Genomic DNA, 115,343 nt, shown 5'->3' on the forward strand with positions numbered 1-115,343 from the left:
GACGACGGCCGGCGTTTGCGCGCTCGCCTGCTGGTGGCCGCCGACAGCCGCTTCTCCGCCACCCGGCGCGCTCTGGGCATCGCCGCCCGGGTCCGTGATTACGGCAAGAGCATGATGGTGTTCCGGGTACGCCACGAACAACCCCACCATCACCAGGCCTGGGAGTGGTTCGGCCACGGCCAGACCCGCGCCCTGCTGCCGCTCAACGGCGACCGGGCGTCGGTGGTGCTGACCCTGCCGGCCAACGAGCTGGAGCGCCTGCTGGCCCTGGACGACGACGCCTTCAACCACGACATCAGCCAGCGCTACCAGGGCCGCCTGGGCGCCATGACGCGCATCAGCGAGCGCCATGTCTATCCGCTGGTGGGGGTCTACGCCAGCCGTTTCCACGGCCCCCGCTTCGCCCTGGTGGGCGACGCCGCCGTGGGCATGCACCCGGTCACCGCCCATGGCTTCAACCTGGGCCTGAGCAGCGTGGCGCATCTGGCCGCGCGCCTGATTCCGGCGCACCGGGCGGGCCGCGATCCCGGCGCCGCCGAGTTGCTGGAAAGCTACCACCGCGCCCACCGACGCGGCAGCCTGCCGCTGTTCAACGCCACCCACCTGGTGGTGTCGTTGTACACCGACGACCGGGCCCCGGCCCGCCTGTTGCGCGGCGCCGCCCTGAAAGCCGCCAATACCCTGACCCCGTTCAAACGGCTGATCGCCCGCCAGGTCACCGGCTGACCCCTGGCGCTCGGCGCCGGGGCGGCCTACCATGCGCGGCGACCACGCCCGTACCGTCCTGACCGCCGGATTAATGCCGTACCGATGTCCAGCCTCCGTTCCTCGCCCTGGCGCCACGCGCTGTCCCTGACCACACCGGTAATGCTGGGCTATGTGCCCCTGGGCATTGCCTTCGGCGTGCTCTGCGTGCAGATGGGCCACGCCTGGTGGCTGGCGCCGCTGATGTCGGTGGCGATCTACTCCGGCGCCAGCCAGTTCCTGTTGTTGAGCCTGCTGGCGGCGGGCGCCTCGCTGACCGAGATCGGCGTGGCCATCTTTCTGCTCAGCGCCCGACACCTGTTCTATGGCCTTTCCCTGGTGGGCCGGTTCCGGGGCAGCGGCGCGCGCAAACCCTATCTGGTGTATGCGCTCACCGATGAAACCTACTCGCTGCTCAGCTCCCGGGAGGAAACCCGCGACCCGGCGGTGGCCTTCCGTATCAGCCTGCTCAACCAGGGCTGGTGGTTGCTGGGCTCCCTGCTGGGCGCCCTGGCCGGCAGCCTGCTGTCGTTCGACAGCACCGGCATGGAGTTCGCGCTCACCGCTTTGTTCATCGTGCTGACCCTGGAACTGATGGCCACGGTAAGACGTGTCACGCCCTTTGCCATTGGCCTGGGCTGCGGCCTTGGCGCCCTGTTTCTACTGCCCCAGCGGCACATGCTTCTGGCCGCCATCGGCGCCGCCTGCCTGGTGCTGTTGCTGGATTACCGCCGCCGCGCGCCGCGCGTCCTGGAGCAGCGCCCATGAGCACCGATACGGTTTTAGTGGCGGTGGCGATCGGCGCGCTGGCCAGCCTCGCCTCCCGGGCGCTGCCGTTCCTGGCCCTGTCACGGCACCACGACCATCCATTGCTGGCCTGGCTGGGCCGTTATCTGCCCGCCGCCATCATGGTGATTCTGGTGGTCTATTCCCTGGCCGACCTGCGACCGCTGCAACTCCATGATCCGAAGGGCGCGCCGCTGCTGCTGGCCTGCGCGCTGGTGGTGGCTCTGCACCTGTGGCGTCGCAACGTGCTGATCTCCATCGTGGTCGGTACCGGCGCTTATATGGCCATGGTGCAATACGGCACCTGACCGCCCGCTTGTGCCCCGGCGGCCCCATCCTTATAGTTGATAACCATTCTCAACACCACCGATCATCCGGAGCCCTGCATGACGGCGATGCCCGCCCCTCGACGCTTCACCCTGTCCGACTATCAGCGTTTCGGTGAACGCCACGGCTTCGAATACCTTTGGCACGACCTGGAGGGCGACGACGACCCGTGCCTGGCGGAAGGCATGATGGAGGAAGTGACGGTGGCCGGCGGCCTGACGCTGGTGATCTCCGACGTGCTCAACCATCGACGTTATGGCGCCCGCTCCCTGATGGCCCCCGGTTTTACCTCGATCCTGCTGCTTGAGGGCCACGCCGAGGCCCGTTTGGGCGGTCGCGCCAAGCGGCTGACTCTCAATGACAACGACGCCATCACCGTCAGCCATGGCGACACCGAGGCGATGAGCGGTGAGCATCAGGCCGGCCTGCGCCTGCGCAGCGTATCGCTGCTGGCCCGGGAATCCACGCTCAGCAACCAGGCAGCGCCGGCGCCCCTGCGCCAGCGACTGGCCCGTGGCGGCTTCAGCCTGAACGGCTGGCGCGCCGATGGTCACCTTCGCGTGTTGGCGGAGAGCCTGTTCCAACCCCGCTGGGACGGCGGCCTCGGCCGCCTCTGGCAGGAAGGCGTGGCCCTGCAGATACTGGCCCAGGCGTTGTCCGTGGGAGACGATGCCACGCCGCCGCCAGCCCGGCTGAGCGAGCGCGACCGGCGCGCCCTGGCCCGTGTCCGGGAGGCACTGCACCAGCAACCGGAACACGACCACACCCTGGATGCCCTGGCGCGGCTGGCCTGTATGAGCAGCAGCACCCTGCGCCGCAAGTTCCGGTGCGCCTATGGGCAAAGCGTGTTCGATTACCTGCGCGACCGGCGCCTGGAGCGGGCCAGTCACGGCCTGCGCCGGGAAGGCTGGAGCGTGGAACAGGCGGCGGAACGCGCCGGCTACCGCCACGCCAATAACTTCGCCGCCGCCTTCAAACGGCGTTTCGGCATGGTCCCCAGCCGCTGGCGCTAGGGCCTGTTCACAGGCCCTAAAACGCGCGCCGCGCAGCGATTAGCGAACACCGGCCAGCGGCGGCGGCGATGGCCGACGGCGACAATATGGGGCCATTTTCAGCCTGGACCCACGCCCATGAGCCCTACCTCCCCCGCACCGGCTTTCCGCCTGTCTCCCCTGCTCGGCGCCTACCTGTGCTGCACCATGGCGATGATGGCCTTCGTCTCCCTGATCGGCCCGATCGCCCGCCAACTGGGTCTGCCGGCCTGGCAGGCGGGCACCGTGGTGTCGGTGGCCGGGGTACTGTGGATGCTGCTGTCACGGCCCTGGGGCGCCCTGAGTGACCGGCGTGGACGGCGGCCGGTGCTGCTCTCCGGTCTGGTCGGGTTCACCCTGGCCTATGGCGCGCTGTGCGCCTTTCTGATCGCCTGCCTGCGATGGGGCGCCGCGCCCCTGTGGGTGTTCGCCGGCCTGTTGCTGACCCGTGGCCTGGCCGGTGCCTTCTTCGCCGCCGTGCCCACCACCGGCCAGGCCCTGGTGGCGGATCATTTTCCCGTGGGCCGGCGCACCGGCGCCATGGCTTCACTGGGCGCCGCCAACGCCGTGGGCGTGGTGCTGGGGCCGGCGCTGGCCGCCCTGCTGGCCCGCCAGGGGCTGTGGTTGCCGCTGCTGGCCACCCCCGTGCTGCCCGTGCTGGCGCTGGCGCTGATCTGGCGTCTGCCGCGCACCGGGCCGGCGCGGGCCGATGACACGGCTTCCATCCTGCCCCTCGGCGACCGCCGTCTGCGCCGCCCCATGGTGGTGGCGTTCCTGGCCATGGGCACGGTGTCGATAGCACAGATCACGGTCGGTTTCTTCGCCATCGACCGTCTGCACCTGTCCCCGGAGGCGGCGGCCCGGGCGGCGGGCCTGGCGCTCACCGTGGTGGGCGTGGCGCTGATCCTGGCGCAGTTGCTGGTAAGGCGCCTGGGCTGGCCGCCGGCACCGCTGATCCGTACCGGCCTGCTGGTGGCCGCCGCCGGCTTCGCCCTGGTGGCCCGGAGCCACGATCACGTCACCCTGATGGCCGGTTTCTTCGTCGCCGGCGCGGGCATGGGCTGGGTGTTCCCGGCCTTCGCCGCGCTGGCCGCGAACGCCGTGGGACCCTCGGAACAGGGTGCCGCCGCCGGCTCCGTGGGCGCCGCCCAGGGCCTCGGTATCGTGCTTGGCCCGCTGGCCGGCAGCTTGTTCTATGAGATCGCGCCGGGGGTTCCCTACGCGGTGGCCGCCCTCGCCCTGGTGATCACGGCGCTGTGGCCGTTACCGGCGCGAACGGCGCAAGCCACCTGAGCGGTGAAGGGGCGGCGAAGGGACGGTGCGGCGTTATACCGCATCCACCCACGCCCCGGCCTTGCTAGAGTCTCGCGCGTTTTTGGACCGCGAGAGACCCAACCATGAAAGCACCCCATCGCCGCGCCGGCGCCCTGTTGCTCCTGGCCCCGGCCGCCACCCTGCACGCCGCCGAACCGACCGGCGACGCCACCACCGACCACCTTCTGGCACCGGTGGTGATTACCTCGGTGGCGCCGTCGTCCCCGCTCACCCTGGAAACCGACCCGGGCGAGCCACGCCAGCCGGTGCCGGCCAGCGACGCCGCCGACTATCTGAAGACCATCCCCGGTTTCTCGGCGGTGCGCAGCGGTGGCAGCAACGGCGATCCGGTGCTGCGTGGCCAGTTCGGCTCGCGGCTTAACCTGCTGGTGGACGGCGGCGAGATGATCGGCGCCTGCCCCAACCGCATGGACGCGCCCAGCTCCTACATTGCCCCGGAAACCTACGACCGGCTGACCGTGATCAAGGGCCCGCAAAGCGTGCAGTGGGGGCCCACCGGCTCCGCCGGCACGGTGCTGTTCGAGCGTGAGCCGCTGTATTTCAGCACCGCCCACCAGTCACTCAACGCCGCCTTCCTGGCCGGTTCCCACGGTCGCCGGGACCAGGTGCTGGACGCCACCCTGGGCGACCGCCCCGGTTACCTGCGTTTCAGCGGCAACCACGGCGAAGCGGACGACTACCGGGATGGCCATGGCGAACGGGTGCCATCAAGCTGGGAGAAATGGAACGCCGATGTCAGCGCCGGCTGGACGCCCACCCCGGACGCCCTGATCGAGCTGCGCGCCGGGCGCGGCGACGGCGAAGCCCGCTACGCCGGGCGCGGCATGGACGGCAGCCAGTTCGATCGGGAAAGCCTGGGCCTGCGCTGGCGCTTCGGCGCCCTCGGCGAGGTGCTGGAACGCATCGAGGGTCAGGTCTACTACAACTACGCCGACCATGTGATGGACAACTACAGCCTGCGCACGCCCTCCGGCACCGGCATGATGGCCGGTCCCATGGCCGCCAACGTGGACCGGCGCACCCTGGGCGCCCGGCTCAAGGGCACCTGGCTGTGGCAAGGTACCGAGCTGGTCGCCGGAGTGGACGCCCAGACCAGCACCCACCGGGAACGCAGCGCCATGGGCGTGGACGCCTACCACGCCGAGCCCTGGACCAAGGACGCCGAGTTCCAGCGCCATGGCGCCTTCGCCGAGTTGACCCGGCATCTGAACGGCCCGGCGCGACTGATCGCCGGCGCCCGCCTGGACCACCACACGGTGGAGGACCACCGCGCCACCCTGGGCGGCGGCATGGGCATGCCAATGGCCAACCCCACCGCCGGCGACGAACGCCGGGACACCCTGCCCTCCGGCTTCCTGCGCTACGAGCGCGACCTGCCGGCCCGGGGCGCCACCCTCTACGCCGGCCTGGGCCACGCCCAGCGCTTCCCGGACTACTGGGAGCTGTTCTCCCCGGACGCCGGCCCGGCGGCCAGCGCCAACGCTTTCGACGGCGTCGAGCCGGAGAAGACCACCCAGCTCGACCTGGGCGCCCAGTACCGGAGCGACGCCCTGGACGCCTGGGTGTCCGCCTATGTGGGGCGCATCGAGGACTACATTCTGTTCCGCTACCAGGACGGCATGATGGGCGCCACCAGTCAGGCGGACAATGTGGACGCGCGCATCATGGGTGGTGAGCTGGGCGCCACCTGGCGCTTCGCCGACCATTGGAGCGCCGACGCCAGCCTGGCCTATGCCCGTGGCGACAACCGGGACGACGGCGAACCGCTACCGCAGATCCCGCCGCTGGAAAGCCGCCTGGGGCTGAACTACCAGCGTGGCGACTGGAGCGCCGCCGCCCTGGCCCGGCTGGTGGACGGCCAGCACCGCATCGACGCCGGCAACGGCACCGTGGTGGGCCGGGACCTGGGCGACAGCGGCGGCTTCGCCACCCTGGCCCTGAACGGCGCCTGGCGCGTGAACCGTAGCCTGCGACTGAGCGCCGGCGTCGACAACCTGTTCGACCGCGCCTACGCCGAGCACCTGAACCTGGCCGGCAACGCCGGCTTCGGCTTCCCCGGTGACGAGCGCATCAACGAACCGGGCCGCACCGTCTGGGCGCGGATGGATCTGACGTTCTAGGGCCGCCCGGTGTCCCGGTCCGGCGCGCCGCTGACCCGTTCGGTGAGTGTCTGCACCAGCACATACAGGCCGGGGATAAGAATAATCCCCACCAGGGTCGCCGCCAGCATGCCGCCGAACACGGTGGTGCCCAGGGCGCGGCGGGCCCCGGACCCGGCGCCGGTGGCGAACACCAGCGGCAGGATGCCGAGAATGAACGACAGGGCCGTCATCATCACCGCCCGGAAGCGCTGCTCGGCGGCGATGCGCGCCGCCGCCTGGATGGACTGGCCGGCCTGCTCCCGTTGCACGCGGGCGAACTCCACGATCAGGATGGCGTTCTTGGCGGCCAGGCCGATCAACAGCACCATGCCGATCTGCGCGTACAGGGAATTGGCCTGGCCCGATACCCACAGGGCGAGCGCCGCGCCGGCCACCGCCACGGCCAGCGACAGCAGGATGCTCACCGGCAGGGTCCAGCTCTCGTACTGGGCCACCAGAAACAGATAGGCGAACACCAGCGCCAGGGCGAACACCAGCAGCGACGAGCCGGCGGTCTGCTTTTCCTGAAACGACAGGCCGGACCACTCGAAGGCATAACCCGCCGGCAGTTCACGGTCGGCCAGCGCTTCCACCGCCTCGAGGGCATCCCCGGAGCTCACCCCCGGGGCGGCGGCGCCGTTCACCGGCGCCGCCACATAACGGTTGTAGCTGGACAGCGAATAGGGAGCCAGCACGGTGCGCACGCTGGCCAGCACCCGCAACGGCACCATTTCACCCTGGTCATTGCGCACCCGTACCGCGAGCACGTTTTCCGGGTAGGCCCGGAAGTCGGCGTCGGCCTGCACGCTGACCTGGAAGATGCGGCCTTCGTGGGTGAAGTCGTTGACGTAGCGGCTGCCGAACACCGCCCCCAGGGTGGAATAGATGCGCGCCACCGGCACCCCCATGGCCTGGGCGCGGTCGCGATCCACATCCAGGTAGAGCTGCGGCACGTCGGCGCTGAACGCACTGGTGGCGCCGGCGACTTGGGGCAAGGCGTTCACGCCGGCGAGAAAGGCGCGGGTCACCTGGGCCAGTTGTTCCGGAGGCTGGCCCTGCAAAGCCTGCAAGCGCAGGTCGAAACCACCCACCGCCCCCACGCCGGGGATCGGCGGCGGCGAAAACACCGAAACGATGGCACCGGGCAGCACGCCCAGCTCCCCCTGAATGCGTGACTGCAACGCATCCAGGCGCAGCGACCGTTCCTCCCGCTCGCTCCACGGATCCAGGGTCACCAGCATGAAACCGCCATTGGGGCTGGAGGCGCTCTGCAACAGGCTGAAACCGGCCACCGAGATCACGTTCTCCACCCCCGGCGTCGCCAGCAGGCGCTCCTCCACGTCACTGATCAACGCCGTGGTGCGTTGCAGGGAGGCGCCGTCGGGCAGGCGGACATCCACGAACAGCGCGCCCTGATCCTCGTCCGGCAAAAAGCTGGAAGGCAGGCCCGAAAACGCCAGCAGAGCCACCGCGACAGCCAGGGCGATCCCCAGCGCGGCGGCCCACCAGTAGCCCACCAGACGTTCCACCAGCCGCGCATAGCCGCCCCGCACCCGGTCCAGCCCATCGGAAAACAAACGCAACGGCCCGCGCGCCGGGCGCGGTGGGCGCAGCAGGGTGGCGCACAGGGCCGGGCTGAGCGTCAGGGCCAGTACCGAGGACAACACCATGCTCGACGACAGCGTCACCGCGAACTGGCGGTACAACTGGCCATTGATGCCGGGAATGAAAGCGGTGGGCACGAACACCGCCAGCAGCACCAGGGTGGTGGAGATCACCGGGCCGGTGACCTGCCCCATGGCCTTCCAGGTGGCCTCCGGCGCGGGCAGCCCTTCCTCCTCCATGATCCTCTGCACGTTCTCCAGCACCAGAATGGTGTCATCCACCAGCACGCCGATGGCCAGGATCATCGCCAACAAGGTCACCGTGTTGGCGGAATAACCCACCGCCAGCAACACCGCGAAACTGGCGATCAACGACACCGGTACCGTCAGCGACGGGATCAGCGTGGAGCGCCAGTCGCGCAGGAATACGAACACCACCGCCACCACGATCAGGAAAGTGACGATGAAAGTGATGATGATCTCGCGGATAGTGACGTCCACGAAGCGGGTGGCGTCGTACACCGTGCGGTACTCGAAATCCTCCGGGAAGGTGGCGGCCAGACGCTGCAACTCGGCGCGCACTCCCGCCGCCGTGTCCACCGCGTTGGAACCCGGCGCCTGGTTGATGCTGAGCATGGCGGTCTGCTGGCCATTGAGCAGCGCGCTGGCGCTGTAGCTACGGGCCCCCAGCTCCACGCGACCGACGTCGCGCAGTCGCACGATACCGCCATCGGGATCGGAGCGAATCACGATGTTCTCGAAGGACTCCGGGTCCGAGAGGCTGCCCTGGGCGGTCAGCGTGTACTCCAGCGCCATGCCGTCCGGCGCCGGTTCACCCCCCACCTGGCCAAGGGACGCCTGCACGTTCTGGGTCTGGATCGCCGTTGCCACGTCCTCCGGGGTCAGCGACAGGGCCGCCAGACGACCGGGGTCGATCCAGATACGCATGGCGTATTCGGAGGTCCCCACCACCGAGGCCTGGCCGACGCCTGGCACCCGGGCAATCACATCGACGATGTTATTCGAGGCGTAGTTGGACAGGGCCAGCGCATCCATGGCGCCACCCGGCGAAATGAAGCCGATGGCCATCATGAAATCCGGGGAACTGGTGTTCACCGTGACCCCCTGCTCGGTCACGGAGGCGGGCAGCCGGGTCAGCGCCGACTGCAGCCGGTTTTGCACGTTGATACGGGCCAGATCCGGGTCGGTGCCCACCGCGAAGGTCACCGACAATGAATAGGTGCCGGCGTTGGAGGCGTTGGACGACATATACAGCATGCCATCCACGCCATTGACGGCTTCCTCGATGGGGCCTCCCACCGCCTCGGAGATCACCTGGGCACTGGCGCCGGGGTAGACCGCCGACACCTGCACGGTGGGCGGTGACATATCCGGATACTGGGTCACCGGAATGGCGCGCAACGCCAGGGCACCGGCCAGGAACATGACGATCGCCACCACCAGGGCGACCCGGGGGCGACGGATGAACACCCCGGAGATCATGGCTGCTCCGGAGCCGCGTTACCGGCCGGGCCGGCCTCGCTTTCGGTCACCGGCACGCCATCGGCGAGGCGCTGCGTGCCCTGCACCACCACGCGCTCACCGGCGCTCAGGCCATCACGGACGAACCAGCCCCGGTCATGGCGCTCGCCGGTGACGATACGGCGCTGCCGGGCCACCCCCTGGTCATCGATGACGAACACATATTCGCCCTCGCGATCACGCAGAACCGCCGACTGCGGCACCAGCGGCGCCGACTCCGCCCGAGCCGCGCCGATCAGCAGCGTGACGTACTGGCCGGGCACCAGCAGGCCGTCGGGGTTATCAAAACGAGCCAGGAACCCGAGCAGGCCGGTGCCCGGGTTGATTTCATTGCCCACCACGGCCAGCGTGCCGTGTCCCGGGTAAAGGCTGTTATTGGGCAGACGCAGGCGCATCGACACCGACGCCGGGTCCAGGTCATCCAGGGGGCCATACCGCTGCCGGAGAGAGACCACCTGCCCTTCCGGCAGGTCGAACGCCACGTAAACCGGATCGGTACGCACGACCCGGGCCAGCGCGCCCGACCCGGGACCGGCCAGATTGCCCCGGGTCAGCGCCGGCGCGCTGATCTGACCGGTGATCGGCGACGGCAGGTGGGTGTCGGCCAGGTCCAGGCGCGCGGCCCGGACTTGCGCCTCGGCGGTTTGCACCTCCGCCTCGGCGACCCGCAATGCCGCCTCCGCCTCGTCCAGGGAGGCCCGCGACACGGTGCCTCTCCGGGCCAGCGTGCGCATGCGCTCGTGGTTCTGGCGAGCGTTGTCACGGCTGGCCCGGGCCCGCGCCAGCCCGGCTTCGGCGGCGGCCAGCGCCGCCTCGTAACGGCGCGGGTCCAGGGAGAACAAAAGATCGCCCTCTTCCACCTGTTCACCACCGGTGAACGCTACCTCGGCGATCACCCCCTCTACCTGGGCGCGCACATCCACCGCCTCGATGGCCCGTACCCGGGCGACGAATTCCGTGCTCCGATCACGGGATTGCTCGGTGACCGCGCCGGTGACCACCGGCACCGCCGGGCCTGCTCCCTTCGCCACCGCGCCGGCGCCGGCGAGCAGCAGTGCCACCACCAGCGAGACCGCGCGCGGCACCGTGATTGCCTTATGCATTCCTAACAACCCCTTTTATCCGTCCTGGCCCGGCTTGCCCCACCGCGGCCGGGTCAACGGGCCGGATAGTACCGCACGGCCCCACCGAAACCCAGACGGGCGCCGGCGCGACACCTCCTCGACTGGTCGAGGGAGCGGCGTGGGGGTCAACCAGGGGGCAGAGCGCCCTCCACGTGCAACACCGGTCCATCCGGGTGATCGAGCCAGCGACTGCGCAGGCCATAGACAGCGGCCAGCCGCTCCGGGGTGAGCACCCGGGCCGGTGCGTCGTCCGCCAGCAGGCGGCCCCGGTCCAGCATCAACACCCGCGAGGCGAAGGCATTGGCCAGGGTCAGGTCGTGGCACACCAGCACGATCAGATAGTCGCCCTGCTCGGCCAGCGCCGCCAGGGTTTCCAGCACCCGGTACTGCTGGGCCGGGTCCAGCGCCGAGGTGCTTTCGTCCAACAGCAGCAGGCGCGGCCCCGGGGTTTCCCAGATCTGCGCCAGCACGCGGGCCAGATGCACCCGTTGCTGCTCGCCACCGGACAGCGACGGATAGGCCCGCCCACGCAGGTGGGCGACGCCGAAGCGGTCCAGCAGGTGCGCCACCAGCGGGTCGTTGGCGTTGCCGTGGCGGCGCCCGGGCAGGCCCAGGGCCACCACTTCATCGGCGCGCACCGGGAACCCCACCGGCGTGTGTTGCAACATCACCGAGCGACGCCGCGCCAGTTCCGACAGCGGCCAGTCCGGCAGCGGCCTGCCGTGCAGGGTCACGGCGCCGGCGTCCGGGGTAAGATCGCCGGCCAGGGCTCGCATCAGGGTGGACTTGCCGGCGCCGTTGGGGCCCAGCAGGGCCAGGCGCTCGCCGGCGCGGGCCTGGAAGCTCACCTCCGAGAGCAGCGCACGATCACCGGCGCGCACGGTCACGCCGGCCACGTTCAGCAGCGTATCGGTCATCGCTCAGACTCCGTTGCGGCGCAGCAGCAGCACCAGGAAGAAAGGACCGCCTAGCAACGCCATCACCAGGCCGATGGGCAATTCCGCCGGTGCCACCAGGGTGCGCGCCAGGGTATCGGCGAACACCGTGAGCAAGGCGCCGAGCACCCCGGCACCGGGGATCAGCCAACGGTGATCGACGCCGATCAACAAGCGCACCAGGTGTGGCGCCACCAGGCCGACGAAGCTGATCTGCCCGGCGGCGGCCACCGCCGCGCCCACCGACACCGCCCCCAGCACCATCACCGCGCGCTTGGCCCGGGGCACCGCGTGGCCCAGATGCAGGGCCGCCTGCTCGCCCAGCATCAAGCCGTTGAGCGGCCGTGCCAGCAGCGGCATCAGCACGATGCCGGCCAGCAGCCAGGGCGCCACCAGGGCGACGTCGGACCAGCGACTGTGCGCCAGGCTGCCCATGGCCCAGAACGTCAGGGTGCGCAGTTCGTTGTCATCGGCCAGGAAGGTGAGCACGCCGGTCAGCGCCATGGCGATGGCGCCGATGGCGATGCCCGCCAGCAGCAACAGGGCGACACGGGTCTCGCCGCCCCGGGAAGCGATGCGCCACATCAGGAAGGTGGTCACCAGGGCACCGGTGAAGGCGGCCAGCGGGATCGCCTGGTGGCCCAGGGCGCCACCGCCGAGCACGATCACCGCCACGGCGCCGAGGGCGGCGCCGGCGGAAATACCGATCAGGCCGGGGTCGGCGAGGGGGTTGCGGAACAGCCCCTGAAGGGCCGCGCCGGTGGACGCCAACGCCGCTCCCACCAGAGTGGCCATGATGATGCGAGGCAGGCGCAGATCGCGCACCACCCGGTAGCCGGGCTCATCACCGGCGCCCCAGAGCCCCTGCCACAGGGTCGCCGGCGCCACCGACAGCGGGCCGGCCAGGGCGGCGATGACCATGCCCAACGCCAGCAGCGCGGCGAGCGCGCCAAGGGTCGGCGCCACCGGCCAGCGCCGGGGCTCAGCCTCCCTCACCGGTGACCACCTCCAGGACGTCTTCCATGGCGTCCGGCAGGCGCGGGCCGAAGCCCAGCAGGCGCATGCCATCGGCCACCAGCACCCGGCCATGGGCACCGGCATCCGTGCTTTCCAGCAAGGGCAACTGTTCCGGCTGGAAGCTGCCGGGGCGGGTCTCGGCGATGATGATCAACTGCGGGTCCGCGGCCAGCACCGCTTCCGCGTTGAGTGGCTTGTAGCCCTCCCCTTCCGCCACATTGGGCAGCCCCAGGGCATCCAGCAGGGCCTGGCCCTGGGTGCCCTTGCCCGCCACCTGCACGCCGTGGCGGCCAGCGGACAACACCAGCAGGGTGCGCGGCGGGTCCGCCAGCGGCAGCCGTTCATCCAGGGTCGCGAAGCGCTCGCGCAGCTCGGCGTTCAGTTGCTCGCCGCGCTCTTGCAGATCCAGCGCCTCGGCGACCTGCTCGACCCGGGCCAGCAGCCCGGTCGGGCTCCACTCCGGATCGATCACGCGTACTTCCGTGGCCTGCTTCAACTGAGCCACCGCCGGCGGCGGGCCGGCCTCCCCGGACAGCAGCACCAGATCCGGCCTCAGGGCCAGGGTGCCCTCCACCGGCAGCGCCCGCACATAGCCCAGCTTGGGCAGTTGCCGCGCCGCCGCCGGGTAATTGCTGGTGGAGTCCACCGCCACCAGCCGCTCGCCGGCATCCAGCGCGTAGACGATCTCGGTCAATTCACCGCCGGCCACCACCAGACGCTGCTGGGCCTGGCCGGCCACCGCCATGCACAGTGCCAGCAGCCCGATCAGAACTCGCATGCCATCCCTCATGCCATTACCGCTTCCACGGATTCGCGCACGAACGCGAACGCGGCCCGGGCGCCGCGCACCGCCTGGTCCTGCCCGGCGTCGCCCAGCCCCAGCTCATCAAGCTGGGCCTTGAAACGCTTCCAGTGCAGGCCGCGACCGTCCGGATGGCCGGCCAGATGACGGGCGCCGAAGTCGGCGCTCAGATCCAGCTCCTGCTGGGCGCGCTTGAACAGAAAGGCGGCCCCCAGATTGGAGCCCTCGTTGGTGTACAGCCAGCCGATCACGGCGTCGCCGTCTTCGATGGCCGCCGCCCGACCGGCGGCGCGGTCCGCCTCGATGTCGGCCTCGGCGATGCCCAGATCACGGCAATCCGCCTCGATCAGATCCACCCGGCTGCGCTCCAGCAGCCCCGGAAACCGTTGCTGCAGATCATCGCGCTCATAGAGCGGCGCGGTGGCGGTCTGGAAACGCAGCTGCACGCGCAGGAAACGGGCGTAGTGCGCGCGGTCCAGGAACGGCGACAGGGCGCTGATGCGGCTGTCCAGCGCGTCGTGGATGGCGTGGGTTTCCTGCTTGAGGCGGGCGGACAGAGTGCGGTCCGCTTGGGCGGGGTCGGCAAGCGTGGTCATCGGCTGTTCCTCGTGGTTATCCATGAAACGAGCCCGGGTTAAACCCGGGCCCTACCACTAAAGACGAACAGCTCGCGGATTTTCCTCACCGGAATGGTGAAATTCTGGCGCCGGCCATTGATCAGCCCACTTAGTGGACGCCGATCACCGATACGATCACCCCGGTGGTAATGGCGATCAGCACGAAATCATTGTCCACCTTGACCCAGCGGCGATCCTTGCCGGGCGCCGGCAGATCGTGGTGGCGCCAGTCATCGACGACGTGGCGATCACCCCGGTAGGCCTCCGGCAACCGATCCCCCTGGTGCCAGCCGGCGGGGTCCCGCTTGGAGGCGGCGGGAGCCGGTCGTGCTTCCGGGCCGGCCTGGTGATGCTCGGGGGCCGCGTTGCCACGGTGGTCGGGCTCATCCCCCGGGCGCGGGCCGGCCCAGGCGGTGGTCAGGCTGCCCAGGCTCAGGCACAGAATAAGAAGGTTGCGGGTGCGTGCGTTCATGACGGTGTCTCCGTTGGGTACGTACCACCACCCTGCCCGCTCAACGCGCAAGAAATGCGCCCGCTTTGTGCAAATAATCAGAAGCCACCACGGCCCCGCCCCGGGGTTTCGCTCAAAATGGGTTTCGCTCAAAAAAAGCCGGCGCTGGCGGCGCCCGGCTGTTCCAGAGCGTCGGCGATCAGATGCAGGGCCTGGGCCAGGTCCTGACGGCTGGCGGGACCGCCCAGGCACAGGCGCACCGCCTCCGGCGGCTTGCCATTGACGGCGAAGGCGTCGCTGACCACCACGTTGATGTTCTGGGCGCGCAGCCGGGCGGCGAACGCCACCCGGCTCCAGGCCTCGGGCATCTTCAACCACACATGGAACGCCTCCGGATGGGAGCGGTAATCGGCGCCGGCGAGAATCTCGGTGACCAGCGCCTGGCGGGCCTGGGATTCCTGGCGGGTCAGCGACAGCGCCAGATCGGCGGTGCCGTCCTGCACCCAGCAGGAGGCCAGCGCGGCGGTGATCGGCGAGGCCATCACGGTGGTGGCACGCAGGGTCACGGTGAGCCGGGACCGCACCCGGGCCGAGGGCAACGCCAGGTAGGCCACGCGCAGACCGGCCCCCAGGGATTTACTGAATCCGCACAGATAGTAGGTCAGCTCCGGCACCAGGCTGGCCAGGGCCGGCGGTCGGTGGCTGGGCAGCAAACCATAGGCGTCGTCCTCGATGATCGGCAGGTTGTGCTTGCGGGCGATCTGCGCCACCCGGTGGCGGCGTTCCTCGCTGAGCGTCACCGCCGCCGGGTTGAGCAGCACCGGGTTGCAGTACAGCGCCTTGGGGTGGTGTTCGGCGCACAACCGCGCCAGCGCGTCCGGGTCGAAACCGTCGTCATCCAGCGGCAACCCCACCAGGCGGATGCCGAGCTGGCCGGCGATGGCGCGCAGACCCGGATAGGTCAGGGACTCGCACAGCACCACGTCGCCGGGCCGCGCCAGGCTGCCGAGCACCGCCAGCAGCGCGCTCTGCACCCCCGGGCACACCAGCACCCGGTCCTCGCTGACGCGCAGGGGCCGGCGTTGCAGCCAGGCCACCGCCGCGTCCCGGTCCTCGGCGGACCCGCCGAACTCCTGGTAACGCATCAGCGGCTGCAGATCCGGCCCCAGGGCTCGCAGGCCCGCTTCCATGCGCTCTCGCAGCAGCGGGTCGCGAGGCTCCGGCGGCAGATTCATGGTCATGTCCACGGCGCGGGCGGCGCTGGCGCTACGCCGGCTGAGCCGGCCCGGCTGGCAGACAAAGGACCCCTGCCCCACCCGCGAGTAGATCAACCCGCGCCGCTGGGCCTCGTTGTAGGCCCGCGACACGGTGGCGTAGTTGAGGCTAAGCGCCGCCGCCAGGTCACGCAGCGGCGGCAGTCGTTCACCCACGGTAAGCCGACCGGCCAGGATATCGTCGCCGATGGCGTCGGCGATGCGCAGGTAGACCGCCTTGCCGCCGGTTTTGAGTTGCGGCCGCCAGCCGTCCTTTTTCGCACTATCGATGGTCATGCTCTGCACCAGGGTTGTTCACCGGCGCCGGGGGATGTCCGGCGCCGCGTACCGCTTTGATTGGTCGCCGGCCCGGGGCGCCGTCCGCATACCCCGGCCAAACGCCGCCCATTGGGCCACAACAGCCCAAACCAATCAATCAATTTAATACTTGATTGGCATCTTGATTGCAGTTGTTTGAGTGCCCGATCCCGGGCCATGCGCCGGCGCCCCGCGCCGGTGCGCGACACCCGACATACGCAGACACACGACATACGACATACGCAGAGGGAGGCGGCTATGCCCACCGTAGAAAAAGCAGCGCATCAAAAAGGCGATTTCTTCGTCGACTACGAAGAGAAGGTGTTCGAGGACGTCAAGGCGGAACCCGGCGAGAAGGCGCTGGTAACCTTCCATACCGTGGCGTTCGAAGGCTCCATTGGCCTGGTCAACATGCTTCAGGCGACGCGCCTGCTGCGCAAGGGGTTTGATACCTCGGTGCTGCTGTACGGCCCCGGTGTCACCCTGGGCTTGCAGCGGGGTTTCCCGACCCTGGGCGACGAGGCCTTCCCGGGCCATCTGGCGGTCAACAACCAGCTCACCAAATTCATGGGCGAAGGCGGCAAGGTGTATGCCTGCCGGTTCGCGTTGCAGGCTCTTTACGGCCATGGCGAGCCATCATTGATTGAGGGGATAACACCAATCAATCCTCTGGACGTGCTCGACCTGGTGCTGCTGCACCGCCGGGACAACGCCTTCATCCTCGACACCTGGACCCTGTAAGGAGGGCGCCATGAGCGAGGCAAGGATGGTACGGGCGGCGGCGGCGCAAATCGCGCCGGATCTGGAGACCGCCGGCGGCACCCTGGACAAGGTCCGCGAGTGGATCGACGACGCCGCCGAACAGGGTGTGCAATTGCTCGTTTTCCCCGAAACCCTGGTGCCCTACTACCCCTACTTCTCGTTCGTGCGCCCCCCGGCGCTCTCCGGCCCGGACCATCTCGCCCTGTACCAGCGGGCGGTGACGGTGCCGGGCCCGGAGATCGACCGGGTCGCCGAGCGCGCCCGCCACCACGGCATGGTGGTGGTGCTGGGCGTCAACGAACGGGACCGGGGCACGCTCTACAACACCCAGGTGGTGTTGGACGGCGACGGTCGGCTGTTGCTCAAACGTCGCAAGATCACCCCCACCTACCACGAACGCATGATCTGGGGTCAGGGCGACGCCAGTGGCCTGCAAGTGGTGGACAGCGCCGTGGGCCGGATTGGCGCGCTGGCCTGCTGGGAGCATTACAACCCGCTGGCCCGCTACGCGCTGATGACCCAGCACGAGGAAATCCACTGCGGCCAGTTTCCCGGCTCCATGGTGGGGCCGGTGTTCGCCGATCAGATCGAGGCGGCCATGCGCCATCACGCCGCCGAGTCCGGCTGCTTCGTGGTCAACGCCACCGGCTGGCTGGAGGACCACCAGATCAGCGCCATCACCGACGACCCGGCCCAACAAAAGGCCCTGCGCGGCGGTTGCATGACGATGATCGTGTCGCCGGAGGGCAAGGTGCTGGGCGAGCCGGTCACCGAGGGCGAGGGGCTGTGCGTGGCGGACCTGGACATGGCCCTGATTCTTAAGCGCAAGCGGATGATGGATTCCGTGGGGCATTACGCCCGCCCGGAATTACTGAGTCTGCTGATCGACCGCCGTCCGGCGGCCCCCGTTCATGACCTGAACGATTTGCACGACCTTCACGGCCCGCGCGGCGACGCCGCCGGGGCCTCCATCGGGAGCGATGAGCATGAGCAGCAAGAGTACCCGCTTCAATCAGCGGCTCATCAATGAGCTGCAGACCCGGGGCGTGCGGCTGAGCGATCCGGCCGCCGGCGCCCCCAGCCGGCGTGGCGGCGCCGGCCCCTCCGACCACAAGGCGGTGGAAATCGGCGGCAAGGTGGTGATGATTCCGGTGCACACCGCCGGCGCCGGCGACTCCCCCTATGAACTGGACGGCCGCCGGGTCACCCGGGGCGGCGAGGAGATCGCGCGCATGGCGTTCACCGACCGGCCGCGTTTCTACGATCTGAGCACCGCCGACGGCGTACCCTACTCCCACATCGCCACCCTGCACGGCAAGGACGTGCTCGCCACCACCGTGTTGCAGACCTGCATCCGTTACAACAACCGCAAGGTGTCCTGTCAGTTCTGCGCCATCGGCCAGTCCCTGGACGAGGGCCGCACCATCGCCCACAAAACGCCGGCGCAACTGGCCGAGGTGGCGAAAGCGGCGGTGGAACTGGACGGCGTCAAACACATGGTGATGACCACCGGCACCCCGAATCTGCAGGATCGCGGTGCCCGGGTGCTGTGCGACAGCGCCAGCGCCGTGCGCGCCGCCGTGAACCTGCCGATCCAGGGCCAGTGCGAGCCGCCGGACGACCGCGCCTGGTTCCGGCGGCTGCGCGACAGCGGCATCGAAAGCCTGGGCATGCACCTGGAAATCGCCACCCCGGCCCTGCGCGAGAGGATCATGCCGAGCAAGGCGTCGATCAGCGTGGACCAGTACCTGGAGGCGTTCGCCGACGCCGTGGATGTGTTCGGGCGCGGCCAGGTAAGCACCTATCTGCTGGCCGGCCTGGGCGACACGGTGGAAGACACCCTCGCCCTGTGCCGGCGGCTGGTGGCGCTGGGCGTATACCCGTTCGTGGTGCCGTTCGTGCCGATTTCCGGCACCCCGCTGGAACATCACCCTTCGCCCTCGGCGGTGCATATGCGCCGTATTCTGGAGCCGCTGGGCGCGCTGCTGCGCGGCGGCGGCCTGCGCTCGGCGGACATCAAGGCCGGCTGTGGCCGCTGCGGCGCCTGCTCGTCGCTGTCCGCCTTCGAGGACGTGGAGCAAGCCTCATGATCCTGGAGCCGGTGACCCCGTTCCGCAGCCGCGAGTACGCGGTGAAGCTCACCTCCGAGGCCTGGGAATACCAGGCCGCCCGTGACCTGCGTCGCCGGGTGTTCTGCCACGAGCAGGGCCTGTTCGACGGCGATGATGGTGATCCGCTGGACCGTCGCGCTCTGACCATCGTGGCGCTGGCCTATGTGGCCGGCGGCCCGGACGAGGTGGTCGGCACGGTGCGCATCCACAGCGACCGGCCCGGTATCTGGTATGGCTCCCGGCTGGCGGTGGCGCGTGGTTACCGGCGAGATGCCCATCTGGGCAGCGCCCTGATCCGGCTGGCGGTGGGCAGCGCCCGGGCGCGCGGTTGCGAGGCGTTCTTCGCCCAGGTGCAGGCCGTCAACGAACCCTTGTTCCGCGCCCTCCACTGGGACAGCCTTCGGCCCCTGGCCCTGCACGGTCGCGATCACGTGCTGATGCGCGCGCGCCTGTCCCACTACCCGCCGCTGCCGGACGGTCGGCTGCCACTGCTGGCCACCAGCCGGCAGGCATCCTAGGGAGGTCCGCATGGAGCTGGAGGCGCTGATCAGCGCGCTACGCGACGCCCCGGCGTTCGCCCACAAGGGCGATATCCGACCGGTGATGGCGGGCCTCGCCGGCCTCGACAGCGGCCACCTGCCGCTGGGCGACGACGCCGCCGCCCTGGCCGACGGCGACGGCTTTCTGCTGATGGCCATGGAAGGCTTCGTCAACGAATTCGTGGCCGCCGAGCCGTTCTTCGCCGGCTACTGTGGCGTCATGGTGAACGTCAGCGACATCGCCGCCATGGGCGGTCGCGCCCTGGCGGTCACCGACGCACTGTGGAGCCGGGGCGACGATCAGAGCGCGGCGATCCTGGCCGGGCTCCGCGAAGCGGCGGGCAAATACGGCGTCCCCCTGGTGGGCGGCCACAGCAACGCCCATTGCGACCGGCCGCAACTGTCGGTGGCGATCCTGGGCCGCGCCCGGGCCCTGCTCACCAGTTTCGATGCCCGCCCCGGCGATACCCTGCTGGTGGCCTGCGACCTGCGCGGGCGCTACCGGGCCGTGGGCGACAATTGGGATGCCAGCAGCGACGCTCCCGGGGCTCGCCTGCGCGATGACCTGGCGATCCTGCCGGGGCTGGCCGAGGACGGCCTGTGCCAGGCCGGCAAGGACATCTCCATGGCCGGGCCGGTGGGCACCGCCCTGATGCTGCTGGAAGCCTCCGGGGTAGGCGCGGAGCTGAGCCTGGATGCCCTGCCCCGGCCACCGGGGGTGCCGCTGGAACGCTGGCTGCGCACCTTCCCCAGCTATGGCTTCGTGCTGGCGGTGGCGCCGGACCGGGTGGCCGAGGTGACACGGCGTTTCCGGCGCCGCCAGCTGGCCGTGGCCGACGCGGGCCGGGTCACCTCCGGCGGCCATCTCACCCTGACCCTGGGCGACCAGCGGTTGCCGTTCTGGAACCACCACGAAACCCCGTACCTGGGGCGCCCCTTCCCCCCTTCTTCCCCAGCCCGTCATCAAGGAGGCCACTATGCCTGAAGTGCATTTCAACGTGCGCTGGCCGGATCACAGCGAACAGAGCTGTTACTCCCCGTCCACCGTGATCCACGATTTTCTGCGCGCCGGCGAGAGTTATCCGCTGGCGGAATTCCTGACCCTGAGCCGGGACGCCCTGACCCTGGCCGGCGACCGGGTGGAGCAAAAGTACGGTTTCCGCTGCACCAGCGCCGACAGCCAGTTACTGGCCCTGGAAACCAGGGGGCGGCAATTCGCCGGACAGGCCGACGCCCGCGTCACCGTGACCCGGGTAGGCGCCGCCACGCCCGCCCCTTCGTCCACCGACTCGTCCATGACCAACAAGGAATCCTCATGACCTTCGCCCAACGCCATTACCCGGTGATCGTGGTGGGCGGCGGCCAGGCCGGCCTGTCCACCAGTTACCTGCTCCAGCAACGGCGCATCGAACACCTGGTGCTGGAAAAGGAGCAAGCCTTCCACGCCTGGAAGGCGCAACGCTGGGACAGCTTCTGCCTGGTCACGCCGAACTGGCAGTGCCGACTGCCGGATCACCCCTATGACGGCGACGATCCCCACGGTTTCATGGTCAAGGAAGAAATCGTCGCCTGGATGGAACGCTTCCGTGCTTCCTTCGAACCGCCCCTGATCGAGGGCATTACCGTGCAGGCGGTGCGTGCCCTGCCGGTGGGCGGCTACCGCCTGGACACCGACCGGGGCCCGCTCACCGCCGACCAGGTGGTGATGGCGGTGAGCAGCTATCACCGGCCCAAGGTGCCGGACTACGCCCGCCGGCTGCCGGCGCGGATCAAACAGGTGGATGCCTCCGCCTACCGCAACCCGGCGACCCTGCCGGAGGGCGCGGTGCTGGTGGTGGGCACCGGCCAGTCCGGCTGCCAGATCGCCGAGGACCTGCACCTGGCCGGTCGTCGGGTGCACCTGGCGGTGGGACCGGCGCCCCGCGTATCGCGTTTCTACCGTGGCCGCGACGTGGTGGACTGGCTCGATGACATGGGCCACTACCGGATTCCGGTGCAGGAACACCTCACCGAGGACCAGGTGCGCGCCAAGGCCAACCACTATGTCACTGGTCGCGACGGCGGTCGTGATATCGATCTGCGCCGCTTCGCCCTGGAGGGCATGCGCCTGCATGGCCGGCTGGAGAATGTTGAATCCGGCCAGGCCCACTTCGGCGATGACCTGACCAAGAACCTGGACCAGGCCGATGCCACCAACGCCCGCATCAAGAACAGCATCGACGAATACATCGCCCGGCAGGGCATCGACGCACCGCTGGAAGCGCCCTATGAACCGCTTTGGGAACCGCCCCGGGACCTGGAGCGAGGACTGGACCTGGACGCGGAGGGCATCGCCGCCGTGATCTGGTGCATCGGCTACGCCCCGGACTTTTCCTGGATCGACGCCCCGGCCTTCGACGCCAGCGGCTACCCGAAACACCGGCGTGGCGTCACCGCCAGCCCGGGGCTGTATTTCCTGGGTCTGCCGTGGCTGCACACCTGGGGCTCGGGGCGCATCTATGCCATCGCCGAGGACGCGGAACATCTGGTGGACCACATCGAGGCGGCGCGGCTGCCCCTGCGCGAGCAATACCTGGCCGGTATCGCCTGATGCCTGAACGAAAAAAGCCCCGCCGTTCGGCGGGGCTTTCGGGTCGCGGAAAGCGGCGTTGTTGTTATTTGAAGATGTCGCCTTTTTCCGCTTTTTCCACCAGCAGTTTCGGCGGCGTGAAGCGCTCGCCGTAGGTGTTGGCCAGTTCCTGGGCGCGAGCCACGAAGCCGCGCAGGCCACCGTCGTACTGGTTCATGTACTGCACCACGCCGCCGGTCCAGGCTGGGAAGCCAATGCCGAAGATGGAACCGATGTTGGTGTCGCCCACCGAATCGATCACTCCTTCCTCGAAGCACTTCACCGTCTCGATGGCCTCGGCGAACATCATGCGCTCCTGCATGTCCTGGAACGGGATCGGGTCCCGGGCCGGGAACTGCTCTTTCAAACCGGGCCACAGGTGCGCCTTGCCGCCTTCCGGATACTCGTAGAAGCCCTTGCCGTCCAGCTTGCCCGGGCGATCCAGCTCGTTGACCATCTTCTCCATCACCGCCAGGGCCGGGTGTTGCCGGGCTTCACCGCCAGACTGCTCGGCGGCCTGCTTGTACTCGCCGGCGATCTTCAGGGACAGCTTCATGTTGATCTCGTCGATCAGCTTGAGCGCGCCCACCGGGTAGCCGGCCTGGGTGGCCGCCTGTTCGATGGAGTTGGCGTTCTGCCCTTCGCCGACCATGGCGATGGCCTCGTTGATAAAGGTGCCGATCACGCGGCTGGTGAAGAAGCCCCGGGAATCGTGCACCACGATAGGAGTCTTCTTGATCTGCAGGGTGTAGTCGAACACCTTGGCCAGCACTTCGTCGCTGGTGTTCTTGCCACGGATGATTTCCACCAGCGGCATCTTGTCCACCGGGCTGAAGAAGTGGATACCGATAAAGTTATCCTGCTTTTTCACGCCCTCGGCGAGGCCGGTGATCGGCAGCGTGGAGGTGTTGGAGCCGAGCACCGCGTCCGCGTTGACCACGTCCTCGATTTCCTGGAACACCTTGTGCTTGAGCTCGGTGTTCTCGAACACCGCCTCGATCACGAAGTCCACGCCTTCCAGATCCTTGGCGTCGGCGGCCGGGGTGATGCGCGCGAGAATTTCTTCTTTCTTCTCCTTGCTCATCTTGCCCTTGGACACTTCCTTGTCGAGCAGCTTCTCGGAGTAGGCCTTGCCCTTCTCCGCGTTCTCCATGGAAACGTCCTTGAGCACCACCCGGGCGCCGGAGCGGGCGGTGACATAGGCGATGCCCGCGCCCATCATGCCGGCGCCCAGCACCGCCACTTTTTCGGCTTTGTACTTGGGCACGTCCTTGGGACGGCTGGCGCCGGCGTTAATGGCCTGCAGGTTGAAGAAGAAGGCGTTGATCATGTTCTTCGCCACCTGGCCGCGCGCCAGTTCCACGAAGTAACGGCCTTCAATGGTGAGCGCATCGTCGAAGCCCACCTGGGCGCCTTCCACGGCGGCAGCCATGATGTTGCGCGGCGCCGGGTAGTTGGCGCCCTTGAGCTGCTTGCGCAGGTTGGCCGGGAACGCCGGCAGGTTCTGGGCGAACGCCGGGGTGCTGGGGGTGCCGCCGGGGATCTTGTAGCCTTTTTCGTCCCAGGGTTGTTTGGCTTTCGGGTTGGCCTTGATCCATTCCCGGGCCTTGGCCAGCATCGCGTCTTCGCTGTCGGCGATGTCATCGATGATGCCCACGGCTTTGGCTTTTTCCACCTTCAGCCGCTGGCCCTGCATCAGCACCTGCATCAGCGCGTTCTGGATACCCAGCATGCGCACCGTGCGCACCACGCCGCCGGCGCCAGGCAACAGGCCCAGAGTCACTTCCGGAAAACCGAACTGCGCCTTCGGATTGTTCAGCGCCACCCGGTGATGGCAGGCCAGCGCGATTTCCAGGCCACCGCCCAGGGCGGTGCCGTTAAGCGCCGCCACCACCGGTTTGCCCAGGGTTTCCAGGCGGCGCAGCTGCGCCTTGCCGGCTTCCACGCCCTTGGCGAATTCCGGCGCGTTTTCCTTGGTGACCTTGGCCAGATCACGCAGGTCGCCACCGGCGAAGAAGGTGCTCTTGGCAGAGGTGATGATCACCCCGGCGATGTTGTCCTTCTCTTTTTCCAGCCGGCTTACCATTTCTTCCATGGAACGCATGTAGCGCTCGTTCATGGTGTTCGCGGATTGCTGGGGATCGTCCAGGATCAGGGTGACGATGTTGTCCGCGTCCTGTTCCCAGCGGATCGTGCTGTCTTTATCGCTCATGGTCTCTCTCCGTTGGGTCCGTTACAGACGCTCGATGATGGTGGCGATGCCCATGCCGCCGCCCACGCACAGGGTGCACAGGGCGAATTTCTTGTCGCGGCGTTCCAGCTCGTCCAGCGCGGTGCCCAGGATCATGGCGCCGGTGGCGCCCAGCGGATGGCCCATGGCGATGGCGCCGCCGTTGACGTTGACCTTGTCGTGGCTGAGGCCCATGTCCTTCATGAAACGCATGGCCACGGAGGCGAACGCTTCGTTGATTTCCACCAGATCAATCTGCTCCACGGTCATGCCGGCTTTCTTGAGCACCTTGCGGCAGGCCGGCGCCGGGCCGGTGAGCATGATGGTGGAATCGGCGCCGCTGATGGCGGTGGCGACGATGCGACCGCGCGGCGTCATGCCGTAGTCCTTGCCCACCTGTTCATTGCCCAGCACCACCAGGGCGGCGCCGTCGACGATGCCGGAGGAGTTACCGCCGGTGTGCACGTGGTTGATCTTTTCCACCTGGTGATACTTCTGCAGGGCCACGGCGTCGAAGCCGCCCATCTCGCCCATCACCGCGAAGGAGGGATTCAGTTCACCGAGCTTGTCGGCACTGGTGCCGGGGCGGATGTGTTCGTCCTTTTCCAGCACCATCATGCCGTTGCGGTCCTTGACCGGCACCACGGAACGCTGGAAGTAGCCTTTTTCCCAGGCATTGGCGGCGCGGGCCTGGGATTCGGCGGCGAACTCGTCCACGTCCCGGCGCGAGAAGCCTTCCAGGGTGGCGATCAGATCGGCGCCGATGCCCTGTGGCACGAAGCCGGTGTTGTAGTTGGTGATCGGGTCCATGGCCCAGGCGCCGCCGTCGGAGCCCATGGGAACCCGGCTCATGGCTTCCACGCCGCCGGCCAGGATCAGGTCGTCCCAGCCGGACGCCACTTTCTGGGCGCCGGTGTTCACCGCTTCCAGGCCGGAGGCGCAAAAACGGTTGAGCTGGTAGCCGGCCACGGTGTCCGGCAAGCCGGCGGCCAGGGCGGCGGTCTTGGCGATGCAGGCGCCCTGGTCGCCGACCGGCGTGACCACGCCGAGCAGCACGTCGTCGATACGGTTCACGTCCATATCGGGGAAGCGGTGGCGCACTTCGTCGATCAGGCCCACCACCAGGTCCAGCGGCTTGACGGTGTGCAGGGAACCATCGCTCTTGCCGCGACCCCGCGGGGTACGGATAGCGTCATAAATATAGGCTTCGGTCATGTAACCTTTCCTCTCGCCTTGGGCAGTAACCGGCGCGGCGCGGGCGGGGCCCGGCGGCACCGGCGTCGGTGAAAAGCAGACCGCCAGGGTGCCCCAGGGCCGGGGCGGCGGCAATGACAGGAGTGCTCAGCGGCCCTGAGCGGAACGGCCAGCGCATCGCGGATCGCGGCTGAAGCCGCTCCTACAGCGTGCATAGAACCCGTAGGCAGCGCGCATAGAACCCGTAGGAGCGACCGGCGGCACTCCGCTTCAGTCGCGATCCCCCGGCGCAACGGCCATTGCAAGCGGCCTGGCGCGGCCCCAGGGTAACCACCAAACCGTAACAGGAGACTCCCATGCATTCCCTGGACGTGGCCCGTTCCCTGGCCTCCACCCTGGCCCAGCAGGGCCGGGGCATCGCCACCCACGGCGCCGCCCACCAGCCGGCGGAGCCGCTGGAACTCTATGATATGGAAGGCTGTCCGTTCTGCCGGCTGGTGCGCGAGGCGCTCACCGACCTGGATCTGGACGTGCTCACCTACCCCTGCCCCAAAGGCGGCGACCGCTACCGGCCGCTGGTGGAGAAACTGGGCGGCAAGCAGCTTTTCCCCTACCTGATGGACCCCAACACCGGCGTGGCGCTGTACGAGTCCGCCGACATCATCGACTACCTGTACCGTGAATACGGCAACCGTCCGGCCCCCACGGGCTGGCGGCTGCGGGCACGCACCGCCGCCTCCATGGCGGCCTCCGTGCCGCGTGCCGGGCACGGCCTGCGGGCCCGCGACGCGGAGGTGCCCGAGCAGGCGCTGATTCTGTATTCCTTCGAGGGCAGCCCATTCGCGCGGTTGGTGCGCGAGCGCCTGTGCGAGATGCAGATTCCCTATCTGGTGCGCCAATGCGGTCGCGATCAGTGGCAGGACTGGGTACTGCCGCCGGTGCGCAACGCCCTGGACATGGAGTACCTGCCCACCCAGCGCCACCGCCAGGAATTGATGGCCCGGGCCGGTCGGGTGGCGGTGCCCTACCTGATCGACCCGAACAGCGGCGAGGAGCTGTTCGAATCGGAACGCATTCTCGCCTACCTGGAGCAACGCTACGGTCACTGACCAACGACGGGAAAGCGTTTTTTGTTAAGCCGGCACCTTCTCCGTGCCGGAATTCAGTGCTATATAAGGGTGGGAATCATCCCACCCTAACCCAGCTTTAAGAGTAGTGAACGATGAGTCGTCGCCACTTTGATGACTACGACGCCCGCGAGTGGGAAGAAGAGCACAAACGGGTCGTCAGCAAGGAACGCCGTAAACGGGACGCCAAGAAACAGCGCCACCAGCTCGACGACGCGGACGACGCCCCCACGGGTCGGGTCCGCGTGCCGCGCCCGACGCACTGATCCTCCCCTCCCCGGCCCGGCCCGCCGACGGGGCAGCGTGCTGCTCCGCGGTTGGCTTTTGCCGCCATTTGCCATCCGCCCTTCACGCTATCACGCATGGCATTACGGGCTGTCAGGCCCTAGTATGAGTGTTTCCTTGAGGGCGTGTAGGAGGCGACGAGCCATGGGCGACTATGACGACGACCTGTTCCAACGTGAGATGACCGGCGTGGCGCCTCTCAAGGAAGACGACCGGATACACCCCGGTCGTCGCCGCGAGCCGACCCTGGCGCAGCGCCTGCGGCGGGCTTCCGCCAGCGCCCGGCCCAACCGCGACCCCAATCCCCTTTCACTGCCCGAGCAGGTGCCCCAGGCGGACCCTTACGACATCGTCGGACTGAAGAAGAACGGCGTGCAGGAAGGCGTGTACCGCAAGCTGCGGCTGGGCAAGTACGAACCCCAGGCGCGGCTGGATCTGCACCGGGTACGGCTGGCGGCGGCCCGCGATCAGGTCTACCTGTTTATCCGCGAGGCCCAGCAAAACGGTCTGCGTACCGTTCTGATCAACCACGGCAAGGGCCAGCACAGCGAGCGCCCGGCACTGCTCAAGAGCTATGTGCTGCACTGGCTGGAAGAATTCGATCAGGTGCTTGCCTTCCATAGTGCGCCGGCCAACCAGGGCGGCGCCGGCGTCACCCTGGCGCTGCTGCGCAAGACCGGCGACGCCAGCCAGAAGAACCGGGAGTTCTTCTACGAGCGCAGCCGCGCCCAGCGGTAAATGATCGCCGCAACGACCTCTAACGTTTGACCCGGTTCATGCCATTGATCGCCGCCACCCGGTACGCCTCGGCCATGGTCGGGTAGTTGAAGGTGGTGTCGATGAAATAGTTGATGGTGTTGTTGGGCGGCGGCTGGCGCATCACCGCCTGCCCCACGTGCACGATCTCCATCGCCTGGTACCCGAAGCAATGGATGCCGAGCACCGCCAGGGTATCGCGGTGAAACAGGATCTTCAGCATGCCGACCCGCTCACCGGTGATCTGCGCCCGGGCCAGGCTTTTGAAAAACGCCTGGCCTACTTCATAGGGCACCTTGGCCTCGGTGAGTTCCTGTTCGGTGCGCCCCACGGAACTGATCCCGGGAATAGTGTAAATGCCGGTGGGCACATCGGTGACCTGCTTGACCGGGCCGCCGTCGACAATGCCGGCGGCGCAAAAACGCCCCTGGTCGTAGGAGGCACTGGCCAGCGACGGCCACCCCACCACGTCGCCCACCGCGTACACCCCTTCCACCTCGGTTTGGTAGCGTTCGTCCACCGCAAGCTGGCCACGGCCATTGGCCTGCAAGCCGATGTTTTCCAGGCCGATGTTCTGGGTGTTGCCGGAGCGGCCATTGCTCCACAGCAACGCATCCGCGCGCAGCCTCTTTCCGGATTCCAGCTCCAGGGTAACGCCTTCGTCGTCGGCGACCACCCGGGTGTAGTGTTCGCTGTGGCGAATGGTGGCGCCCTGCTCGCGCAGATGATAACTGAGCGCGTCGGAGATTTCGGTATCCAGGAAATCGAGCAGGTGCTCACGGCTGTTGACCAGATCCACGCGCATGCCCAGGCCGGTGAACAGGCAAGCGTATTCGCAACCGATCACGCCGGCGCCGTAGATGATGATGTGCCGGGGCGTGTGGTTCATGCGCAGGATGGTGTCGGAGTCGTACACCCGGGGATGGTCGAAATCCACGTCCTCCGGATGATATGGCCGCGAGCCGGTGGCGATGATGATATTGCGGGTTTGCAGCAGCCACTGGCGGCCGGCGTCGTCGTCCACGCGCACCTGGTCGGGCGCCTGGATCACGCCACGACCGGCGAACACCTTGACCCGGTTGCGGATATAAAAGTCGCCGCGCACCTGCACCTGGGAATCCACCACTTCACCGGAACGCTTGATCAGATCCTGCCAGCGCACCTGACGCGGGTTGATCAAACCACGCAGCAACGGATTGCGCTGCGAGCGGATCACCTGGCGCACCTGGTGGCGCAGGGCCTTGGAGGGAATCGTGCCCCAGTGAGTACAGTTGCCGCCAATCTGATCGCCCTTGTCGATCACCGCCACCCGCAACCCGCCCTTGGCCGCCTGCATGGCGGCGGCCTCGCCGGCCGGGCCACTGCCCAGCACCACCAGATCCCATCCGGAACTGATATCCATAGACGCTGCTCGCCTCCCTTGTTGATGAACCGATACTGTGAAAGATTGGGGGGAAACCGCAAGGAGCCAAGTCATGGAACCGGATCCCTACGACAGCCCTCGCCCGGGCTCGAAACTGGGCCGCGCCGCCAAGGGCGGCGGTCGCTGGCTGCGGCGCCACCCGCTGGGAGCGCTGCAGATTCTACTGCTGATCCTGGTGTTGATCGTGGTCGCCCAGAACCTGGAGCCCACCTCCATCGACCTGCTGTTCTGGACCGTGGCGGCGCTGCCCAAGCTGATACTGATGCTGCTGAGCATGGTGGTCGGCGCGCTGGTCTGGGAGGGCCTGCGCCGGCGCTGGTTGAAACCCGGACGGCGCCATGGCGCCACGCCGAAGGACACCGGCGCTACCAGCCAAACACGTCCTTGACGAACGGAATGGTGGGCGCCCGCTGCCGGGCCAGGGCGGTGCGGTCCAGGGTGGCCAGCCGCTCCAGCAGCAGCGCCGGTGAACGCTCGCTGCGCATCACCATGAAGCGCGCCACCTCCGGCCCCAGCTTCAGCCCCCGTTCCCGGGCGCGCTCGGCCAGCAGGCCGGCCAGATCCTCCTCCTCCATGGGCTGAAGGCGGAACACCGGGCCCGCCGCCAGGCGCGTGGCCAGGTCCGGCAACAGCCAGCCCAGCGCCCCGGGCGCCGCCGTGGCGCTGAACAGCAGCGCGCCACCGCGCGCCATCATGCGGTTGTAGAGGTGAAACAAGGCTTCTTCCCAGGCCGCCTCGCCGGCGAAGCGGTCCACGTCGTCCACCGCCAGCAGATCGAACTGTTCCATGGACTCCAGCACGTCCGGCACCAGCGGCAACAACTCGGCGGCGGGCAGCAGGCAGGCATGGCGGCCCAACTCCTGGGCACGGCGCACGGCGCCCTCCAGCAGGTGGCTGCGGCCCTGCCCGGCGGCGCCCCAGATGAACACCTGGCGCTCCTCGCCCTCGGCGGCGGCGCGCACCGTGGCCAGAGCGGCGCCGTTGGGGCCGGCATGGAAGTTATCCAGCGCGTGGCCCTCGCGCAGTTCCAGGGCCAGGGGCAATTGACTCATCGCAGGCAGTAGGTCAGTGGCGGCGCGGCCGGATCACCGCAATCACGCACCGCGTCCAGGCTGGCGACCAGACGCGCCAGCTCGGCGCGGTCGCCGGAGAACGCCAGCTCGAACTGCACCCGATCATCGCTGACCACGCGCAGGGCCACCTTGCGCACCGGGCCCAGGTCGGCCAGTTCCTGGTAAAGACGATGCCAGGCGCCGAGGGTATCGACGCCGCGCACGGTGATCACCCGGTCGTCGCGCAGCAGGATATCGCCGCCGGCAGGGCTGCCGGCGCCGATTACCGGCGGCGACGCGGGCCCATCGCCGGCAGTGTCCGGCGCCGTGGATTCCGGTTCATCGCCGCCCACCGCGTAGCGTTCGGCCATCTGATCGGACAGCGCGGCAATGAAATCGTCCAGGGCGGCGTCGGTGCCATCGGCGCGGGCACGCTCGCCGGCCACCGCCTCGCCGTCGTGCAACAACCGCCAGTTAAGGGTGGAAGCGGCGCCATCGTAGAGTACCGCGGTGGCCACCCAGGCGGTGTCGTAGCGGCGCGAGGCCTGCAGCACCGGCCCGTCGAAGCGGCCGCGCACATCGGCCACGGTGACCGTGTCCCGGTCACGCTGGTCGCCTTCCGGCAGCACCAGCGACAGACCACGGCGCTCCGCCACCTGCTCGAGGCGCCGGGCCAGAGGGTCGCCACCGGTGACCAGGTCGCCGCGTCCGGTGCCCTCGGTGACCAGCCACACCAGCACCGGCGGCTGGCTGCCGCCCCAAACCGGGGCACCGTGGTCGGCCAGATAGCGGGTCAGGGCGCGATCGTCGAACAGCGCGCTCAGGCGCGGCGGCTCGCCGGCCTCGTAGGAATAGCGGGACAGCCAGCGCCGCGGGTCGGCCAGCGCCTCGGCCACGCCCGGCAGCTCCGCCACCCGGTCGCGACCGGTGAGCCGCGTGATGACCGTTTCCAGCCCCTGGCGCAGCGCCGCCTGCCGGGCCTCGTCGCCGCGCGGCTGGTCCCCTTGCAGGGGCACCGACACCTGGCCGGCCTCCGCCGCCCAGGCCGGCGTCGCCGCCAGCAGTACCATCACCAGACACAACAACAATCGATACATCGATACGTCCAAAACCGGGTTTGTGAGCGCGCGCCATTATCCCTGATATGACCGCCTCTGGCGAACCGGATTCCCACGGATGCAAATAGAATGAACAGGCCCTAGAATACGCAGCCTTCAAGCCCCCAGGAGCCCCTTGCCATGAGCGAACAGAAACGGCCGTTGACCTACCGCGATGCCGGCGTCGACATCGATGCCGGCAACGAACTGGTAAAACGCATCGCCCCGGTGGCGAAACGCACCCAACGCCCGGAAGTGCTCGGCGGCCTGGGCGGTTTCGGCGCCCTGTGCGCCCTGCCCGAGGGCTACAAGAACCCGGTTTTGGTGGCCGGCACCGACGGCGTCGGCACCAAGCTGCGCCTGGCGATGGAAAACGACCGCCACGACAAGGTGGGCATCGACCTGGTGGCCATGTGCGTCAATGACCTGGTGGTGGGCGGCGCCGAGCCACTGTTCTTCCTGGACTACTACGCCACCGGCAAGCTGGACGTGGACACCGCCGCCCGGGTGGTGAGTGGCATCGGCGAGGGCTGCGAACAGGCCGGCTGCGCCCTGATCGGTGGCGAAACCGCCGAAATGCCCGGCATGTACCAGGGCGAGGACTACGACCTGGCGGGCTTCTGCGTGGGCGTGGTGGAGCGTGACGGCGTGCTCGACGGCTCCGCCGTGGAAGCCGGCGACAAGGTGATCGGCCTGGCCTCTTCCGGCCCCCACTCCAACGGCTACTCCTTGATCCGCCGCATCCTCGAACAGGCGGACAGTACCGAGATCGACGGCCAGCCGGTGATCGACCTGCTGCTGGAACCGACCCGTATCTACGTCAAACCACTGCTGGAACTGATCAAACAGGTGCCGGTGCACGCGCTGGCCCACATCACCGGCGGCGGCCTCACCGAGAACCTGCCCCGGGTGCTGCCCAACGGTACCCGCGCCGTGATCGATACCGCCGCCTGGCAGTGGCCGCCGGTATTCCAGTGGCTGCAGGAACAGGGCCAGGTACCGGTGCCGGAAATGTACCGTACCTTCAACTGCGGCGTGGGCATGGCCGTGGTGGTCCCCGACAACGCCGTGGACCAGACCCTGGCGCTGCTTGCCGCCGCCGGCGAGAGTGCTTTCCTGATCGGCGAGATCCGCGCCAGCGACAACGACGAACCGGAGGTGCTGCTGGAAGGCGTGGCCCCGTGACGCACCGGCTCGCGGTGCTGCTCAGCGGCGCCGGCACCAACCTGCAGGCCATTCTCGACGCCATCGCGACCGGCGATCTGCCGGCCCGGGTCACGCTGGTGCTCAGCAACCGCGCCGGGGCGCCCGGCGTGGCCCGGGCGCGGAGGGCCGGGCTGCCCACGGCGGTCATCGATCACCGCGACTACCCGGACCGCGAGGCCTTCGAGCGGGCCATGATCGGGCGCATCGACGCCGCCGGCGCCGATACCGTGGTGCTGGCCGGTTTCATGCGCATTCTTTCACCACTGTTCGTGCGCCATTACCGGGGCCGGCTGATCAATATCCACCCATCCCTGCTGCCCAAGTACCCGGGGCTGGACACCCATGCCCGCGCCCTGGCCGCCGGTGACGCCCGGCACGGCTGCTCGCTGCACTTCGTCACCGACGAACTGGACGGCGGACCACTGATCGCCCGGGCCGAAGTGGCCGTGGAACAGAACGATAACGTCGAAACCCTGTCAAAACGGGTTCAGCAACAGGAACACAGCCTGTACCCTCGGGTTCTTCGATGGCGCGCCGAAGGCCGCCTGCATCTGACCGACCAGGGAGTGGAACTGGATGGCGAAACCCTGCCCGCCTCGGGCCTTTCACCGGGCACTCCGGCTTAGCGGCCTGCTCGCCGCGCTGACGCTGGGCTCCACCGCCATGGCGGCGCCGCCGGTGGCCGCCTTCCAAAGCGAATACCGCCTCAAGGCCGCCGGCTTTCCATTCTCGGTGGGTGCCACCCGCTCCCTGAGCCCGGCCGCCAACGGTGGCTGGAAAATGGAGGTGAAGGCCAAGAACTTCATCGGCGAGATTCGCGAGACCTCGTTGTTTGAGTGGCAGGGCTGCGTGCCGGTGACCCGCTACTACGGCTACCGCCGCGCCGGCCTGGGCCGGGTGAAGACCGCCGAACTGCGCATCGACCCGGCCACCCACCGGGCCACCAGCGAGCGCAGCGGCCATGAGCCGCGCGACTACGACGCTGGCGCCGCCGCCACCGACGAGATCGCCCTGCCACTGGCGCTGCAATGCATGCTGTCCCGGGATCAGGACAACCTGACCCTGCGGGTGGCGGACGAACGCGAGGTGGAAACCCACCGTTACCAGGTGGAAGGCCGGGAAACGCTGGAAGTCGGCGACCGCGAAGTGGCGACCATCAAGGTGCGTCGCGTGCGCGAGCGCGACAACGGCCGCGAGACCTGGCTGTGGTTCGCGCCGGAGCACGATTACGCCCTGGTGCAACTGGTGCAGCGCAACAACGACGGGCGCCACGTGCTGCGCCTGGAGAACTTGCCCTGATGCGTTTGCCCCTGATCCTGACGGCGTTGCTGTGGCTGGCGCCGCTGATCGCCGGCGCCGCGCCCCTGGCGCCGTTCTCCGCGGAATACCGCATCTACGTCAACAAGATCCCCACCACCATCAAGGCCACCCTGGTTCTCGAGCCGGTGGCCGGTGACGACCGCTACCACATGTTGTTCGAGGCCCATTCCTTGCTGCTCAACAACCGCGAGGAAAGCTGGTTTCACTGGAACCGCTGCGCGCCGCGCACGATTCGCTACGAGCATGAGTTCAACGGCTTCGGCAAGCACCGTTATTACCACACCGATTTCGACTGGGACAAACCCGGCGTGATCACCAAGTCCGACGATGGCGTGGAAGCCTTCGCCATTCCCGAGGACGCCCTGGACGAGCTGAGCATGCTGCTGCGCGCGCGCTGCGTGTTCGCCAGCGGTGACAAGGAATACGACGCCACCAGCGTGTACGGTGACGACCTGCGTCATCACCATTTCGTGGTGGTGGACCGGGAAACCATCGACACGCCCATGGGCGAGCTGGACACCCTGGTGGTGGAAAAGAAACGGGACAAGGACCGGGACGAAAAACGTCGCACCCTGTTCTGGGTAGCGCCCAAGGTGGGCTACATGGTGGTCAAGGCCCGGCACATCGAGAGCGCGCTGCTGCACGGCGAGCTGATCATGCGGGAGTACAACGGGCCCTTGCCGGAATAAGACGGGTGCAGGATGCAGGCGCGATGGGTTTCAGGCGCGCGGCAGGGTCACGCCCTTCTGGCCCTGGTACTTGCCGCCGCGGTCCTTGTAGGACGTTTCACACACCTCGTCGGATTCCAGGAACAGCATCTGCGCCACGCCCTCGTTGGCGTAAATGCGCGCCGGCAGGTTCGTGGTGTTGGAGAATTCCAGGGTCACATGCCCTTCCCACTCCGGCTCCAACGGCGTCACGTTGACGATGATGCCGCAGCGCGCGTAAGTGGATTTACCCAGACAGATGGTCAGCACGTTACGGGGGATGCGGAAGTATTCCACGGTGCGCGCCAGGGCGAAGGAATTGGGCGGGATGGTGCAGTAATCACCCTTGATGTCCACGAAACTCTTTTCGTCGAAGTGCTTGGGGTCCACGGTGGCCGAGTGAATATTGGTGAACACCTTGAACTCATCGGCGCAGCGCACGTCGTAGCCGTAGCTGGACACGCCGTAGGAGATCAGCTTCTCGCCGTCGGCATCGGTGCGTACCTGCCCGTCCTGGAACGGCTCGATCATGCCGTGCTCCAGGGCCATGCGTTTGATCCAGCGGTCGGCTTTGATGCTCATGGAAGTCCTTTATGTCGGCGTCGACGGAATCGGGCAATGGTACCCAAGCGGCGGTGGAAAAACAGCCCCGGGGTGAAAAGCCAGCGTAGGAGCGAGCGACTTCAGTCGCGATCGCTCAATGCTGGGTCATCACCTTGGGAAACGGCCGCCGGCCGGCGCGGGTCAGCGACAGCCGCGCCGCCATGCGCCGGGCGGTGTCGCGGTAGATACGAGCTTCGGCGCTGTCCGGCTCCGCCACCACCGTGGGCGTGCCGCCGTCGGCCTGCTCGCGGATGCGCAGTGACAGCGGCAGCGAGCCGAGCACCGGGGCGTCGTATTCCCGGCTCATGCGCTCGGCGCCCCCCTGCCCGAAGATGTGTTCCTCATGGCCGCAGTTGGAGCAGATGTGCACCGCCATGTTCTCCACCACGCCGAGCACGCCCACATCCACCTTGCGGAACATTTCCACGCCCTTGATGGCATCCAGCAAGGCAATGTCCTGGGGCGTGGTCACCACCACCGCGCCGGCCACCGGGATTTTCTGCGCCAGGGTCAACTGGATATCGCCGGTGCCGGGCGGCAGATCGACGATCAGATAATCCAGGTCGTGCCAGGCGGTCTGCTGCATCATCTGGGTCAGCGCGCCACTGGCCTTGGGCCCGCGCCATACCACCGGGGTCTGTTCGGTGATCAGGTAGCCCATGGACATGGTCTGCAGGCCGTGGGCCGGCACCGGAATGAAGGTGTTGCCGTCGCGTACTTCCGGCCGGGTGCCTTTGGGTAACCCCAGCATCACCGGCTGGCTGGGCCCGAAGATATCGGCGTCCAGCAGCCCCACCCGCGCGCCTTCCGCGTGCAGCGCCAGGGCCAGGTTCACCGCCGTGGTGGATTTGCCCACCCCGCCCTTGCCGGAGGCCACCGCGATCACATTGGCCACCTGCAGCATGGACGGCATGTCGTGCTGAGCACGGTGCGGCGTGATATGCACCGCCAGATTCAGGTCCAGCTCGCGACCTTCCAGCAACGGCGCCACTTTTCCCTCGATGGCGGCGCGTAACGCGGGCAGCCGCGACTGGCAGGGGTAGCCAAGGCGCACCACCAGGCGCACGGCGGTATCGCTTTCCACGATTTCCTTCACCGTTCCCGCGGAAATCAGGTCCACGCCCAGATCCTCGGGGATCAAATCCGCCAGGGACTGTCTAATCGCCTGTTCAATTCGCATTTCAGGACCTCCTGCATCCGGGGAGGGAATGATAAAGTTGCGGGCTGGACTGAACCAGCCCCCGATCAAGGAGATCAACATGGTAAAACCCGCCCCCCTGTTCGCCGGCCTGCTGGCCGCCCTGCTGCTCACCGCCTGCGGCGCGCCCGCCGGGCCGCAACAGCGGGACACCGTCAATGTGTCCGGCGAGGGCAGCGTCAAGGCGCGCCCGGATGTGTTCTCGCTGACCGCCGTGGCCCGCGAACGGGGCGATGACATCGCCGCCATGAAAAGCACCGTGGACGACCAGGTGCGGGCGATGCTGGACCTGGCCGATGACCTGGATATCCCGGAAAAGAGCGTCACCGCCAGCGATATCCAGATCAGTCCGGAGTGGCAGTACCAGCCCGAACGCAAGCTGATCGGCCATCAGGTCAGCCGTGAGGTCACCTTCAAGGTGTCCGGGGTGGAACGCTACGCGGAACTGGCCGACGGCCTGGCCGGCCAGGGCCTCAAGGAACTTCGTCCGGCCGGCAGCGAAATCAGCAACGCCGACGAACTGGCCCGGCAGGCACTGGAAAAAGCGGTCGAGGACGCCCGCGACAAGGCCAGGATTCTGGCCCGCGCCGCTGGCCGCGACCTCGGCGAGGCCATGCAGATCAATGCCCAGGGCTACCAGATGCCCCAGCCAATCATGATGCGCGCCGCCATGGCCAAGGAAGACAGCGCCGAGAGCTACCGCCCCGGCGAGCAGGACGTCACCGCCAGCGTGCAGATCACCTTCGAGCTGGAGTAACACGCCGGCATGGACCCGCTGGGTTTCATCTCGGTGGCGGCGCTGCGCCAGTACCTGGCCAGCGCCCGGGTTCTGCGCGTGGACGTGGACCAGGCCCTGGCCACAGCGGGCATCGCCGCCACCGAGCTTACCGACCCTGAAGCGCGCATTCGCGGCGCCCGCTTCGAGCGGCTGCTCAATGAACTGATCGAGCGCGGCAACGACCCGCTGTTCGGGCTGCACACCAGCGAGCACGTGCAGCCCGGCTCCTACAACGTGATGGGCTACATCGCGATGAGCGCCGGCACCGTGGGCGAGGCGCTGTCCAAGGTGTCCCGCTACGAAAAGCTGGTCGGCGACATGGGTACCACGGAAACCCGCCTGCACGAAGAACACTCGGAAATTCTCTGGCATTGCCGTTATCCTCGCCAGCCGGCGCGCCGCCATCTGATCGAGAACGTGTTCGGCTCCTGGCTGCACTACACCCGCTGGCTCACCGGCGATCTGAGGCTGGCGCCCGGCGAGGTATGGTTCGAGCATCCCGGGCCCCGCTTTCTGCACCAGCAGCGCGAATACGAGCGGGTGTTCCGTTGTCCGGTGCGCTTCAACCGTCCCTATTCAGCGCTGATCGGCCCGCGACGGTTACTGGACTACCCCCTGCGCCAGCCGGACCCTACCCTGCTGTCGACCCTGGAGGCCCATGCCGCCCGCCAGCTACAGGCCCTGGGCATCGCCACCAGCCTGGGACAGCGCGTGCGCCAGTGCCTGGAGGCCGCCTTGGGGGGTCGCCTGCCGGACCGCGACCAGGTGGCCCGGGAACTGCGCCTGAATACCCGCACCCTGCATCGCCGCCTGGCCGCCGAGGGCACCGGCTGGCAGCGTATCCTCGACGACGTGCGCCTGGAGCGCGCCAAGCAGCGGCTGCGCGACAGTGACTGCCCTCAGGGCGAGATCGCCGAGGACCTGGGTTACGCGGACATCCGCTGCTTCCAGCGCAGCTTCAAACGCCGCACCGGGCTGACGCCGGGCCAGTGGCGCCGCGGCCTCCGGGACGCTGGCTGAGAGCGCCGTTTCTTTTTGACATTGTTCGATGTCAATATTAATGTCTTGTCGGACAATCCAAGCGATGAAAGCGCGCCGACCGCCGCTAGACTGGCCCGCGAACACAATAAAAGTGCCAGGGAGAACCGCCAATGAAACGCACGCTCAAGCAGCTTGAGCGCGCCATCGAGCACGCCAGCACCCATGAGGAATGGCTCGAGGCCAGCCGTGAACACGACCGGCTGTCCGGCGCCAATGACTGGAAGGAAATCGACCGCTCCCCGCACTACGACTACGAACTGATCCGCAACCGACTGTGGCAGATCCGCCAGGCCCGCGAGCGTGGCGACGTCAACAAGCTGGTGTTCCACCTCCACGAAGGGCTGCACGGCAACCTGGGCAATATCTCCAACCCGGCCCTCTATGGCCACGCCCGGGTCGGTACCAAGCAACTCATCGAGCGTTACCTGGATGAGGTGTGCACCGCTCTGGAGTGGGTCTGTGACGGCGACTTCAAGGACTTCGGGCTCAAACAGAAACTGGACTTCTTCGAGACCACCGGCGCCGCCTTCGGGCAAAGCTGCCTGATGCTGTCCGGCGGCGCCGCCCTGGGCCTGTTCCACGTGGGCGTGGTCAAGACGCTTTGGGAGCACGGCCTGCTACCGTCGGTGATTTCCGGCTCCAGCGCCGGCAGCATCGTCGCCGCCGTGGTCGGCACCCACAACGACAGCGAGCTGGCCGCCAAGCTGGAGCCGGAGAACCTGTATCTGGAAGCGTTCCGGGCGATTGGCTGGAAGGGCGTGCTGCGCGGCACCCCGGTGCTCGATGGCGACCATCTGGAAGCCTGCCTGGAAGAGAACATCCAGGACCTCACCTTCGAAGAGGCGTATCGCAAGACCGGCCGCGAAATCAACATCACGGTCAGCCCCTACGACCGCAACCAGCACGCCCGCCTGCTTAACTGGCGCACCTCGCCCAATGTGTTGATCCGCAAGGCGGCCCTGGCCAGCTGTGCGATTCCCGGCATCTACCCGCCGGTGACCCTGTGGGCCAAGAGCCTGGACGGCGAGCGGGTACCCTATATTCCCGGCCGCAAGTTCGTGGACGGCTCGATCCAGGACGACCTGCCGATTCGCCGCCTGTCGCGGCTGTTCGGCGTCAACCACTCCATCGTCAGCCAGACCAACCCCCATGTGGTGCCGTTCCTGCCGCGCAGCGAAAGCACCAACTCCAGCCTCAGTACCCTGGGCGACTGGGCGATCCGCAATGTGTCCATGAACCTGCACTACGCGCTGGAGCTGGTGCGTCGCCGGGTGCAATCCAACGACCTGGGGCTGATCGTGGACAAGGCGCAAACCGTGGTGAAGCAACGCTACATCGGCGATATCAACCTGATTCCACCGCGCCAACCGCTCAATGCTCTGCGCGTGCTCAGCAATCCGTCCCTGGATGATGTGCGCGCCTTCATCCGCGCCGGCGAGAAAAGCACCTGGCCAAAGCTGTGGATGATCGGCAACACCACCCGCATCAGCCGCACCTTCCGGGCCTGCCGCGAACGGCTCGACCGCCTGGAGGAGCGCACCCTCAACCGCCTGCAGATGGTGGCCACGGTATAGCCCATGCGCCGGGCCCCGCCCGGCGCTATTTGCTTAGCTCGATTCTTTCTTTCACGGCCCTTTAAAGGCGGCGTGCAAGCCTCTATGTTTGGAACATTGGTATTCAACGGATTCGTGATTACACAGACCAGGAGGCACGACATGGCACTGCAGCTCGGCGATACCGCCCCGGATTTCAAACAGGATTCCACCGAAGGCCCGATTTCCTTCCACGACTGGGCCGGCGACAGCTGGGTGGTGCTGTTCTCCCACCCCAAGGACTTCACCCCGGTGTGCACCACCGAGCTGGGTGAGGTGGCGCGCCTGAAGCCCGAGTTCGACAAGCGCAACGTCAAGACCATCGGCCTGTCGGTGGACCCGCTGGACGACCACAACGCCTGGTGCGGCGACATTGAGGAAACCCAGGGCTCAGCCCTCAACTTCCCGCTGCTCGCCGACGCCGACCGCACCGTGTCCAACCTGTACGGCATGATCCACCCCAATGCCGACAACACCCTCACGGTGCGCAGCGTGTTCATCATCGACCCCAACAAGAAGATCCGTCTGACCATCACCTATCCGGCCAGCACCGGCCGTAACTTCGACGAGATCCTGCGGGTCATCGACAGCCTGCAGCTCACCGACGGCTACAAGGTGGCCACCCCGGTGAACTGGACCGAGGGCAAGGACGTGATCATCGTGCCCTCGCTGAACAACGAGGAAGCCGCCAAGCTGTTCCCGGAAGGCTGGGACGAGAAAAAACCCTACCTGCGCATGGTCAAGCAACCAAAGCGCGGCTGAGCCCGACCACCGGCACGCCCATCGGCGTGCCGGTTCCCCTCCCGACTCCGGGGCTTATTGGCCCGCCGGTCGGCGCCCGATCAGGTTCATCGCCTTGAAGCTCGCCACCACCTCACCGTTCTGATTGATCCCCTCCACCAGGGTATGCACCAGGCCGCGATCCGGCTTGGACCGCGAAGGCCGGGCATCGGTGATGGTCAGCCGCACGCGTAGCTGATCGCCAGGGCGCACCGGCTTAATCCAACGCACCTCGTCCACCCCCGGCGAAGCCAGGCTGGCCACCGAGGTGAGGTAATGATCCACGAACAACCGCATCATCAGCCCGATGGTGTGCCAGCCGCTGGCGATCAGCCCCTGGAAGGGGCCCCGCGCCGCCGCTTCGGGATTGATGTGCATGGCCTGTGGGTCGAAACGGCGCGCGAAGTCGATAATGTCGCTCTGTTCGGCGCCAATGGGACCGTACTCGAACGTCGCTCCTTTCTGGTAGTCCTCGAAGTAACGTTGATCCGGCGGGGTGCTGAAATCGGACATTGGCATGGTCGTGCTCCGTGTTATGGCGCTGGGTCATGAGTGGATATTGAACCGGGGCGCCCGTTTTTCCAGGAATGCTCGCATGCCCTCCTCACGATCAGCCAGTGAGAGGCTGTGATGGAAAGCGGCCCGTTCCCGGCGCAACCCTTCTTGCAGCGGAAGGCTGGCGCCGGATCGCGCGGTCCGCTTGATCAGCAGCAGGACCTCCCCGGACAGCGACGCCATGTCGGCCACCAGCCGGCGCCCCTCCTCCAGCAGATGCTCCGTCGGCACCACACGCGAAACCAAGCCGCCACGCTCCGCCTCCCGGGCATCCATGCGGCGCCCGGTGAGCAGCAGATCCAGCGCCTTGGCCATGCCCAGCAAGCGCGGCAGACGCTGGGTGCCGCCCGCCCCGGACAGGGTACCAACCCGCACCTCCGGATGGCCGAATACGGCGTTCTCCGCCGCCAGCACGATGTCGCACATCTCCACCAGCTCGCAGCCGCCGCCCAGGGCAAAGCCCTGCACCAGTGCCACCACCGGCTTCGGGAAGTCACCCAGCGGCGCGCAGCAGCCGGCGAAATCCGTGCCACGGGCCTGCTCCGCGCTGATGTCGAGCATTTCCTTGATATCGGCGCCGGCGGCGAAATGATCCCCCTCCGCACGCAGCAGCACCACCCGCACGTCGGGCGCGGCGGCCAGCCGTTCAAGATGATCGGCCATGGCGTCGGTCAGGGAGCGGCACAGGGCATTGCGGGCGGCGGGCCGGTCAATGATCAGCTCGGCGTAGCCGGCGGGATCTTGCTGGCATCGAATGAAATCGGACTGCATGGGCATCTCCTGGCAAGAGGAACGGCGGCACCGGTCCAGAACCCGGCGCCGGGCAATACGCCCGAGTCTGCCGCGCGTTCCGGCGCCGGACCAAGCGCGAATATCTCAGCCACGGTTGAATATTTTTCCCGTCGCCATCAGTGGCCGGCGCCGTCACCGACCTGTTCGCGCAGCCAGCCCCGCAGGTTGTCGAGGCGGCGGTCCTCACTCAACGCCTTGGGATAGACCAGCCAGAAGCCGACTCCCGCCTTCACCGGGTGCTTGAAAACCGACTCCAGACGCCCCAAACGCACGGCGCTTTCCGCCAGCTCACACACGGCAATCGATACCCCGGCGCCGTCGGCGGCGGCCTGCAGGGTAAGCCCGCCGGAATCCACGCGGGTAACCATGGCGGGTTCGAAAGGCCCACCGGGCAGACTGTCCATCCAGCGGCGCCAGGTCAGGCAGTGTCGGGAAACGAACAGATTGGCCCGGGAAACCCGCTCGATGCGCGCGCGGTGCGCGCCAGACGCGAAGCCCGGCCGGCCATACAGGTCGATGGTGGCCTCGAACAGCAAATCCGCTTCCAGGCCAGGCCATTGCCCACCGCCGTACCAGATGCCGGCGTCCGCCACACCCGCCGCCAGATCCACATCCTCCTGGGTGGTGGAGATGTCCAACGAGAAACCCCGCCGTTCAAACGGGTACAGACTCAGACGCGGCGACAGCCAGTTGGTGGCGAACGTGGGCAGCATGTTCACCCGCAGCGGCCCCTCGCGCCGCTCCTCGCGCACACCCGCCACCGCTTCGGCGATCAGCGTCAAACCCTGATGCAGGCCCGGCGCCAGCCGCTGGCCAGCCGGGGTCAGTTCCAACCCGGTCCCCGCGCGACGCAGCAACGTCACGCCCAGCATGTCCTCCAGCGTACGCAACTGATGGCTCACGGCGGACGGCGTGACGGCCAGTTCCAGGGCCGCTTCCTTGATGGAAAGATGGCGTGCCGCCGCCTCGAAGGCACGCAGTGCATTCAGTGGAACAGGGATGCGCATGGCCGGACCATCCTCCCGTGGGTCATGGGGTCGTTCATGGCCCCATTAAACAGGAAATCACCCCGAAGCCGCTCCGTTCCCCAGCGAGCAAAACTCAGCTTCATCTGAGATTTGCTCACTGGAGGCGGCTACCCGGCGGCGACGCGGAGGGCGTCGTAGGCCTGCATATGGGCGAGACTCACTCTCAACAACGGCGCCTCCGACCCTGCTTCGCGCGCGCGGCGCACCATGTCTCCGATGATGTGGTCATGCTCGGTGGCCCCGCCGCCTTGCAGGTCACGTAGCATCGAGGCGGTGCCGCTGGAACCATGCTGGGTCAGCGTCGCCAGCATCCGGTCATAGGCCTCCTGGGAGGGTATGTACCGGGACGCGGCGGCGGTGGCGACGCATTCGCCAAGCATACGGCGCACCAGCGCTTCGCCCTCTTGGGCCCGCAATATGGCGCCGATCGGCGCGCGCATCAGCGTCGTCATACCGGCGTAGGTGGTCAGGAAGACGAACTTTTCCCACATCTCCCGCTGGATGTCCGGGCTCAGCACCGGCGCGAAACCACCTTGTTTCAGCACCCCATGCAGAGCGCGGGCGGCGTCCCGCTGACCCTCGGCGCGCGCGCCCAGCACCAGGAGCTGCAACGTGTTGAGATGCAACACCTCGCCGGCGGCGCCAAGAGCCGCGCCGATGTGGCACAGCCCCCCCAGAATCCGTTCCGCGCCGAAGCGCGCATCCAGGTAGTCCAGATGCCGCATGCCGTTGAGCAATGGCACGATCAAGGTGGAGGGGCCGACAGCGGGGGCAATGGCTTCCACGGCGCCCTCAAGATCGTAGGCCTTGCAGGCCAGCAGCACGGCGTCCACCGGTGATGGCGCTTCGGTCACGGTGCTCACCGGAGTGACCAGATCACCCAGAGGGCTCTTGATCACGAGCCCGCTATCGGCGAGCTGTGCGGCGCGCCGTGAGCGCACCAGGAAACGCACGTCGACACCGGCGGCGGCCAGGCGTCCGCCAAAATAGCCACCGATCCCCCCTGCCCCAAGCACCAGAAGACGCATCACCCTGTTCCTCTTTGAATTCACCGCATTTCACTATAGAGGCCGAATGAGCGGCAGTCTTCCAGATCGTGATCCATGATCGGACCAGGAGGTAAGCGACCGGATGGATCGAGAGCGCGAGCGCCCCTCAGCGGCCCCGGATCAAAACTCAATGTCCTCTGAGATTTGCTCACTCGTGCCGATGGCCAGCAGGCGGCACACTGGAGCCATCGACAACCAATACGCGGTGTGCCCCATGCTCACTTCCCTCGACGATCGTGATGGCCTGATCTGGCTCGATGGCGAGTTACTACCCTGGCGCGAGGCGCGTCTGCATGTGCTTACCCATGCGCTGCATATGGGCGGGGCCGTGTTCGAAGGCATGCGCGCCTATGGCGGACGGGTGTTTCTCGATGCCCCCCACCTGGAGCGCTTTCAGCGCTCCGCCGTGCTGCTCGACTACCGCTTGCCCTGGTCATCGGACGAACTGAGCCAGGCCATCAACGCGGTGCTTTGGGCCAATCAGCTCGACGATGCCTACATCCGGCCACTGGCCTGGCGCGGCACGGAAAGCGTCTCCATCGCTTCACCGCATGCCCGCATCCACGTGGCCATCGCGGCCTGGGACTGGCCCACGGCGGCCTCCCAGGGCCGCGCGGAGGAAGGCATCCGGCTGCATCTGGCCCATTGGCGCCGCCCGCGCCCGGACACCTCTCCCACCGAAGCCAAATGCTCCGGGCTCTACATGATCGGCACCCTGGCGCGCCATGCCGCCACGGCGGCGGGCTGCGACGATGCGCTGCTGCTCGACAGCGAAGGGCTGGTGGCGGAGACCACGGCCACCAACCTGTTGATGATCCGCGACGGCGTGCTGACCTCGCCCCTGCCGACCTGCTTCCTGGACGGGATCACCAAACGTCATGTCATGGAGCTGGCCCGCCAGCGCGGCCTGCGGGTCGAGGAGAGGGCCGTGACCCTCGAGGAATTGCGCCGCGCCTCCGAGGTGTTCACCGCCGGTACCTCGGTGGAGCTGCAGCCGGTGGTGGCCCTGGTGGAGCGAACCGGCACCACTGAATGGCCGGTGGGGCCGATAACCCGGCAACTGATTCGGGACTTTCGCCGGTCCGTGACCGCGACCCGCCAGGAAGACGTGGCCCCGCGGGACCGGCAACAACACATGAACGCAGCCCACACCGTGGATGGGTGTACTACGCCATGACCCGCTACCGCCTCATGATTTACCGGCATGGCAAGGCTACTCCGGGTGGCCATGGCCCATGGCCCCCTGGACAGCGGCCCGGTTTCCCGGTGTAATAGCCGCCCATCGCGGGTGTAGCTCAATGGTAGAGCAGAAGCTTCCCAAGCTTACGACGAGGGTTCGATTCCCTTCACCCGCTCCAAACTCGAAAGGGTCGCCTCGGCGGCCCTTTTTTGGTTTCAAAGCCTGGGATTTTCTCCTACGAAACCCGCCAAATTGCCACACTTCGATTGGGATTTTGCTTACACGACTTTCAGCACGGCGCCGATAGCCGTCGTCTCCCTCACGATCGAGACTGGTTGTTCAGGATTTGAACAACCACAGGGAGGCAGGAAGCATGTCCCGACCGATTGTGTATTTCGTGGTCACCGTGATCGTGGTGTTCCTCACCGTGGCCGCCACCGTAGGCCACGGCAAGACCACGCCGGCCCTGATGCTGGCCAACGTCTACCAGGACGACGTCAACCTGGCCGATTACTGGGTCAGCGAGAAATTCGACGGCGTGCGCGCCTACTGGGACGGCCGGCGGCTGATCAGTCGCAATGGCAACATCATCCACACCCCGCCTGGCTTCACCGAGGGGTTTCCGGATCAGCCCATGGACGGAGAACTGTGGCGCGGGCGCGGCACCTTCGCCCGGCTGATGGGCGCGCTGGGCCGCGCCGAGCCGCAACCGGAGCAATGGCGGAACATCTATTACATGGTGTTCGACCTGCCCAAGGCCAGCGGCCCCTTCGATAAACGCCTGCGCGAACTGCGCGCCTTGCTCGAAAACCGGCCCGCTCCACATCTCAGGCCGGTGCCTCAGCAACGGGTGGCCGACCGGGATCAACTCATGGCCTGGCTGGACCAGGTGGTGGCCGCCGGCGGCGAGGGGTTGATGCTGCACCGGGGCAGCGCCCCCTATCGCGGCTACCGGTCCGACGATCTGCTCAAGCTCAAGCCCTACCGGGACGCCGAAGGCCGGGTGGTGGCGCACCTGCCCGGTGAAGGCAGGCTGGAAGGCATGATGGGCGCCCTGCTGGTGGAAACGCCGTCCGGCCTGCATTTCCGGCTTGGCACCGGCTTCAGCGACGCGGAGCGGGCCAACCCGCCGCCCATCGGCAGCATCGTCACCTACCAGTACCACGGCCACACCAAGAGTGGCCTGCCGCGCTTCGCCAGCTACCTGCGAACGCGCAGCCGGGGCCCGGGATATGTACGCTGAACGCGCCTCAGCGCATCGCCCGGTAGACCCGGAAGCGATTGGTCTCGCGCATCACCTGAACGTGCTTGAAAGCACCGTCCAGCCACTGCACGTAGGGCAGCTCCCGGTTCGCCACCATCCACAGCACCCCATCACCTTCCAGGTGCGCCGGGGCCTTCTCGATCAACCGGCGGGTGATCGACGTGGTGCGGTCGCGACCATCATGGAACGGCGGGTTGGTGATCACCGCCTGGTAACGCCCGGCCACGCCCTCGTAGAGATCGCCGCCCACCACCTTGCCCTGCAAATGGTTGCGCTCCAGGGTGGCGGTGGTGGCGGCCACCGCGGTGGCGCTCACATCGGTGGCGGTGACATGGCAGCCGCCGTGGGCCAGGGTGGCGCTGAGGGCGCCGCCCCCACAGCCCATGTCCAGTACCTTACCCCGGGGCAGCCCTTCGGCAAGCGCATCCAGCAGCAGGGCCGTACCCTCATCGAGGCGGCCATGGCTGAATACCCCGGGGTAGCTGACCATCTCAAGATCGCCGACCTTCACCCAGGACGCCACGTCTTCCAGCGCCAGCGCCGGCCCCGGCCGCAGCATGGCCCGGTAGAGCTTGCAATGACGGGCGCTGTCCACCAGCGTGACCTCGTCGGCGAACCGGGACAGGCGCGTCACCCCACCACGAATACCGCCCTTGGCGGGGCCCACCAGCCACACTTCCAGCGCCACGTCCACGGCGCCGGCCAGCGCACGCAGCAGCAATTCCAGCCGTTCGGCGGCCTTCGGCAGTGGCAGAATCACCAGGTCCACGTCGTCCGGCAAGGTGGGCAACGGCGCCCACTGATGGGCGCCCACGGTGTAATCATCAGCGTGCAGATAAAGCTGCTCGGCGGGCAGCGTCGCCAGTTCCGGGTCGTTCGCCTCCACCACCAGGGCGCGACGTCCGGCCAGGAGTTGCGCCTGCCGGCGAAGCAATTGCGTGCTGTTTTCCATGCCACTTCCTGCCACCAATGAAGGCGGCAGTATAAAGGAAGCCACCGGGTCGGACCCAGGCGGGTTTTCGGGGCGGCCAAGTTTTACATAAACACGACGCGGGGCCGCCTGGTCCTGGCTAGAATAGGGCCAACAGATGCAGTCGTGGAGGCAAGGATGTTCCGTTCCGCAGTTCTGGCCGTGATCGCCGTGATCGTCGCCATGCCGGCCCAGGCCGCCGATACCCCTTTCCAGGAGGCGTTGCACGCCGCCCGCAACGACGACTGGGAAACCCTCAGCCGTGCCCAGAACCACCTTGGCGACCACCATCCGCTACAGGCCTACCTGGACTTTCACCGGCTGCGCGCCGCCCTCCCCGACCTGAACCCCCAGCGGGTCCGGGACTACGCCGAACGCTACCCGGACTCCCCGCTTCCCAACGACATCCGCCAATTGGCCCTGGTGGCTTACGCGCGGGACGAGCGCTGGGACGCCGCCCGCGCCGTCTACGACAGTGCCCCCCGCTCCACGGAGCTGAGTTGCCTGTACTGGCACGCCCAATGGCAGGCCGGCAACCAGGAAGCCCTCAATCAGGCCCGGGAACTCTGGCTGTCCGGCAACTCCCGGCCTTCCGCCTGCGATCCGATCTTCAACGCCGCCCGTCAGCACGGGCAAATCGGCGACAAGGAAATCTGGCGGCGCATGGAACTGGCCTTCTACGAGCGCAGCCCGGGCCTGATGCGCTACCTGCGTCCGATGCTCGACGACAGCGCCTACGCTACCGCCGCCGACTGGCTGCTCGACCTCTACGGCGACCCGGATACGCTCACCGATCTGCCCAAGGATCTGGCCGACGATCAGCGCCAGGTGCTGCTCGCCGCTGGCTTCCGCCGCCTCGCCTACACTGACACCGAAACCGCCCGGGAATGGTTCGAGGACAAACGCGGCGATCTGGGCTTCACCGACGCCGCCCTGGTGGAACGCGCCGGCCAGCGCATCGCCTGGTACTCCACCATCCGAGGCGTGGAAGACAACCGCGACTGGCTGGACCAATGGCTGCGCGAAAAGGGGGGCGACGACTTGCTGGATCAGCGTGCCCGGCGCGCCATTATCGAACAGAACTGGGGTGAGCTCCCCGACTGGGTGGCGCGCCTGTCACAAGGTGAACGCAAGGACAGCCGCTGGCTGTACTGGCTGGGCCGCGCCGCCGAGGAAAACGGCGACGACGACAAGGCCAGAAGCCTGTGGCAGCAGGCCGCCGGGCAACGGAACTTCTATGGTTTCCTGGCCGCCGACCGTATCGGTGAAGCGTACCGCTTCGCCAACGCCGTCCCCACCGGCGATCAGCCGCTGCCGGACCTGCCCGCCCTGGCCCGCGTCAAGCTGCTGCGCGAGCAGAACGAGCCCGGCCTCGCCTGGAGCGAATGGAACTGGCTGATGTGGCACAGCGACGAAAACCGCCAGCGCCAACTCGCCCAATACGCCGTGGACGCCGGCTGGTATGACCTGGCGGTACAGGCCTCGATCCAGGCCCGTGCCTGGGACGTGCTCGCATGGCGCTTCCCCGCCGCCCACCGCGAACGCTTCCGGGAAGCCGCCCGTCGCAACAATCTCGACCCCTGGCTGCCCATGGCCGTGGCCCGCCGGGAAAGCGCCTTCTACCCCAACGCCCGCTCCCCGGTCGGCGCTCTGGGTCTGATGCAGCTGATGCCCGGCACGGCGCGCAACGTATCCCGCGAAGCCGGCCAGGCGGTGCCCGGCGAACAGCAGATTCTGAACCCCGACACCAACATCGCCCTGGGCAGCCGCTACCTCGCCGACCTGCTTAAGCAGTTCAACGGCAACCGCATCCTTGCCCTAGCCGCCTACAACGCCGGCCCCAACCGGGTCGAGCAATGGCTCGCCGACAAAGAGGATGACGCCGTACCCGTGGACGTCTGGATCGAATCCATCCCGTTCCGCGAAACCCGAGCCTACGTCCAGGCCGTGCTCACCTACCGGGTCCTGTTCCAGGGCCTCCACGGCGACGCCGAAGAGCGCACCGCCCTGCTCCTGCTCCCCCGGGAACGCGGCACGCCCTACTCCGTGGCCATGATCGAGGATTAAGAGTTAAGGGGCTCAAAGAGCCGGGTTGCGATCAAAACCGCGACCCGGCCTTTTTCTGGCTAGCGGCGGCCAACCCGGTACTCCGCCAGCTGCCCGCCGATCTGCTCGGCGCACTGCTCCGCCACATGGCTCAAGGTCCGGGTCAGGATGCCGTCCCGGTTCTCCTCGAAGTCCGAATAACCCGCCGTCCACTCGGAACCTTTCTCCGGCCGAACCGCGCAACTGCCGGTCCCCAGCACCGCCTCGGACGCCGCGTCGATAAAACGCGCATTGGCCCGGTAAGTAATCGAATAGGTGCCCCAGGCCGACTTGTAATAGATCAACTGCCAAACACTGGTCCGCACATCCACCACCACATCCGCGTCACCGCTCGCCGCCACGATCTCGGCGGCGTCCGCCCCCTCAACCACACCCCCCGGCGGCAGCGCCTCGCCGCCAAAAATAGTCGCCAGCCGGCCCGCCAGACTGCGGGACACGGAGGAAGCCGGGTCCGCCACATCGTGGCTTTCGATGATCTTCTTGCCGGCGGCATTCATCGCCATATTGCCCAGGAACCCGAACTGCGCCTTGGTCGGCGTGATCGCCGACATCGCCGGCATCGGATGTTCGGTGGCGGCCACCTTATCAATCCTCCTGCCCTCCAAGGCCTTCACATCCAACGCCACCGGCTTCACCGTGGCGCAACCTCCCAGAACCAACATCGCGGCAAGCGAAAATATCCTTTTCATTTACACTCTCCAATAATCATTAAAATTTAAAAAAACAGCCAAAAGAACAATGCGCCAAAAAACACACAGACCTGAGCCCTTCTTATTTTTTCAAAAACCGGAAGCAATTCGTCCGGCACTTTTCCATATATATGCTTATTTGAAAACGGATGCACGATTGAAAACAAATCCTTAAAGTTGCAAACCCGCTCAAACCTAAATCTCACATAGAGGGCAAAAAACACGGCCTCCAGAATAACAAATAGAATAACCATCATCTCAGCCAACATAAAAACCCGGCCACCCCATTAAATTGACATCGTTATATTTATAGAAAACCTCAATTTTATACAACCCCTCGCAAGAGGATTCAGTCGCGCCTGCCTCTTACGAAAGAGCGACCCAAATAAAATTCCTCCGCCCACCTGCCGATTCACCAGAAAAATAAAAATCGAGTTTTTAGTAAGAACCTCTTCCTTGCGCGGCCAACCGCAGCCCCACCCCAGCGCCAAAAATAGCAACTTTCGGGTCATATCCTTTTATATAGACAACATGAACACCCCACCAAACAAAGCAATTCAGGCGATTTTGGAAAAACGACATCAAAGGTTGTTACGAAACGATCTCCGCTCAACTATTCTCTCACAGCGTCAACAATAAAACCTTCACCGAGCGGCTCTACGCCTTCATAGAAAAAGAATCGCGTACCTTCAGAACAATCCGCCTCCAGAAAATTTATTTCCACAACCCCTTCATCACCAGGTTTAAAATCCTCTCGATCAAGCAAGGTAATCATTCCTGAAACCAAGGTTTTTTCTAGAACATTAAATAGCGGCCGATACCCACTCTTAAAAGGGGTTTTTCTTTTACCTCCACCGCTGTACAACTTGATTTTCGCTCTGACTTTTACCATCACTTCACCACCGGACTATAATTCATAGGAACAGAATTCAACTCATCAAGCCTACCTGCGGGAATCAAAAAAGCATCCATAAAGTCAGCCCTGAATTTATTTGCTTCCCTCATAACTTCATCAGGAACTTCAACCCTGATTATATAATTAGGAACACCATCCAGATTAAAATTATTTCTCCCGAATTTCGCCGCATCATCCGCGCTCGCGGCAAACAACTTGCCAGTTTCATAACCACCATCCGCAGTTCTTAAACCATTCTTATCGATATCATCATCGCCGGCATCGGATGTTCGGTGGCGGCCACCTTATCAATCCTCCTGCCCTCCAAGGCCTTCACATCCAACGCCACCGGCTTCACCGTGGCGCAACCTCCCAGAATCAACATCGCGGCAAGCGAAAATATCCTTTTCATCTACACTCTCCAAAAAAAATCGACTAATTTTCAAACACCGAAAAAGCAACTTCAACCAAACTAAAACTCAGTCAAAAACCCAAACAAAAAAACAAGGGCAAACAAAATTCTGACTTTCGCCAAAAACTCGAAATAATAAATTTTATCTTCTGGAACCACCCCCTTAACATAAGATGCCGAAAACAGGGGAATCCATCTTAAATAATAAAAAAACCTCTTGTTCTCTTCAGGTGTCGGATACTTAAAATAAAAATAAAAAACATGCTCAACTAAAGCAGCAGCGAAAACACCCCAAAACCCAATTAAAATTATCACAACCCTAATCCATAATTCTTACATAGTGGCATTTATTAAAGTCTTCAACCTTATAAGATTCAACATAACCAGAAGACTCTGCCTCAAGATCAGCCCCCACCCCGATACCAAAAGAAACCCCGCCATAAGCCTGGCCTTCAGAAAGCCCTAAATTCCCGCCCACGATAAAAGCACCACCAAGATTTCCTGAAACTCCAGATCCCGCTGATTGCTCGACAGCCCGCTTCGTCTCTTCCATTCTTATCAAACCTTTGTTCATGCTACCCAAAAGCCCGAAATTACCACCCTTGGACACACTAACTCCAGCACTCTTAAAGCGATGAACCAAATTATTATCAGAATCAAAAAGATAGTAATTTGTCATGGAGCCATCCAAAAAAAGATACCCAACAGAATAACCAGTAGAATAATACTGATACGTCCCCGCGGCGATATCTCCGTTATATTCAAACCCGAAATTGGACACGTCCGTCTCCAGCGGACCTCCAACTGCCCGCCCCCAGGGGTCTTGCCATTGAGAACCGTTCTCGCCATCGAATCTCGAAAGATAGATTGTATCGCCGAACTCACCTTCAGGTTCCGGCAGGACAGGCGCACCATAGTCATAGCCCAGCTTACCGGTATTGGCTATCACATATTCAGCCAGATCTTTATCCAGGGCTTGTGGATTTTGCACCATGTAGCGAAGCACACCATCTTCTCCCGGAGTACCTAACCAGTCACCACCATAATCGAAATAGATGTCTTTATAATCTTCACCCTGCAAGGCATCACTTCGCAAGTCGACGATCATTTCATCCGTGACGAGCCGACCATTTTTATTATCATTAAGTGCTCTAAGCGTTTCTTCGATATCCTCAGCTGTGTATATGCCATTACTATTTTTGGCGAGCACCTTAGCCAGCGTTTTTTCCTGCGGGTGCAGTTGGCGATTGTATGTATCCGCCTGCTTGCCTATCCACGCACCTTGCTCAACGTCACCATTGACCAGGCCCGAGCCAAACATTCCTGCAAGCTGTGACGCCGCGGGTTTCCAGGCCCCCTGGCTATCGACATGCGGAGAAAACAATTGATTCATAGCCCCTGCTGCTACGCCAGTCTTGAAATCGCCGCTTATGGCGCCGGTGACCAACCCGCCCGTACCCGCATGTAGGAGGGTTTTCCCTGCGCCGCCCTCCAACCACCACTTGCTTTGCTCCAACGTCGAAGGAATATTCGACGCCAGCGTGCCGGCTCCGTGAAAAGCCAAGGCGGAAAGTACGTTGTTGCCCTGGTTCTCCAGGTTCCCGATCAGGTGATCCTGGAAGCTGCCGCCCTGGATGGCGGCGGTGGCGCCGGCGTTGATCAGGCCCTGGCCGGCGCTGTGCGCCGCGAAGCCCAGAGCGCCCTGGGCGGTGCCCAGGTCGAAGCCACGGGTGATGGAGTTGATCGGGTCGCTTTGGATGCCGGCGGTGAGGCCGCTGGCGGCCAAACCGCGCAGAATGCCGGAAAAGCAAAGACTGTCAGTTAATAACCATCACTGCACACCCCACCTTAATACTAAATTATATTTAAACCAAAGAGGCCATAAAAAATTAGGAAAAAACCTCTGGAAATTCAACAATAATCGAGCCTGATTCATCAGGAACCCTGGGGCACCTCTTAAATTTCTTCACGCACCCATCTTCTAAAAATCTATCAGGGTAAAAATACCAGTTCGACTTTAGGACAGAGCCACAGCCATAACAAAGAACTCCAGACAAATAGGAATCCAGATCTGGCCCCATGTACATTTGTTTAGCAACATTAACTGAATGAACGCACCCACAACTCACACAGAATATAAGTCTGTGCCCTTTATCACCTTCTGGGTATGTTATATAAAGACGCCCCATCTCGCCCACCTTCCAACACCTAACCAACTCCTTTTTCATTCTATAACCCTCAAACTTCCATTAAGCACGCTAGTATTAATTGTGTCCGGAAGCCTTACAGAGGGAGCTGAAACACTATCCACATCATAAAATGGAAAATTTTCCACATAGCCTTTTGGAGGAACATTGGTAAATGCATTAACTCCCGCATCATATTCGACCTTCAATATTTCAGGCGACCCACCCGGATTATGATACTGAAATTCCGAAATTGCACCCTCCATAGTATCATTTACATACGTTCCACCCGACCCTAGACAACCAGGAGCCAACCCAGACCTAAACCCATTTTCTTTTATTAATGGAACAACATCCGGATGAGTCGCGTGATACCCTATCTTTACATTTGAGGGGTAATAAATTTTCTGCGTGTCAGACAGTCTTTTTCCTAAAAAACCATATCCTGAACCACTTAGACCGAGACCAACCCCCACCCCAGACGTATCAGCACCGAAATCATATTCAGCACCTACCAGATCGCCCTGAATGATTTTAAGGCGTGTCTCAACGCCTTTATAGGTCAAGTCTTCCAGCCCGCTTTTGACGCTACCCCAGGTTTGCCGTCCGTCATTAAAGACAAGATCCAGCCCCATTTCAGCGCGGTCACGAATCCCGTCCAGTGAAGGAGTCACCATCTCCCGCAGAGCGTCACCGCTGCCCTTTCCGCTGGCCGCCCACATTTCCTCGCGGGTCACCTCATTCGGCAAGGCCAGATAATCGAGAATACTTTTATAGGATTCGTCGTCCCCAAAGGTTTCCTTCAGATTCAGGCGGTGATCCGCGTACTCACTGGCAGAGACCTGGAAGAGATCGGTTCGTCCCGCCTGTTGAAGCTCCGAGGCCAGGAACTCACGCGCCCGCGCGGTGTTGGTTTCGTCACCGGCCAGAACTTGCGCCCAGCCTTCGTCCATCGCCGCCGCGCCGGAGCGCATGAGCTCGATGCGGGCTTGCTCTTCCGTCAGGCCGTGGGCTTCCTGAAATTTCGCCACGCGCTCGTCGTCCATGGCGAAGGCGATCTCATCGGGGTGAAGCTGGCGGTTGTAAGTATCGGCTTGCTTGGCGATCCAGGCGCCTTGGTTCACGTCATCATTCGCCGCCGCGGCGGCGACAAGACCAACCAGTTGGGAGGCAGCCGTTCGCCAGTTGTTGTACTGGCCTTGCTCCGTGACCGGGTCGTAGGCGGCGCCCACCGTGTCGGTCAGGAAGCCCGCCGCTAGCTGATTGCCGCCGGCGGCCATGGCGCCGGCGCCGAAGTTGCCGTCCGTGATTTGTGTGACGGTGCCGCCCGCCACGGCGTGCAGGCCAGTTGGGCCCAGTCCGCCCTCCCACCAGAAATTAACCCCAAAGGCATCCCCGGCGCCTGCGTCGGCGGTCATCCAGCTGTCCGCCAGAGAGCCGGCCTGATTGAACGCCAACGCGGAAAGCACATTATTGCCCTGGCTTTCCAGGTTCCCGATCAGGTGATCCTGGAAGCTGCCGCCCTGGATGGCGGCGGCTTTACCGAACTCCATGTTGTCGAAGGCCGGGTCCAGCGAGCCGGAGGACACGCCGCCGACGGCCAAGCCGTGCAGGGTGTCGGGAAACAAAGACTGTCAGATGAGAACCATCACTGTACAATCATCCATGACAGGCCCGAAAAAAATTATAAAAGAGCGACCACAGAAAACTCTGCTTTATTATAAAAAATATTTTATATTAATCAATTCAACGTTCACGCACTGTCCAGCGTCTTCTTCAGGTCGAAACAGACACACACTCCAGACCTGACTCTGTCTGCTCTAAAAAGATTTATTTCTGAAAGACCTCCGCATCTTCCCGAAGCCATTTCAGCAGCACCTCGCTCACCGCAAATAAAAATACAGATCCGTCAGATGACGCTCAATCGGATCAGGAAGCTCATTTTTATCAGAAATACCCTGCAGCCATAAAAATACATTTTTTGCACCCAGGTTTTTCCAACGATCCTGGAATTCATTTAAAATATCCGGCTTATATCTAGAGATATCTTCCTCAAGACACTTGTAAAAGTCATCGAATTTAGACATTACAGCCCACTCAATCGCTCAATATGGATATATTTGAAGGATCGACACTAATAGGACTATCAGTAATAGCTTGAGACCCTCCTCCATCCCCCCATTTCGGAAATGTTTCAGTAATTGGCTCAGGAATGCCATTAGTATTCCATTCCCCATCAGGAATACGAACGTCATCCAGAATTTGGCCCATATCAAAGTCAACAACATGAGAGGGAGCTCTGGGTAATTGCAACAATTTTTTTGCTTGTTCTGGTGACAGAGTGTGCACATCGTCAAAAGTAATATACGTAGGATCGCGTGGAGCTATCACTCCACCATAGGCCTCCTCAACATTTAATTCTCCACCAAATACTCGATAGCCTGTTCCTGGTATGACTTCACCACTAGCTCTCACATAGAAGTCTGGTCTAGATTCAGGAAGATCAACTGAACCTGCACCAAACCTATCATAATCATAAAACCGGAAATCCCCGAAATCGGTCGCGTCATTTATCGCACGGGTTGCGAACTGAGTCGCCCGCCCAAGTCCATACCCAAGCCCCTTCAGCGCGCCCCCGATACCTGCACCATAGACTTCACCCGCATAGAAGTTACCCACCGGATCCAGGCGGCCCACCTGATTCCAGTCACCTTCCGAGGCGGCATCACGCAGTTGGTACATTTGCCCTCGCATCGCATAGGGCGTATCCGGCAGGGCTGTGACAACATTGAAAACATCCTTGTATTTCTCAATGACGTCAGGATTAAGTATCCACTTGCCGGCATCGACCAGCCCCTCGCCGGTATTGGCCATGGAACCGCCGAAATAGGCAAGCATGTCCGGGGTGGCGGGGGCGGGCCCTTGGCAGGCAGAACTCAGCGCGCAATCATCAGCCCACTGGTCCAGGCTACTGGTGCCAAACAGAGGAACCGGGTTGCCGTGTTCATCTTGGACCAGATTGCCCTCGTCATCGCGTAGCAAGTTACCGCGCCGATTACCCTCCTGCTTCAGAAAGACCAGCGCCTCTTCGTCCAGAGGGATAGACTGTTCATCGTCCTTGTTGACCCTCCTCTGGAGCTGGTCCAGGAGCGTTTGTTCGGCCACCTCCGTGCTTGTACCCGTGCGGGCGGCAAATTTCGACGCCAATTCTTCACGGATCAGTTTTTCCTCATTGCCATGCCGCTGCCGGTTGTACGTATCAGCCTGCTTGGCAACCCATGCGCCGTCGTTGACATCGCCATCCGTCGCCAAGGCGCCGGCCATACCCGCCAGTTGGGCGCCGGCTATGCGCCAGTCGTCATATTTTTGCGGATCGCCACCGCCCAGGGTGCCGGCAGCGTTACCCAGTGGTTTTGACAGCAACTGGTTCAGCCCGGCGCCCGCCGCGCCACTGGCAAAGTCGCCGCTGGTCATTCCGGTGACCAGGCCCCCCGTCATCATATGCAGGCCTGTTCTGCCCAAACCTCCCTCACTCCAGAAGTTCATACTGGACTCACTGGAAGACTGACGCATCAGGCCCAAACCCGTTTCCGCCGCCGCATTGAACGCCAACGCGGAAAGCACATTATTGCCCTGGCTTTCCAGATTCCCGATCAGGTGATCCTGGAAGCTGCCGCCCTGGATGGCGGCGGTGGCGCTGGCGTTGATCAGGCCCTGGCCGGCACTGTGCGCCGCGAAGCCCAGGGCGCCCTGGGCGGTGCCCAGGTCGAAGCCACGGGTGATGGAGTTGATCGGGTCGCTTTGGATGCCGGCGGCTTTACCGAACTCCATGTTGTCGAAGGCCGGGTCCAGCAGGCCCGAGGTGAGGCCGGCGGTGACGCCGCCGACGGCCAGGCCGCGCAGGGTGTCGCCGCTGCCCAGGGTGTCCAGGGTGGCGCCCAGGTCGCCGCCGTTGTTGATGGTGCTGACGGCGGCGGTACTGGCCGCGCTGGTCACCACGGCGGAGGTGGCCGAGCTGATGGCGGTGGCCGTGGCGCCGGTGGTGCCCCCGGCCACGGCGCCGCCCGCTGCCGCGCCTGCGCCGGCGGTCATTGCTGTGACCACGATGGTCACCGCCAGGGCGGTGGCGGGGCCCATGCCCTGGCTGCTGTATTCCCAGCTGTCGTGGAGTTCGCGCACCTGGCGCCAGTCCACGTCGCCGCGTTGGTAGGCGTCCTTCATCCAGGCCAGGTCCGGGTTTTCGGTGGCCATACCGTCGATCATTCGTTCGACGGTTTGCTGGTCCACTTGTTTGACGTCGATGTGGAGGCCTTCGGCGGCGTCGATGGCCAGGTTGCCGGCGGCGACGATTTCGGTTTGGCGGAGGGTTTCGTCGGTGAAGCCTTCGCCTTCCATCTTCTGCCAGGCCAGGTCACCCTGACTTTTCTCGTGGCTCTCCTGGACCAGGTCCTTCACCGATTCGAAGGTGATGCGCCCGCCGCTTTTCAGGGTGGTGTCGCCGCCACTTTCCAGGCGGGCGGCCTGGTAAAGCTGGTCGCCGTCGCTGGTCAGGGTGAGGTCGCCGCCGGCGGTGGCGGTGCTGGTGACGTTGTCCACGTGGGTGACTTCGTCCCGTTTGAAGCTGTGGGCGCCGTAGTCGCCGTCTTTCTCGCTCATGGAGAAGTGGTAGGCGCGGTCCTGGGTGGCCAGGAAGGCGATGGTTCCGCCGGCGACGAGGCCCATGTCGCCGTCGCTGCTCAGATCACTGCCGGCCACCAGGAGGTCGCGGCCGGCGTCGATGCGCAGATCGTCACCGGCGCTGACGGTGGCCTTGCGCTGGCGGACGGTGTCGTGGGTGTATTGTTTTTCTTCGTGGCTGGTTTCGCGGTGGTAGTTTTCGTAGTCGCGGTTGGCGGCGGACTGGATGATGACATCGCCGCCGGCGGCCAGGCTGGCGCTGCCGCCGGCGCTGACGTCGGAGGCGGTGACACCGATATCCTGGCCGGCGGTGATCAGCAGGTCACCGGTGGCATCCACCTGGCTGGCGATTTGCTCGATGGTCTGGGTCTGGTAGCGGCCGCCGTTGGCGCGGCCGTCGAAGCCCCGTTCCAGGGTCTGGCTTTCGATGCGCACGTCACCGCCGGCGTTGAGGCCCACGGCGTCGCCCTGGACGCGGCTGCCGGTGACGACGATGTCGCGGCCGGCGTCCAGGGATACGGTGTCGGCGGCCTGGATCACGCCGGCGTCACCGTGGTCGGTGCGGCGATGGGTGCCGTGGTCCCATTCGGTGACCACTTGCTCGGTCCAGGATTCATTGATGATGTCGCCCTGGCTGCGGATCGAGACCCGGCCGGCGCGGACGGCACCGCTCTGGTTCTTCACATCGCCGAGGGAATCGATGGCGAGGCCGGTGCCCGCTTGCAGGGTGCCTTCCAGGTTCACCACGCCCTTGTTGCCGGCCTGTACGTTGAGGCCGTTGGCGGCGGCGATGATGCCGCTGTTGCCGAGGCCGCCGGCGCGCACATTGATGGTGTCACCGGCGATCACCGCGCCTTCGGCGGTGAGCCGGCTGCTGCCCGGAGCCAGATAGAGCACTGGCACCAGCACGGCGTGGCCGTCCACCTGGCGCTCTTCCATCCACACCAGATCCTGGCGCAGGCTGGTCACCTGCTCGGCGGTGAGTGCCACGCCCATGGACAGCTCCAGCCGTTGCGCTTCGGAGAGGGCGTTGTCCATCAGGCGCTGGTATTGCTGCTGGTCGGATTGGACGTCGGCGTCCAGGAAGCGGCGGCCGGTGGCGGCAAGGATGGCGTCGCGGACCAGCTGCGTTTCGTAGTAGCTGTCGCCGAGGCGGCGCAGTTGCCGGTCCGGGTCGGTGTTCAGGCGGTCGAGCAGGTAGTCCGAGCCGAGGAAACCGTCCAGGGAAGCAAACAGCGGGTTGGTTTCGATCAGGTAGGGGTGGTCGGCGTCGTCGACCACCGTGTAGAGGCTGCTGCGGTTGTCGAGGATGTCGCGCAGGCCGGCGTTGAGGGTGCCGATGACCCGGCTGTCGTCGCTGAGATCCCAGGACACTGGCTGGGGTGAGCCGCCGCCGTCTTCTCCACCACCGCCGGCGCCGCCGCCGTTGTCCTCGTCCTGGTAGTCGCCGTCGTCGAAGACCACTTCCTGGTCGAAGCGCTCCTCGGTGTAGTTGCCCGCCTCTTCCTGAAAATCCAGGGTCACGTTGCTGCCGGCGGAGATCACGCTGGCCACCTGCTCGCCCAGGCCGAACCCTATGTCCTCGGTGTCGGTGACCTCCATTGGCTCGCCGGGGCTGGGTTCATGGTGGAAGTTGTGCCATCTCCGCAGACCGGTTTCCAGGATGGCATGCCGCTTAAGTTCCACCGCTTTGTTGATCAGGCGGTCTCCTTCCAGGTGAAGGTCCCCGGCAGCGGCGAGGGTGCTGTATTCGTTCCGAAGCACGTCGGCGTTGATGGTCAGATTGCCCGCGGAGGACAGGACCGATTGCACGTCTTCGGAGGACGGATCGATGATATCGTCGTAGGCTTCGGCGCCGAACCGGTATTGGTAGATTGCACCGTGGTCGCAATCCGCATCACCTTTTCCATTCCAACCATTGCGTCCCTCGCCACAGGAGAAGTTACGCAGATAAAGGCCACCGCCGTCCTCATCCAGTTTGGCCCGGGTGTGGGCCAGGAAACGCTGGTATTTAAGCGGTGCCCGGTCCTTGAGCAGTTGGGTGACCCGGACCACCAAGTAGAACGTCTCGGCCAATGGATTTTTAGTGTCTCCGGTTCCCCCATAAGCTTCGCCGCCACCGGGAAGGAACTTATACACCGAACCCTCAACAGAACCTTGCTCGGTGGGGCCGCGAAGGGTTTCCTGGAGATACTGAATATCAGCGTCGGAAAGCAGACCGCCCATCTCGTCGTTGATGTAGTCGGTGTATTGCTCTACCCAGTAGTCCACCCAATAAAAACGAGGCGAGCCTTTGGTGACGTACCGCACCAGTGACGACTCCAGATCCGGGTCATAGATAAAGGCCCAGTCGTCCTCGCTGAAGGTGACGTCATCGATGGTGAGCCCGATTTCCATCATTTCCATCAGTTGGGCAATGGTCAGGGGGTCGCTTTTGCCCAGCGTCACTTCCCGGCTGTTGTCCAGGGAGTGGGTAAAGATCGCCAGGTCGCCGGCGTTGGTGGTAATGGTGCCGGAATGGTTGATGACCTGGCCGGTCTTGCCCTGCTCCTGGTCGGCGGCGATCAGCAGGTTGCCGTTGGCGACGATGTCGGCGCGGTCGTTGGTGACGCGCTCCGAGGCGAGCAGCGCCATGGCGCCGCCGCTGCCGAGCAGAGCGCCGTCGCGGTTGGTGAGTCGCTCGCCCTGGAACAGAACATCGCCGGCGGCGCCCAGGGTGCCGTCCTGGCCGCTGGCCTGGGCGGCGCGTTCATTGAGCAGTTCGTCGACCTGGAGCGCCAGGTTGCCGGCGGCGAACACCAGCCCGTGGTTGGTCAGGCGCTCGCCGGTGACGACGGCGTTGCCGCCGCTGCGCAGGATGGCACCGGCGCGGTTGTCGATCTCATCGGCAGTCAGGGACAGCCCCTGGGCGCCGGCCACGGTACCTTCATTGCGCAGCGACACCACGCCGTCGGTCAGGGTCAGCACGCCGCCGGCTTCTAGAGTGGAGGTGTTGGTGATGCCGGTCTGGTCCAGGGTCAGGTCACCGGCCACGCTGATCAGGCCGTCGTCGTTGTTCAGTGCGTCGCCGCTCAGGGTGGCGTCACCGCCGGCCATCACGTCGCCGCGCTGGGTGAGCGCGCCGTCGGTGTGGACGTCCAGATCGCCGTTGGTGAGCAGATCACCGTCGTTGTCCAGGCTGCCCGCGTTCAGGGCCAGGTTGCCTTCGGTCTGCACGGCGCCGGTATTGGCGAGCGCGTCCTCGGTGTCGATGGCCAGATCGCCCACCGCCAGCACCTGGCCGCTGTTGTCCAGGGAGCCGGCCTCAATCCCGGCGTCGCCCAGACTCTGCAGCGCCCCCTGGTTGATGAGCGCCCCGTCCACGGAGACCGCCAGTTGCTCCTCCGCCACCAGGGTGCCCTGGTTCTCCAGTTCGCCGGCGTCCACGGTGAGCGTGGAGCCGGCGGTTACCAGGGCGCGGTTGTCGAGGCGGTCGGCCACGTTCAGGGTGACGTCGCCAGCGGACTGGATGCGGCCTTGCCGGTGTTCCAGGTTGGTGGCGGTGACCGTGGTTTGTTCGCCACCGTGGGCCAAACCCTGATTGGTCACGGCGTCGGCGCTCACCGCCAGGGTACCGTTGGCGATGGTTTCGGAGCCGTCGTCCAGGGTCAGTTCGGTGGCGTCCAGCCGGGCATCACCGCCGGCGGTGACCGAGCCGGCCTGGCGCAGGGCGCCGTCCGCGCCCAGCGTCACGTCGCCGTTGGCGGAGACGGTGCCGGTGTTGTCCAAAGTGCCACCGTGCACCTCGGCCTGCCCATCGGCGAGGATTTGGCCGCCGTTGTCCAGATCATCCTCGGCGCGCACGGTTACCTGTGCGCCGGCCAGTTCCCCCTGGTTGTCCACCGTGCCGGCGTCCAGGGTCAGGTCCTCCACACCCAGCCAGCGAGCACCCTGATCCAGGCGGACGCTGTCCAGTGCCATCGCCAGATGGTTGGCGGAGGTGGTGCCGGCCACGGCGTGGTAGGCCTCGGCCTGCACATCGATGCGGTCGCCGGCCACCAAGTTGCCTTCGGCGGTGATGTCGTTGGCGGCGAGCTGGACCGAGTCGGACGCGCTGATTTCCTTGAAACGCAGTTGGCCGTTGGCGCTCAGGGTAACGTCGCCGTTCTGGGCCGCCACCGGCGCGTCCAGGCGAACCCCCACGCCCTTGTCGTTGCCGATCAGGCGGATGCGGTTGGCGTACATGCCGCCCAGGGCGGCGGAATCGATGGCGAACTCCGGCCCGTCGCCGTCGTCCTCATGGGCCTGGGTGGCGAGGCTTTCCCGGTCCACTTCCTGGCGGCCGGCCACCACGTTGAGCCGGTCGGCGTTGATCTCGCCGCTGATCGACACCGAGCGCGCGATCAGATCGAAACGGTCCACGTTGGTGGTGGTGGCGCCGTCCTCGCCGATGCGTACCTGGCCACCTTGCACGTCGAAGGCTCGCAGAGCGCCGTCCTTGTCCATGATGGCGCGGCCGGTGGTGAGGGTGGCATGGTCGGTGTTGATGAAGCCGCAGCCCTGGCAGGAAATGCCATTGGGGTTGGCCACCACGATGTCCGCCTTGGCGCCGCCCACTTCGAGATAGCCGTGCAACGCCGAGGGATTGGCGCCGATCACCTCGTTGAGGATCACCTTGGCGCTGCCATTACGCAGATTGGGGTTGGCCTCGATGTAACCGGCCAGCTCAGTGCGGCTGAGCTGGCGCCCGTTGTTGAGGATCAGCCCGCGCTCGTCGACGTTGAAATCCTGGTAGAAGTTTTGCGAGACACCGGCGCCGTTGGGGTTCCGGATATTGACCACCGGCACGCCGTTAGCGGCCCGGTCGGTGGCGCCCCGGGTGGGCGTGACACCGTCGGCGGCCGCCAGCAGCGGCTGCCAGATGAGCAGTAGCGACAGGCCGTAAACCAGGCCGCGCCGCGCCCTTCCGTGGGCGTTAGAATTGGACGTACAGGCTCGCCAGGACTGTGTATTCATGATCCGTCATCTCCGTTGAATGCTGCTCCATGGGCCAGGTGATCTGGGTGGTCAACTGAATATCGCGGTAGCCGAGGCCGAGCCCGGCGGTGGCCGAGGCCAGGCGGGTAAAGTCGTCCTCGTTGCCGTTGTCGGGCACCACGCCCAGGTCGTAGGCGACGAACGGCTTGAGGCTTACCGGGCCGGTGATCGGCGGGTAGAAATCGAATTGCAGGCTGCCGGCGGTGGCGCTGTTGCCGCTCACCGAAAGGCTGTCGTAGCCGCGCACCGCGGCGCTGGAGGCCAGGGACAAGCGTTCCGAGGGGAACAGTTCGTGGCGGCTGTACTGGCTGTTCAGCCGCAACTGCAGGGCACCGTAAAGCGGCTGGATGAAACGGGTGGCGGACAGAAACAGTTGGTAGCGGTCATGCACCGCGTCGGCCACTTCAGCGCCGCCCGGCAGCCGGGTGGCCGGGCCGGCGGTCCAGGCCCGTTCTGCGGTGAGGTTGCCGGCCAGTTGCACCCGGCCAAGCCGGGACTTGCCGCTCAGACGCAGGCCGCCGGTGCGCAGTTGATAGCTGCTCACCTGGATGGTGGTCTCCTCGATGCGGTTGTCCACGTCGGTGTAAGCGCCGAGCAACGCCAGGGACAACCGCGTACGCTGGGAGCGGTGCAGCAGCCGGGTGAGCTCGAAGCGGGAAATTTCCGTGAGACCGGAGGAATCGAAGCGCTGGAAAATCCCCGCCACCTCGTTCTGGTAGGCCTGGCGGCTGTAGCCCACGGCCAGATTCCAGTAGCCCAGGCTGATGTCGTAGTCCAGGCTGGCGCCCCAGGCGCGGTCGGAGAACTCCTGGTCCAGATCGCCGTTGACGCCCAATGACAAGCGATCGGTGACGCCGAAGGGGCTGCCCCAGTCCAGATTGAACTGGCCGGTGCCGTGGGTGACGTCGCCGTAGTGTTTTTCGTTGAGAATCAGACTGCCCTGGTAGCGTCGCGGCCAATCGGCGTGGCCGACGATCACGGTGCCACCCTGCCCCTGGCCGGGCGCCAGATCCATCTCCGCGTCCAGATGCGGCAGCCGGGCCAGGGTTTCCACGGTGTGTTCCAGGGCGCGCAGGTTCAGCAGGTCGCCGGCGCGCAATGGCAGGGCCCATTCCAGCACCCGGTCGGGCAGGCCCTCGCCGCGCCAGCCCTCCACCCGTCCGGGCACCAGCAGCAGGGTCAGTTCGCCGTCGGCGATGTCCTGCTCGGGCAGCAGCACCCGGCTGGTGACATAGCCCCGGTCAATCAAACGGTTGCTCAGCTCCGCCTGCAAGGCACGGATGTCGTTGAGGGTCAGGCATTGCCCTCGCAACGGTTCCAGCGGCGCGGTTAACCAATGGCCGAACGGGATGGCCGCGCCATCCGGCGTGGTCAGCGTGAGCCGCTCCACGATGAAGCAGCCCCCACCGTCGGTGTCCTCCGGCTCGGGTACCAGGGCACCGGGCCGGTCGCCGGGCACGCGCATTTCCTCCAGGCGTTGCTCCTGGCGCTGCCGGTCCTGTTCCTGAAGACGGTCATACATACGTTGCTGGGGATCCGGAGCCGCCCAGGCGGTGGCGACGAATACGAAACCCGCGAGCAAAAGAAGAGAAAATCTGATCGGTCTTTCCCCCAAGCCATCCATGACATGGTCCCGACCCCGCCGGCCCCCACCGGCTTGCCACGACGCCGCGCCATCCGGGCGCGTCGTCAGAGTCAGGCGTTATTATGAGACTGAGTATAGGAAAGAGAGCCGACACCTTCACCGCCGAAAACGACGGCGAGCGGCACTTTATGCAAAAAACTTGACCTTATTCACAAAACCACCCCCCTCCCGCCACGGGGCCGGGACCGCCCCGCTCAGGAGTGCGATTCGTGATGATGGCCCCGGTGCGCCAGAGTCCGTTTGCGTGCGTCGGATTTCAGGAACCACTGCTCTCCGGCGGCGAGCAGGATCATGGTGACCAGCGCCACCCCGATCACGAACGGGTCGGACGCCAGCTTGGTGATCACGAAGCCGCCCAGCGCCAGCAGATCAAGGATGATCGCGGTCACAGGTACCCAGCGCCGGGCGCCGATATCGTCCAGCAGGTAGCGCAGCACGCCCCAGTGAATGGCGATGTCCATGATCAGGTAGAAGATGATGCCCAGCGCCGCGATGCGCGACAGATCAAAGAAGGCGGTAAGGATCAGGCCCAGAACCACGGTGTAGACCAGGGTGTGTTTCTGGATGGTGCCGGGCATGCCGAAATGGCTGTGCGGCACCAGCTTCATTTCCGTGAGCATGGCCAGCATCCGCGAGACCGCGAAAATGCTGGCAAGGATACCGCCCGCCGTGGCCAGCATTGCGATGGCGACGGTGAACCAGACGCCGTACTCACCCAGCGCGGGTCGGGCGGCGGCGGCGAGGGAGTAGTCACGGGTAGCGACAATCTCGCTCAACGATAGATTGCTCGCCACGGCAAACCCCACCAGCGTGTAGATCACGATGCAGGCGGCGATGGAAATGACGATGGCACGGCCCACGTTACGGTGCGGGTCGATCACCTCGGAACCGCTGTTGGTGATGGTGGTAAAGCCCTTGAAGGCGAGAATCCCCAGAGCGGTGGCGCCAAGAAAACCGCCGATGCCGGCGCTTTCCCCCACGCGATTGAAGTCCACCGCCACGCTGTCCGCCAGCCATATGCCGACCAGGCCGAACATCAGAATCCCGCCGATTTTCAAAACGCCAATGAAACCCGCCACGCCCTGGATCAGGCGGTTACCGAGCAAGTTGATGATGAAGGCGGTGAGAATCAGCGCCACGCCCAGGGTGGGCACCATGCGCCCGGATTCATCGCCGCCAAACAGCTGCATGGTGTAGGCGCCGAAGGTACGTGCCAGGAAGCTCTGCGCGATGACCATGGAAAAGTACATCAGCAAGGCGTTGAACGCCGTGGGCAGCCGGTCGCCGTAGGCCTTGTGCAAGTACATGCCAATGCCGCCGGCGGACGGATAGGCGTTGGAAATCTTGACGTAGGAGTAGGCGCTGAACGACACGATCACCGCCGCCGCCAGGAACGCCAGGGGAAACAAGGCACCGGTCATCTGGGCCATCTGTCCGGTGAGCGCGAAAATGCCGGCGCCGATCATCACCCCGGTGCCCAGCATGACCGTGCCCGCCAGGGTCAGGCTGCCTTCGGCGTATTTCGTGGTGCGGTCCTGATCCGCCATGAAGTGCCCCCTTGAAGCATGTGAAGCGTGCGAGGAAAGAGGCAAAAAATAGCATTTTCGCCGGGTTTGTTCAGCCGGCGTCGGTGGCCACGCGGTACAGCAGGGTGTCCTCGTAGCCACTGGTGATCGGCCACAGGCCGCACAGCGCCCGGTCCAGCTCCGGGTCGCCGGTGTCCACCACCAGGGGGCGACCTTGCAGGGTGCCGAGTTTGGTGCGGCTGGCCAGGATCTGGATGTTGGCCTTGCCGAGCCGGCGGATCACCGCCGGGCTGAACTGCTGGTTGCCACGCCCGAACAGGTGGCCCTGGCCGCCGATCACGGTAAGCAGGGCTCGGGCCGGTTGATCGCCGATGATGTCGAGGATTTGTTCGGCGCCAACGTCGGCGGCCACCACTTCCTGATCGCGGATGATGTCCACGCCGAGCAGCGTGTTGGGCAAACCGAGCAGTTCCATCACGGTGGCCACGGTGGAACCGGAGCCCACCAGGTACCAGGTGCCCGGTTCCAGGTTGTCGATCACCGAGGCGGCGATTTCGGTGACCACCAGATCCTCCACCTCTCGGCCGCCGCATTTCACCTGTTGCAGGTAGCGGCCTTCGGCGGGCACTTTCAATTCGCCGTAGTGGCGGGCGCGGACCTCACCGTGGCGAAAGGCATCCTCGTCAATGTCGCGGACCTCGGCGTCGTGCAGCGCCACCAGGCCACCGTGGACCAGGTCCGCCAGCAGCCGGCCGGCGGCGTCCGGGTTGATGGCATAGACCGCCGAGTGCATCTTGCAGCCGGCGGGGACGCCGAGCACCGGGATGTTGTCACCCACCGCGTCCACCAGATCCCGGGCGGTGCCGTCGCCGCCGGCGAACAGCAGCAGCTGGGCGCCGGCGTCCAACAGCGCGCGGGCCGCCTCGCGGCTGTGCGCGGCGTCACTGGGAGACGGCGAGGCGCCGATCACTTCGGCCTCCAGGCCCGCCGCCCGGCAACTGTGCTCGCCCATGTCGCCACCCCAGGTGAGCACGCGCAGGTGGCCGGCGTCACCGGCCACCGCCTGCAGGGCGCGGGTCATGCGCGCCACCGCCATCGGCGTGGCGCCCCGGCGCAGGGCTTCCTCGCGGGTGGCTTCGCCGTCGCTGCCCTTGAGGCCCACGGCGCCGCCGATGCCGGCGAACGGGTTCACGAGAACACCGACCACCAGAACATTGCGCGCTTGTGTCATAAAACGATCACACCTTTTTCCAACAATGACCGCGTCGAGGAAAACAGCGGAGAAGCATCATGAACCGTCTTCAGTATTCACAGGCCGCCGGTCGTCGGGAATTCAACGGCGCGGCGCTGGTTGACGAGCAGGGCCGGGAAATTCCCATCACCGAGGCGATGATCCTGCGCGCCTGCCGTGAGCTGGAGCAAGCCTGGCACTACCCTACTCCGGCGCGAAAAGCCGGCTGACCAGGGGTTTGAACGGCGCCGCCACCCCGCCCGCGTGGCGCCAGTAGAGCAATTCATGCCGGGCCGGGTATTCCTTGCGCAGGGCGTCGAAGGCGGCCCCCGGGTCCGGCGCGCGCACGGCTTCACGCAGGCGTGCGTCGTCCTCGTGGAGCCGGTAGGCACGGCGCAGCAGCGCCAGCAGGTCCGCTTCGTCGTGGACCGGCGCGTCCAGCTCCGCGTCCTCCGTTGGTGGCGCCATCTCCGGCGCGCTCTCGCCGCGCCAGTGGCACCAGGCCCGGTACAACATGGCGGTGCCGCGCCATTTGCCTTCCATGCTGTAGCCGGCCACATGGGGCGACCCCAGAAACACCCGGTCGAGCAGCGCCGGGTCCAGGCACGGTTCATTCTCCCATACATCCAGCAGCGTCAGCGGCGCGTCCTCTTCTTCCAGCCGTGTGGCCAGGGCCCGGTTGTCGATCACCGGGCCCCGGCAGGTGCTGATCAGGGTCTGGTCGGGGCCGAGGCGAACCAGACGCCCGGCATCGATCAGATGGTGGGTGGCGTCGTCGCCATCCCGGGTGAGCGGCACGTGCAGGGTGATCAGGTCCGCTTCCAGGGCGGCGTCGAGGGGCCCCAGGGGCACCGGGGCGCGGGTGCCGGCCCGGGCCAGGGGCGGATCGCAGCCGATCACGGTGACGCCCAGGGCATTGAGCCAGTCCGCCAGGCGGCCGCCCACGTTGCCCAGGCCGACGATGCCGACGCGGCTTTCGCGCAGCGTTCTTCCCTGTTTGTGGCAGGCCAGTAGCAGCGCCTGAAGCACGTACTCGGCGACGGCGCGGGCATTGCAGCCGGGGGCGTGGGCGAAGGCGATTCCCAGTTCCCGCAGGGCCTGGCGGTCGATGTGGTCGGTGCCGATGGTGGCGGAGCCAACGAAACGCACCGGGGTGCCTTCCAGCAGGGCGCGGTCGACCCGGGTGACCGAGCGGACCAGCAGCACCTCGGTGTCCTGGAGTTGGTCGCGGGTCAGGGTGCGACCGTTGACGCGGGTGACCTGGCCCAGGGATTCGAAGGGGGTCAGGGCGGGCATGTTTTCGTCGGCGACGATGCGCATTGAATCAGGACTCTCTATTGGAGGTTACTACGTAGCGGGGACGCTCACGGCCGGGTACAGCCGGGCGCGGACACGCTACGAGTTCGTCCCTGAAGGCTCGGGTTTGGCCATCCCTGGCCAAACACGGTCCGCGCCCGGCTGTACCCGGCCGTGAGCGTCGTGTCACACCTCATACTCTGCCCTTTTATTCACGGAAGAGGGAGAGGGCGCTGTCTTCGGTGGTTTGGGTGTAGGGGCCACCGAAGAGGTTGTGGTGGTTGAGGAGATGATACAGGTTGTAAAGGCGGCTGCGGTGCTGGAAATCACGGTCGTGGGGGTCCTGGCCGTGGGCGCGCCAGAGCGCGGCGCCGGTATTCGCCGGGGGCGCAGCCCTTCCAGCGTTTGAAGGCGTGGTAGAAGTTGGCGGTGTCGGAGAATCCCAGATACAGCGCCAGATGGCCCATGTCGCAACAGGGCTCGCGCAGCCGACGGCAGGCGTATTCCATGCGCACCTGATCGCGCAGGCGGGCGAACTGGACGCCTTCGTCGCGCAGCCGGCGTTGCAGGGTACGGGCGGTCATGTTGAGGTCCGCGGCCACCCGCTCCACGGTGAGACCGCCCTGCCCCAACCCGCCCCGCAGGCGCTCCAGCACGCGCCCGGCGACACCGCCGGCCCGGGACAAATCCAGCAGCAGGCCGGCGGCGGCGGCCTCCAGGCGCGCCCGGCGGTGGGCGTTGGCGGCGGGCAGCGTCTGGCCCAGCAGCGCCGGGGAAAACTCAATGGCGTTGCTGGGAGCACCAAAATCCAGCGGACATTGAAAGAAGGCGTCGTATTCGTCCCGTTGCGTGGGCGGCGGGTGGCGAAACAGCACCCGATGCACCGGCATGCGGCCACCCAACAAGGAGCGCCCTACCGCCACCAGGCTGGCCAGCACCAGATCGTCATGGGCCGGGTGGCGGGCAAAGGTCAGCCCGTCACCGCCGGTGATCGTCAGGGTGCAGTGGTGCTCGCCGCGCTCAAGCTGGAACGCCAGGTACGGCACCACCAGGTTCTTGTAGCGGAACAGCAGCGCCAGCGCCTGTTCCAGGGTGCTGGCGGCGGCCATCAGGCGCCCCAGCAGGTCCAGGCGGCGATAATCGTGGTCACGGCCGGCGCGCAGGCCGAACAGCGGATCACCGGCATCGCGAAATACCGTGCTCAACAGGCGGTCGAGCTGATCCAGGGTCAGATAGCGATCGCCGGCGCCGAGGTCCACCCCGGCGCGCTCGAACAGGGTGGCCGCGTCGAGCCGGCCGCGCAGGGCCATCTCCAGCAGGCCCGGCAGGACCGACGCGGGCAGGTGCGTTCCCACCATCACGTTTCCTCGTTGATTATTATTCTATCCGTGCCGTCGTGGGCGGACCTTCATGGAACGATGATGGCGTCGCGCCCACATTGACCGAAGGTTCTCCAGGTCGGTCCCGCCGGTCAAGGGCATAGGGACCAATTAGGTGGTGAGCGCCGGTCATGATGGGTACTCTTGGGGCCTCCGGAAAACGAGGACGTTATGCTGAAACGCTACTTCATCGACGAAGTGACCGACACCCGCGCCTCCCCCCGCCAGGCCTTTTCCCTGTTCAGCCAGGTCGACGGCTGGTCCGACTGGTGTTCCGTGGTACGCCACGCGCGGCTGTTCGGCGGCCAGTGGCGACGCGGCGCCAGCCTGCTGTTCGTGGCCGATCTGCCGCGCCTGCCGCCGGCGCCGGTGGTGGTGCGCGTGCATGAGTACCGGGAAAATGAGTGCATCGCCTGGGGGCTGGATCTGCCCATGGCGCGCCTGATCCACCGCTTCACCTTCATCGCCGACGGCGACGGCGGTTGCCGGGTGCATCAGGAGGAATGGTCCGAGGGGCTGCTGACTCTGCTTACCCTGCCCGCCGGCCGCCTCATTCACCGCTTCGATCAGCGTTTCGCCGCGGAATTCGCGGCCATGTTCTAGGGCCCGTCATGATGTCTCGATTGTTCCGCGCGTATTGCGCGGTGGTACTGCGCCACCCGATGCTCTGGCTGCTGGTGGTGGCTCTGATGTGCGGCGTCGCCGCCTGGCAGGCCCGCGATTTCAAACTGGATGCCTCCGCCGAATCCCTGACCCTGGAAAACGACCAGGCCCTGGAGTACTACCGCAAGATCGCCAAGCAGTACGGGGGCAGCGATTTCCTGGTGGTCACCTATACCCCCAGCGACAGCGAACTGTTCAGCCGCGACACACTGAAGGATCTGCAAAGCCTGCAGAACAAGCTCAAGAGCCTGGACCGGGTTGCCTCGGTGTACAGCCTGCTGGACGTGCCCCTGCTGTTCAGCCCCAAGGTGGAATTCACCGATCTTTCCGACGGCTACCGCACGGTGCTGGACCCGGACGTGGACCTGCCCCTGGCGAAACAGGAATTCACCGACACCAACCCGCTCTATGAGGACCTGCTGGTCAGCGACGATGGTCGCACCACCGCCATGCTGGTGACCTTCGAGCGCGACGAACGCTATTTCGAGCTGCTCAACCGGCGCAACGCACTGCGCGAACAGCAACGCCAGGGGACCTTGAGCGACGCCGACGCGGCGGAGCTGGAACGGGTCGATGCCGAGTTCAGCGACTACAACAGCCAGGTGCAGGCGCGCACCGCCGAGGAGATCGAGGCGATTCGCGGCATCATGGACGGCTACCGGGACCGGGCCCGGCTGGTGCTCGGCGGCGTGCCGATGATCGCCTCGGACATGATCCGCTTTATCCGCTCGGACCTGGAAATTTTCGGCATCGGGGTGGTGGCGTTTCTGATCCTCACCCTGTTCCTGATTTTCCGGCGCCCGCGCTGGGTGGTGGTACCGCTGCTGTGCTGTGGCGTCACCGTGCTGACCGTGACCGGCTGGCTCGGCTTCATGGACTGGAAGGTGACGGTGATCAGCAGCAACTATCTGTCGTTGCTGCTGATCATCACCATGTCGATCACCATCCACCTGACCGTGCGCTATCGGGAGCTGCACGAGGAGAATCCGGACGCCACCCAGGGCTGGCTGCTGCGCGAAACCGCCGCCCATATGATGCGCCCCAGTGTGTACATGATCCTGACCACCATGGTGGGCTTCTCGTCCCTGGTGATCAGCGATATCCGCCCGGTGATCGACTTCGGCTGGATGATGACCGTGGGCCTGGGCGTGGCACTGGTGACCTGCTTTCTGGTGTTCCCCAGCCTGCTCGGCGGCCTGACGCCGGGCCAACCGCGCCAGGGCCGCGACCTGACCCGTCAGGTGACCCTGGGCTTCGCCGGCTTCACCGAACGCCACCGCGCCACCCTGTTGGTGGTCACCCTGGTAGGGATGGCGGCGGCGCTGTGGGGCATGACCCGCCTGACCGTGGAAAACCGTTTTATCGATTATTTCCAGAAGGACACGGAAATCTATCAGGGCATGCTGCAGATCGATCGCAAGCTGGGCGGCACCACCCCTCTGGACATCGTCATCGACGCGCCGCCCCGGGAGCGCAAAACCGCCGGCCATGGCAGCGCCGCGCCCGCCCGGGACGCGGACGGTTTCGACGCGGTCCAGGATGATCCATTCGCCGGCGGCGCCACCGCGTCCCGTGACGATGCATCCAGCGGCGACCCGGCCGCTACCAACGATGGTTTCGGAGCCGTCCAGGACGACCCGTTCGCCGCGGGCGAGAGTGACGATTTCGGCGCCGGACAGGACCCGTTCGCCAGCAATGCGCCGAAGGCCGCCGCCGACCCGGGCCCGGATCTTCAGGGCGCGTACTGGTACACGCCGCAGCGGTTGGAACGGATCATCGAGATCGAGGATTACCTGCAATCGTTGCCGGAGACCGGCAAGGTGCTGTCCATCGCGACCACCTACAAGGTGGCCAAGAAGATCAACGGCGGCCCGCTCAGCTATGTGCAGTTGATGCTGCTGGCCAGCTTCATTCCCGAGGATCTGCGCGGCCAGCTGGTGAGCCCCTACTTGTCCGACGACGGTCGCCAGATCCGCATCAGCGTGCGGGTGGTGGATTCCTACCCGGGGCTGAACCGGGACGATCTGCTCAAGAAGATCAACGACGACCTGGTCAGCCGGTTCGATCTGAAACCGGAGCAGGTGCATCTGACCGGCGCCATGGTGCTTTACAACAATATGCTGCAGAGTCTGTTCGACTCACAGATCAAGACCCTGGGCTATGTGTTCACGGCGATTCTGATCATGCTGCTGTTGCTGTTCCGCTCCCTGCCGGTGGCACTGATCAGCATGGTGCCGAGCCTCGTCAGCGCGGCCACGGTGCTGGGGCTGATGGGTTGGATCGGGCTGCCGCTGGATCTGATGACCATCACCATCACCGCCATCACCATCGGCATCGCGGTGGACGATACCATTCACTATGTGCATCGCTTCCACGAGGAGTGGCCGGTGGACCGTGACTACGTGGCGACCATGCGGCGCTGCCACGGCTCCATCGGCAAGGCGATGTATTACACCTCCCTGGTGATCATCGCGGGCTTCTCGATTCTGGCGTTTTCCAACTTCAACCCGACGGTGTACTTCGGTCTGCTGACCGGGCTGGCGATGCTGGTGGCGTTGCTGAGCAACCTGACGTTGTTGCCGGCGCTGTTGATCACCGTGCGGCCGAAGCTGCGCGCTGGCCAGGCGGGTTGATGTTAGCCAGGCCACCCCGGGGGGGGGGGGGTGACGGCGGCGCGGGGCGCGGGATTCCGGGCTATCGCGGCTAAAGCCGCTCCTACGCGGCTTTAGAATGCGGTAGGAGCGGCTTTAGCCGCGATCCGGTTCGACCGGGACGTGCGGCGGATCGGGCACCGGGTCGTGGTGGATGATCACCTCGGCGGCGGGGTAATGCTTGAGGATATCGGCGCGGATACGCTCCCCCAGGGCGTGGGCTTCCTTGAGCGGCAACGTCTCGTCCATGTCCACGTGCAGCTGAATGAACCAGGTACGCCCGGACTGGCGGGTACGCAGGTCGTGGAAACCCAGCGCCTGCTCATGCTCGCCGACCACGGCGCCGATCACGTCGCGCACCTCGCCGGGCAGTTCCCGGTCCAGCAGCAATTGCACGGATTCCCAGCCGATCTTCCAGGCCGAACGCAGAATGTAGAGCGCGATCACCAGGCCCACCAGGCCGTCGGCGGCGTCAAAGCCCAGGCCGCTGACCAGCAGCGCCAGGATAATACCGGCGTTGACCGCCAGGTCCGACAGATAGTGTAGTGAGTCCGCGTCGATGGCGGTGGAGCCGGTGCGTCGCACCACGTACTTTTGCACCACCAGCAGCAGCGCCGTAAGCGCGATGGAGAACACCATTACCCCGACGCCCAGGCCGGTGGCTTCCAGGGGTTGCGGATCGAGCAGCTTAAGCACCGCTTCCCGAAGCAGGTAGAGCGCCGAGCCGGCGATCAGCACGGACTGCCCCAGGCCGGCCAGGGCCTCCGCCTTGCCATGACCGAAGCGGTGCTCGTCGTCCGCCGGCACCAGGGAATAGCGGATCGCCGCGAAGTTCACCAACGACGCCAGGGAATCCATGATCGAGTCGATCAGCGATGCCAGCAGGCTCACCGAGCCGGTCAGGGTCCAGGCCACGCTCTTCACCGCGATCAGGATCAAGGCGGTGAGCACCGAGGCGCTGGCGGCGAGGGTCAGCAGCCGGCGGGCCTGATGATCGTCGAGGGCGTCGGGCATGGATCAGGATTTCCTTGGCAGCAGAGTGAGCGGGTCCACCGGCTGGCCGTCCTTGCGGATCTCGAAGTGCAGTTGAGTATGCAGGGTACCGCTGGCGCCCATGGTGGCGATTTCCTCGCCGGCGCTCACCTGGTCACCTTCCTTCACCAGCAGTTTCTTGTTGTGGGCGTAGGCGCTCAGCCAGCGGTCGTTGTGCTTGATGATCAGCAGGTTGCCGTAGCCGGTCAGCCCGCTGCCCCGGTACACCACCCGACCGGCGGCGGCGGCCCGCACCGGGCTCCCCTCGCGACCACCGATGGCGATGCCACGGCGGCCTCCGGCGGCGGTGGAGTAGCGTTCCAGCAACTTGCCGTCCGCCGGCCACTGCCAGGGCACCGGGCCGGTACTGGCCGGGCTGCTGGTCTTGGGCGGCGCCGGCGGGCTGCTGGAACGGCTGGCGGTGCTGGAACCGGAAGACGCGGCACGGGAGCCGGCGGAGGAGGACGAGGAGGAAGCGGTGCGCCGCTCCGGCGTGGTCTCGGTGGCCGACGCGCCGCCGAACGAAATCACCTGCCCCGGATAAATGGTATAGGGCGCGCCGATGCCGTTGGTGCGCGCCAGGGACCGGTAGTCCCAGCCGTAGCGCCAGGCGATGGAATACAGGGTTTCGCCGCGCTGTACCCGATGGCTGCCGGAGGTGACCCGGGTGCCCTGCTCATCGCGTTGGTAGATGTCCACCACCGGCGGCGGGTTCCGCACGGCGCAGCCGCACAGAATCATCGATACGACTATGGGAAGCCAAACACGCAAAAGGTTACTCGTCCGTTGCCGTGGCTTCATTATGCACGGGGGCGGCGAAGGAAAGTAGCCAGACCAGCACCAGCCCCACCGCCATCATCAGCAGCGCCAGCCCCAGCTGGCTGCCGCCGTCCACGACGCGGGCATAGTCCGCCGGCCACAGCCAGCGCTCGCTGACGCCCTGATCCATCGGCAACCGCCACGGCCAGAGCTTGACCAGGGAGCCGGCCATGAAACCGCCCAGCAGCGCCATCACGGTATCGTGATAACGGTGCAGCAGCCATTTGAGCAGGCGCACGAACGCCAGCAGCCCGCAGGCGCAGCCGGCCATGAAAGCGAGCAGCAGTGGCCAGTCGCCATGCTCCACCGCCGCCAGCACGGACGGATAAAGACCCAGTAATAACAGGATAAAACTGCCGGAGATGCCGGGCAGGATCATGGCGCAGATGGCCACGGCGCCACCCAGGAAGAACACCAGCGGCGACACGCCCAGAGCGGTGAGCCCTGGCGCCAGGGCGATCGCCACCGCCAGCCCGGTACCGGCGGTGAACGCCAGCCACTGGGGTGGGCCGCGCTGGCGCAACGGCGCCAGCACCAGCACGATGCTGGCCAGGATCAGCCCGCAAAAGAACGCCCACACCGGCACCGGATGATGTTCCAGCAGCCAGGTGAGCAGCCGCGCCAGCAGCGCGATGCTGGTGAGAATCCCCGCCAGCAAAGTGAAAAGGAAAGTAAAATTACCGGCTCGCCAGAACGCCACGAACCCCTCGCGGCGCCACACGGCCAGCAAACGGGGGCCGATGCCGCCGAGGGTATCGATCAGTTCCTCGTAGATGCCGGTGATCAGCGCCAGGGTGCCGCCGGACACCCCCGGCACCACATCCGCCGCTCCCATGGCCAGGCCGCGCACGTACACGCCCGGGCGCCACGCCCGCCGCGTCATTGCACGCCCCGCTGGAACGGCACGAAGCGTACCGCGTCCAGTTTACGAGTGCGGATTTCGTCACCCTGACGGTCCACCACGGTGAGATGCTGGGCGCGATCCCCCACCGGCATCACCAACCGGCCACCATCGGCGAGCTGGTCGAGCAGTTCCTGGGGAATGTCCGGCCGCGCGCAGGCCACCAGAATGCCGTTGAAGGGCCCGGCGGTTTTCCAGCCGAAACCGCCGTCGGCGTGCTTGAGCTGCACCCGCGCCAACCCCAGGCTGAGCAGCCGCTGGCGCGCCTGCTCCTGCAGCGGGCGGATGCGTTCCACCGAGTACACCTGCTGGCACAGGGCGGCCAGCACCGCGGTCTGGTAGCCGCAACCGGTGCCAATCTCCAGCACCTTGTCGGGGACGCCGTCGCTGATCAGCAGCTCGGTCATGCGCGCCACCACCCAGGGCTGGGAGATGGTCTGGCCGTGGCCGATGGGCAAGGCGGTATCGTCGTAGGCCTGGTGCGCCAGGGCCTCGTCAATGAACATATGCCGGGGGGTGCTGCGGATCACCTCCAGCACCCGCTCATTCTCGATGCCGGCTTCCCGCAGCCGGTTGATGAGCCGTTCCCGGGTTCTCGCCGATGTCATGCCGATGCCACGCAATTCCGTATCCATGTCCGTCGGTGGATCCCCCATCCCCGTTTCATTTTCGTGCGCCCGACTCGCATCGGGCATCGCGGCTTCAACCGCGATTCGCCGAAGGCACCCGGGTGGTCAACAACTCCGCCAGCACGGCGGTGGCGAACGCCCCGGTGGGCAGCCGGAAGGTCAGTTCCAGCGTATCGCCGACGCACTGCCATTGCAGCGCGCTCACCGGCAGCCGGGTGGCGCGCCGCTCGGCGTCCAGGCCCAGGTCCGCGAGCGCCTCCACCAGGGCGACGTGGTCGGCCAGCACCGTGTCTTCCAGTTGCCGGCAAGCGCCCGATGATGCCATGCCCATGCGCCCCGGCAAAGGGGCCGTGGGGTGTACGGTACCGGCGGCCACCCGGGCGGCGGCGTCGTGATCGTCGTCGGCGCTGAACAGCCCCCGGCTGCCATCGGGCTGCAGCAGGTCGCCGTCCAGCAGCCGGTGCCAAACATCGCGCCGCACCCGCTCGGCGAGCACCGCGTTGAACAGGCCCGAGCGCACCCCGGACAACCAGAAATTGCGCAGCGGTCGCTTGCGCGGCGCCTCGCCACCCAGCAACCAGGCGCGCCCTCGGGTCCAGTTGGCGCCGTCACGGCCGAAGCGCTGTTCACCAAAATAGTTGGGCACGCCCTCGGCGGCGATGCGCTCCAGCCGTGCCGCCAGAGCGTCCTGGTCCGCCGCCAGCTCACGCAGACGCAGGCGGAAGATGTTGCCCCGGTGGGTGCCACGATTGAGCTTACGCCGGTGGCGCGCGGCGCGCAGCGACCGCAGCCCCGGCGGCCACTGGAATTCCGGGTCCGGCTTGCCGGGCAGATGCAGGCTGAACCACTGGCGGGTCACCGCGCGGCGGTCCTTGAGACCGCTGTAACCCACCGACAGCCGGTGCAGGCCGGCGTTCCTGGCCAGCCACAGGGCCACGTCCTCGGTGTTCCAATCGGTCTTCTCGATCTCCAGCCAGAGGTGCTCACCCTCCCCCTCCGGCTCCACCACCATGATCTCGTCGACCTGGAAATCCGCCGGTTCGGCGCGCAGCACCGCTTCGCCCACCGGCTCGCCATGGGCCCGAGGGGTGGCCGGGGGGCGCGCCAGGGCGTCGCTGTGGGGGTCGCCCAACGCCTCACTCACGGGCGCTGTTCCAGCAACGCGGAGGCCTGCACGGCGATGCCCTCGCCCCGGCCAGTGAAGCCCAGCCGCTCGGTGGTGGTGGCCTTCACGGAGACCCGATCCAGCTCGCAGTCGAGCAGGCCGGCGATGCGCTCGCGCATGGCGGCGATGTGCGGCGCCAGTTTCGGCGCCTGGCAGATCACCGTCAGGTCCACGTTGCCGACCCGCCAACCGGCGCCGTTGATGTCCTCCATCACCCGGGCCAGCAGGAGGCCGGAGTCGGCGCCCTTCCATTGCGGATCGTTGTCCGGAAAATAGTGGCCGATGTCGCCCAGGGCCAGAGCACCAAGCAGGGCGTCGGTGAGCGCGTGCAAGGCCACGTCGCCATCGGAATGGGCCTTGAGCCCGCGCTCATGGGCAATGCGCACACCACCCAGCATCACATGGTCACCGTCCTCGGCGAAGGCGTGCACGTCGAAGCCGTTGCCAATGCGAATGGCGCCTAGGGATACCATGCCAGCCCCTCCTCTTCCTGGGCCCGCAAATAGAACCGGGCCAGGGCCAGGTCCTCGGGCAAGGTGATCTTGATATTGTCGGCATGGCCCTCCACCAGGGCCGGGCGCCGCCCGGCGGCCTCCAGGGCGGAGGCCTCATCGGTGATCGCGTCCAGATCGCCGCCCAGGGCATCGTGCAGGTCGCGGGCGGCGAACAGCTGCGGCGTCAGTGCCCGCCAAATGTGGCGGCGATCCAGGGTGGCGGTGATGTGGTCGTCGCCGTCGCCGCGCTTGATGGTATCGGTGACCCGCCGCGCCAGGATGGCGCCGTCTTGACGACAATGCTCCACCAGATTCTGGATATCCGACAGGCGCACCAGCGGGCGCGCCATGTCGTGGACCAGCACCCAGGCGTCCGGGTCCCGGGCCAGCACCGCCGCCACCCCGGCACGCACCGAGGCGGCCCGGCTGGCGCCACCGGTGACGGTGTCCACCCGGCGGTGGCCGGCCACCGGCAGCTGCGGCCACCAGGGGTCGCCGTTGGCCACCGCCACCACCACCCGGCGCAGCGGCGCGAACGCCAACAGTCGGGTGATGGTGTGCTCGGCCACCGTGCGACCTTCCAGGGTCAGATATTGCTTGGGCAGGCCGGCGCCCATGCGAGCGCCGATCCCGGCGGCGGGCACCACCGCGTAAAGCGGTCCCGGTTTACTCACTGGCTTGCGGTTCCACGATCTGAAAAAAGGTTTCGCCGTCACGGATCATGCCCAGATCCTTGCGGGCAATCTCCTCCACCGCCTCGCTGCCCTCCTTGAGGTCGCGCACGTCGGCGGCCATCAGGCGGTTGCGCTCGGCCAGCTCGGCGTTCTGCTCGCTCAGCGACGCCACCTGGTGCTCCAGGGTGGCCACATGGCGAAGGCTGCCCTCGCCGAACCAGAGCCGCGCCTGCAGCCCCAGCAACAACAGGGCCAGCGCGGCGAGAACCACCTGACGGGCCGGGGACAGCTTCATTCGCCCTCCCCGACCGTCGGCAGACCGGCCTTCAAGGGCTTACAGGAACCGGAATTCTTGGCGGCCGTTGTAAGCGGCACGTCCCAGTTCCTCTTCGATGCGGATCAGACGGTTGTACTTGGCCACCCGGTCGGAGCGGCACAAGGAACCGGTCTTGATCTGGCCGGCGGCGGTGGCCACCGCCAGATCGGCAATGGTGGTGTCGGCGGTCTCGCCACTGCGGTGGGAGATCACCGCCGTGTAGCCGGCGTCCTTGGCCATCTTGATGGCGTCCAGGGTCTCGGACAGGGAGCCGATCTGGTTGAACTTGATCAGGATCGAGTTGGCCACCTTCTCGTCGATGCCGCGCTTGAGGATCTTGGTGTTGGTCACGAACAGATCGTCGCCCACCAACTGCACCTTGTCACCGAGCTTCTCGGTGAGGATCTTCCAGCCGTCCCAGTCGGACTCGTCCATGCCATCCTCGATGGAGATGATCGGGTAACGGTCGCACAGCTCGGCCAGATAATCGGCGAAGCCGGCGGAATCCATGCTGCGGTTCTCGCCGGCCAGCACGTACTGGCCGTCCTTGTAGAATTCGCTGGAGGCGCAATCCAGGGCCAGGGTGATGTCCTCGCCGGCCTTGTAGCCCGCCTTGTCGATGGCTTCCATGATCGCTTCCAGGGCCGCCTCGTTGCTGGGCAGGTCCGGCGCGAAACCGCCTTCGTCGCCGACGGCGGTGTTCAGGCCACGGGCCTTGAGCACGCCCTTGAGCGCGTGGAACACCTCGGCGCCGTAACGGATCGCCTCGGCCACGGTGGGCGCGCCCACCGGCTGGATCATGAATTCCTGAATGTCCACGTTGTTATCGGCGTGCTCACCGCCGTTGATGATGTTCATCATCGGCACCGGCAGGGAGTACTCGTTGTCGTCGTCCTGCAGGTCGGAGATGTATTCGTAGAGCGGCTTGCCCTGGGCCAGGGCTTCCGCCTTGGCGGCGGCCAGGGACACCGCCAGGATCGCGTTGGCGCCCAGGTTGCCTTTGTTCTCGGTGCCGTCGGCGTCGATCATGGCCTGGTCCAGGCCGCGCTGGTCGGCGGCATCCACGCCCACCAGCAGTTCACGGATCTGGGAATTGACGTTGCCCACCGCGCGGGTCACGCCCTTGCCCAGGTAACGGCTCTTGTCGCCGTCGCGCAGTTCCAGCGCTTCCCGGGAACCGGTGGAGGCGCCGCTGGGGGCGCAGGCGCTGGCGCTGTGGCCGGACTCCAGGATCACATCGGCTTCGATGGTGGGGTTGCCGCGGGAATCGAGAATCTCGCGGGCCTTGACGTCGACGATTTTGGACATGGGTCGGTCTCTCTAGATACGAACTCAGTGGTTGTCGAAGGCGGGCAACGCCTTGACGGCATTATCCAGGGTTTGCATTTGTTCAAGGAATGGCTGCAGCCGGTCCAGGCGCAGGGCGCAGGGGCCATCGCACTTGGCGTTGTCCGGGTCCGGGTGGGCTTCCAGGAACAGGCCGGCGATCCCCTGGCTGATGCCGGCGCGGGCCAGCTCGGCGACCTGCTGGCGACGGCCACCGGCGGAGTCGGACCGGCCGCCGGGCATTTGCAGCGCATGGGTGACATCGAAGAACAGCGGGTAGCGGAACTGCTTCATGATGCCGAAGCCGAGCATGTCCACCACCAGGTTGTTGTAACCGAAGCAGGAACCGCGCTCGCACAGAATCAGTTTGTCGTTCCCGGCTTCCTCGCACTTGTGCAGGATGTGCTTCATTTCCTGGGGCGCGACGAACTGGGGTTTCTTGATGTTGATGATGGCGCCGGTTCTGGCCATCGCCACCACCAGATCGGTCTGCCGCGCCAGGAAGGCGGGCAGCTGGATGATGTCGGCCACCTCCGCCACCGGCGCCGCCTGATAGGGCTCGTGCACGTCGGTGATGATCGGGCAGTCGTAGGTGTCCTTGATCTCCTGGAAGATCTTCAGGCCTTCTTCCAGGCCCGGCCCGCGAAACGAATGCAGCGACGAGCGGTTGGCCTTGTCGAAGCTGGCCTTGAACACCCAGGGGATGTTCAGGGCGGTGGTGGCCTCGGCGTAGGCTTCCGCCACGCGCATGGCCAGGTCCCGGGATTCCAGCACGTTCATGCCGCCAAACAGCGCCATGGGCTGGTCGTTGCCGAAGCTCAGGTCGCCGAGCCGCAGGGTGATGGGGTCCGTCATCGTCGCTGTCCTTACTCTTTGCCAGCGGCCTGGTGGGCCGCCAGGGCCGCTTCCACGTAGCCCTTGAACAGGCCGTGGCCGTCACGGGGCGTGGAGGTGAATTCCGGGTGGAACTGGCAGGCCACGAACCACGGATGGTCGGCCACCTCGATCACTTCCACCAGCTCACCGTCCCCGGAACGACCGGCGATGCGCAGGCCCGCCTCTTCCAGACGCGCCACGAAATTGTTGTTCACCTCGTAGCGGTGACGGTGGCGTTCGATGATATGGGTGTGGCCATAGCAACGCGCCGCCAGGGAGTTTTCGTCAAGCACGCACTCCTGACCGCCCAGGCGCATGGTACCACCCAGGTCCGAAGCTTCCGAGCGGGTCTCCTTGGCGCCATCCTCGCGGGTCCATTCGGTGATCAGCGCCACCACCGGGCTGGCCGTGCCGGGCTTGAGCTCGGTGGAATGGGCGTCGCCGATACCGGCCACGTCGCGGGCGTACTCGATCACCGCCAGCTGCATGCCCAGGCAGATGCCCAGGTACGGCACCTTGTTCTCACGGGCGTAGCGAATGGCGGCGATCTTGCCTTCGGTGCCCCGGTCGCCGAAGCCACCGGGCACCAGGATGGCGTCCACCTTGTTCAGCTCGCCGGTGCCCTCGCGCTCGATGTCCTCGGCGTCGATATAACGGATATTGACCCGGGCCCGGGTGGCGATGCCGGCGTGCATCAGTGCCTCGTTGAGGGACTTGTAGGCGTCCGCCAGATCGATGTACTTGCCAACCATGCCGATGGTGATTTCGTGCTCGGGGTTGAGCTGTGCTTCCACCACCCGGTCCCATTCGGTGAGGTCCGGGGCGGGCAGGTCGAGGCCGAATTTCTCGACGATGATGTCGTCCATGCCCTGCTCGTGGAGCACACGGGGCACCGCGTAGATGGTTTTCGAGTCCGGGCAGGACACCACGGCGCGGGCTTCCACGTTGGTGAACAGCGCGATCTTCTCGCGCGCCCCCTGGGGAATCGGGTGATCGGCCCGACATACCAGCATGTCCGGCTGCAGGCCGATGGAGCGCAGCTCCTTGACCGAGTGCTGGGTAGGCTTGGTCTTGATCTCGCCGGCGGAGGCGATGTACGGCACCAGCGTCAGGTGCACCAGCAGGGAACGGCTGGAACCCAGCTCCACGCGCATCTGGCGCACCGCTTCCAGGAACGGCAGCGATTCGATGTCGCCGGCGGTACCGCCGATCTCCACGATCGCCACGTCGGCGTCGCCGGCGCCTTCCTGGATCTTGAGCTTGATCTCATCGGTGATGTGCGGGATCACCTGCACGGTGGCTCCCAGGTATTCACCGCGCCGCTCCTTGTCCAGCACGTCCTGATAGACGCGACCGGTGGTGAAACTGTTGCGGCGGCTCAGCCGGGTGCGGATGAAACGCTCATAGTGGCCCAGGTCCAGATCAGTCTCGGCGCCATCCTCGGTGACGAACACCTCGCCGTGCTGATAAGGGCTCATGGTGCCCGGGTCCACGTTGATGTAGGGGTCCATCTTGATCAGGGTGACCTTGAGGCCACGGGCTTCCAGCAAGGAAGCGAGGGACGCCGAGGTAATGCCCTTGCCCAGGGACGACACCACCCCACCGGTGACGAAAATAAAACGTGCCATGCACCCACCAGAATATGTCATGGATTGAACGCGCTCACCGCGCGGCCCGAACACACTCGCCATCCAAAAAAAATACCCTTGCCCGCCGAAGGGGGCAAAGGTTCTCTGTTCTGGACACGTTGAAACGGGCTGTCGACGGCTGGAACCCCCGCCATATCAGGGAGTTGCGCGACGTCAGGATGGGAAGAAATGGTAACAGAACGGGGTCGGGCGGGCTACTGGAAAGGTGGGGATTTTACTTGGGGGATGGAGGCCGGATGCTTGACGCCGGACGCTTAACCCGTGGCGGAAGGCATAGGGGTGTTTCCTGCCAGTCGCTTATCAGCATCACGGAAAACACGCCAACGCTTTCCGAACCGGGTTGAGCGTCCGTCGTCCGGCGTCAAGCGTCCGGCGCAACAACCGCCTCCAGCCGCCACACCTCCAACCGCCGGTCGCGCCAGGCATCCGCCACCCCCACCCCGGGCACGCAACGCAGGGTGTTACCCTCGTAGACCAGTGGCCACTGGGCGCGGCGCCAGGGCGGCACGCCGGCGGCGCGCCACAATTCCGAGACCCGCTGATGACAGCCGTTACGGAACAGCCGCTCACCGCCGGTAGCGGGTACCAGACGCAGCGGGCCGGCGTCCCGGGGCCTCCAGAGCAGCGGCGTGGAGGCCGGTGCCGGGGGCGCCGGAGCGTCCGCCACCGGCTCCAGCCGCCAAGCGCCAAGGGAGAACGCATCCTGGCCCGGTGGCCAGCCCCATTCCTCCGTCAGCGGCGCCAGGGTAGCGCGGTCCAGCAGGTGCAGCTCGCCGCCGAAACGGCGCAGTTGCCAGCCGCCCCACTCCACCCGGGCGGCGCGGTCCGCCGGTGCCGCCAGCAGCCCCTCGATCTGCGCCAGCAGGGCCTGGCTGGGCGCGCCGGCGCCGGCTTCCCGCAACCACCAGCGCAGCAGATTGCGGCGCCGGGGGCCGCTCAGCGTGGCCACCGTCAGCGCCAGCCGGTCCCCGGTGGCGCCCAGGGCGGCGGCGTCCTCGGCGGCACGCTCGTCGAGCAACGCGGCGGCCTCGGCCTGGTGATCGGCGGCCCGGGCCAGGGTCGCCAAAACCCCAGGCCAGCGCCGCGACAGGGCCGGTAGCACGGTGCCGCGCAGGTAATTTCGATCCAGGCTCTGGTCCGCGTTACTGGGGTCTTCCAGCCAGGACCAGCCGCCCTGCTCCGCCCGTTCCAGCAACCGCCGCCGCGACAGACCCAGCAGAGGCCGCCATAGCGGCGTGTCGCCCCGGCGCCCGTGCTCACGGATGGCCGCCAGGCCGGCCACGCCGGCCCCCCGTAACAGCCGCAGCAACAGTGTCTCGGCCTGGTCGTCCCGATGGTGGGCGGTGATCAGGGTAGCGCTGCCGGCGCGGGCCGTGAGCGCCCGGTAACGGGCGTCCCGGGCACCGGCTTCCAGGCCGGCGGCCCGGTCCACGGTCACCTTGGTGCTCTCGAAGGCGACCCCCAGATGCCGGGCCACCGTCTGGCAATGGGCGGCCCAGGCGGCGCTGTCGGGATGCAGCCCGTGGTCCACGTGCAAGGCGGTGAGGCGGGCGCCGAGGCCGGCGCCGGCGAGAAGATGGAGAAGAACGGTGGAGTCGAGCCCGCCGCTAAATGCCAGCCACAGGGGCCCGGGCGGGGCGCGCCGGGCCAGCTCGGCGCTCAGTTCATCCATGGAGGAGTGGGTCGGGGGCGCCATGACCGCGCCCCGCTCAGTCGTCGGCGGCGTCGGTGGCCACGTTGCCGTAGCTCATCAGCCGCCGGTAGCGACGCTCCACCAGTTCCTCCACCGGCAGCTCACCGAGACCGGCGAGTTGCTCGACCAGGGCACGACGGATGGCATCGGCGGCCTGCTCATGATCCCGGTGGGCGCCGCCCAGAGGTTCCTTGATCACCTGATCGACGATGCCCAGCTCGTGCAGGCGGCCGGCGCCCACTCCCATGGCCTCGGCGGCCTCCGGGGCCTTGTCGGCGCTGCGCCACAGGATCGACGCGCAACCTTCCGGGGAGATCACCGAGTAGGTGGAATATTCCAGCATCTGCAGATGGTCGCAGACGCCAATGGCCAGGGCCCCACCGGAGCCGCCTTCGCCAATCACGGTGGCGATGATCGGCACCTTGAGACGGGACATGACGCGCAGATTGCGGGCGATGGCCTCGGACTGGCCACGCTCTTCCGCGTCGATACCGGGGAAGGCCCCGGGGGTGTCGATAAAGGTGAGGATCGGCATCTTGAAGCGTTCGGCCATTTCCATCAGGCGCAGCGCCTTGCGGTAGCCCTCCGGCTTGGGCATGCCGAAATTGCGGCGCACCTTTTCCTTCACCTCGCGGCCCTTCTGGTGGCCGATCACCATTACCGGCTGGTCGTCCAGGCGGGTGACGCCACCGACAATGGCCGGATCGTCGGCGAAGGCGCGGTCGCCGTGCAGTTCGTCGAACCCGCCGAACAGCCGCTGCACGTAATCCAGCGTATAGGGCCGCTTCGGATGTCGCGCCAGCTGGGAGATCTGCCAGGCGGTCAGATTGCCGAAGATGTTCTCGGTGAGGGCGATGCTTTTTTCCTGCAGCTTGGCGATCTCCTCGGAGATATTGACCTCACTGCCACTGCCCACCAGCCGGAGTTCCTCGATTTTCGCTTCCAAATCGGCGATGGGTTGTTCAAATTCGAGGAAATTCGGATTCATGTGCTACCCCTTTCTACGGTGCCGGTAAGTGTAGCCGCAAGGCCCGGACAGCGTCGAGAGACCGGCTTCCCTCTTAGGTTGCAAGTTGTTACCGGCGGCGCGGCACGCTGGCACGCTTGCACGCAACCACGCAACCACGCTGGCACGCAGCACGCTAGACCCGGCGCGGAGATCGTTGGTGTGTTTTCTGCGGGGCCGGGGGCCGGTGCTAACAGGAAACACGTCACACCAACCCGGTTAAGGGTTGAGCGTGCAAGCGTGTTGCGTACCAGCGTGGTTGCGTGCCAGCGTGGTTGCGCCCTCAGTCAATACTCCAACGTCACCGACTTGTCGCCGTAGCGCCCGCGCAGATCATCCACCAGGGACTCGTGCGGAATCACCCGCCAGTCGTCGCCGAGGAACAGCGCCGCGTCCGCTTCCTGGTGGCTCAGATCCAGCAGCACCGTCAGGCCACCGCCCTGCCCATTGGCGCGGTACGGCGCCAGGGTACGGCCAAGCACCTCCGGCAGGTTGTCCTCCACCGGCACCTTGACGCGCAGCCGGCGGCCGAAGGTTTCCCGGGCCTGACTCATGTCCATGACCTCGTCGGCCACCAGGTTGAAACCACCGGTGTAATCATCCATGCGCACACCGCCACGCACCACCAGCAGGGCGTCCTTCTGCACCCGCTCGCCGTACTGGGCGAAGGTCTTGCCGAACACCGACACCTCCAGGCGACCGGTTTTATCGTCCAGGGTGATGAACGCCATGCGCTCGCCGCTGCGCTTGCTGCGCGTGATACGCAGCGCCACCACCAGGCCGGCGACGGTGGCGGCCTCGCCCTTGCCGGTGGGCTGCAGGGCGTTCAGGCGGCTGGTGACGAACTGTCGCACCTCGGTTTCGAACTGGTCGATGGGGTGGCCGGTGAGGAACAGCCCCAGGGTATCCCGTTCGCCGTTAAGGCGGATGTCATCGTTCCATTCCCGGGCCGGTTTCCAGGCCACCACGGTGGCCGGCTGGTCGTCACCACCACCGCCGAACAGATCCATCATCCCCGCTTCCTGGTTGCGGGCGTCCTGCTCGGCGGCGGCGATGGCGTCCGGCAGCGTGGCCAGCAACACGGCACGGTCGCTGAAGTGGCCGTTGGGCCCGAGCTTGTCCAGAGCGCCGGCGCGCACCAGGGCCTCCAGGGAGCGTTTGTTGATCTTCTTGAGGTCGATGCGGCGGCAGAAATCGAACAGATCCTCGAAGGCTTTCTCACTGGCTTCGCCGCCGGCGCTTTCGGCGTCGCCCTGCCCGCGCGCATTGACGATGGCGTCGATGGGGCCCTCGCCGAGGCCCTTGATGGCGCCCAGACCGTAGACGATGTCACCTTCCGGGTTAACGGTGAACCGGTAGCCACAGGAATTCACATCCGGCGGCAACACCCGCAGGCCCATGTTCTTGGCCTCGTCGATGAAGGTCACCACCTTGTCGGTGTTCTGCATATCCGCGGAGATCACCGCGGCCATGAACTCCGCCGGATAATGGGCCTTGAGCCAGGCGGTCTGGTAGGCCACCAACGCGTAGGCGGCGGAGTGGGATTTGTTGAAGCCGTAGCCGGCGAACTTCTCCACCAGGTCGAAGATCTTCATCGCCAGATCCGGATCGATGCCCTTCTCCTCGGCGCCGGACTGGAAGATCTCGCGCTGCTTGGCCATTTCCTCGGGCTTCTTCTTACCCATGGCGCGGCGCAGCATGTCCGCGCCGCCCAGCGTGTAGCCGGCCAGTACCTGGGCGATCTGCATCACCTGTTCCTGGTACAGGATCACCCCGTAGGTGGGCTTGAGGATCGGCTTGAGCCAGTCGTGCTGGTATTGCGGGTCCGGGTAGGACACCGGCTCGCGACCGTGCTTCCGGTTGATGAAGTTGTCCACCATGCCCGATTCCAGCGGCCCGGGACGGTACAACGCCACCAGCGCGATGATGTCCTCGAAGACATCGGGCTTGAGCTTCTTGATCAGCTCCTTCATGCCCTGGCTTTCAAGCTGGAACACGGCGGTGGTGTCGCCTTTCTTGAGCAACTCGAAGCTGGGCTTGTCATCGAGCGGAATACGCTCGATTTCCAGCGGCCCCTCGCCATCCCGGGCGCGGCGCACGTTGGCGGCCTTCACCGCCCAGTCGATGATGGTGAGCGTCTTCAGGCCCAGGAAGTCGAACTTCACCAGGCCGGCGGCTTCCACGTCGTCCTTGTCGTACTGGGTGACCAGGTTGTCGCCTTCCTCGTCGCAGTGCAGCGGCGCGAAGTCGGTGAGCTTGCCCGGGGCGATCACCACGCCGCCGGCGTGCTTGCCCACGTTGCGGGTCAGGCCTTCCAGCTTGAAGGCCATTTCCATGATCTCGTTGACCGCTTCCTTGTCCGGGTTGCCGTCGTCCTCCAGGAATTCGCGCAGGTTGTCTTCCTGCTCCAGAGCCTTGGCCAGGGTCATGCCCGGGGTGCCGGGGATCATCTTGGAGAGGCGGTCGGCCATGCCGTAGGGCTTGCCCTGCACCCGCGCCACGTCGCGCACCACCGCCTTGGCGGCCATGGTGCCGAAGGTGATGATCTGGCTCACCGCGTCGCGGCCGTACTTGTCGGCCACGTAATTGATCACCCGGTCGCGCTTCTCCATGCAGAAGTCCACGTCGAAGTCGGGCATGGAGACCCGTTCCGGGTTCAGGAACCGTTCGAACAGCAGGTCGTATTCAATCGGGTCCAGGTCGGTAATACCCAGCGCGTAGGCCACCAGGGAGCCGGCGCCGGAGCCCCGGCCCGGGCCCACCGGTACCTGGTTGTCCTTGGCCCACTGAATAAAGTCCGCCACGATCAGGAAGTAGCCGGGGAAGCCCATCTGGTTGATGATGCCCAGCTCCATTTCCAGCCGCTCGTAATAAACGCCACGCTGGGCCTCATAGTCCTCCGCCGCCGGGTCCAGGATGCGGCCCAGGCGGGTTTCCAGCCCTTCCTCGGAGACCTTTTCCAGGTATTCCTCGATGGTCAGCCCCTCGGGGATCGGGAATTCCGGCAGGAAGTTCTCGCCCAGGCGGATGTCCAGGGTGCAGCGGCGGGCGATCTCGACGCTGTTTTCCAGTGCCTCCGGCAGGTCGGAGAACAGCTCCGCCATTTCCTCGGCGCTTTTCAGATACTGTGCCTCGGAGTACTTGCGGGGCCGGCGCGGGTCGTCCAGAGCGTTGCCGTCGTGAATGCAGACGCGGGCCTCATGGGCCTCGAAATCCTCACGGCGCACGAAGCGCACGTCGTTGGTGGCCACCACCGGCAGCCCCAGGTCGGCGGCCAGGGCGACGCTGGCGTGCAGGCAGTCCTCGTCGCCGGGCCGTTCGGTGCGCTGCACTTCCAGGTAGAAGCGGTCGCCGAACACTTCCTGATATTCCCGGGCACGCTGCGCGGCGGCGTCGGTCTTGCCGGACAGCAGCAGGCGCCCCACGTCGCCAACCCGGGCACCGGACAGCAGAATCAGGCCTTCATTGAGTTCCAGCAGCCATTCCCGGCGGATCATGGCTCTATCGCGGTGCTGGTTATGCTGCCAGGCACGGCTGATCAGCAGGGTGAGGTTGCGGTAGCCGGCCTCGTTCTGCACCAGGCAGCACAGGTAATGGGGCTCGTCCTCCGGGTCGTCGGCCTGCAGCCACAGGTCGGCGCCCATGATCGGCTTGAGGCCGGCGTTCATGGCACCGGAATAGAACTTGATCAGCGCGAACAGGTTGTTTTCGTCGGTGACCGCCACCGCCGGCATGCGCTGGTCGACGCTGGCCTTGATCAACTCCTTGACGCGGGCCACGCCGTCCACCAGGGAATAATCGGTGTGCACGCGCAAATGGACGAAACGGGGTTCAGTCACGGCCGGACTCCTGTGATTCTGGGCCTTGCGATTCATAACATGCCGCCACCGGCGCGAAGGAGCGGCGGTGTTCGGCGAGCGGGCCGTGCTCGCGCAGGGCGGCGAGGTGGGCGGCCGTGGGATAGCCCTTGTGGCGGTCGAAGCCGTACCGTGGATAGCGCCGATGCAGGGCCACCATTTCCGCGTCGCGGGCCACCTTGGCGAGAATCGAGGCGGCGGCGATCGCCGGCACCCGGCCGTCACCCTTGACCACCGGTTCGGAGGGGCAGGCGAACGTCGGGCTTCGATTACCGTCCACCAGCACCGCGTCCACGTCAATAGTCAGGGCTTCCACCGCCCGTACCATGGCCAGATGGGTGGCGTGGTAGATGTTCAGGCGATCGATCTCATCCGGTTCGGCCCGGCCCAGGGCCCAGCCCAGGGCGCGCTCACGGATCGCCGTGGCGAGCCGCTCGCGGCGCGCCGGGGTGAGCTTCTTGGAATCCGCCAGGCCATCAATGGGCCGGGCCGGGTCCAGCACCACGGCGGCGGTGACCACGGCGCCCACCAGCGGCCCCCGGCCCACCTCGTCGACGCCGGCCAGGCGCATGCCGGCGCGCCAGGCGAAGGCGCTGGGGTAAAACGGCTCGGCCAGCCGGTACTCGGCGAACGGATCAGTCATTGGCCACATCCCCGGCGATCACGGCGGCCACCGCCTCGGCGGCTTTCTCGCTGGCGCCGCCGCGCAGTTGTTCATGGACCCGGGTGAAGTCGTCCTTGAGGCGGGCGACGCCGTCCGGGTCATCCAACCAGCCGGCCACCGCGTCCGCCAGGGCGGCGCCGCTGAGCGCGTTCTGCACCAGTTCCGGCACCAGGGGCTTGCGGCACAGCAGGTTGGGCAGCGCCACGTATTCGCTTTTCACCAGCCGCGACAGGATCGCATAGCTGATCGCCCCGAGCCGGTAACCCACCACCATGGGCTTCTTGAGCAGCAGCCCCTCCAGGGTGGCGGTGCCGGACGCCATCATCACCACGTCGGCGGCGGCCATCACGGTGCGGCCCTGGCCGTCCACCACCGTCACCGGCAGCTCGGTGCCGCCCAGAGCGGCGTCGATCTGGGCGCGGCGGGCGGCGTTGGCGGCGGGGATTACGAAACGCAGGTCCGGGTAACGGTGGTGCAACCGCGCCATGGCGTCGGTGAAATCAGGCAGCAACTGCCCCACTTCGCCGCCCCGGCTGCCGGGCAACACCGCCAGCACGCGGCCCTCCACCTCCAGGCCCAGCTCCTCGCGGGCGCCGGCGGTGTCCACGCTGAGCCCGATCATGTCGGCCAGCGGGTGGCCGACGAAGGTCACCGGCACGCCATGTTCCTCATAGAAGCGGGCCTCGAACGGAAACAGGGTGAGCATGTGGTCCACGTCGCGGCGGATGCCCTTCACCCGGCCCTGGCGCCAGGCCCATACCGAGGGGCTGACGTAGTGCACGGTCTTGAGACCGGCGGCATGGACCCGCTTGGCCACGCCCAGGGTGAAATCCGGGGAATCGATGGTAATCACCACCGCCGGGCGACGCGCCAGCAGGTCGTCCACCAACCGCCGGCGCAGACGGAACAGCTCCGGCAGATGGCGGATCACCTCGGTGAGCCCCATCACGGAGAGCTTTTCCATGGGAAACAGGCTGTGCTGGCCGGCGGCGGCCATGCGCTCGCCGCCGACACCGATGAAGCGCGCGTCCGGCCAGCGCCGGCGCAGCGCCTCGATCAGGCCGGCGCCGAGCAGATCGCCGGAGGTTTCTCCGGCGATCAGCGCGATCAGGGGGGCGTTGGAGGCATCCATGGCGGATACCGTCAACGGGTGATGCCGCGTTCCGAGGCGCGCAGGGAATCCAGGAACAGGGCCAGCGGCGGGCAGTCGTCCTGCCCGGGCTCCAGCTCGGCAAGCGCCTGCTCCAGGGTCAGACCACGGCGGAACACGGTTTTGTAGGCACGCCGCAGGGTGGCGATCACGTCCGCGTCCCAGCCGCGCCGGCGCATGCCCTCGAAGTTCATGCTGCGCGCCGCCGCCGGGTTGCCGCCCACCATCACGAAGGCGGGGATATCCTTGAGCACCAGGCTGCAACCGGCGGTCATGGCGTAGGAGCCGATACGGCAGAACTGATGGATGCCGGTCATGCCGCCGAGGATCACGCCATCGCCGATCTTCACGTGGCCGGCGATGCCGGTGGTGTTGGCGAAGATGTTGTCGTTGCCGATGCGGCAGTCATGGGCCACGTGCACGGTGGCCATGAGCAAATTGTTGTTGCCCAGGCTGGTGATGCCCTCGTCCTGGACGGTGCCGCGATGCAGGGTGCAGTGCTCGCGGATCACGTTGTTGTCACCGATCTCCAGGCGGGTGGGTTCGCCCCGGTACTTCTTGTCCTGGCATTCCTCGCCCACGGACGCGAACTGAAAGATGCGGTTGTTCTCACCAATGCGGGTCGGGCCCTGGATCACCACGTGCGGGCCGATCACGGTACCCGCGCCAATGGTCACATGGGCTCCGATCACGGAGTACGGCCCGACTTCCACGTCGCTGGCCAGTTCCGCCTTGGGGTCGATGATGGCTGTGGGATGAATCATGGTTGGAGAGGGTCCACCCTGGCGTTGCGAAATGGTATGGGAAGGCGACGAGTATACCCCGGGGCCACCGCTCATCGCGACGACCTCGGGGGCGCTTCACACCCGCTGTTCGGCCACCAGCAGATCGCAGGCCGCCACCAGCTTGCCGTCCACCTCGGCGCGGCAGGAGAATTTGGCGATGTTGCGGCGCAGGGTGAGCCAGTCGGCGTGCAGGGCGAGCCGGTCGCCGGGCACCACCTGACGCTTGAAACGGGCCTTGTCGGTACCCACCAGCAGATAAATGAAACCGTCCGCCGGGCGCTTGTTCTCGGTGACGAAACCGAGGATGCCGGCGGCCTGGGCCAGCGCCTCGATGATCAGCACGCCGGGCATGATCGGTTCCTGGGGAAAGTGCCCGTTGAAGAAGGGCTCGTTGATGGAGACGTTTTTGTACGCCTCGATGCGTTTGCCCGGCTCCACGGAGACCACGCGGTCGACCAGCAAAAAGGGATAGCGGTGAGGCAGGTATTCCCTCACCTCATGGATGTCCATCATGAGCATTATCCAAACAGATGTGAGTCGCGGGCCGGGGGCTAGTCCCCGGCGTCGCGCTCTAGCTTACGCACCCGGCGATGGAGTTCGTCCAGGTGCCGAAAACGGGCCACATTGCGGCGGTAGCGATCCTGCTTGTCCACCGGCAGCGCCGAACCGTAGGTGCCGGGCTCGGTGATCGAGCGGGACACCAGCGACATGCCCAGCACCTGAACCTTGTCGCAGATCTCCAGGTGGCCGGATATACCCACCGCGCCGCCGATCATGCACTGCGAACCGATACGCGCGCTGCCGGCGATGCCCACCTTGCCGGCGATGGCGGTGAAGTCACCGATCACCACGTTGTGGGCCACCTGGATCTGGTTGTCCAGGATCACGCCATTACCGATGACGGTGTCGTCGATGGCGCCCCGGTCGATGGTGGTGCCGGCGCCGATTTCCACATCGGCGCCGATACGCACGCCGCCCACCTGGGCGATCTTGGTCCAGCCACCGGGGCCGGGCGCGAAACCAAAGCCGTCGGCACCCACCACGCAATGGGCGTGTATGATAGTGCGCGGCCCGATCGTCACACCATGGTAAATTGTAACATTTGGCCAGATATGACAGCCATCACCCAGCTCGGTGCGGGCGCCGATCACCGTGTTGGCGCCGATCACCACGCCCTCCCCCAGCACCACGTCCGCCTCGATCACCACATTGGGACCGATACTCGCCGACGCCGGCACCCGGGCCGACGGTGCCACCACCGCCGACGGATGGACGCCGGCGTCCGGCGCCGGCGCGGTGTCGAACACATGGCTGACGCGGGCATAGGCCATGTAGGGGTCGTCCACCACCAGCGCCGCCGTCGGGCAGTGCTCGACCTGATCGGCGCGCAGCAGCACGGCGCCGGCGCCGGTGCTTTCCAGTTGCGCGCGGTAACGCGGGTTGGCCAGGAAGCTGAGCCGGTCGGCGCCGGCGGTGGCCAGGGTCCCCAGCCCGGCCACTTCCCGGTCCGCCGGGCCGTGCAGCTCGGCGTCCAGATATTCGGCGAGGTAGGCCAGTGTCACCGACATTGGCTTACTTCATCGCATTGAGCTGTTTGGTGACCGCCTCGGTGATGTCCATGTCGGATTGCACGTACACCACCGCCTGAGCATTGACCACCAGGTCCAGGTTCTCCCGCTCGGCCACGGTTTCCACCGCCTGCTTGAGCTTGGGCTCCATGACATCAAGGATTTCCTGCTGGCCCTTGCCCATTTTGCGCTGGGCGGATTTACGCAGGTTCTGCAGCTCGATCATTTTCTGCTGACCCTGGGTCTGCAGATCCTGACGCTGGTCCTCGCTCATGGTCATGCCCTCTTTCTCCAGGCGGCCACGCAGCTTCTCCACTTCACCGCCGAGGCGGTCGAGGCGGGACTGCTCGTCCTTCAGGGAAGATTCCAGTTTTTCAAAACGGTCCTGGAATTCCTCGGCCTGCTGGAGGGCGCCAATCGGATCGACCACGCCGACGCGCTGCTCGGCGGCGGCCAGAGCGGGCAGGATGAGGAAAACGGCAAGCAGAATTTTTTTCATGTTTAACTCCTAGAAAGTTTGGCCCAGGGAGAACTGGAACACTTCCGTGTCGTCGCCGGATTCATCGTTGATCGGCGTGGCCAGGTTGAAGCTGAGCGGGCCGATGGCGGTCAGCCAGCTCAGCCCGATGCCCACGGAGGTGCGCAGTTCGGTGGCATCGAAATCGTCGCCGATATCGGTGCGCTGGGTCTCGAACACATTGCCCGCGTCGGCGAACAGGAAAGTCCGCACGCTGCGCGAGTCGGCCGCGAACGGCGTCGGGAAGATCAGCTCCAGGCTGGCTTCGGTGAGCAGGTTACCACCAATCGGGTCCGGATCGGGATCGTTGGTGCCCTGCTGCTGATAGTAAAGCGCTTCGGAACGCGGGCCCAGTGAACGCGACTCAAAACCGCGCACCGAACCGATGCCGCCGGCGTAGTAGGCTTCGAAGAACGGCAGCACTTCATCGTCGCCGTAGCCGTCACCGTAACCCACGTTGGCGCGGGTACGCAGCGTCCAGTCGCCGACGATCGGGAAGTACTTCTCCCCTTCCCAGCTCACTTTATAGAACAGGTAATCGGAGCCGGGCACCGCGGTCTCCAGCTCGAAGGTGCTGGCCCAGCCACGATCCGGCAGGATGCCGCGGTTCAGGGTGCTGGTGCGCAGCGAGGCATTGAACTTGAACTCGTTGAACTTCTCCCCTTCCTGCTCGATGAAATCATCGATCGCCACGGCGATGTAGTCGCCGCGCTGCACCTTGGTCTGCTCGACACCACCGCCGAAGTTCAGACGGGTGTATTCGGAAATCGGATAACCAAAGGTCACCGAGCCGCCGGCGCGGTCCGCCGCGTAGGACGAGATGCGGGTCTCGTCGAAGTCGATTTTCGAGTAGAACAGGCTGAAGCCCCGGCTCACCCCGTCCAGAGTGTAGTACGGGTTGTAGTGCGAGAAGCTGTAGGAGTCGCGGATATCACTGCGGCTCAGGGAGAACGACACCCGGTTGCCGCTGCCACGGAAGTTGTTCTGGCTGATGTTGGCGCCGAAGATCACGCCGGAGGCATCGGAATAGCCCACGTTGGCGCCGATGGAACCGGACGGCTGCTCTTCCACGTCATAGTTCACGTCCACCAGATCCTCGGAGCCCGGCACCCGCTCGGTATCCGCCTGCACGGTACTGAAGTAGCCGAGCCGCTGCAGACGTTCCCGGGAAAGATCGATCAGAGAAGTGTTGGCCGGCGCGTCCTCGAACTGACGCAGCTCGCGGCGCAGCACTTCGTCGGAAGTCTTGGCGTTGCCGCTGAAGCCGATGCGGCGCACATAGACGCGGCGACCCGGATCCACGTAGAAGGTCACGTCCACGGTATTGCCGTCGCCGGTCTCCTGCTCCACGCCGCGCACCTCGGCGAAGGTGTAGCCTTCGTTGCCCAGGCGGCGCTTGATCAGGTCACTGGTGTAGGTCACCAGTTGCTGGCTGAACACCTGGCCCTTCTGGATCACCACCAGCGGTTTCAACTCCTTCTCGCTGACCACCAGATCACCGGAAAGCTGCACGTCGTTGACGCGGAACTGCTCGCCCTCGGCCACGTTCACCGTGATCAGCACACGTTCGCGATCCGGAGTCACGGACACCTGGGTGGATTCGATGGAGAAGTTGATGTAGCCCCGGTCCAGGTAATAGGAACGCAACCGTTCCAGGTCACCGGCCAGACGTTGACGGGAATATTTATCGTCGCCCTTGATGAACGACCAGAAGTGGGACGGGCTGAGCTCGAAGTCCTCGAGCAATTCCTCGTCGCTGAACAGGGTATTGCCGACGATATTGATGTCGCTGATGCGCGCCGCCTTGCCCTCGTAGATGTTGATCTTGAGAGCCACCCGGTTGCGCGGCAGCGGCGTCACCTCGGTTTCGATGTCCGCGCCATAACGGCCCTGGGCGATGTACTGGCGCTCCAGCTCGCCGGAGATCGACTCCAGGGTGGAGCGCTGGAACACCTCACCCTCGGCCAGGCCGGCCTGGGTGAGCCCCTTGCGCAGGTCCTCTTCCTGAATCGACTTGTTCCCGTCCAGCTCGATGCGGGCGATGCTGGGGCGCTCGGCCACCACCACCACCAGATCGTCGCCGTCGCGGCCCAGTTGCACATTCTCGTAGTTGCCGGTGGCGAACAGCCGCTTGACCGCCTCGCGCACGTCATCCTTGTCGATGGTGTCACCGGGCTGGATCGGCAGGGCCGCGTAGACCCGTTCCACCGGCAACCGCTGCAGGCCCTCGACGCGGATGTCATGGACCTTGTACGGCAACAGTCCGGCGGACGTTTGCGCCTGGGCCGGGAAGAAAATGCAGAAAGAAACGATGACGAGCGTGGCGCCAAGCAGGCGACTTAGAGGGTTATTCGCGGCGAAATTCATGAAAACTGTCGCACCAGGTCGTTATAGATGGCCAACAACATGAAACTGACCACCAGCGTCAGCCCCACGCCCTGAGCGGTCATCAGCAACCGCTCCGGCAGGCTGCGCCCGCGTATCATTTCAATGATGCCGAAGAGAATCCAGCCACCGTCCAGCATGGGCACGGGCAGCAAATTGATCACCCCGAGGGTGATGCTCAGATACGCCAGCAGCATAAGGAAGCTGGCGAAACCCACGGCGGCGCTTTCACCGGCCACCTGGGCAATGGTCACCGGGCCGCCGAGACTGTCCAGCGGCAAATGACCGGTGAATAACTTGACCACGCTGGCCCAGATCACGTTCACCTGTTGGGCGAAACGATCACCGGCGGCACCCACCGCGGCCACGGGATTGTAGGTGTGCTCCACCAGGCCGCCGGGCGCCACGCCCAACTGGCCCACGGTGCGCCCCTGATACTCCACCGGCAACGGATACAGCGTCAGTGACACCTGACGACCGTCGCGCAGCACGGTGGCGGGCAGCGCCTCGCCGGCGCTGGCCTGCAGCAGATCACGCCAGGACGCCCAGCCGGTGACCGGCTCGCCGGCGGTGGTCAGCACCTGATCATCGACGCGGATGTCGGAACGGGTGGCGCCGCTGTCCTCGGCGACCCGGCCGATCAGCACCGCCTGGTGCAGGCCCAGGGCGGAGAACGGCGATTGCTCCGGGTCGGCGGACCACGGGCCCAGGTTCAACTCGCGCACCGTGGTGCCGCCGCCGGCCTCGCGGACCCGTACCGGCACCGGTGCTTCCTCGCCCAGGTGCAGCACCAGGGCGCTGATCACGTCCTGCCAGCCTTCCACCTCGCGGCCATCCACCGCCAGCCACTGGTCACCGGCCTGGAAACCGGCCTCGGCCGCCGCCGATTGCGGCGCCGGCGCGCCCACCACCGCCAGGCTGTCGCGCTGGCCCACGGCCATCATCAGCAGCCAGTAGATCAGGAAGGCAAGAATGAAATTGAACACCGGGCCGGCGGCATAGACCACCACCCGCTGCCAGGCCGGCTTGCCGGAGAACTCCTCGTCCTCGCGGGCGTCCGGCGGCAGTTCATCGTCACGGCGATCCAGCGGCTTGACGAAGCCGCCCAGGGGAATGGCGCTGATTACCCAGTCGGTGCCTTTTTTGTCGGTAAAACGCGCCAGGCGCGGGCCGAACCCCACGGAGAAGGTGAGCACGCGCACACCGAAAGCGCGCATGGCCAGAAAGTGGCCCCACTCATGAAATGCCACGATGACCACGATGGTGACCACAAAGGCCAGCAGCGTCAGCATGCCTTCTCCTCGATCAGGCGCCGGGCCAGGCCGCGCGCCTCGCTATCCACATTCATCACCGCGTCCACGTCGGCGCAGGCCGGCGCCGGCAGTCGCGACAGGGTCTCCGCCACCACCGCGCCGATGCCGTTGAAGCTCAGGCGGCGGTCGAGAAAGGCGGCCACCGCCTCCTCGTTGGCGGCATTGAGCACCGCGGTGGCGGCGCCGCCGGTTTCCATGGCCTGACGGGCCAGCCCCAGGCAGGGAAAGGCCGCGTCGTCCGGGGCCTGGAAATCCAGGCCCGCCAGGGCCGCGAAATCCAGCCCCGGCGCGCCGGATTCAATACGATCCGGCCAGGACAAGGCGCAAGCGATCGGCGTGCGCATGTCCGGCGTGCCCATCTGCGCCAGCACCGAACCATCCAGGTACTCGACCATGGAGTGCACCACGCTTTGCGGGTGAATCACCACCTCGATGCGCGCCGGCGGCACGTCGAACAGCCAGCACGCCTCGATGAACTCCAGCCCTTTGTTCATCAGGGTGGCGGAGTCCACGGAAATCTTCGGGCCCATGTCCCAGTTGGGATGGCGTACCGCCTGCTCCGGCGTCACCGACGCCAGCCGCGCCCGGTCCCAGCCCAGAAAAGGGCCGCCGGAAGCGGTCAGCAGCAGGCGCCGAACGCCGGGGCCCACGCCGTCGGCGGGCAGGCACTGGAAGATGGCGTTGTGCTCCGAATCCACCGGCAACAGCGTGGCGCCGTGGTGTTTCACGGCGTCCATGAACAGAGCGCCGGTGACCACCAGGGTCTCCTTGTTGGCGAGCAGGATCTTCTTGCCCGCCTCCACCGCCGCCAGAGTCGGTCGCACGCCGGCGGCGCCGACGATGGCCGCCACCACGGTATCCGCCTCGTCCAGGGCCGCCACGCGGGCCACGCCCTCGTGGCCACCCAGGACCTCGGTGTCAGACCCGGCCTCCCGGAGATGGTTCCGGAGCGCCTCGGCGCCGGCCTCGTCGGCCAGGGCGGCGTAGCGCGGGTGCCAGGCCAGGCAGTGTTCGGCCAGTTCCCGCCAGCGATGGCCGGCGGTCAGGCCGACCACCCGGTAGCGCTCCGGGTGGCGCGCCAGCACGTCCAGGGTCTGGCGACCGATGCTGCCGGTGGCGCCGAGAATGGTAACCGCTTCAACGGGCTCAGTCTTCCCGATCAAGGATGACCTCCCGGGAGCGCGAACCAGTTGAGGCCGGCCAGCGCCACCGGCAGCGCCGCGGTGACGCTGTCGATACGGTCCAGCATGCCGCCGTGGCCGGGCAGCACCGTGCCGCTGTCCTTGATGCCACGCTCGCGCTTGACCATGCTCTCGAACAAATCACCCAGCACCGAGGCCAGGACCGTCATCAGGGCCACCACCATGAGCGCCGGCAGCGAGGCATTCAGCCAGCCGGTGTAGAACACCGCCGCCACCACCGCCAGGGCCAGCACCACGCCACCGACCAGGCCTTCCACGGTCTTGCCGGGGCTCACCAGGGGCGCCAGCTTGTGGCGGCCCAGGGCACGTCCGGCGAAGTAGGCGCCGGTATCCGCCGCCCACACCCAGACCAGAATGAACAACAGTGCCCAGGGGCCGGCCAGCCCCAGGGCACCGTGGTCCTGCAGCTCCACCACCGCCATCCAGGACGGCACCAGCAGCAGCCAGCCCACCGGCGCCATCAGCGCCGGCCGGAACCAGTAGCGGGCATTGCGCGGATAGCCCAGCACCGCCACCAGAGCGAGCAGCCACCACAGCGGCAGCACGGTAAGCACCCAGGCCGGGCGCAGGGTCTCGGCGGCCACCATCAGCACCGCCAGCAGCACGCACCAGAGCAGGCGCAGCGCCAGGGACCAGCGGCCGATCATCGCCGACCATTCCCAGCCACCGACCAGGAAGAAGGCCCCCGCCACCAGCGCGAAGGGCGTCCGCCCCAGCCCGAAAACCGCCCCCAGAACCACGGGCAGCAGGACCAGGGCGGTGATCACCCGGAGTTTCAGCATTGTTGTTCTCCGTCGGGCTCGTTCACCTGATCGCCGGAGCGACCGAAACGGCGCTGGCGGCCCGCATAGTCTTCCAGGGCGGCATCCAGGGCGTCGCCGTCGAAATCCGGCCACAGCGCCGGCGTGAAGTACAACTCCGCGTAGGCCGCCTGCCACAGCAGAAAATTGCTTAAACGCCGCTCGCCACCGGTGCGGATCAACAGATCCAGCGGCGGCAAGCCGGCGGTGGAAACACGGGCGTCGAGGGCGGCGGCGTCGATGTCCGCCGGGTCCAGGCGGCCATCGCGGGCATCGCGGGCCAGGGAGGCGGCGGCCTGGGCCAGATCCCACTGGCCACCATAATTGACCGCCACCACCAGGGTCATGCGGTCATTGCCGGCGGTGCGCGCCTCGGCCTCGGCCATGCCCAGGCGCAACGGCTCCACGAAAGCGTCGCGGTCACCGATGAAACGCAGCCGCACGCCGTTGCCGTGCAGTTCGTCGACGCGCTCGCCGAGCGCGTTCACGAACAGCCCCATGAGGTGGTTGACCTCGTCCTCGGGACGGCGCCAGTTCTCGGAGCTGAAGGCGAACAGGGTGACCACTTCGATGCCATGGCGGGCCGCCCGGCGGATCACTTTCTGCACGGTGCGCTCGCCGGCGCGGTGGCCGTCCGCGCCGGGCAGGCCGCGATGCCGCGCCCAGCGGTTGTTGCCATCCATGATGATCGCCAGGTGCCGGGGCACGGCGCCCCGGTGACTGTCGATATCCGGCGCGGAAGAGTCGGGTGTCTTATCGTCCATAAAAAAAGATCGGGCTGCCGCAAGCGGCATCCCGATATCACCGTTCAGTGTATTCGGACAACGGCCGGAGCGGGCGCTGCGCCCTGCCCGCTTATACCGTCATCAACTCCTCTTCCTTCACTTTCAGCATCTTGTCCACTTCAGCCACCATCTTGTCGGTAAGCTGCTGGATCTGTTCCTCGCCGTGCCGGGCCTCGTCCTCGGAGATTTCCTTCTCCTTGAGCAGGTCCTTGAGGTCACCGTTGGCGTCACGGCGGATATTGCGAATCGCCACTTTGGCGTTCTCGCCCTCACCGCGCACGTGCTTCACCAGGCCCTTGCGGGTTTCCTCGGTGAGCGGCGGCAGCGGCAAGCGGATCACGGTGCCGGCGGTGGAGGGATTGAGCCCCAGATCGGAGGTCATGATCGCCTTTTCCACATCCGGAACCAGGGATTTGTCGAACGGCGACACGATCAGGGTGCGACCCTCTTCCACGGAGATATTGGCCACCTGATTGAGCGGCGTATCGGACCCGTAGTAACTCACGTGAATTCCGTCCAGCAGGCTCGGATGGGCCCGCCCGGTACGGGTTTTCTTGAGCGCCGAATCCAGCGCCTCAAGGCTTTTCTTCATGCGTGACTGGGCGTCTTTCCGGATGTCCTCGATCACCTTTGTTCCTCGCTGGCTGCTTCCACCAGGGTGCCCTCGTTACCGCCGAGCATCAGGCTCAGCAGCGCACCCTGCTTGTTCATGTTGAACACACGCAACGGCATGTCGTGGTCACGGCACAGACAGATCGCGGTCAGGTCCATGACGCCGAGCTTGCGGTCGATGACCTCGTCGTAGGTCAACCGATCGTATTTCTCGGCCTGCGGATTGGTCACCGGATCGTCATTGTAGACGCCGTCCACCTTGGTGGCCTTAAGAACCACGTCGGCGCTGATTTCGATGCCGCGCAGGCAGGCCGCGGAATCCGTGGTGAAGAACGGATTGCCGGTGCCGGCGCAGAAAATCACCACCTCGCCGTTCTTGAGATGGCGGTTGGCGTTGCGGTGGTCATAATGCTCCACGATACCGCTCATGGGAATGGCCGACATGAGACGGGTGCGGATATTGGAGCGTTCCAGGGCATCGCGCATGGCCAGCCCGTTCATTACCGTGGCCAGCATGCCCATGTGGTCACCGGCCACGCGGTCCAGGCCGGCGGTCTGCAAAGCGGCGCCACGGAACAGGTTGCCGCCGCCGATCACCAGCCCGACTTGCACGCCGATACCCACCAGCTGGCCAATTTCCAATGACAGGGTGTCCAGCACCCGGGGGTCGATGCCGAACCCCTCCTCGCCCGCCAGCGCCTCACCGCTCAACTTCAGCAGAATGCGGTTGTAGCGCGGCGAGCGCTCCTTGTTCTTGGCCATCTCTTGATCTCCGCCACTCATGAATACCCGCCGTTTTTCCGACCGCCGGCTCGCTGCCGGCGGTTAATGAAACCATTTGGAGGCGATCAAGCCAAGGCACCCGGCCGATTTGGCCCGTTCCCCGCCCGATAACGCCCCGGGCCGCGCGTCCGCCCGAAAAAAACGCCTTGCTGGGCTCGGCCAACAAGGCGTTCTTGCGCGGCAGCGCGACAAAGCCAAGCCCCAGCGGGCTTACTGCTTCGCCTGTGCCATCACTTCCGCGGCGAAGTCCACTTCTTCCTTCTCGATGCCCTCGCCGACCACCAGGCGCTCGAACGCCACCACTTCGGCACCGGCGTCCTGCACCAGTTTGCCCACGGTGGTGTTGGGGTCCTTCACGAACGGCTGATCGTTCAGGCTCACTTCCTTGAGGAACTTGTTGATGCGGCCGCCGAGCATCTTCTCGACGATTTCCGCCGGCTTGCCTTCCATGTCCGGCTGGGCACGGATGATTTCACGCTCTTTGTCGAGCACGTCCTCGGGCACCTGGTCGGACTTGACCACCATCGGCGCCACGGCCGCCACGTGCATGGACACATCCTTGGCCAGCTCCGCGTCGCCGCCACCGGACAGGGCCACCAGCACGCCGATCTTGCCGCCGTGCACGTAGGAACCGACCAGGCCGTCGGTGGCGTTCAGACGCACCGCGCGGCGCACCTGGATGTTCTCACCGATTTTCTGAACCAGCGCCTGACGGGCTTCTTCCACGGTGGCGCCCTCTTCGAGCTTGAGCTCGCCGATCTTGGCGGCGTCCACTTCGTCGGCGGCCAGAGCGGCACCGGCAACTTTTTCGCAGAAGCCCAGGAAGTTGTCATCACGGGCCACGAAGTCGGTTTCGGAGTTGATCTCCACCATCACCGCGCGGGTGTTATCGTCGCTGGAAGCCACCACCACGGCGCCTTCGGCGGCGGTGCGGCCGGCTTTCTTGGCGGCTTTCGCCTGGCCGGACTTACGCAGGTCGTCAATGGCTTTCTCGATGTCGCCATCCGCTTCCACCAGCGCTTTTTTGCACTCCATCATGCCGAGCCCGGTGCGCTCGCGCAGCTCTTTCACCATTGCAGCAGTTACAGCAGCCATGCTTAACCTCTTGAAACTTTGTATTCGGGAATGCGTTCGGGGCGGGCCCGGCCCGCCCCGGCGTGATCAGCCTTCGGCTTGCTCGCTGGCGGCTTCGCCTTCGGCGGCCTCCACTTCGACGAACTCGCTCTCGCCGCCGCCCTGGGTCTGGGCGTACTCACGGCCTTCCAGAATGGTGTCGGCGACCGCCTTCACGTACAGCTGGATGGCACGGATGGCGTCGTCGTTGCCCGGGATCACGTAATCGATGTCGTCCGGATTGGAGTTGGTGTCCACCACGGCCACCACCGGAATACCCAGCTTGCGGGCTTCCTGAACGGCGATGTCCTCATGGTCCACGTCCACCACGAACAGAGCATCGGGCAGGCCGCCCATGTCCTTGATGCCGCCGATGGAGCGTTCCAGCTTCTCCATCTCGCGCTGACGCATCAGGTGCTCTTTCTTGGTCAGCTTGCCGAGGGTGCCATCCTGCTCCTGGGCTTCCAGGTCACGCAGGCGCTTGATGGACTGACGAATGGTCTTCCAGTTGGTGAGCATGCCGCCCAGCCAGCGGTGATCCACGTAGGGCATGCCGCAGCGCTTGGCTTCCTCGCGGATCGCCTTCTGCGCGGCGCGCTTGGTGCCAACGAACAGGATCTTGTTGTTGCTGGCCGCCAGCTTGTTCAGGAACGACAGGGCGTCGGTGAACAGCGGCAGGGTGCTTTCCAGATTGATGATGTGGATCTTGTTCCGGGCACCGAAGATGTAGGGTTTCATCTTCGGGTTCCAGTAACGGGTTTGGTGGCCGAAGTGCACGCCGGCCTTCAGCATATCGCGCATGTTTACGCTCATGGTTTTCTCTCCTGGGTTAGGCCTCCACGCTCCCGCATGACCCAACCCTTCTTCCTGGGAAGAACGGGCACCCGGAGCCATGTGACGGAGCGTGTGTGTGATTTCCCTTCGCCGACGCCCAGCGGGTACAATGGCGCACCGCTTCACGGGGCCTGCCCACCGGGGAGCGACGAAGGCGCGCGCTTTATACCACAGCCGCCTGTCACGGGCAACGAGAAAGCGGTATACAGCGCCCGGCCACCACCCGCTTTCTGGCCACCCAAGCCACTGAAAACGCTGGAGTTTCCCTGATCAACATGAATGTCACGATTAAAACCCCGGAAGACATCGCCAAGATGCGCGTAGCCGGCCGCCTGGCGGCGGAAGTGCTGGAAATGATCGGCGAGCACGTGCGCCCCGGGGTCACCACCGAGGAACTGGACCGGCTCTGCCACGACTACATCGTCAACGAGCAGGACGCGATTCCCGCCTGCCTGGGCTACCGGGGCTTCCCCAAGTCCGTGTGCACCTCCGTGAACCATGTGATCTGCCACGGTATCCCCAGCGACAAGAAGGCGCTCAAGAAGGGCGACATCATCAATATCGACGTCACCGTCATCAAGGACGGCTGGCACGGCGATACCAGCAAGATGTTCTACGTGGGCGAACCGTCGGTGCTGGCCCGCCGTCTGGTGGAAACCACCCGGGAATGCATGCTCACCGGCATCAGGATGGTGAAACCCGGCGTGCGCCTGGGCGACATCGGCCACGCCATCCAGAAGCACGCCGAGGCGGAACGCTTCTCGGTGGTGCGCGAATACTGCGGCCACGGCATCGGCCAGGTGTTCCATGAGGAACCCCAGGTGCTCCATTACGGCAAACCCGGCACCGGCCTGGAACTCCAGGAAGGCATGGTGTTCACCATCGAGCCGATGATCAACGCCGGCAAGGCCGCCAACAAGGTGCTGCCCGACGGCTGGACCGTGGTCACCAAGGACCGCAAGCTGTCCGCCCAGTGGGAGCACACCCTGGTGGTCACCGCCGACGGCTACGAGGTACTCACCGCCCGCCAGGAAGAAACCGACCTTTATTAAGGACGCGACGCCGCCACTATGGATTTGACGCCCCAGGATTTGACGCCCCCGCTCAGCCCCGAAAAGCTGCTTGCCGCCCTGCGCGACAGCGACCAGCCCGGCCAACGGGCCCGCGATTTTCTCGAAGAGGGCCAGGCACGGCTGGACGCCGCCTTCGACAAGGCCCCCATCGAGGCCCTGGTGCACGGGCGCGCCGACCTGGTGGACCGGGTGCTGGTGGCGGCCTGGTCCCTGTTCGGCCTGGACGATTTCCAGGACGTGGCCCTGGTGGCGGTGGGCGGCTATGGCCGTGGCGAGCTGCACCCCCATTCCGATGTGGACCTGATGGTGCTGTTCCGCGCCACGCCGACCCAGGACGCCTGCTCCGCCCTGGAGGGTTTCGTCGCCTTCCTGTGGGACATCGGCCTGGAGATCGGCCACAGCGTGCGCACCCTGGATGAGTGCGAAACCCTGGCCGGCCAGGACATCACCGTGGCCACCAACATCATGGAAGCGCGCACCCTGGCCGGCGATGACCGGGTCCGCGAGGATCTGGCGGTGCGCACCGGGCCGGACCGCATGTGGCCCACCGACCGGTTCTTCGCCGCCAAATGGGAAGAACAGACCGCCCGCCACCGCAAGTTCAACGACACCGAATACAACCTGGAACCGGACATCAAGAACGCCCCGGGCGGCCTGCGCGACGTGCAGATGATCGCCTGGGTAGCCAAGCGCCACTTCGGCGGCGACAGTCTGGAGGCCCTGGTGGACGCCGGTTTCATCACCCGCGTTGAGTTCGACGCCGTGACCCGCTGCCTGGACTACCTGTGGCGGGTGCGCTGGCAGCTCCATTCGCTCACCGGCCGCAACGAAAACCGGCTGCTGTTCGACCATCAGCGGCAACTGGCGGAACGCCTCGGCCACCGCGATTCCAACGCCAATCTGGCGGTGGAACTGTTCATGAAGGAGTTCTACCGGGCGGCGCTGGCCCTGTCGGTGCTCAATGACATGCTGCTGCAGCTGTTCGACGAGGCGATCCTGCGCGCCGGCGAGCCGGAACAAGTGCGCCCGCTCAACCGCCGCTTCCAGGTACGCAACAACTACCTGGAGATGAGCGCCCCGGACACCTTCCGCAAGCATCCGTCCGCGCTGCTGGAAGCCTTCGTACTGATGGCCCAGAACCCGGATCTGAAGGGCATCCGCGCCGCCACCGTGCGCGAGCTGATTCACTGCCGACGGCTGATTGACGACGACTTCCGCAACGACCCGGCCAACACCGGCCTGTTCATGCAGCTGCTGCGCAGCCCCCATGCGCTGTTCACCCAACTGCGGCGGATGAAGCGCTACGGCATCCTCGGCAAGTACCTGCCCGAGTTCGGTCGCATCATCGGCATGATGCAGTACGACCTGTTCCATATTTACACCGTGGACGCGCACACCCTGCTGGTGCTCAAGAACATGCGCCGGCTGCGCTACGAGAACATGCGCGATGAGTTTCCGGTGGCCTGCGAGGTGTACTACCGCTTGCCCAAGCCGGAGCTGCTGTACGTAGCCGGCCTGTATCACGACATCGCCAAGGGCCGCGGCGGCGACCACTCGGAACTGGGCGCCGACGACGCCATCGCTTTCTGTCAGCGCCACGGTCTGACCAGTTGGGACGCCAAGCTGTGCGCCTGGCTGGTGCGCAATCACCTGACCATGAGCGTGACCGCCCAGCGCAAGGACATCTCCGACCCGGACGTGGTGCACGAATTCGCTCGCACCGCGGGCGACCTGGTGCACCTGGACTACCTTTACGTGCTCACCGTGGCGGACATCAACGCCACCAATCCGGCATTGTGGAATTCCTGGCGCGCCTCCCTGATGCGCCAGCTTTATATGGAAACCAAGCGCGCCCTGCGCCGCGGGCTCAACAACCCTCAGGACAAGCAGGACTGGATCGACGAGACCCGGGACGAGGCGCTCAAGCTACTCGCCGAACGGGACCACGACATCAAGGCCATCGAGGCCCTGTGGGCCAACATCGGCGACGAGTACTTCCTGCGCGAAACGCCCTGGGACATCGCCTGGCACACTGAAGCGCTACTGGAACGCACCAACGATCGGGACCCGCTGGTGCTGATCCGTGAATCGGAAACCAGCCCGGGTAACCTGGAAGGCGGCTCGCAAATATTCATCTACACGCCGGACACCCGCAATCTGTTCGCCGCCACCGTGAACGCCATCGACAGCCTCGGCCTGACCATCATGGACGCGCGTATTATCACCAGCGCCGACGGTTTCAGCCTGGACACCTACATCGTGCTCGACGAGAACGGCACGCCGATCGGCGACGACTGGCCGCGCATTGAACACATCCGCAAGACGCTCACCGAGACCCTCAAGGAGCCGGAGCACTTCGGCAACACGGTGAGCCGGCGCATGCCCCGGCGCAACAAGCACTTCGACGTCCCCACCCAGGTCACCATCAGCAACGACATCGTCAATGACCGCACCGTGGTGGACGTGCAGACCCTGGACCGCCCCGGCCTGCTGGCGCACATTGGGCGCATCTTCGTGCAATTCGAGCTGCTGGTGCAGAACGCGCGCATCGCCACCCTGGGCGAGAAAGCCGAGGACGTGTTCTTCATTACCGATCTGGACGGCCAACCGGTGTCCGACCCGGAGCTGTGCGAGCGTCTGCGCGATACCCTGATCCGCGAACTGGACGACCGCAGCAAGAACGACACCCTGTCCGTCACCCTCTAGGCCCTGATAAGGAACACCATGAATCCCGATCTGGAACGGCTGCACCCGTATCCGTTTGAAAAGCTGGGCGCCCTGTTCGCCGGCCTGACCCCGGCGGACAAAGCACCCATCGCCCTGTCCATCGGCGAGCCGCAGCACCCGGCGCCGGCGTTCGTGCAACAGGCGCTGCGCGACAATACCGCCCTGCTCGCCAAATACCCGGCCACCGCCGGCCTGCCGGAATTGCGCCAGGCCATCGCCGGCTGGCTGACCCGGCGCTTCAAGCTGGAGAGCGTGGACGCCGACCATCAGGTATTGCCGGTGAACGGCACCCGGGAAGCCCTGTTCGCCTTCGCCCAGGCCCTGCTCGACCGCCGCCGCGACCCGCTGGTATTGATGCCCAACCCCTTCTACCAGATCTACGAAGGGGCCGCCCTGCTCGGCGGCGGCGAACCGGTGTATCTGCCCTGCACCCAGGCCAGCGGCCTGCAACCGGACTTCGACGCCGTGGAAGAGGACGTCTGGCGGCGCACCCAGTTGCTGTTCATCTGCACGCCGGGCAATCCCACCGGCGCGGTGCTCACCAAGGCGCAGCTCAAGGCACTGATCCAGCTCGCCGATAAGTACGACTTCGTGATCGCGTCCGACGAGTGCTATTCGGAAATCTACCGGGACCAGGCGCCCCCGGGGCTGCTGCAGGCCTGCGCCGAACTGGGCCGCCACGACTACCGCCGCTGCGTGGTGTTCCACTCGCTGTCCAAGCGCTCCAACCTGCCCGGGCTGCGCTCCGGCTTCGTCGCCGGTGACGCCGAAATCCTGGCGGGCTTCCTGCGCTATCGCACCTACCACGGCTGCGCCATGCCCGTGCACCACCAACTGGCCAGCATCGCCGCTTGGAACGACGAAGCCCACGTGCGGGAGAACCGCGACTTCTACAACGCCAAGTTCGACGCGGTGCTGGACATTCTCGGCGAGCCTCTTAAGGTATCCGCCCCGGACGCGGGCTTCTATCTGTGGCCAAAGACGCCGGTGGACGACGAGACCTTCGCCCGCCGTCTCAAGGCCGAGGAAAACGTCACCGTGCTGCCCGGCCGTTATCTGTCACGCACCGTGGACGGTCGCAACCCCGGCAAGAACCGGGTACGCATGGCCCTGGTGGCGGAACTCGACCAGTGCATCGAGGGCGCGCGACGCATCCGCGCCCTGATTGAAAGGTTGTAACGGCATCGCGGCCGAAGCCGCTCCTGCAGTCGCTTTGTAGGAGCGGCTTCAGCCACGATCCCAGCATGAAGGAAGCACCACGATGACCACGATCTATGGCATCAAGAACTGCGATACCATGAAGAAGGCCATGAAGTGGCTGGATGAACAGGGCGTGGATTATCATTTCCACGACTATCGCAAGGAAGGCGTGCCCGAGGACCATCTGCGCCGGTGGATGGCGGAACTGGGCTGGGACACGGTGATCAACCGTCGCGGCACCACCTGGCGCAAGCTCGACCCGGAGGTGCGCGACAACATGGACACCGACAGCGCCGTGGCGCAAGCACTGGCCAACCCGTCCCTGATCAAGCGACCGATCCTGCGTACCGATAAACACCTGCGCGCCGGCTTCAACGCCGACGAGTGGAAGGAATTGATAAGATGATTCGCTGACCACGCCCGCACGCTGCACGCTCACACGCAAGATGGCGTGCAGGCGTGATGCGTGGAGCGTGCAAGCGCCAAAGGAGGCAACATGAGCACGATTTTCGCGATGGCCCTGGGCTGTGGCACCAAGAACCGCGACGAGCAATGGCTGGAAGTTTTCTATCCGGACCCCTACCTGAAACCGGACCCGAAACTGGTGGAGGTGGTCCGCGAGGAAGTGGGCTACGAAGGCGGCAACGCGGCCCTCGAACTGACCCACCGGCAGATCCAGCATCTCGCCCGGGAATGGCGGGAAGCCGGCTTCGAGCACGAAGCGAGCTACGCGGTGGCGTTCCAGGAAAGCGAGCGCCCGGTGGTGCTCACCATCCTGGAAACCGACGCCGAACCCGCCTCCACCCCGGAGGCCTACCTGAAGCTGCACCTGCTCTCCCACCGCCTGGTCAAACCCCATGGCGTGGTGCTCAGCGGCATCTTCCCGCTGCTGCCCAACGTGGCCTGGACCAACGAAGGCGCCATCGACCTGAACGAGCTGCCCGAGCGGCAACTGCTTGCACGCCTCAACGGCAAGCTGCTGGAAGTGAACAGCGTCGACAAGTTCCCCAAGATGACCGACTACGTGGTACCCGCCGGCGTACGCATCGCCGACACCGCCCGCGTCCGCCTGGGCGCCTACGTGGGTGAAGGCACCACCGTCATGCACGAAGGGTTCATCAACTTCAACGCTGGCACCGAAGGCCCGGGCATGATCGAAGGCCGCATCTCCGCCGGTGTGTTTGTCGGCAAGGGCTCCGACCTGGGCGGCAGTTCCTCCACCATGGGCACCCTGTCCGGCGGCGGCAACATCGTCATCTCCCTGGGCGAAAACTGCCTGCTCGGCGCCAACGCCGGCACCGGCATTCCCCTGGGCGACCGCTGCACCATCGAAGCCGGCCTGTACATCACCTCCGGCACCAAGGTGGAAGTGCTCGACGAGGACGGCAAGGTGGCCGACACCGTCAAGGCCCGCGACCTGGCCGGCCAGTCCGATCTGCTGTTCCGTCGTAACTCCGTGAGCGGCGCGGTGCAATGCCAGACCAACAAGAGCGCCATCGCCCTCAACGAAGAGCTGCATAAACACAACTGATGCCCGCACGCCGGCACGCGGCACGCACCACGCTTTCCGGCGTGCCAGCGTGCAGCGTGCAGCATGCCGGCGAAGCCGGAGCCTTCATGAGCCGTACACTGGACTACGCCAAGGAACTCATCCGCCGCCCCTCGGTAACCCCCGAGGACAAAGGCTGTCAGGACTGGATGGTGGAAAAACTGGAGGCCCTGGGTTTCCGGTGCGAAACCCTGTGGTTCGAGGAAGTGCGTAATCTCTGGGCCCGGCGCGGCGACGCCGGCCCGCTGTTCGTGTTCGCCGGCCACACCGACGTGGTGCCCACCGGCGACACCAACGCCTGGCGCTTCGACCCGTTCCAACCCACCGAGCACGACGGCCAGCTCTACGGCCGTGGCGCCGCCGACATGAAAGGCTCCATCGCCGCCATGCTGGTGGCGGTGGAAGAATTCGTGGCCGCCCACCCGGACCACGCCGGCAGCATCGGCTTTCTGATCACCGCCGACGAGGAAGGCCCCTCGGTGAACGGCACCGTCAAGGTGGTGGACACCCTGCAGGCGCGTAATGAAGCCATCGACTACTGCCTGGTGGGCGAACCCTCCTCCACCGACACCGTGGGCGACGTGATCAAGAACGGCCGGCGCGGGTCCCTGGGCGCCGTGCTCACCGTGAAAGGCGTACAGGGCCACGTGGCCTACCCGCACCTGGCCCGCAACCCGGTTCACGACGCCGCTCCCGCCCTGGCGGAACTGGCCGCCACCGAATGGGACCAGGGCAACGACTTCTTTCCGGCCACCAGCTTCCAGATCTCCAACCTTAACGCCGGCACCGGCGCCACCAACGTGATCCCCGGCACCTGCGAAGTGGTGTTCAACTTCCGGTTCTCCACGGAGCTCACCGAGGACGAACTGCGCCGGCGCACCGAGGCGGTCCTGGACAGGCACGGCCTGGATTACGAGATCGACTGGAAGCTCTCCGGCCAGCCCTTCCTCACCGACCGGGGCGCGCTGGTGGACGCCACCGTGGCGGCGATCCGCGAGGGCCTGGGCCGCGACACCGAACTGTCCACCGCCGGTGGCACCAGCGACGGCCGCTTTATCGCCCCCACCGGCGCCCAGGTGGTGGAACTCGGCCCGGTCAACGCCACCATCCACAAAGTGGACGAGCACACCGACATCGCCGAACTGGACGCCCTCACCGGCGTTTACCGCCGCGTCCTCGAGAACCTGCTCACCTGATATCGCCCTGGCCAGCCGCTCCTAGGTTGCAAGGCGCGGGGGCGGACCTGGGCCATCGCGACTGAAGCGGCACCTCATCCTTTACCGCGCCCCGCCGTCTCCCGCGTCCCCAGCACAAACAGATAAATCACCCCCACGATGGGGATGAACGCCGCCACGAACCCGGCGGCGGTGGGCAGCAACGGCTTCATCCCCTTGTGCCGCGCGATCAAAAAACTCAACAGCGTACACACCAGGATCCAGGTCCCGGCCAGGGGCGCCCACTGGGCATAGTTGTACTCTTCAAGCATGGCTTCGCCGTCCTCTTCCTTCGATGCCGGCGAGTATCGCAAGCCCACGCACCCCGCGCCAGCCGCCCCCGGCGCCTTTGACGCCGGCGACGCCGCTCGCCGCCGGTTCGCCATTCCCCCGCGCCCGGCGTTATGCTCTGCTGGCGTCTTTGCCGCCTTCCGCCGAAGGGAGTGTCCCATGACCGCCGAGCAGCAGACCGTCACCGACTACAACCCGGCCACCGGCGCCGCCGTGGCCGAGCTCAACCACACCGACCTGGCCACCCTGCCCGAGCGCATCGCCAAGGCCCGCGCCGCCCAACACCGCTGGGCCGCCAAAAGCTTCAAGGAACGGGCCCGGCACCTGCGCCTGATGCGTGACTACATCGTCGAACGCGCCGAGGACCTGGCCACCATCGTCAGCGACAGCAACGGCAAAACCCGGGTCGACGCCCTGGCCACGGAAGTACTCCCCTGTGCCCTCGCCTGTAGCTGGTACGGCAAAAACGCCGGCAAGGTACTGGCTCCCCAAAGGCGCGGCGGCCATCTGCTGTTCGCCAACAAAAGCACCACCGTGGAACACCTGCCCCTGGGCGTGGTGGGCATCATCAGCCCCTGGAACTACCCGCTCTCCATCCCCTTCGGCGAAATCACCATGGCGCTGATGGCCGGCAACGCCGTGCTGCTCAAGGTGGCCGCCGCCACCCCCGCCGTGGGCCGCGCCATCGAACGCATCCTCGACGCCGGCGAGCTGCCCGAGGGCCTGTTCCAGCACATCGTCGGCTCCGGCTCGCAAGTGGCCACCGCCTTCTTCGAGAACGGCATCGACAAGCTGTTCTTCACCGGCAGCGTGCCCGCCGGCAAGACCCTCATGGCCCAGGCCGCGCAAACCCTCACGCCCGTGTCACTGGAACTGGGCGGCAACGATCCCATGATCGTACTCGCCGACGCCGACCTGGAGCGCGCCACCAACGGCGCCGCCTGGGCCGGCTACCAGAACGCAGGCCAAAGCTGCGGCGGCGTGGAACGCATCTACGTGGAAGACAGTGTCCACGACGAGTTCGTCGCCCTGCTCGCCAAGAAAACCCGCGCCCTGCGCCACGGCCCCGGCCAGCGCGACGACATCAGCGTGGACATCGGCAGCCTCACCACCGAAGGCCAGCTGCGCACCGTGCAACAACACCTGGAAGACGCCCTCGCCAAAGGCGCGCGCATCGAAGCCCAGTCGCAACCAGTCGGCGACGTGGAACACGGCTACTTCTTCCCCGCCACCCTGCTCACCGGCGTCAACGACACCATGCTCACCGTATGCGAGGAAACCTTCGGCCCGATCATCGCCGTGGAAAGAGTCACCGACGCCGAACAGGCCCTGACCCGCGCCAACCGCTCCAACCTGGCGCTCACCTCCTCGATCTGGACCCGCGACACCCGCAAAGGCCGCGCGCTCGCCGCGCGCCTGCAAACCGGCGTCACCACCCTCAACGACCACCTCTACACCCACGGCCTCTCCGAAGCCCCCTGGGGCGGCTGGAAAGAATCCGGCATCGGCCGCACCCACGGCCCGGAAGGCCTGCTCGAAATGACCAACGCCAAGGTCATCAACTGGGACCGGCTACCCGCCAAACGTAACCTCTGGTGGTACCCCTTCGACCAGGCCACCTACCGGGGCCTGCTCAACGCCCTCCACTTCGCCTTCCCCCGCGGCCCCCTCAAATGGCTCGGCGCCAGCCTCAAGCTGACGCCCTTCCTGGTCCGCAAGATGTTCAGCAAATGGAAGGTGGATTAGGGCTCGCCAGCCTGAACGAGCCGCCCCTACCGATCCCAAACCAGAATCAGCAAGCCGCTGCCGGTGATCAGGCCGATGCCGAGCCAGGTCGAGGGGTCGGGGAAGTCGCCGAAGATGAGCCAGCCGATGAGGACGGCGGAGACCATTTCCATGTAGCTCACTGGGGCGAGGATGGGGGCGGCGGCGTATTCGAAGGCGCGGATGATGAGGAAGTGGGCGAAGGCGCCGATGGCGCCCATGAGCACCATCAGGGCCCAGCCGGCGGGGTCCGGGGCGCGCCAGGTGGCGGGGACGATCAGGCTGAGCACGGCGAGGCCGAAGACAGCGGTGTAGAGCAGGGTTACCGAGGGGCGGCCGCTGCCGGCGAGGCGGCGGGTGGTGAGTTGGTAGAAGGCGTAGCTGAGGCCGGCGCCGAGGGCCAGCAGGCTGGCCCAGTGGAAGGCGCCGACGCCGGGGCGGATTACCACCAGGGTGCCGGCGAAGCCGATCGCCACGGCGATCCAGCGGCGCGGGCCGGCGCGTTCGCCAAGGATCAGCGGCGCCAGGGCGGTGCTGGCGAGGGGGCCGATGAATACCAGGGCCAGGGCGTTGGCCATGGGCAGGTACGCCAGGGCGCCGAAGTAGCCCAGGGTGGTGAGCAGCAGGCAGGCGCTGCGCAGGGTCTGCATGCCCAGGTGGCGGGGGATCAGGTCACGGGGGCGCAGGCGCCAGAGCAGCAGCGCGCCGAGCAGCAGGAAGTGGAACAGGTAGCGGGCCCAGGTGACCTGGACCACGTGGTACTGCTCGCTGAGGGACTTGGCCAGGCCGTCCATGAGCGGCAGGGTCATGACGCCGGCGGCCATCAGGGCAATGCCCAGCCAGGGCCTGGGCGGTCGGCTGCCGAGCGCCGTGGCGGGCGGGCCCGGCGGCGCCGGCGGCGGAGTGGTCGGCGCCCGTGGCGGGTAATTCG

The 115,343-nt window shown here is 65.9% G+C and carries 102 protein-coding genes and 1 tRNA gene (2 of these 103 running past the window's edge); 39 read left to right on the forward strand and 64 right to left on the reverse strand.

All coding sequences use genetic code 11. The annotated features are described in order from the left end of the window. The 6 genes from ubiM to JF515_RS01060 form a co-directional block, all read left to right on the forward strand. A protein-coding gene (gene ubiM, locus JF515_RS01035; RefSeq protein WP_203100063.1) for a 5-demethoxyubiquinol-8 5-hydroxylase UbiM crosses the window boundary here: on the forward strand, positions 1-726 show its 3' portion. Its footprint begins 609 nt before the window's first position; only the last 726 of its 1,335 coding nucleotides appear in the window; its start codon lies off the left edge, out of view; it ends in the stop codon at positions 724-726. An 84-nt stretch (positions 727-810) separates the two neighbouring features. After that, positions 811-1,512, forward strand: a complete 702-nt coding sequence (locus JF515_RS01040) for an AzlC family ABC transporter permease (protein ID WP_238400761.1) — start codon at positions 811-813, stop codon at positions 1,510-1,512. Beyond that, a complete protein-coding gene (locus JF515_RS01045; protein WP_203100065.1) occupies positions 1,509-1,838 on the forward strand; it encodes a branched-chain amino acid transporter permease in 330 nt (109 codons plus the stop codon). Before JF515_RS01040 ends, JF515_RS01045 begins: the two co-directional genes overlap by 4 nt. Positions 1,839-1,916: 78 nt before the next feature. Beyond that, complete coding sequence (locus JF515_RS01050; RefSeq protein WP_203100067.1) at positions 1,917-2,870, forward strand: helix-turn-helix transcriptional regulator; 954 nt, start codon at positions 1,917-1,919, stop codon at positions 2,868-2,870. Positions 2,871-2,987: 117 nt separating this feature from the next. Further along, on the forward strand, positions 2,988-4,181 hold the full coding sequence (locus JF515_RS01055) for an MFS transporter (RefSeq protein ID WP_203100069.1): 1,194 nt from the start codon (positions 2,988-2,990) through the stop codon (positions 4,179-4,181). A 104-nt stretch (positions 4,182-4,285) separates the two neighbouring features. Further along, the gene (locus tag JF515_RS01060) at positions 4,286-6,343 is read left to right on the forward strand and encodes a TonB-dependent copper receptor (RefSeq protein WP_203100078.1); all 2,058 of its coding nucleotides are present in this window, start codon (positions 4,286-4,288) and stop codon (positions 6,341-6,343) included. Here JF515_RS01060 and JF515_RS01065 read toward each other — a convergent pair. The 8 genes from JF515_RS01065 to JF515_RS01100 all read right to left on the reverse strand — a co-directional run bounded on the left by JF515_RS01065 (position 6,340) and on the right by JF515_RS01100 (position 16,006). Beyond that, complete coding sequence (locus JF515_RS01065) at positions 6,340-9,471, reverse strand: efflux RND transporter permease subunit (protein WP_203100080.1); 3,132 nt, start codon at positions 9,469-9,471, stop codon at positions 6,340-6,342. The two genes, JF515_RS01060 and JF515_RS01065, sit on opposite strands and share 4 nt — an antisense overlap. Continuing rightward, complete coding sequence (locus JF515_RS01070) at positions 9,468-10,613, reverse strand: efflux RND transporter periplasmic adaptor subunit (RefSeq protein ID WP_203100081.1); 1,146 nt, start codon at positions 10,611-10,613, stop codon at positions 9,468-9,470. Before JF515_RS01070 ends, JF515_RS01065 begins: the two co-directional genes overlap by 4 nt. A gap of 146 nt (positions 10,614-10,759) precedes the next feature. Continuing rightward, positions 10,760-11,551, reverse strand: coding sequence for a heme ABC transporter ATP-binding protein (locus JF515_RS01075; RefSeq protein ID WP_203100082.1), 792 nt, complete (start codon positions 11,549-11,551; stop codon positions 10,760-10,762). A gap of 3 nt (positions 11,552-11,554) precedes the next feature. Then, positions 11,555-12,565, reverse strand: coding sequence for an iron ABC transporter permease (locus tag JF515_RS01080; protein ID WP_338015153.1), 1,011 nt, complete (start codon positions 12,563-12,565; stop codon positions 11,555-11,557). Then, positions 12,552-13,364, reverse strand: coding sequence for a heme/hemin ABC transporter substrate-binding protein (locus tag JF515_RS01085; protein WP_203100084.1), 813 nt, complete (start codon positions 13,362-13,364; stop codon positions 12,552-12,554). The genes JF515_RS01080 and JF515_RS01085 overlap by 14 nt, the downstream gene beginning before the upstream one ends. Before the next feature lie 8 nt (positions 13,365-13,372). Continuing rightward, positions 13,373-13,984 (reverse strand): biliverdin-producing heme oxygenase, encoded by a 612-nt coding sequence (locus JF515_RS01090; RefSeq protein ID WP_203100085.1) that lies wholly within the window; start codon positions 13,982-13,984, stop codon positions 13,373-13,375. Between the two features lie 130 nt (positions 13,985-14,114). Beyond that, complete coding sequence (locus tag JF515_RS01095) at positions 14,115-14,477, reverse strand: RcnB family protein (RefSeq protein ID WP_203100086.1); 363 nt, start codon at positions 14,475-14,477, stop codon at positions 14,115-14,117. A 128-nt stretch (positions 14,478-14,605) separates the two neighbouring features. Then, positions 14,606-16,006, reverse strand: a complete 1,401-nt coding sequence (locus tag JF515_RS01100) for a PLP-dependent aminotransferase family protein (RefSeq protein ID WP_203100087.1) — start codon at positions 16,004-16,006, stop codon at positions 14,606-14,608. Between the two features lie 279 nt (positions 16,007-16,285). On the opposite strand from JF515_RS01100, the gene JF515_RS01105 reads away from it, so the two are divergent. Genes JF515_RS01105 through JF515_RS01135 form a run of 7 tightly spaced genes read left to right on the forward strand, consistent with a single transcriptional unit; the run spans position 16,286 to position 22,029 of the window. Next, a complete protein-coding gene (locus JF515_RS01105; RefSeq protein ID WP_203100088.1) occupies positions 16,286-16,768 on the forward strand; it encodes an MSMEG_0572/Sll0783 family nitrogen starvation response protein in 483 nt (160 codons plus the stop codon). Positions 16,769-16,778: 10 nt separating this feature from the next. Continuing rightward, entirely contained in the window at positions 16,779-17,819 is a 1,041-nt protein-coding gene (locus JF515_RS01110) for a Nit6803 family nitrilase (RefSeq protein WP_203100090.1), read from the forward strand. Further along, positions 17,776-18,879, forward strand: a complete 1,104-nt coding sequence (locus tag JF515_RS01115) for an MSMEG_0568 family radical SAM protein (protein ID WP_203100092.1) — start codon at positions 17,776-17,778, stop codon at positions 18,877-18,879. Before JF515_RS01110 ends, JF515_RS01115 begins: the two co-directional genes overlap by 44 nt. Next, positions 18,876-19,418, forward strand: coding sequence for an MSMEG_0567/Sll0786 family nitrogen starvation N-acetyltransferase (locus JF515_RS01120; protein WP_203100094.1), 543 nt, complete (start codon positions 18,876-18,878; stop codon positions 19,416-19,418). The genes JF515_RS01115 and JF515_RS01120 overlap by 4 nt, the downstream gene beginning before the upstream one ends. A gap of 10 nt (positions 19,419-19,428) precedes the next feature. Then, positions 19,429-20,424 (forward strand): sll0787 family AIR synthase-like protein, encoded by a 996-nt coding sequence (locus JF515_RS01125; RefSeq protein ID WP_203100096.1) that lies wholly within the window; start codon positions 19,429-19,431, stop codon positions 20,422-20,424. Next, positions 20,417-20,758 carry an MSMEG_0570 family nitrogen starvation response protein gene (locus tag JF515_RS01130; protein WP_203100098.1) on the forward strand — a complete coding sequence of 114 codons (342 nt, stop codon included), beginning with the start codon at positions 20,417-20,419 and terminating at the stop codon, positions 20,756-20,758. Before JF515_RS01125 ends, JF515_RS01130 begins: the two co-directional genes overlap by 8 nt. Continuing rightward, positions 20,755-22,029, forward strand: a complete 1,275-nt coding sequence (locus tag JF515_RS01135; protein WP_203100100.1) for an MSMEG_0569 family flavin-dependent oxidoreductase — start codon at positions 20,755-20,757, stop codon at positions 22,027-22,029. Before JF515_RS01130 ends, JF515_RS01135 begins: the two co-directional genes overlap by 4 nt. Positions 22,030-22,093: 64 nt before the next feature. On the opposite strand, the gene JF515_RS01140 is transcribed toward JF515_RS01135, so the two are convergent. Further along, positions 22,094-24,259: a 3-hydroxyacyl-CoA dehydrogenase NAD-binding domain-containing protein gene (locus JF515_RS01140; protein ID WP_203100102.1), complete on the reverse strand. Its 2,166-nt coding sequence runs from the start codon at positions 24,257-24,259 to the stop codon at positions 22,094-22,096. A gap of 21 nt (positions 24,260-24,280) precedes the next feature. Then, positions 24,281-25,492, reverse strand: a complete 1,212-nt coding sequence (locus JF515_RS01145) for an acetyl-CoA C-acetyltransferase (RefSeq protein WP_203100104.1) — start codon at positions 25,490-25,492, stop codon at positions 24,281-24,283. 335 nt (positions 25,493-25,827) lie between these two features. Here JF515_RS01145 and JF515_RS01150 point away from each other — a divergent pair, with 335 nt between their 5' ends. From JF515_RS01150 to smrA, 3 genes are all read left to right on the forward strand, one after another. Beyond that, positions 25,828-26,580 carry a glutathione S-transferase N-terminal domain-containing protein gene (locus JF515_RS01150; RefSeq protein WP_203100106.1) on the forward strand — a complete coding sequence of 251 codons (753 nt, stop codon included), beginning with the start codon at positions 25,828-25,830 and terminating at the stop codon, positions 26,578-26,580. 113 nt (positions 26,581-26,693) lie between these two features. Then, positions 26,694-26,864 (forward strand): hypothetical protein, encoded by a 171-nt coding sequence (locus tag JF515_RS01155; RefSeq protein WP_203100108.1) that lies wholly within the window; start codon positions 26,694-26,696, stop codon positions 26,862-26,864. 163 nt (positions 26,865-27,027) lie between these two features. Beyond that, positions 27,028-27,621 carry a DNA endonuclease SmrA gene (gene smrA / locus JF515_RS01160; RefSeq protein ID WP_203100110.1) on the forward strand — a complete coding sequence of 198 codons (594 nt, stop codon included), beginning with the start codon at positions 27,028-27,030 and terminating at the stop codon, positions 27,619-27,621. A gap of 19 nt (positions 27,622-27,640) precedes the next feature. Here smrA and sthA read toward each other — a convergent pair whose 3' ends face one another. After that, positions 27,641-29,041: a Si-specific NAD(P)(+) transhydrogenase gene (gene sthA / locus JF515_RS01165; protein ID WP_203100112.1), complete on the reverse strand. Its 1,401-nt coding sequence runs from the start codon at positions 29,039-29,041 to the stop codon at positions 27,641-27,643. Between the two features lie 73 nt (positions 29,042-29,114). On the opposite strand from sthA, the gene JF515_RS01170 reads away from it, so the two are divergent. Further along, entirely contained in the window at positions 29,115-29,450 is a 336-nt protein-coding gene (locus JF515_RS01170) for a LapA family protein (RefSeq protein WP_203100114.1), read from the forward strand. On the opposite strand, the gene hda is transcribed toward JF515_RS01170, so the two are convergent. Both hda and JF515_RS01180 read right to left on the reverse strand, forming a co-directional pair. Continuing rightward, positions 29,428-30,114: a DnaA regulatory inactivator Hda gene (hda, locus tag JF515_RS01175; RefSeq protein ID WP_203100116.1), complete on the reverse strand. Its 687-nt coding sequence runs from the start codon at positions 30,112-30,114 to the stop codon at positions 29,428-29,430. The two genes, JF515_RS01170 and hda, sit on opposite strands and share 23 nt — an antisense overlap. Further along, the gene (locus JF515_RS01180; protein WP_203100118.1) at positions 30,111-31,211 is read right to left on the reverse strand and encodes a DUF2066 domain-containing protein; all 1,101 of its coding nucleotides are present in this window, start codon (positions 31,209-31,211) and stop codon (positions 30,111-30,113) included. Before JF515_RS01180 ends, hda begins: the two co-directional genes overlap by 4 nt. A 141-nt stretch (positions 31,212-31,352) precedes the next feature. Here JF515_RS01180 and purM point away from each other — a divergent pair, with 141 nt between their 5' ends. The 4 genes from purM to JF515_RS01200 are packed head-to-tail and all read left to right on the forward strand — an operon-like array spanning position 31,353 to position 34,426. Then, on the forward strand, positions 31,353-32,396 hold the full coding sequence (gene purM, locus JF515_RS01185) for a phosphoribosylformylglycinamidine cyclo-ligase (RefSeq protein WP_203100120.1): 1,044 nt from the start codon (positions 31,353-31,355) through the stop codon (positions 32,394-32,396). Then, positions 32,393-33,043: a phosphoribosylglycinamide formyltransferase gene (gene purN, locus JF515_RS01190; protein ID WP_203100122.1), complete on the forward strand. Its 651-nt coding sequence runs from the start codon at positions 32,393-32,395 to the stop codon at positions 33,041-33,043. The genes purM and purN overlap by 4 nt, the downstream gene beginning before the upstream one ends. Further along, a complete protein-coding gene (locus JF515_RS01195; protein ID WP_203100124.1) occupies positions 32,994-33,716 on the forward strand; it encodes a DUF3108 domain-containing protein in 723 nt (240 codons plus the stop codon). Before purN ends, JF515_RS01195 begins: the two co-directional genes overlap by 50 nt. Beyond that, entirely contained in the window at positions 33,716-34,426 is a 711-nt protein-coding gene (locus JF515_RS01200; protein WP_203100126.1) for a DUF3108 domain-containing protein, read from the forward strand. Before JF515_RS01195 ends, JF515_RS01200 begins: the two co-directional genes overlap by 1 nt. A 30-nt stretch (positions 34,427-34,456) precedes the next feature. Here JF515_RS01200 and dcd read toward each other — a convergent pair whose 3' ends face one another. Continuing rightward, positions 34,457-35,026: a dCTP deaminase gene (gene dcd, locus JF515_RS01205; RefSeq protein ID WP_203100128.1), complete on the reverse strand. Its 570-nt coding sequence runs from the start codon at positions 35,024-35,026 to the stop codon at positions 34,457-34,459. A 115-nt stretch (positions 35,027-35,141) separates the two neighbouring features. Next, entirely contained in the window at positions 35,142-36,227 is a 1,086-nt protein-coding gene (apbC, locus tag JF515_RS01210) for an iron-sulfur cluster carrier protein ApbC (protein ID WP_203100130.1), read from the reverse strand. A 79-nt stretch (positions 36,228-36,306) separates the two neighbouring features. Here apbC and JF515_RS01215 point away from each other — a divergent pair, with 79 nt between their 5' ends. From JF515_RS01215 to JF515_RS01230, 4 genes are all read left to right on the forward strand, one after another. After that, a complete protein-coding gene (locus JF515_RS01215) occupies positions 36,307-37,002 on the forward strand; it encodes an SIMPL domain-containing protein (RefSeq protein WP_203100132.1) in 696 nt (231 codons plus the stop codon). Between the two features lie 9 nt (positions 37,003-37,011). Next, positions 37,012-38,043 carry an AraC family transcriptional regulator gene (locus JF515_RS01220; RefSeq protein ID WP_203100134.1) on the forward strand — a complete coding sequence of 344 codons (1,032 nt, stop codon included), beginning with the start codon at positions 37,012-37,014 and terminating at the stop codon, positions 38,041-38,043. A 131-nt stretch (positions 38,044-38,174) separates the two neighbouring features. Then, the gene (locus tag JF515_RS01225; RefSeq protein ID WP_203100136.1) at positions 38,175-39,638 is read left to right on the forward strand and encodes a DUF3336 domain-containing protein; all 1,464 of its coding nucleotides are present in this window, start codon (positions 38,175-38,177) and stop codon (positions 39,636-39,638) included. Between the two features lie 141 nt (positions 39,639-39,779). Continuing rightward, positions 39,780-40,418 carry a peroxiredoxin gene (locus JF515_RS01230; protein ID WP_203100138.1) on the forward strand — a complete coding sequence of 213 codons (639 nt, stop codon included), beginning with the start codon at positions 39,780-39,782 and terminating at the stop codon, positions 40,416-40,418. Between the two features lie 54 nt (positions 40,419-40,472). Here the strand turns inward: JF515_RS01230 and JF515_RS01235 are convergent, their stop codons facing one another. From JF515_RS01235 to JF515_RS01250, 4 genes are all read right to left on the reverse strand, one after another. Next, entirely contained in the window at positions 40,473-40,955 is a 483-nt protein-coding gene (locus JF515_RS01235) for a MaoC family dehydratase (protein WP_203100140.1), read from the reverse strand. A 27-nt stretch (positions 40,956-40,982) separates the two neighbouring features. Further along, positions 40,983-41,762, reverse strand: coding sequence for an enoyl-CoA hydratase/isomerase family protein (locus tag JF515_RS01240; RefSeq protein WP_203100142.1), 780 nt, complete (start codon positions 41,760-41,762; stop codon positions 40,983-40,985). A gap of 137 nt (positions 41,763-41,899) precedes the next feature. Then, positions 41,900-42,790, reverse strand: coding sequence for a LysR substrate-binding domain-containing protein (locus JF515_RS01245; RefSeq protein ID WP_203100144.1), 891 nt, complete (start codon positions 42,788-42,790; stop codon positions 41,900-41,902). Between the two features lie 128 nt (positions 42,791-42,918). Then, the gene (locus JF515_RS01250) at positions 42,919-43,827 is read right to left on the reverse strand and encodes a 2-dehydropantoate 2-reductase (RefSeq protein ID WP_203100146.1); all 909 of its coding nucleotides are present in this window, start codon (positions 43,825-43,827) and stop codon (positions 42,919-42,921) included. A 247-nt stretch (positions 43,828-44,074) separates the two neighbouring features. Here JF515_RS01250 and ilvE point away from each other — a divergent pair, with 247 nt between their 5' ends. The 3 genes from ilvE (at position 44,075) to JF515_RS01265 (ending at position 46,283) form a co-directional block, all read left to right on the forward strand. After that, entirely contained in the window at positions 44,075-45,037 is a 963-nt protein-coding gene (ilvE, locus tag JF515_RS01255; protein ID WP_203100148.1) for a branched-chain-amino-acid transaminase, read from the forward strand. Between the two features lie 107 nt (positions 45,038-45,144). Continuing rightward, positions 45,145-45,218 (forward strand) — tRNA-Gly (locus JF515_RS01260). A 195-nt stretch (positions 45,219-45,413) separates the two neighbouring features. Continuing rightward, positions 45,414-46,283, forward strand: a complete 870-nt coding sequence (locus tag JF515_RS01265) for a DNA ligase (protein WP_203100150.1) — start codon at positions 45,414-45,416, stop codon at positions 46,281-46,283. Between the two features lie 7 nt (positions 46,284-46,290). On the opposite strand, the gene JF515_RS01270 is transcribed toward JF515_RS01265, so the two are convergent. Further along, positions 46,291-47,256: a methyltransferase gene (locus JF515_RS01270; RefSeq protein WP_203100152.1), complete on the reverse strand. Its 966-nt coding sequence runs from the start codon at positions 47,254-47,256 to the stop codon at positions 46,291-46,293. 156 nt (positions 47,257-47,412) lie between these two features. Between JF515_RS01270 and JF515_RS01275 the strand changes: the two genes are divergently transcribed. Further along, positions 47,413-49,341 carry a transglycosylase SLT domain-containing protein gene (locus tag JF515_RS01275; RefSeq protein ID WP_203100154.1) on the forward strand — a complete coding sequence of 643 codons (1,929 nt, stop codon included), beginning with the start codon at positions 47,413-47,415 and terminating at the stop codon, positions 49,339-49,341. Between the two features lie 59 nt (positions 49,342-49,400). Here JF515_RS01275 and JF515_RS01280 read toward each other — a convergent pair whose 3' ends face one another. The 10 genes from JF515_RS01280 to JF515_RS01325 form a co-directional block, all read right to left on the reverse strand. Continuing rightward, a complete protein-coding gene (locus tag JF515_RS01280) occupies positions 49,401-50,069 on the reverse strand; it encodes a hypothetical protein (protein WP_203100155.1) in 669 nt (222 codons plus the stop codon). A 613-nt stretch (positions 50,070-50,682) separates the two neighbouring features. Then, positions 50,683-50,961: a hypothetical protein gene (locus JF515_RS01285; protein WP_203100157.1), complete on the reverse strand. Its 279-nt coding sequence runs from the start codon at positions 50,959-50,961 to the stop codon at positions 50,683-50,685. 250 nt (positions 50,962-51,211) lie between these two features. Further along, the gene (locus JF515_RS01290) at positions 51,212-51,376 is read right to left on the reverse strand and encodes a hypothetical protein (RefSeq protein WP_203100158.1); all 165 of its coding nucleotides are present in this window, start codon (positions 51,374-51,376) and stop codon (positions 51,212-51,214) included. Positions 51,377-51,695: 319 nt separating this feature from the next. Beyond that, a complete protein-coding gene (locus tag JF515_RS01295) occupies positions 51,696-53,162 on the reverse strand; it encodes a DUF637 domain-containing protein (protein WP_203100160.1) in 1,467 nt (488 codons plus the stop codon). Between the two features lie 438 nt (positions 53,163-53,600). Further along, positions 53,601-55,190 (reverse strand): hypothetical protein, encoded by a 1,590-nt coding sequence (locus tag JF515_RS01300; protein ID WP_203100162.1) that lies wholly within the window; start codon positions 55,188-55,190, stop codon positions 53,601-53,603. A 255-nt stretch (positions 55,191-55,445) separates the two neighbouring features. After that, positions 55,446-55,649, reverse strand: a complete 204-nt coding sequence (locus tag JF515_RS01305; protein WP_203100164.1) for a hypothetical protein — start codon at positions 55,647-55,649, stop codon at positions 55,446-55,448. Positions 55,650-55,659: 10 nt separating this feature from the next. Next, positions 55,660-63,234 carry a DUF637 domain-containing protein gene (locus JF515_RS01310; protein ID WP_203100166.1) on the reverse strand — a complete coding sequence of 2,525 codons (7,575 nt, stop codon included), beginning with the start codon at positions 63,232-63,234 and terminating at the stop codon, positions 55,660-55,662. Further along, a complete protein-coding gene (locus JF515_RS01315) occupies positions 63,194-64,777 on the reverse strand; it encodes a ShlB/FhaC/HecB family hemolysin secretion/activation protein (protein ID WP_203100168.1) in 1,584 nt (527 codons plus the stop codon). The genes JF515_RS01310 and JF515_RS01315 overlap by 41 nt, the downstream gene beginning before the upstream one ends. A 317-nt stretch (positions 64,778-65,094) precedes the next feature. Continuing rightward, the gene (locus JF515_RS01320; RefSeq protein ID WP_194296041.1) at positions 65,095-66,447 is read right to left on the reverse strand and encodes an APC family permease; all 1,353 of its coding nucleotides are present in this window, start codon (positions 66,445-66,447) and stop codon (positions 65,095-65,097) included. A 70-nt stretch (positions 66,448-66,517) separates the two neighbouring features. Continuing rightward, positions 66,518-67,657 carry an ATP-NAD kinase family protein gene (locus tag JF515_RS01325; protein ID WP_203100169.1) on the reverse strand — a complete coding sequence of 380 codons (1,140 nt, stop codon included), beginning with the start codon at positions 67,655-67,657 and terminating at the stop codon, positions 66,518-66,520. A gap of 59 nt (positions 67,658-67,716) precedes the next feature. Between JF515_RS01325 and JF515_RS01330 the strand changes: the two genes are divergently transcribed. Beyond that, the gene (locus tag JF515_RS01330) at positions 67,717-67,887 is read left to right on the forward strand and encodes a PA1571 family protein (protein ID WP_203100171.1); all 171 of its coding nucleotides are present in this window, start codon (positions 67,717-67,719) and stop codon (positions 67,885-67,887) included. Here JF515_RS01330 and JF515_RS01335 read toward each other — a convergent pair. The 3 genes from JF515_RS01335 to JF515_RS01340 all read right to left on the reverse strand — a co-directional run bounded on the left by JF515_RS01335 (position 67,862) and on the right by JF515_RS01340 (position 70,311). Beyond that, positions 67,862-68,977, reverse strand: coding sequence for a 4-phosphoerythronate dehydrogenase (locus JF515_RS01335; RefSeq protein WP_203100173.1), 1,116 nt, complete (start codon positions 68,975-68,977; stop codon positions 67,862-67,864). The genes JF515_RS01330 and JF515_RS01335 overlap by 26 nt on opposite strands. 184 nt (positions 68,978-69,161) lie before the next feature. Next, positions 69,162-69,251, reverse strand: coding sequence for a hypothetical protein (locus tag JF515_RS19720; RefSeq protein ID WP_425305598.1), 90 nt, complete (start codon positions 69,249-69,251; stop codon positions 69,162-69,164). A 28-nt stretch (positions 69,252-69,279) separates the two neighbouring features. Continuing rightward, positions 69,280-70,311, reverse strand: a complete 1,032-nt coding sequence (locus tag JF515_RS01340) for an AraC family transcriptional regulator (protein ID WP_203100175.1) — start codon at positions 70,309-70,311, stop codon at positions 69,280-69,282. Between the two features lie 192 nt (positions 70,312-70,503). On the opposite strand from JF515_RS01340, the gene JF515_RS01345 reads away from it, so the two are divergent. Both JF515_RS01345 and JF515_RS01350 read left to right on the forward strand, forming a co-directional pair. Further along, positions 70,504-70,935 (forward strand): SRPBCC family protein, encoded by a 432-nt coding sequence (locus tag JF515_RS01345; protein WP_203100177.1) that lies wholly within the window; start codon positions 70,504-70,506, stop codon positions 70,933-70,935. A gap of 8 nt (positions 70,936-70,943) precedes the next feature. Then, complete coding sequence (locus JF515_RS01350) at positions 70,944-73,628, forward strand: efflux RND transporter permease subunit (RefSeq protein WP_203100179.1); 2,685 nt, start codon at positions 70,944-70,946, stop codon at positions 73,626-73,628. Between the two features lie 114 nt (positions 73,629-73,742). On the opposite strand, the gene JF515_RS01355 is transcribed toward JF515_RS01350, so the two are convergent. The 29 genes from JF515_RS01355 to rpsB all read right to left on the reverse strand — a co-directional run bounded on the left by JF515_RS01355 (position 73,743) and on the right by rpsB (position 104,573). After that, a complete protein-coding gene (locus JF515_RS01355; RefSeq protein ID WP_203100185.1) occupies positions 73,743-74,660 on the reverse strand; it encodes a cation diffusion facilitator family transporter in 918 nt (305 codons plus the stop codon). A gap of 3 nt (positions 74,661-74,663) precedes the next feature. Further along, positions 74,664-75,398, reverse strand: coding sequence for a peptidoglycan DD-metalloendopeptidase family protein (locus JF515_RS01360; RefSeq protein WP_338015154.1), 735 nt, complete (start codon positions 75,396-75,398; stop codon positions 74,664-74,666). A gap of 55 nt (positions 75,399-75,453) precedes the next feature. Further along, positions 75,454-76,380, reverse strand: a complete 927-nt coding sequence (locus tag JF515_RS01365; RefSeq protein ID WP_203100188.1) for a DUF368 domain-containing protein — start codon at positions 76,378-76,380, stop codon at positions 75,454-75,456. After that, positions 76,377-77,033, reverse strand: a complete 657-nt coding sequence (locus JF515_RS01370; RefSeq protein WP_203100190.1) for a protein-L-isoaspartate(D-aspartate) O-methyltransferase — start codon at positions 77,031-77,033, stop codon at positions 76,377-76,379. The genes JF515_RS01365 and JF515_RS01370 overlap by 4 nt, the downstream gene beginning before the upstream one ends. Positions 77,034-77,100: 67 nt before the next feature. Then, entirely contained in the window at positions 77,101-78,171 is a 1,071-nt protein-coding gene (truD, locus tag JF515_RS01375; protein WP_338015155.1) for a tRNA pseudouridine(13) synthase TruD, read from the reverse strand. Next, positions 78,168-78,665 carry a 2-C-methyl-D-erythritol 2,4-cyclodiphosphate synthase gene (gene ispF / locus JF515_RS01380; protein WP_238400763.1) on the reverse strand — a complete coding sequence of 166 codons (498 nt, stop codon included), beginning with the start codon at positions 78,663-78,665 and terminating at the stop codon, positions 78,168-78,170. Before ispF ends, truD begins: the two co-directional genes overlap by 4 nt. Beyond that, positions 78,653-79,360, reverse strand: a complete 708-nt coding sequence (gene ispD / locus JF515_RS01385) for a 2-C-methyl-D-erythritol 4-phosphate cytidylyltransferase (protein WP_338015156.1) — start codon at positions 79,358-79,360, stop codon at positions 78,653-78,655. Before ispD ends, ispF begins: the two co-directional genes overlap by 13 nt. Then, positions 79,353-79,655 carry an FtsB family cell division protein gene (locus tag JF515_RS01390; RefSeq protein ID WP_203100192.1) on the reverse strand — a complete coding sequence of 101 codons (303 nt, stop codon included), beginning with the start codon at positions 79,653-79,655 and terminating at the stop codon, positions 79,353-79,355. Before JF515_RS01390 ends, ispD begins: the two co-directional genes overlap by 8 nt. A 39-nt stretch (positions 79,656-79,694) precedes the next feature. Next, a complete protein-coding gene (gene eno, locus JF515_RS01395) occupies positions 79,695-80,984 on the reverse strand; it encodes a phosphopyruvate hydratase (RefSeq protein ID WP_203100194.1) in 1,290 nt (429 codons plus the stop codon). A gap of 24 nt (positions 80,985-81,008) precedes the next feature. Then, positions 81,009-81,857, reverse strand: a complete 849-nt coding sequence (gene kdsA / locus JF515_RS01400) for a 3-deoxy-8-phosphooctulonate synthase (RefSeq protein WP_203100196.1) — start codon at positions 81,855-81,857, stop codon at positions 81,009-81,011. An 11-nt stretch (positions 81,858-81,868) separates the two neighbouring features. Beyond that, positions 81,869-83,506 (reverse strand): CTP synthase, encoded by a 1,638-nt coding sequence (locus JF515_RS01405; protein ID WP_203100198.1) that lies wholly within the window; start codon positions 83,504-83,506, stop codon positions 81,869-81,871. A gap of 382 nt (positions 83,507-83,888) precedes the next feature. Beyond that, entirely contained in the window at positions 83,889-85,223 is a 1,335-nt protein-coding gene (tilS, locus tag JF515_RS01410; RefSeq protein ID WP_238400764.1) for a tRNA lysidine(34) synthetase TilS, read from the reverse strand. Between the two features lie 13 nt (positions 85,224-85,236). Next, a complete protein-coding gene (locus JF515_RS01415; RefSeq protein ID WP_203100200.1) occupies positions 85,237-86,208 on the reverse strand; it encodes an acetyl-CoA carboxylase carboxyltransferase subunit alpha in 972 nt (323 codons plus the stop codon). Positions 86,209-86,513: 305 nt separating this feature from the next. After that, complete coding sequence (gene dnaE / locus JF515_RS01420; protein ID WP_203100202.1) at positions 86,514-90,065, reverse strand: DNA polymerase III subunit alpha; 3,552 nt, start codon at positions 90,063-90,065, stop codon at positions 86,514-86,516. Continuing rightward, entirely contained in the window at positions 90,058-90,726 is a 669-nt protein-coding gene (gene rnhB, locus JF515_RS01425; protein ID WP_203100204.1) for a ribonuclease HII, read from the reverse strand. Before rnhB ends, dnaE begins: the two co-directional genes overlap by 8 nt. Further along, complete coding sequence (lpxB, locus tag JF515_RS01430; protein ID WP_203100206.1) at positions 90,719-91,879, reverse strand: lipid-A-disaccharide synthase; 1,161 nt, start codon at positions 91,877-91,879, stop codon at positions 90,719-90,721. The genes rnhB and lpxB overlap by 8 nt, the downstream gene beginning before the upstream one ends. A gap of 11 nt (positions 91,880-91,890) precedes the next feature. Further along, complete coding sequence (lpxA, locus tag JF515_RS01435) at positions 91,891-92,661, reverse strand: acyl-ACP--UDP-N-acetylglucosamine O-acyltransferase (RefSeq protein WP_203100208.1); 771 nt, start codon at positions 92,659-92,661, stop codon at positions 91,891-91,893. Between the two features lie 96 nt (positions 92,662-92,757). Beyond that, positions 92,758-93,192, reverse strand: coding sequence for a 3-hydroxyacyl-ACP dehydratase FabZ (fabZ, locus tag JF515_RS01440; RefSeq protein ID WP_425305599.1), 435 nt, complete (start codon positions 93,190-93,192; stop codon positions 92,758-92,760). 41 nt (positions 93,193-93,233) lie between these two features. After that, complete coding sequence (lpxD, locus tag JF515_RS01445; protein WP_203100212.1) at positions 93,234-94,250, reverse strand: UDP-3-O-(3-hydroxymyristoyl)glucosamine N-acyltransferase; 1,017 nt, start codon at positions 94,248-94,250, stop codon at positions 93,234-93,236. Between the two features lie 4 nt (positions 94,251-94,254). Next, positions 94,255-94,749, reverse strand: a complete 495-nt coding sequence (locus JF515_RS01450; protein WP_203100214.1) for an OmpH family outer membrane protein — start codon at positions 94,747-94,749, stop codon at positions 94,255-94,257. Positions 94,750-94,758: 9 nt separating this feature from the next. Then, the gene (bamA, locus tag JF515_RS01455; RefSeq protein ID WP_203100216.1) at positions 94,759-97,134 is read right to left on the reverse strand and encodes an outer membrane protein assembly factor BamA; all 2,376 of its coding nucleotides are present in this window, start codon (positions 97,132-97,134) and stop codon (positions 94,759-94,761) included. Next, the gene (gene rseP / locus JF515_RS01460) at positions 97,131-98,444 is read right to left on the reverse strand and encodes an RIP metalloprotease RseP (protein ID WP_203100218.1); all 1,314 of its coding nucleotides are present in this window, start codon (positions 98,442-98,444) and stop codon (positions 97,131-97,133) included. Before rseP ends, bamA begins: the two co-directional genes overlap by 4 nt. Continuing rightward, positions 98,438-99,628 (reverse strand): 1-deoxy-D-xylulose-5-phosphate reductoisomerase, encoded by a 1,191-nt coding sequence (gene ispC, locus JF515_RS01465; RefSeq protein WP_238400766.1) that lies wholly within the window; start codon positions 99,626-99,628, stop codon positions 98,438-98,440. Before ispC ends, rseP begins: the two co-directional genes overlap by 7 nt. Beyond that, positions 99,625-100,449 carry a phosphatidate cytidylyltransferase gene (locus JF515_RS01470; protein ID WP_203100220.1) on the reverse strand — a complete coding sequence of 275 codons (825 nt, stop codon included), beginning with the start codon at positions 100,447-100,449 and terminating at the stop codon, positions 99,625-99,627. Before JF515_RS01470 ends, ispC begins: the two co-directional genes overlap by 4 nt. Beyond that, positions 100,443-101,231 (reverse strand): polyprenyl diphosphate synthase, encoded by a 789-nt coding sequence (gene uppS, locus JF515_RS01475; RefSeq protein ID WP_203100222.1) that lies wholly within the window; start codon positions 101,229-101,231, stop codon positions 100,443-100,445. The genes JF515_RS01470 and uppS overlap by 7 nt, the downstream gene beginning before the upstream one ends. Before the next feature lie 91 nt (positions 101,232-101,322). After that, positions 101,323-101,880: a ribosome recycling factor gene (frr, locus tag JF515_RS01480; protein ID WP_203100224.1), complete on the reverse strand. Its 558-nt coding sequence runs from the start codon at positions 101,878-101,880 to the stop codon at positions 101,323-101,325. Continuing rightward, positions 101,877-102,626: a UMP kinase gene (gene pyrH, locus JF515_RS01485; RefSeq protein ID WP_203100226.1), complete on the reverse strand. Its 750-nt coding sequence runs from the start codon at positions 102,624-102,626 to the stop codon at positions 101,877-101,879. The genes frr and pyrH overlap by 4 nt, the downstream gene beginning before the upstream one ends. Before the next feature lie 231 nt (positions 102,627-102,857). Then, on the reverse strand, positions 102,858-103,742 hold the full coding sequence (gene tsf, locus JF515_RS01490) for a translation elongation factor Ts (RefSeq protein WP_203100228.1): 885 nt from the start codon (positions 103,740-103,742) through the stop codon (positions 102,858-102,860). A 66-nt stretch (positions 103,743-103,808) separates the two neighbouring features. Further along, positions 103,809-104,573 (reverse strand): 30S ribosomal protein S2, encoded by a 765-nt coding sequence (rpsB, locus tag JF515_RS01495; RefSeq protein ID WP_203100230.1) that lies wholly within the window; start codon positions 104,571-104,573, stop codon positions 103,809-103,811. Between the two features lie 296 nt (positions 104,574-104,869). Here rpsB and map point away from each other — a divergent pair, with 296 nt between their 5' ends. The 6 genes from map (at position 104,870) to dapE (ending at position 112,339) form a co-directional block, all read left to right on the forward strand. Further along, positions 104,870-105,646, forward strand: a complete 777-nt coding sequence (gene map, locus JF515_RS01500; protein ID WP_203100232.1) for a type I methionyl aminopeptidase — start codon at positions 104,870-104,872, stop codon at positions 105,644-105,646. Between the two features lie 18 nt (positions 105,647-105,664). Continuing rightward, a complete protein-coding gene (locus tag JF515_RS01505) occupies positions 105,665-108,373 on the forward strand; it encodes a [protein-PII] uridylyltransferase (RefSeq protein ID WP_203100235.1) in 2,709 nt (902 codons plus the stop codon). Positions 108,374-108,391: 18 nt separating this feature from the next. Further along, on the forward strand, positions 108,392-109,573 hold the full coding sequence (gene dapC, locus JF515_RS01510) for a succinyldiaminopimelate transaminase (protein WP_203100236.1): 1,182 nt from the start codon (positions 108,392-108,394) through the stop codon (positions 109,571-109,573). Positions 109,574-109,655: 82 nt separating this feature from the next. Continuing rightward, the gene (locus tag JF515_RS01515) at positions 109,656-110,000 is read left to right on the forward strand and encodes an ArsC family reductase (protein ID WP_203100238.1); all 345 of its coding nucleotides are present in this window, start codon (positions 109,656-109,658) and stop codon (positions 109,998-110,000) included. A gap of 90 nt (positions 110,001-110,090) precedes the next feature. After that, positions 110,091-111,125: a 2,3,4,5-tetrahydropyridine-2,6-dicarboxylate N-succinyltransferase gene (gene dapD, locus JF515_RS01520; protein ID WP_203100240.1), complete on the forward strand. Its 1,035-nt coding sequence runs from the start codon at positions 110,091-110,093 to the stop codon at positions 111,123-111,125. 86 nt (positions 111,126-111,211) lie between these two features. Then, positions 111,212-112,339, forward strand: coding sequence for a succinyl-diaminopimelate desuccinylase (gene dapE, locus JF515_RS01525; RefSeq protein ID WP_203100248.1), 1,128 nt, complete (start codon positions 111,212-111,214; stop codon positions 112,337-112,339). Positions 112,340-112,413: 74 nt separating this feature from the next. Here dapE and JF515_RS01530 read toward each other — a convergent pair whose 3' ends face one another. Next, positions 112,414-112,629 (reverse strand): hypothetical protein, encoded by a 216-nt coding sequence (locus JF515_RS01530; protein ID WP_203100249.1) that lies wholly within the window; start codon positions 112,627-112,629, stop codon positions 112,414-112,416. 178 nt (positions 112,630-112,807) lie between these two features. Between JF515_RS01530 and JF515_RS01535 the strand changes: the two genes are divergently transcribed. After that, complete coding sequence (locus JF515_RS01535; protein ID WP_203100250.1) at positions 112,808-114,394, forward strand: aldehyde dehydrogenase family protein; 1,587 nt, start codon at positions 112,808-112,810, stop codon at positions 114,392-114,394. Positions 114,395-114,420: 26 nt separating this feature from the next. Here the strand turns inward: JF515_RS01535 and JF515_RS01540 are convergent, their stop codons facing one another. Next, positions 114,421-115,343 carry the 3' portion of a DMT family transporter gene (locus JF515_RS01540; RefSeq protein ID WP_203100251.1) on the reverse strand. Its footprint extends 22 nt past the window's final position, so the window shows 923 of its 945 coding nt (coding positions 23-945); the start codon falls outside the window, past its right edge; the stop codon is at positions 114,421-114,423.

Source organism: Alloalcanivorax marinus (genome assembly GCF_016785095.1).
GTDB lineage: Bacteria > Pseudomonadota > Gammaproteobacteria > Pseudomonadales > Alcanivoracaceae > Alloalcanivorax > Alloalcanivorax marinus_A.

Bases quoted from the DNA above. Each gene is read 5' to 3' on its own strand.
- JF515_RS01045 (WP_203100065.1), top strand. From the start codon at position 1,509: ATGAGCACCGATACGGTTTTAGTGGCGGTGGCGATCGGCGCGCTGGCC.
- JF515_RS01365 (WP_203100188.1), bottom strand. From the start codon at position 76,380: ATGACGCGGCGGGCGTGGCGCCCGGGCGTGTACGTGCGCGGCCTGGCC.
- JF515_RS01370 (WP_203100190.1), bottom strand. From the start codon at position 77,033: ATGGATACGGAATTGCGTGGCATCGGCATGACATCGGCGAGAACCCGG.
- JF515_RS01100 (WP_203100087.1), bottom strand. From the start codon at position 16,006: ATGACCATCGATAGTGCGAAAAAGGACGGCTGGCGGCCGCAACTCAAA.
- JF515_RS01075 (WP_203100082.1), bottom strand. From the start codon at position 11,551: ATGACCGATACGCTGCTGAACGTGGCCGGCGTGACCGTGCGCGCCGGT.
- JF515_RS01050 (WP_203100067.1), top strand. From the start codon at position 1,917: ATGACGGCGATGCCCGCCCCTCGACGCTTCACCCTGTCCGACTATCAG.
- JF515_RS01305 (WP_203100164.1), bottom strand. From the start codon at position 55,649: ATGTCTAAATTCGATGACTTTTACAAGTGTCTTGAGGAAGATATCTCT.
- smrA (WP_203100110.1), top strand. From the start codon at position 27,028: ATGGGCGACTATGACGACGACCTGTTCCAACGTGAGATGACCGGCGTG.
- tilS (WP_238400764.1), bottom strand. From the start codon at position 85,223: ATGGCGCCCCCGACCCACTCCTCCATGGATGAACTGAGCGCCGAGCTG.
- JF515_RS01230 (WP_203100138.1), top strand. From the start codon at position 39,780: ATGGCACTGCAGCTCGGCGATACCGCCCCGGATTTCAAACAGGATTCC.
- JF515_RS01135 (WP_203100100.1), top strand. From the start codon at position 20,755: ATGACCTTCGCCCAACGCCATTACCCGGTGATCGTGGTGGGCGGCGGC.
- JF515_RS01195 (WP_203100124.1), top strand. From the start codon at position 32,994: ATGGCGAAACCCTGCCCGCCTCGGGCCTTTCACCGGGCACTCCGGCTT.
- JF515_RS01415 (WP_203100200.1), bottom strand. From the start codon at position 86,208: ATGAATCCGAATTTCCTCGAATTTGAACAACCCATCGCCGATTTGGAA.
- JF515_RS01280 (WP_203100155.1), bottom strand. From the start codon at position 50,069: ATGAAAAGGATATTTTCGCTTGCCGCGATGTTGGTTCTGGGAGGTTGC.
- JF515_RS01130 (WP_203100098.1), top strand. From the start codon at position 20,417: ATGCCTGAAGTGCATTTCAACGTGCGCTGGCCGGATCACAGCGAACAG.
- JF515_RS01180 (WP_203100118.1), bottom strand. From the start codon at position 31,211: ATGTATCGATTGTTGTTGTGTCTGGTGATGGTACTGCTGGCGGCGACG.
- lpxB (WP_203100206.1), bottom strand. From the start codon at position 91,879: ATGGATGCCTCCAACGCCCCCCTGATCGCGCTGATCGCCGGAGAAACC.
- JF515_RS01220 (WP_203100134.1), top strand. From the start codon at position 37,012: ATGGACCCGCTGGGTTTCATCTCGGTGGCGGCGCTGCGCCAGTACCTG.
- JF515_RS01215 (WP_203100132.1), top strand. From the start codon at position 36,307: ATGGTAAAACCCGCCCCCCTGTTCGCCGGCCTGCTGGCCGCCCTGCTG.
- JF515_RS01110 (WP_203100090.1), top strand. From the start codon at position 16,779: ATGAGCGAGGCAAGGATGGTACGGGCGGCGGCGGCGCAAATCGCGCCG.
- JF515_RS01290 (WP_203100158.1), bottom strand. From the start codon at position 51,376: ATGAAAAGGATATTTTCGCTTGCCGCGATGTTGATTCTGGGAGGTTGC.
- JF515_RS01325 (WP_203100169.1), bottom strand. From the start codon at position 67,657: ATGACACAAGCGCGCAATGTTCTGGTGGTCGGTGTTCTCGTGAACCCG.
- JF515_RS01265 (WP_203100150.1), top strand. From the start codon at position 45,414: ATGTCCCGACCGATTGTGTATTTCGTGGTCACCGTGATCGTGGTGTTC.
- map (WP_203100232.1), top strand. From the start codon at position 104,870: ATGAATGTCACGATTAAAACCCCGGAAGACATCGCCAAGATGCGCGTA.
- JF515_RS01105 (WP_203100088.1), top strand. From the start codon at position 16,286: ATGCCCACCGTAGAAAAAGCAGCGCATCAAAAAGGCGATTTCTTCGTC.
- JF515_RS01535 (WP_203100250.1), top strand. From the start codon at position 112,808: ATGACCGCCGAGCAGCAGACCGTCACCGACTACAACCCGGCCACCGGC.
- kdsA (WP_203100196.1), bottom strand. From the start codon at position 81,857: ATGACGGACCCCATCACCCTGCGGCTCGGCGACCTGAGCTTCGGCAAC.
- hda (WP_203100116.1), bottom strand. From the start codon at position 30,114: ATGAGTCAATTGCCCCTGGCCCTGGAACTGCGCGAGGGCCACGCGCTG.
- rpsB (WP_203100230.1), bottom strand. From the start codon at position 104,573: ATGAGCGTAAACATGCGCGATATGCTGAAGGCCGGCGTGCACTTCGGC.
- ispF (WP_238400763.1), bottom strand. From the start codon at position 78,665: ATGGTATCCCTAGGCGCCATTCGCATTGGCAACGGCTTCGACGTGCAC.
- JF515_RS01235 (WP_203100140.1), bottom strand. From the start codon at position 40,955: ATGCCAATGTCCGATTTCAGCACCCCGCCGGATCAACGTTACTTCGAG.
- JF515_RS01240 (WP_203100142.1), bottom strand. From the start codon at position 41,762: ATGCAGTCCGATTTCATTCGATGCCAGCAAGATCCCGCCGGCTACGCC.
- JF515_RS01270 (WP_203100152.1), bottom strand. From the start codon at position 47,256: ATGGAAAACAGCACGCAATTGCTTCGCCGGCAGGCGCAACTCCTGGCC.
- eno (WP_203100194.1), bottom strand. From the start codon at position 80,984: ATGTCCAAAATCGTCGACGTCAAGGCCCGCGAGATTCTCGATTCCCGC.
- JF515_RS01125 (WP_203100096.1), top strand. From the start codon at position 19,429: ATGGAGCTGGAGGCGCTGATCAGCGCGCTACGCGACGCCCCGGCGTTC.
- JF515_RS01340 (WP_203100175.1), bottom strand. From the start codon at position 70,311: ATGGTGGGAACGCACCTGCCCGCGTCGGTCCTGCCGGGCCTGCTGGAG.
- JF515_RS01200 (WP_203100126.1), top strand. From the start codon at position 33,716: ATGCGTTTGCCCCTGATCCTGACGGCGTTGCTGTGGCTGGCGCCGCTG.
- lpxD (WP_203100212.1), bottom strand. From the start codon at position 94,250: ATGTCGGTGACACTGGCCTACCTCGCCGAATATCTGGACGCCGAGCTG.
- JF515_RS01285 (WP_203100157.1), bottom strand. From the start codon at position 50,961: ATGGTAAAAGTCAGAGCGAAAATCAAGTTGTACAGCGGTGGAGGTAAA.
- tsf (WP_203100228.1), bottom strand. From the start codon at position 103,742: ATGGCTGCTGTAACTGCTGCAATGGTGAAAGAGCTGCGCGAGCGCACC.
- JF515_RS01090 (WP_203100085.1), bottom strand. From the start codon at position 13,984: ATGACCACGCTTGCCGACCCCGCCCAAGCGGACCGCACTCTGTCCGCC.
- JF515_RS01155 (WP_203100108.1), top strand. From the start codon at position 26,694: ATGAGTCGTCGCCACTTTGATGACTACGACGCCCGCGAGTGGGAAGAA.
- JF515_RS01065 (WP_203100080.1), bottom strand. From the start codon at position 9,471: ATGATCTCCGGGGTGTTCATCCGTCGCCCCCGGGTCGCCCTGGTGGTG.
- JF515_RS01120 (WP_203100094.1), top strand. From the start codon at position 18,876: ATGATCCTGGAGCCGGTGACCCCGTTCCGCAGCCGCGAGTACGCGGTG.
- lpxA (WP_203100208.1), bottom strand. From the start codon at position 92,661: ATGATTCATCCCACAGCCATCATCGACCCCAAGGCGGAACTGGCCAGC.
- JF515_RS01140 (WP_203100102.1), bottom strand. From the start codon at position 24,259: ATGAGCGATAAAGACAGCACGATCCGCTGGGAACAGGACGCGGACAAC.
- JF515_RS01310 (WP_203100166.1), bottom strand. From the start codon at position 63,234: ATGAATACACAGTCCTGGCGAGCCTGTACGTCCAATTCTAACGCCCAC.
- fabZ (WP_425305599.1), bottom strand. From the start codon at position 93,192: ATGGACATCCATGAGGTGAGGGAATACCTGCCTCACCGCTATCCCTTT.
- dcd (WP_203100128.1), bottom strand. From the start codon at position 35,026: ATGAGCATCAAAGCCGACCGCTGGATCAAACGCATGGCCCTGGAGCAC.
- bamA (WP_203100216.1), bottom strand. From the start codon at position 97,134: ATGAATTTCGCCGCGAATAACCCTCTAAGTCGCCTGCTTGGCGCCACG.
- JF515_RS01505 (WP_203100235.1), top strand. From the start codon at position 105,665: ATGGATTTGACGCCCCAGGATTTGACGCCCCCGCTCAGCCCCGAAAAG.
- rnhB (WP_203100204.1), bottom strand. From the start codon at position 90,726: ATGACTGATCCGTTCGCCGAGTACCGGCTGGCCGAGCCGTTTTACCCC.
- JF515_RS01070 (WP_203100081.1), bottom strand. From the start codon at position 10,613: ATGCATAAGGCAATCACGGTGCCGCGCGCGGTCTCGCTGGTGGTGGCA.
- JF515_RS01170 (WP_203100114.1), top strand. From the start codon at position 29,115: ATGGAACCGGATCCCTACGACAGCCCTCGCCCGGGCTCGAAACTGGGC.
- JF515_RS01150 (WP_203100106.1), top strand. From the start codon at position 25,828: ATGCATTCCCTGGACGTGGCCCGTTCCCTGGCCTCCACCCTGGCCCAG.
- JF515_RS01060 (WP_203100078.1), top strand. From the start codon at position 4,286: ATGAAAGCACCCCATCGCCGCGCCGGCGCCCTGTTGCTCCTGGCCCCG.
- JF515_RS01315 (WP_203100168.1), bottom strand. From the start codon at position 64,777: ATGTATGACCGTCTTCAGGAACAGGACCGGCAGCGCCAGGAGCAACGC.
- dapE (WP_203100248.1), top strand. From the start codon at position 111,212: ATGAGCCGTACACTGGACTACGCCAAGGAACTCATCCGCCGCCCCTCG.
- JF515_RS01245 (WP_203100144.1), bottom strand. From the start codon at position 42,790: ATGCGCATCCCTGTTCCACTGAATGCACTGCGTGCCTTCGAGGCGGCG.
- uppS (WP_203100222.1), bottom strand. From the start codon at position 101,231: ATGGACGATAAGACACCCGACTCTTCCGCGCCGGATATCGACAGTCAC.
- pyrH (WP_203100226.1), bottom strand. From the start codon at position 102,626: ATGGCCAAGAACAAGGAGCGCTCGCCGCGCTACAACCGCATTCTGCTG.
- JF515_RS01085 (WP_203100084.1), bottom strand. From the start codon at position 13,364: ATGCGAGTTCTGATCGGGCTGCTGGCACTGTGCATGGCGGTGGCCGGC.
- JF515_RS01530 (WP_203100249.1), bottom strand. From the start codon at position 112,629: ATGCTTGAAGAGTACAACTATGCCCAGTGGGCGCCCCTGGCCGGGACC.
- dapC (WP_203100236.1), top strand. From the start codon at position 108,392: ATGAATCCCGATCTGGAACGGCTGCACCCGTATCCGTTTGAAAAGCTG.
- JF515_RS01040 (WP_238400761.1), top strand. From the start codon at position 811: ATGTCCAGCCTCCGTTCCTCGCCCTGGCGCCACGCGCTGTCCCTGACC.
- JF515_RS01095 (WP_203100086.1), bottom strand. From the start codon at position 14,477: ATGAACGCACGCACCCGCAACCTTCTTATTCTGTGCCTGAGCCTGGGC.
- JF515_RS01405 (WP_203100198.1), bottom strand. From the start codon at position 83,506: ATGGCACGTTTTATTTTCGTCACCGGTGGGGTGGTGTCGTCCCTGGGC.
- JF515_RS01390 (WP_203100192.1), bottom strand. From the start codon at position 79,655: ATGAAGCTGTCCCCGGCCCGTCAGGTGGTTCTCGCCGCGCTGGCCCTG.
- JF515_RS01115 (WP_203100092.1), top strand. From the start codon at position 17,776: ATGAGCAGCAAGAGTACCCGCTTCAATCAGCGGCTCATCAATGAGCTG.
- JF515_RS01450 (WP_203100214.1), bottom strand. From the start codon at position 94,749: ATGAAAAAAATTCTGCTTGCCGTTTTCCTCATCCTGCCCGCTCTGGCC.
- JF515_RS01515 (WP_203100238.1), top strand. From the start codon at position 109,656: ATGACCACGATCTATGGCATCAAGAACTGCGATACCATGAAGAAGGCC.
- JF515_RS01225 (WP_203100136.1), top strand. From the start codon at position 38,175: ATGAAACGCACGCTCAAGCAGCTTGAGCGCGCCATCGAGCACGCCAGC.
- purM (WP_203100120.1), top strand. From the start codon at position 31,353: ATGAGCGAACAGAAACGGCCGTTGACCTACCGCGATGCCGGCGTCGAC.
- JF515_RS01345 (WP_203100177.1), top strand. From the start codon at position 70,504: ATGCTGAAACGCTACTTCATCGACGAAGTGACCGACACCCGCGCCTCC.
- JF515_RS01355 (WP_203100185.1), bottom strand. From the start codon at position 74,660: ATGCCCGACGCCCTCGACGATCATCAGGCCCGCCGGCTGCTGACCCTC.
- JF515_RS01145 (WP_203100104.1), bottom strand. From the start codon at position 25,492: ATGACCGAAGCCTATATTTATGACGCTATCCGTACCCCGCGGGGTCGC.
- JF515_RS01320 (WP_194296041.1), bottom strand. From the start codon at position 66,447: ATGGCGGATCAGGACCGCACCACGAAATACGCCGAAGGCAGCCTGACC.
- JF515_RS01055 (WP_203100069.1), top strand. From the start codon at position 2,988: ATGAGCCCTACCTCCCCCGCACCGGCTTTCCGCCTGTCTCCCCTGCTC.
- sthA (WP_203100112.1), bottom strand. From the start codon at position 29,041: ATGGATATCAGTTCCGGATGGGATCTGGTGGTGCTGGGCAGTGGCCCG.
- dapD (WP_203100240.1), top strand. From the start codon at position 110,091: ATGAGCACGATTTTCGCGATGGCCCTGGGCTGTGGCACCAAGAACCGC.
- JF515_RS01470 (WP_203100220.1), bottom strand. From the start codon at position 100,449: ATGCTGAAACTCCGGGTGATCACCGCCCTGGTCCTGCTGCCCGTGGTT.
- JF515_RS01275 (WP_203100154.1), top strand. From the start codon at position 47,413: ATGTTCCGTTCCGCAGTTCTGGCCGTGATCGCCGTGATCGTCGCCATG.
- apbC (WP_203100130.1), bottom strand. From the start codon at position 36,227: ATGCGAATTGAACAGGCGATTAGACAGTCCCTGGCGGATTTGATCCCC.
- rseP (WP_203100218.1), bottom strand. From the start codon at position 98,444: ATGCTGACGCTGCTGGCCTTTGTGGTCACCATCGTGGTCATCGTGGCA.
- ilvE (WP_203100148.1), top strand. From the start codon at position 44,075: ATGCTCACTTCCCTCGACGATCGTGATGGCCTGATCTGGCTCGATGGC.
- JF515_RS01350 (WP_203100179.1), top strand. From the start codon at position 70,944: ATGATGTCTCGATTGTTCCGCGCGTATTGCGCGGTGGTACTGCGCCAC.
- JF515_RS01330 (WP_203100171.1), top strand. From the start codon at position 67,717: ATGAACCGTCTTCAGTATTCACAGGCCGCCGGTCGTCGGGAATTCAAC.
- JF515_RS01335 (WP_203100173.1), bottom strand. From the start codon at position 68,977: ATGCGCATCGTCGCCGACGAAAACATGCCCGCCCTGACCCCCTTCGAA.